This window comes from Arthrobacter sp. K41 (assembly GCF_059089645.1).
In genome coordinates this window covers 502,252-616,220 of the sequence record NZ_JBNHEW010000002.1, presented here as the reverse complement: position 1 = coordinate 616,220, position 113,969 = coordinate 502,252, and the positions used below count along the sequence as shown (strand labels likewise).

Annotated in this window: 99 protein-coding genes, 1 tRNA gene, 1 other RNA gene and 3 pseudogenes (1 of these 104 running past the window's edge); 57 read left to right on the top strand and 47 right to left on the bottom strand. The window is 65.6% G+C overall.

From position 1 onward, the window contains the following. Positions 1–1,016, bottom strand: partial view of a DUF6531 domain-containing protein gene (locus AC5RTE_RS07245; RefSeq protein WP_494040708.1) — the start only. It extends 4,648 nt beyond the left edge of the window; 1,016 of the gene's 5,664 nt are visible here — the first part of the coding sequence; its start codon is at positions 1,014–1,016; the stop codon falls past the left edge of the window. A gap of 249 nt (positions 1,017–1,265) precedes the next feature. After that, the gene (locus AC5RTE_RS07240; RefSeq protein WP_494040707.1) at positions 1,266–1,577 is read right to left on the bottom strand and encodes a pyrophosphorylase; all 312 of its coding nucleotides are present in this window, start codon (positions 1,575–1,577) and stop codon (positions 1,266–1,268) included. Positions 1,578–1,780: 203 nt separating this feature from the next. On the opposite strand from AC5RTE_RS07240, the gene AC5RTE_RS07235 reads away from it, so the two are divergent. From AC5RTE_RS07235 to AC5RTE_RS07220, 4 genes are all read left to right on the top strand, one after another. Further along, a complete protein-coding gene (locus AC5RTE_RS07235) occupies positions 1,781–4,639 on the top strand; it encodes a hypothetical protein (protein WP_494040706.1) in 2,859 nt (952 codons plus the stop codon). After that, on the top strand, positions 4,636–5,982 hold the full coding sequence (locus tag AC5RTE_RS07230; protein ID WP_494040705.1) for a type 1 periplasmic-binding domain-containing protein: 1,347 nt from the start codon (positions 4,636–4,638) through the stop codon (positions 5,980–5,982). The genes AC5RTE_RS07235 and AC5RTE_RS07230 overlap by 4 nt, the downstream gene beginning before the upstream one ends. 61 nt (positions 5,983–6,043) lie before the next feature. Further along, positions 6,044–10,363 (top strand): type VII secretion EssC family protein, encoded by a 4,320-nt coding sequence (locus AC5RTE_RS07225; RefSeq protein ID WP_494040704.1) that lies wholly within the window; start codon positions 6,044–6,046, stop codon positions 10,361–10,363. 84 nt (positions 10,364–10,447) lie between these two features. Continuing rightward, on the top strand, positions 10,448–12,427 hold the full coding sequence (locus tag AC5RTE_RS07220; RefSeq protein WP_494040703.1) for a serine/threonine-protein kinase: 1,980 nt from the start codon (positions 10,448–10,450) through the stop codon (positions 12,425–12,427). Between the two features lie 83 nt (positions 12,428–12,510). Here AC5RTE_RS07220 and AC5RTE_RS07215 read toward each other — a convergent pair. After that, a pseudogene (locus AC5RTE_RS07215) lies at positions 12,511–12,743 on the bottom strand (glucuronate isomerase); the annotation flags it as partial. A 42-nt stretch (positions 12,744–12,785) separates the two neighbouring features. Beyond that, positions 12,786–13,130, bottom strand: a complete 345-nt coding sequence (locus AC5RTE_RS07210; protein WP_494040702.1) for a hypothetical protein — start codon at positions 13,128–13,130, stop codon at positions 12,786–12,788. A 116-nt stretch (positions 13,131–13,246) separates the two neighbouring features. On the opposite strand from AC5RTE_RS07210, the gene AC5RTE_RS07205 reads away from it, so the two are divergent. The 4 genes from AC5RTE_RS07205 (at position 13,247) to AC5RTE_RS07190 (ending at position 16,690) form a co-directional block, all read left to right on the top strand. Then, positions 13,247–14,320, top strand: a complete 1,074-nt coding sequence (locus AC5RTE_RS07205; protein ID WP_494040701.1) for an NAD(P)H-dependent flavin oxidoreductase — start codon at positions 13,247–13,249, stop codon at positions 14,318–14,320. Positions 14,321–14,465: 145 nt separating this feature from the next. After that, positions 14,466–15,092: a hypothetical protein gene (locus tag AC5RTE_RS07200; protein ID WP_494040700.1), complete on the top strand. Its 627-nt coding sequence runs from the start codon at positions 14,466–14,468 to the stop codon at positions 15,090–15,092. Positions 15,093–15,188: 96 nt separating this feature from the next. Further along, positions 15,189–15,941, top strand: a complete 753-nt coding sequence (locus AC5RTE_RS07195) for a YcnI family copper-binding membrane protein (RefSeq protein WP_494040699.1) — start codon at positions 15,189–15,191, stop codon at positions 15,939–15,941. Positions 15,942–16,045: 104 nt separating this feature from the next. Continuing rightward, positions 16,046–16,690, top strand: coding sequence for a DUF4232 domain-containing protein (locus AC5RTE_RS07190; protein WP_494040698.1), 645 nt, complete (start codon positions 16,046–16,048; stop codon positions 16,688–16,690). A 139-nt stretch (positions 16,691–16,829) separates the two neighbouring features. Here AC5RTE_RS07190 and AC5RTE_RS07185 read toward each other — a convergent pair whose 3' ends face one another. Further along, on the bottom strand, positions 16,830–17,300 hold the full coding sequence (locus tag AC5RTE_RS07185; protein ID WP_494040697.1) for a DUF4383 domain-containing protein: 471 nt from the start codon (positions 17,298–17,300) through the stop codon (positions 16,830–16,832). Between the two features lie 181 nt (positions 17,301–17,481). Here AC5RTE_RS07185 and AC5RTE_RS07180 point away from each other — a divergent pair, with 181 nt between their 5' ends. Genes AC5RTE_RS07180 through AC5RTE_RS07170 form a run of 3 tightly spaced genes read left to right on the top strand, consistent with a single transcriptional unit; the run spans position 17,482 to position 25,014 of the window. Next, on the top strand, positions 17,482–19,008 hold the full coding sequence (locus AC5RTE_RS07180) for an FAD-dependent oxidoreductase (protein ID WP_494040696.1): 1,527 nt from the start codon (positions 17,482–17,484) through the stop codon (positions 19,006–19,008). A 56-nt stretch (positions 19,009–19,064) separates the two neighbouring features. After that, positions 19,065–24,191, top strand: a complete 5,127-nt coding sequence (locus AC5RTE_RS07175; RefSeq protein ID WP_494040695.1) for an Lhr family helicase — start codon at positions 19,065–19,067, stop codon at positions 24,189–24,191. Beyond that, positions 24,184–25,014 (top strand): Fpg/Nei family DNA glycosylase, encoded by an 831-nt coding sequence (locus tag AC5RTE_RS07170; RefSeq protein WP_494040694.1) that lies wholly within the window; start codon positions 24,184–24,186, stop codon positions 25,012–25,014. Before AC5RTE_RS07175 ends, AC5RTE_RS07170 begins: the two co-directional genes overlap by 8 nt. Before the next feature lie 65 nt (positions 25,015–25,079). Here AC5RTE_RS07170 and yczE read toward each other — a convergent pair whose 3' ends face one another. Then, the gene (gene yczE / locus AC5RTE_RS07165) at positions 25,080–25,739 is read right to left on the bottom strand and encodes a membrane protein YczE (protein WP_494040693.1); all 660 of its coding nucleotides are present in this window, start codon (positions 25,737–25,739) and stop codon (positions 25,080–25,082) included. A gap of 348 nt (positions 25,740–26,087) precedes the next feature. Between yczE and AC5RTE_RS07160 the strand changes: the two genes are divergently transcribed. Together AC5RTE_RS07160 and AC5RTE_RS07155 are read left to right on the top strand one after the other, a co-directional pair. Beyond that, positions 26,088–27,041, top strand: coding sequence for an RluA family pseudouridine synthase (locus AC5RTE_RS07160; RefSeq protein ID WP_494040793.1), 954 nt, complete (start codon positions 26,088–26,090; stop codon positions 27,039–27,041). A gap of 87 nt (positions 27,042–27,128) precedes the next feature. Then, a complete protein-coding gene (locus AC5RTE_RS07155; RefSeq protein WP_494040692.1) occupies positions 27,129–27,749 on the top strand; it encodes a DedA family protein in 621 nt (206 codons plus the stop codon). Here the strand turns inward: AC5RTE_RS07155 and AC5RTE_RS07150 are convergent. The 3 genes from AC5RTE_RS07150 to AC5RTE_RS07140 all read right to left on the bottom strand — a co-directional run bounded on the left by AC5RTE_RS07150 (position 27,746) and on the right by AC5RTE_RS07140 (position 31,639). Next, positions 27,746–28,060, bottom strand: coding sequence for a hypothetical protein (locus AC5RTE_RS07150; RefSeq protein WP_494040691.1), 315 nt, complete (start codon positions 28,058–28,060; stop codon positions 27,746–27,748). The genes AC5RTE_RS07155 and AC5RTE_RS07150 overlap by 4 nt on opposite strands. 109 nt (positions 28,061–28,169) lie before the next feature. Then, the gene (gene ppc, locus AC5RTE_RS07145; RefSeq protein WP_494040690.1) at positions 28,170–30,980 is read right to left on the bottom strand and encodes a phosphoenolpyruvate carboxylase; all 2,811 of its coding nucleotides are present in this window, start codon (positions 30,978–30,980) and stop codon (positions 28,170–28,172) included. 98 nt (positions 30,981–31,078) lie between these two features. Further along, positions 31,079–31,639 (bottom strand): hypothetical protein, encoded by a 561-nt coding sequence (locus tag AC5RTE_RS07140; protein WP_494040689.1) that lies wholly within the window; start codon positions 31,637–31,639, stop codon positions 31,079–31,081. A gap of 93 nt (positions 31,640–31,732) precedes the next feature. Here AC5RTE_RS07140 and AC5RTE_RS07135 point away from each other — a divergent pair, with 93 nt between their 5' ends. Further along, positions 31,733–32,560 (top strand): DUF1684 domain-containing protein, encoded by an 828-nt coding sequence (locus AC5RTE_RS07135; protein WP_494040688.1) that lies wholly within the window; start codon positions 31,733–31,735, stop codon positions 32,558–32,560. Here the strand turns inward: AC5RTE_RS07135 and AC5RTE_RS07130 are convergent. Both AC5RTE_RS07130 and AC5RTE_RS07125 read right to left on the bottom strand, forming a co-directional pair. Further along, positions 32,557–33,780 carry an acyl-CoA dehydrogenase family protein gene (locus tag AC5RTE_RS07130; RefSeq protein ID WP_494040687.1) on the bottom strand — a complete coding sequence of 408 codons (1,224 nt, stop codon included), beginning with the start codon at positions 33,778–33,780 and terminating at the stop codon, positions 32,557–32,559. The genes AC5RTE_RS07135 and AC5RTE_RS07130 overlap by 4 nt on opposite strands. Then, the gene (locus AC5RTE_RS07125; RefSeq protein WP_494040686.1) at positions 33,777–34,580 is read right to left on the bottom strand and encodes an SDR family NAD(P)-dependent oxidoreductase; all 804 of its coding nucleotides are present in this window, start codon (positions 34,578–34,580) and stop codon (positions 33,777–33,779) included. Before AC5RTE_RS07125 ends, AC5RTE_RS07130 begins: the two co-directional genes overlap by 4 nt. A 136-nt stretch (positions 34,581–34,716) precedes the next feature. Here AC5RTE_RS07125 and AC5RTE_RS07120 point away from each other — a divergent pair, with 136 nt between their 5' ends. Then, entirely contained in the window at positions 34,717–35,922 is a 1,206-nt protein-coding gene (locus AC5RTE_RS07120) for a glycoside hydrolase family 76 protein (protein ID WP_494040685.1), read from the top strand. A gap of 6 nt (positions 35,923–35,928) precedes the next feature. Here AC5RTE_RS07120 and AC5RTE_RS07115 read toward each other — a convergent pair whose 3' ends face one another. Then, on the bottom strand, positions 35,929–36,531 hold the full coding sequence (locus AC5RTE_RS07115) for a YdeI/OmpD-associated family protein (protein WP_494040684.1): 603 nt from the start codon (positions 36,529–36,531) through the stop codon (positions 35,929–35,931). 104 nt (positions 36,532–36,635) lie between these two features. Between AC5RTE_RS07115 and AC5RTE_RS07110 the strand changes: the two genes are divergently transcribed. The 6 genes from AC5RTE_RS07110 (at position 36,636) to AC5RTE_RS07085 (ending at position 42,311) form a co-directional block, all read left to right on the top strand. Beyond that, positions 36,636–37,370: a VOC family protein gene (locus AC5RTE_RS07110; RefSeq protein WP_494040683.1), complete on the top strand. Its 735-nt coding sequence runs from the start codon at positions 36,636–36,638 to the stop codon at positions 37,368–37,370. Positions 37,371–37,379: 9 nt separating this feature from the next. Beyond that, on the top strand, positions 37,380–37,919 hold the full coding sequence (locus tag AC5RTE_RS07105; protein ID WP_494040682.1) for an NUDIX hydrolase family protein: 540 nt from the start codon (positions 37,380–37,382) through the stop codon (positions 37,917–37,919). A gap of 87 nt (positions 37,920–38,006) precedes the next feature. Beyond that, positions 38,007–39,011 carry a DUF6707 family protein gene (locus tag AC5RTE_RS07100; protein WP_494040681.1) on the top strand — a complete coding sequence of 335 codons (1,005 nt, stop codon included), beginning with the start codon at positions 38,007–38,009 and terminating at the stop codon, positions 39,009–39,011. Between the two features lie 48 nt (positions 39,012–39,059). After that, entirely contained in the window at positions 39,060–39,785 is a 726-nt protein-coding gene (locus AC5RTE_RS07095; RefSeq protein WP_494040680.1) for an SRPBCC family protein, read from the top strand. 32 nt (positions 39,786–39,817) lie between these two features. Next, a complete protein-coding gene (gene tgt / locus AC5RTE_RS07090) occupies positions 39,818–41,173 on the top strand; it encodes a tRNA guanosine(34) transglycosylase Tgt (RefSeq protein WP_494040679.1) in 1,356 nt (451 codons plus the stop codon). 202 nt (positions 41,174–41,375) lie between these two features. Continuing rightward, a complete protein-coding gene (locus tag AC5RTE_RS07085; protein WP_494040678.1) occupies positions 41,376–42,311 on the top strand; it encodes a type IV toxin-antitoxin system AbiEi family antitoxin domain-containing protein in 936 nt (311 codons plus the stop codon). A 115-nt stretch (positions 42,312–42,426) separates the two neighbouring features. Here AC5RTE_RS07085 and AC5RTE_RS07080 read toward each other — a convergent pair whose 3' ends face one another. Further along, the gene (locus AC5RTE_RS07080) at positions 42,427–43,161 is read right to left on the bottom strand and encodes a queuosine precursor transporter (protein WP_494040677.1); all 735 of its coding nucleotides are present in this window, start codon (positions 43,159–43,161) and stop codon (positions 42,427–42,429) included. Between the two features lie 160 nt (positions 43,162–43,321). On the opposite strand from AC5RTE_RS07080, the gene AC5RTE_RS07075 reads away from it, so the two are divergent. After that, positions 43,322–44,179: a hydroxymethylpyrimidine/phosphomethylpyrimidine kinase gene (locus AC5RTE_RS07075; RefSeq protein ID WP_494040676.1), complete on the top strand. Its 858-nt coding sequence runs from the start codon at positions 43,322–43,324 to the stop codon at positions 44,177–44,179. A 229-nt stretch (positions 44,180–44,408) separates the two neighbouring features. On the opposite strand, the gene AC5RTE_RS07070 is transcribed toward AC5RTE_RS07075, so the two are convergent. After that, a complete protein-coding gene (locus AC5RTE_RS07070; RefSeq protein ID WP_494040675.1) occupies positions 44,409–45,803 on the bottom strand; it encodes an MFS transporter in 1,395 nt (464 codons plus the stop codon). A gap of 313 nt (positions 45,804–46,116) precedes the next feature. Here AC5RTE_RS07070 and AC5RTE_RS07065 point away from each other — a divergent pair, with 313 nt between their 5' ends. From AC5RTE_RS07065 to AC5RTE_RS07055, 3 genes are read left to right on the top strand one after another with little or no spacing between them, the layout of a single operon-like run. Next, positions 46,117–46,785: a response regulator transcription factor gene (locus tag AC5RTE_RS07065; protein WP_494040674.1), complete on the top strand. Its 669-nt coding sequence runs from the start codon at positions 46,117–46,119 to the stop codon at positions 46,783–46,785. Beyond that, positions 46,782–48,230, top strand: coding sequence for a HAMP domain-containing sensor histidine kinase (locus AC5RTE_RS07060; RefSeq protein WP_494040673.1), 1,449 nt, complete (start codon positions 46,782–46,784; stop codon positions 48,228–48,230). The genes AC5RTE_RS07065 and AC5RTE_RS07060 overlap by 4 nt, the downstream gene beginning before the upstream one ends. Further along, positions 48,223–49,239 (top strand): TAXI family TRAP transporter solute-binding subunit, encoded by a 1,017-nt coding sequence (locus AC5RTE_RS07055; protein ID WP_494040672.1) that lies wholly within the window; start codon positions 48,223–48,225, stop codon positions 49,237–49,239. Before AC5RTE_RS07060 ends, AC5RTE_RS07055 begins: the two co-directional genes overlap by 8 nt. A 108-nt stretch (positions 49,240–49,347) precedes the next feature. Here AC5RTE_RS07055 and AC5RTE_RS07050 read toward each other — a convergent pair whose 3' ends face one another. Continuing rightward, a complete protein-coding gene (locus AC5RTE_RS07050; protein ID WP_494040671.1) occupies positions 49,348–50,856 on the bottom strand; it encodes a helix-turn-helix domain-containing protein in 1,509 nt (502 codons plus the stop codon). 143 nt (positions 50,857–50,999) lie between these two features. On the opposite strand from AC5RTE_RS07050, the gene aceA reads away from it, so the two are divergent. Next, a complete protein-coding gene (aceA, locus tag AC5RTE_RS07045) occupies positions 51,000–52,316 on the top strand; it encodes an isocitrate lyase (protein WP_494040670.1) in 1,317 nt (438 codons plus the stop codon). Between the two features lie 225 nt (positions 52,317–52,541). After that, positions 52,542–54,193: pseudogene (gene aceB, locus AC5RTE_RS07040) on the top strand (malate synthase A). Positions 54,194–54,497: 304 nt separating this feature from the next. Here aceB and AC5RTE_RS07035 read toward each other — a convergent pair. Further along, the gene (locus tag AC5RTE_RS07035) at positions 54,498–55,694 is read right to left on the bottom strand and encodes an MFS transporter (protein WP_494040669.1); all 1,197 of its coding nucleotides are present in this window, start codon (positions 55,692–55,694) and stop codon (positions 54,498–54,500) included. Positions 55,695–55,830: 136 nt separating this feature from the next. Here AC5RTE_RS07035 and AC5RTE_RS07030 point away from each other — a divergent pair, with 136 nt between their 5' ends. Continuing rightward, entirely contained in the window at positions 55,831–56,790 is a 960-nt protein-coding gene (locus tag AC5RTE_RS07030; RefSeq protein WP_494040668.1) for a D-2-hydroxyacid dehydrogenase family protein, read from the top strand. Positions 56,791–56,829: 39 nt separating this feature from the next. On the opposite strand, the gene AC5RTE_RS07025 is transcribed toward AC5RTE_RS07030, so the two are convergent. Continuing rightward, the gene (locus AC5RTE_RS07025; protein ID WP_494040667.1) at positions 56,830–58,041 is read right to left on the bottom strand and encodes an ROK family transcriptional regulator; all 1,212 of its coding nucleotides are present in this window, start codon (positions 58,039–58,041) and stop codon (positions 56,830–56,832) included. A gap of 155 nt (positions 58,042–58,196) precedes the next feature. Here AC5RTE_RS07025 and AC5RTE_RS07020 point away from each other — a divergent pair, with 155 nt between their 5' ends. From AC5RTE_RS07020 to AC5RTE_RS07000, 5 genes are read left to right on the top strand one after another with little or no spacing between them, the layout of a single operon-like run. Then, positions 58,197–58,943: a sugar phosphate isomerase/epimerase family protein gene (locus AC5RTE_RS07020; protein ID WP_494040666.1), complete on the top strand. Its 747-nt coding sequence runs from the start codon at positions 58,197–58,199 to the stop codon at positions 58,941–58,943. Next, positions 58,940–60,082 carry a Gfo/Idh/MocA family protein gene (locus AC5RTE_RS07015; RefSeq protein WP_494040665.1) on the top strand — a complete coding sequence of 381 codons (1,143 nt, stop codon included), beginning with the start codon at positions 58,940–58,942 and terminating at the stop codon, positions 60,080–60,082. Before AC5RTE_RS07020 ends, AC5RTE_RS07015 begins: the two co-directional genes overlap by 4 nt. A gap of 38 nt (positions 60,083–60,120) precedes the next feature. Then, a complete protein-coding gene (locus AC5RTE_RS07010) occupies positions 60,121–61,263 on the top strand; it encodes a Gfo/Idh/MocA family protein (RefSeq protein ID WP_494040792.1) in 1,143 nt (380 codons plus the stop codon). 1 nt (position 61,264) lies between these two features. Beyond that, positions 61,265–62,260 (top strand): sugar phosphate isomerase/epimerase family protein, encoded by a 996-nt coding sequence (locus AC5RTE_RS07005; RefSeq protein ID WP_494040664.1) that lies wholly within the window; start codon positions 61,265–61,267, stop codon positions 62,258–62,260. Between the two features lie 17 nt (positions 62,261–62,277). Beyond that, the gene (locus tag AC5RTE_RS07000) at positions 62,278–62,811 is read left to right on the top strand and encodes a GNAT family N-acetyltransferase (protein WP_494040663.1); all 534 of its coding nucleotides are present in this window, start codon (positions 62,278–62,280) and stop codon (positions 62,809–62,811) included. 7 nt (positions 62,812–62,818) lie between these two features. Here the strand turns inward: AC5RTE_RS07000 and AC5RTE_RS06995 are convergent, their stop codons facing one another. Together AC5RTE_RS06995 and AC5RTE_RS06990 are read right to left on the bottom strand one after the other, a co-directional pair. Next, positions 62,819–64,978 (bottom strand): amylo-alpha-1,6-glucosidase, encoded by a 2,160-nt coding sequence (locus AC5RTE_RS06995; RefSeq protein WP_494040662.1) that lies wholly within the window; start codon positions 64,976–64,978, stop codon positions 62,819–62,821. 58 nt (positions 64,979–65,036) lie between these two features. Then, the gene (locus AC5RTE_RS06990; protein WP_494040661.1) at positions 65,037–66,098 is read right to left on the bottom strand and encodes a glycosyltransferase family 4 protein; all 1,062 of its coding nucleotides are present in this window, start codon (positions 66,096–66,098) and stop codon (positions 65,037–65,039) included. A 219-nt stretch (positions 66,099–66,317) separates the two neighbouring features. On the opposite strand from AC5RTE_RS06990, the gene AC5RTE_RS06985 reads away from it, so the two are divergent. Continuing rightward, the gene (locus AC5RTE_RS06985) at positions 66,318–67,016 is read left to right on the top strand and encodes a DsbA family oxidoreductase (protein ID WP_494040660.1); all 699 of its coding nucleotides are present in this window, start codon (positions 66,318–66,320) and stop codon (positions 67,014–67,016) included. A 50-nt stretch (positions 67,017–67,066) separates the two neighbouring features. Further along, positions 67,067–67,717 carry a TetR/AcrR family transcriptional regulator gene (locus tag AC5RTE_RS06980; RefSeq protein WP_494040659.1) on the top strand — a complete coding sequence of 217 codons (651 nt, stop codon included), beginning with the start codon at positions 67,067–67,069 and terminating at the stop codon, positions 67,715–67,717. Between the two features lie 69 nt (positions 67,718–67,786). Here AC5RTE_RS06980 and AC5RTE_RS06975 read toward each other — a convergent pair whose 3' ends face one another. Both AC5RTE_RS06975 and AC5RTE_RS06970 read right to left on the bottom strand, forming a co-directional pair. Continuing rightward, a complete protein-coding gene (locus tag AC5RTE_RS06975) occupies positions 67,787–68,455 on the bottom strand; it encodes a LytR C-terminal domain-containing protein (RefSeq protein ID WP_494040658.1) in 669 nt (222 codons plus the stop codon). Beyond that, on the bottom strand, positions 68,448–68,747 hold the full coding sequence (locus AC5RTE_RS06970; RefSeq protein ID WP_170850843.1) for a type II toxin-antitoxin system VapB family antitoxin: 300 nt from the start codon (positions 68,745–68,747) through the stop codon (positions 68,448–68,450). The genes AC5RTE_RS06975 and AC5RTE_RS06970 overlap by 8 nt, the downstream gene beginning before the upstream one ends. A 147-nt stretch (positions 68,748–68,894) precedes the next feature. Between AC5RTE_RS06970 and AC5RTE_RS06965 the strand changes: the two genes are divergently transcribed. Together AC5RTE_RS06965 and AC5RTE_RS06960 are read left to right on the top strand one after the other, a co-directional pair. Next, positions 68,895–69,824, top strand: a complete 930-nt coding sequence (locus tag AC5RTE_RS06965) for a hypothetical protein (RefSeq protein WP_494040657.1) — start codon at positions 68,895–68,897, stop codon at positions 69,822–69,824. Positions 69,825–69,884: 60 nt separating this feature from the next. Beyond that, positions 69,885–71,522 (top strand): stealth family protein, encoded by a 1,638-nt coding sequence (locus AC5RTE_RS06960; RefSeq protein ID WP_494040656.1) that lies wholly within the window; start codon positions 69,885–69,887, stop codon positions 71,520–71,522. A gap of 10 nt (positions 71,523–71,532) precedes the next feature. Here the strand turns inward: AC5RTE_RS06960 and AC5RTE_RS06955 are convergent, their stop codons facing one another. The 3 genes and pseudogenes from AC5RTE_RS06955 to AC5RTE_RS06945 form a co-directional block, all read right to left on the bottom strand. Further along, a complete protein-coding gene (locus AC5RTE_RS06955; RefSeq protein WP_494040655.1) occupies positions 71,533–72,462 on the bottom strand; it encodes a phosphodiesterase in 930 nt (309 codons plus the stop codon). A 714-nt stretch (positions 72,463–73,176) separates the two neighbouring features. After that, positions 73,177–73,377: a hypothetical protein gene (locus tag AC5RTE_RS06950; protein WP_494040795.1), complete on the bottom strand. Its 201-nt coding sequence runs from the start codon at positions 73,375–73,377 to the stop codon at positions 73,177–73,179. A gap of 257 nt (positions 73,378–73,634) precedes the next feature. Then, positions 73,635–73,940, bottom strand: a pseudogene (locus AC5RTE_RS06945) (M23 family metallopeptidase); the annotation flags it as partial. 548 nt (positions 73,941–74,488) lie between these two features. Here AC5RTE_RS06945 and AC5RTE_RS06940 point away from each other — a divergent pair. Next, positions 74,489–75,430: an oxygenase MpaB family protein gene (locus tag AC5RTE_RS06940; protein ID WP_494040654.1), complete on the top strand. Its 942-nt coding sequence runs from the start codon at positions 74,489–74,491 to the stop codon at positions 75,428–75,430. A gap of 48 nt (positions 75,431–75,478) precedes the next feature. On the opposite strand, the gene AC5RTE_RS06935 is transcribed toward AC5RTE_RS06940, so the two are convergent. Continuing rightward, positions 75,479–75,563: transfer RNA gene (locus AC5RTE_RS06935), tRNA-Ser, on the bottom strand. A 325-nt stretch (positions 75,564–75,888) separates the two neighbouring features. On the opposite strand from AC5RTE_RS06935, the gene AC5RTE_RS06930 reads away from it, so the two are divergent. The 4 genes from AC5RTE_RS06930 (at position 75,889) to recR (ending at position 80,525) form a co-directional block, all read left to right on the top strand. Next, positions 75,889–76,239 (top strand): hypothetical protein, encoded by a 351-nt coding sequence (locus AC5RTE_RS06930; protein ID WP_494040653.1) that lies wholly within the window; start codon positions 75,889–75,891, stop codon positions 76,237–76,239. An 18-nt stretch (positions 76,240–76,257) separates the two neighbouring features. Further along, positions 76,258–76,354, top strand: an RNA gene (gene ffs / locus AC5RTE_RS06925) — signal recognition particle sRNA small type. Between the two features lie 51 nt (positions 76,355–76,405). Next, entirely contained in the window at positions 76,406–79,888 is a 3,483-nt protein-coding gene (locus AC5RTE_RS06920) for a DNA polymerase III subunit gamma and tau (protein ID WP_494040652.1), read from the top strand. Between the two features lie 37 nt (positions 79,889–79,925). Next, positions 79,926–80,525: a recombination mediator RecR gene (recR, locus tag AC5RTE_RS06915; RefSeq protein ID WP_256249526.1), complete on the top strand. Its 600-nt coding sequence runs from the start codon at positions 79,926–79,928 to the stop codon at positions 80,523–80,525. Positions 80,526–80,620: 95 nt separating this feature from the next. Here recR and AC5RTE_RS06910 read toward each other — a convergent pair whose 3' ends face one another. Then, complete coding sequence (locus tag AC5RTE_RS06910; protein WP_494040651.1) at positions 80,621–81,754, bottom strand: ABC transporter permease; 1,134 nt, start codon at positions 81,752–81,754, stop codon at positions 80,621–80,623. Further along, complete coding sequence (locus AC5RTE_RS06905) at positions 81,751–82,716, bottom strand: ABC transporter ATP-binding protein (protein ID WP_494040650.1); 966 nt, start codon at positions 82,714–82,716, stop codon at positions 81,751–81,753. The genes AC5RTE_RS06910 and AC5RTE_RS06905 overlap by 4 nt, the downstream gene beginning before the upstream one ends. A gap of 242 nt (positions 82,717–82,958) precedes the next feature. On the opposite strand from AC5RTE_RS06905, the gene AC5RTE_RS06900 reads away from it, so the two are divergent. Continuing rightward, the gene (locus tag AC5RTE_RS06900; protein ID WP_494040649.1) at positions 82,959–84,317 is read left to right on the top strand and encodes an aspartate kinase; all 1,359 of its coding nucleotides are present in this window, start codon (positions 82,959–82,961) and stop codon (positions 84,315–84,317) included. A gap of 98 nt (positions 84,318–84,415) precedes the next feature. Here the strand turns inward: AC5RTE_RS06900 and AC5RTE_RS06895 are convergent, their stop codons facing one another. Beyond that, the gene (locus AC5RTE_RS06895; protein ID WP_494040648.1) at positions 84,416–84,631 is read right to left on the bottom strand and encodes a hypothetical protein; all 216 of its coding nucleotides are present in this window, start codon (positions 84,629–84,631) and stop codon (positions 84,416–84,418) included. Positions 84,632–84,753: 122 nt separating this feature from the next. Beyond that, a complete protein-coding gene (locus tag AC5RTE_RS06890; protein WP_494040647.1) occupies positions 84,754–84,996 on the bottom strand; it encodes a hypothetical protein in 243 nt (80 codons plus the stop codon). A gap of 79 nt (positions 84,997–85,075) precedes the next feature. Between AC5RTE_RS06890 and AC5RTE_RS06885 the strand changes: the two genes are divergently transcribed. From AC5RTE_RS06885 to AC5RTE_RS06870, 4 genes are all read left to right on the top strand, one after another. Then, the gene (locus AC5RTE_RS06885; RefSeq protein WP_494040646.1) at positions 85,076–85,579 is read left to right on the top strand and encodes a MarR family winged helix-turn-helix transcriptional regulator; all 504 of its coding nucleotides are present in this window, start codon (positions 85,076–85,078) and stop codon (positions 85,577–85,579) included. A 91-nt stretch (positions 85,580–85,670) separates the two neighbouring features. After that, complete coding sequence (locus tag AC5RTE_RS06880; protein ID WP_494040645.1) at positions 85,671–86,291, top strand: SSI family serine proteinase inhibitor; 621 nt, start codon at positions 85,671–85,673, stop codon at positions 86,289–86,291. Next, positions 86,260–87,201, top strand: coding sequence for a 3-methyladenine DNA glycosylase (locus AC5RTE_RS06875; RefSeq protein WP_494040644.1), 942 nt, complete (start codon positions 86,260–86,262; stop codon positions 87,199–87,201). Before AC5RTE_RS06880 ends, AC5RTE_RS06875 begins: the two co-directional genes overlap by 32 nt. Beyond that, a complete protein-coding gene (locus AC5RTE_RS06870) occupies positions 87,198–87,545 on the top strand; it encodes a serine protease inhibitor (protein WP_494040643.1) in 348 nt (115 codons plus the stop codon). The genes AC5RTE_RS06875 and AC5RTE_RS06870 overlap by 4 nt, the downstream gene beginning before the upstream one ends. An 89-nt stretch (positions 87,546–87,634) precedes the next feature. On the opposite strand, the gene AC5RTE_RS06865 is transcribed toward AC5RTE_RS06870, so the two are convergent. Both AC5RTE_RS06865 and AC5RTE_RS06860 read right to left on the bottom strand, forming a co-directional pair. After that, positions 87,635–90,739 carry a S8 family serine peptidase gene (locus tag AC5RTE_RS06865; protein ID WP_494040791.1) on the bottom strand — a complete coding sequence of 1,035 codons (3,105 nt, stop codon included), beginning with the start codon at positions 90,737–90,739 and terminating at the stop codon, positions 87,635–87,637. A 278-nt stretch (positions 90,740–91,017) separates the two neighbouring features. Next, the gene (locus AC5RTE_RS06860) at positions 91,018–91,200 is read right to left on the bottom strand and encodes a hypothetical protein (protein WP_494040642.1); all 183 of its coding nucleotides are present in this window, start codon (positions 91,198–91,200) and stop codon (positions 91,018–91,020) included. 268 nt (positions 91,201–91,468) lie between these two features. Between AC5RTE_RS06860 and purS the strand changes: the two genes are divergently transcribed. From purS to AC5RTE_RS06840, 4 genes are all read left to right on the top strand, one after another. Further along, the gene (gene purS / locus AC5RTE_RS06855) at positions 91,469–91,720 is read left to right on the top strand and encodes a phosphoribosylformylglycinamidine synthase subunit PurS (protein WP_003798434.1); all 252 of its coding nucleotides are present in this window, start codon (positions 91,469–91,471) and stop codon (positions 91,718–91,720) included. A 1-nt stretch (position 91,721) separates the two neighbouring features. Then, the gene (gene purQ / locus AC5RTE_RS06850; RefSeq protein ID WP_494040641.1) at positions 91,722–92,501 is read left to right on the top strand and encodes a phosphoribosylformylglycinamidine synthase subunit PurQ; all 780 of its coding nucleotides are present in this window, start codon (positions 91,722–91,724) and stop codon (positions 92,499–92,501) included. Continuing rightward, positions 92,498–94,807, top strand: a complete 2,310-nt coding sequence (gene purL, locus AC5RTE_RS06845) for a phosphoribosylformylglycinamidine synthase subunit PurL (protein ID WP_494040640.1) — start codon at positions 92,498–92,500, stop codon at positions 94,805–94,807. The genes purQ and purL overlap by 4 nt, the downstream gene beginning before the upstream one ends. A 103-nt stretch (positions 94,808–94,910) precedes the next feature. Further along, positions 94,911–95,735: an SGNH/GDSL hydrolase family protein gene (locus AC5RTE_RS06840; protein WP_494040639.1), complete on the top strand. Its 825-nt coding sequence runs from the start codon at positions 94,911–94,913 to the stop codon at positions 95,733–95,735. Here the strand turns inward: AC5RTE_RS06840 and AC5RTE_RS06835 are convergent, their stop codons facing one another. The 4 genes from AC5RTE_RS06835 to AC5RTE_RS06820 are packed head-to-tail and all read right to left on the bottom strand — an operon-like array spanning position 95,736 to position 97,357. After that, positions 95,736–96,029 carry a DUF503 domain-containing protein gene (locus tag AC5RTE_RS06835; RefSeq protein ID WP_494040638.1) on the bottom strand — a complete coding sequence of 98 codons (294 nt, stop codon included), beginning with the start codon at positions 96,027–96,029 and terminating at the stop codon, positions 95,736–95,738. Positions 96,030–96,060: 31 nt separating this feature from the next. Then, the gene (locus AC5RTE_RS06830; RefSeq protein WP_494040637.1) at positions 96,061–96,378 is read right to left on the bottom strand and encodes a putative quinol monooxygenase; all 318 of its coding nucleotides are present in this window, start codon (positions 96,376–96,378) and stop codon (positions 96,061–96,063) included. Next, the gene (locus tag AC5RTE_RS06825; protein WP_494040636.1) at positions 96,375–96,914 is read right to left on the bottom strand and encodes a DUF1990 domain-containing protein; all 540 of its coding nucleotides are present in this window, start codon (positions 96,912–96,914) and stop codon (positions 96,375–96,377) included. Before AC5RTE_RS06825 ends, AC5RTE_RS06830 begins: the two co-directional genes overlap by 4 nt. A gap of 26 nt (positions 96,915–96,940) precedes the next feature. Beyond that, entirely contained in the window at positions 96,941–97,357 is a 417-nt protein-coding gene (locus AC5RTE_RS06820; protein ID WP_494040635.1) for an MmcQ/YjbR family DNA-binding protein, read from the bottom strand. Between the two features lie 45 nt (positions 97,358–97,402). Here AC5RTE_RS06820 and AC5RTE_RS06815 point away from each other — a divergent pair, with 45 nt between their 5' ends. Further along, complete coding sequence (locus AC5RTE_RS06815; protein WP_494040634.1) at positions 97,403–98,431, top strand: isopenicillin N synthase family dioxygenase; 1,029 nt, start codon at positions 97,403–97,405, stop codon at positions 98,429–98,431. A gap of 12 nt (positions 98,432–98,443) precedes the next feature. On the opposite strand, the gene AC5RTE_RS06810 is transcribed toward AC5RTE_RS06815, so the two are convergent. The 4 genes from AC5RTE_RS06810 to AC5RTE_RS06795 all read right to left on the bottom strand — a co-directional run bounded on the left by AC5RTE_RS06810 (position 98,444) and on the right by AC5RTE_RS06795 (position 102,278). Beyond that, on the bottom strand, positions 98,444–98,869 hold the full coding sequence (locus AC5RTE_RS06810; protein ID WP_494040633.1) for a CoA-binding protein: 426 nt from the start codon (positions 98,867–98,869) through the stop codon (positions 98,444–98,446). A gap of 143 nt (positions 98,870–99,012) precedes the next feature. After that, positions 99,013–99,393, bottom strand: a complete 381-nt coding sequence (locus AC5RTE_RS06805; RefSeq protein WP_494040632.1) for a YegP family protein — start codon at positions 99,391–99,393, stop codon at positions 99,013–99,015. A gap of 275 nt (positions 99,394–99,668) precedes the next feature. Beyond that, positions 99,669–100,958, bottom strand: coding sequence for an adenylosuccinate synthase (locus AC5RTE_RS06800; protein WP_307096779.1), 1,290 nt, complete (start codon positions 100,956–100,958; stop codon positions 99,669–99,671). A 258-nt stretch (positions 100,959–101,216) separates the two neighbouring features. Then, positions 101,217–102,278: a M14 family zinc carboxypeptidase gene (locus AC5RTE_RS06795; RefSeq protein ID WP_494040631.1), complete on the bottom strand. Its 1,062-nt coding sequence runs from the start codon at positions 102,276–102,278 to the stop codon at positions 101,217–101,219. A 336-nt stretch (positions 102,279–102,614) separates the two neighbouring features. Here AC5RTE_RS06795 and AC5RTE_RS06790 point away from each other — a divergent pair, with 336 nt between their 5' ends. After that, positions 102,615–103,820 (top strand): cobalamin-independent methionine synthase II family protein, encoded by a 1,206-nt coding sequence (locus AC5RTE_RS06790; RefSeq protein WP_494040630.1) that lies wholly within the window; start codon positions 102,615–102,617, stop codon positions 103,818–103,820. A gap of 209 nt (positions 103,821–104,029) precedes the next feature. Further along, a complete protein-coding gene (locus tag AC5RTE_RS06785) occupies positions 104,030–104,659 on the top strand; it encodes a uracil-DNA glycosylase family protein (protein ID WP_494040629.1) in 630 nt (209 codons plus the stop codon). 72 nt (positions 104,660–104,731) lie between these two features. On the opposite strand, the gene AC5RTE_RS06780 is transcribed toward AC5RTE_RS06785, so the two are convergent. The 3 genes from AC5RTE_RS06780 to AC5RTE_RS06770 all read right to left on the bottom strand — a co-directional run bounded on the left by AC5RTE_RS06780 (position 104,732) and on the right by AC5RTE_RS06770 (position 106,984). Continuing rightward, positions 104,732–105,154: a DUF3151 domain-containing protein gene (locus AC5RTE_RS06780; protein ID WP_494040628.1), complete on the bottom strand. Its 423-nt coding sequence runs from the start codon at positions 105,152–105,154 to the stop codon at positions 104,732–104,734. Further along, positions 105,155–106,174 (bottom strand): class II fructose-bisphosphate aldolase, encoded by a 1,020-nt coding sequence (gene fbaA / locus AC5RTE_RS06775; RefSeq protein ID WP_494040627.1) that lies wholly within the window; start codon positions 106,172–106,174, stop codon positions 105,155–105,157. 129 nt (positions 106,175–106,303) lie between these two features. After that, positions 106,304–106,984, bottom strand: a complete 681-nt coding sequence (locus tag AC5RTE_RS06770; RefSeq protein ID WP_494040626.1) for a TrmH family RNA methyltransferase — start codon at positions 106,982–106,984, stop codon at positions 106,304–106,306. A 71-nt stretch (positions 106,985–107,055) separates the two neighbouring features. Between AC5RTE_RS06770 and AC5RTE_RS06765 the strand changes: the two genes are divergently transcribed. Beyond that, complete coding sequence (locus AC5RTE_RS06765; protein ID WP_494040625.1) at positions 107,056–107,886, top strand: HAD-IIA family hydrolase; 831 nt, start codon at positions 107,056–107,058, stop codon at positions 107,884–107,886. A 6-nt stretch (positions 107,887–107,892) separates the two neighbouring features. On the opposite strand, the gene AC5RTE_RS06760 is transcribed toward AC5RTE_RS06765, so the two are convergent. The 4 genes from AC5RTE_RS06760 to pyrE form a co-directional block, all read right to left on the bottom strand. Continuing rightward, entirely contained in the window at positions 107,893–108,933 is a 1,041-nt protein-coding gene (locus AC5RTE_RS06760; RefSeq protein WP_494040624.1) for an alpha/beta fold hydrolase, read from the bottom strand. Positions 108,934–109,002: 69 nt separating this feature from the next. After that, complete coding sequence (locus tag AC5RTE_RS06755) at positions 109,003–109,644, bottom strand: hypothetical protein (protein WP_494040623.1); 642 nt, start codon at positions 109,642–109,644, stop codon at positions 109,003–109,005. An 84-nt stretch (positions 109,645–109,728) separates the two neighbouring features. Continuing rightward, entirely contained in the window at positions 109,729–110,496 is a 768-nt protein-coding gene (locus AC5RTE_RS06750) for a GAF and ANTAR domain-containing protein (protein ID WP_494040622.1), read from the bottom strand. A gap of 133 nt (positions 110,497–110,629) precedes the next feature. Beyond that, positions 110,630–111,214 (bottom strand): orotate phosphoribosyltransferase, encoded by a 585-nt coding sequence (pyrE, locus tag AC5RTE_RS06745; RefSeq protein WP_494040621.1) that lies wholly within the window; start codon positions 111,212–111,214, stop codon positions 110,630–110,632. Between the two features lie 74 nt (positions 111,215–111,288). Between pyrE and nadE the strand changes: the two genes are divergently transcribed. Next, entirely contained in the window at positions 111,289–112,143 is an 855-nt protein-coding gene (gene nadE / locus AC5RTE_RS06740; RefSeq protein WP_494040620.1) for an NAD(+) synthase, read from the top strand. Positions 112,144–112,253: 110 nt separating this feature from the next. Here nadE and AC5RTE_RS06735 read toward each other — a convergent pair whose 3' ends face one another. Continuing rightward, positions 112,254–113,048 (bottom strand): IclR family transcriptional regulator, encoded by a 795-nt coding sequence (locus AC5RTE_RS06735; protein ID WP_494040619.1) that lies wholly within the window; start codon positions 113,046–113,048, stop codon positions 112,254–112,256. Between the two features lie 182 nt (positions 113,049–113,230). On the opposite strand from AC5RTE_RS06735, the gene AC5RTE_RS06730 reads away from it, so the two are divergent. Beyond that, positions 113,231–113,959, top strand: coding sequence for a CoA transferase subunit A (locus AC5RTE_RS06730; protein WP_494040618.1), 729 nt, complete (start codon positions 113,231–113,233; stop codon positions 113,957–113,959). Positions 113,960–113,969 lie beyond the last annotated feature (10 nt).

Genomic DNA, 113,969 nt, shown 5'->3' with positions numbered 1-113,969 from the left:
AAGACCCCGTCCTGCTCGAGGCCCGAGCCCAACGAGTTATACATCCGCGAGAGCACGAGGTTCGCGGCAGTCCCGGCGAAGCCCAGATCCGTTTCCGGCTCGATAAAGTTTCCCGTCGCGGTGTTCACCGGGTCGTTGGCGTAACCGCTGGTGGGCATCGCGCCCGCAGCCTGAGGCGGATCAATCACCAGCCCGGACCGGCTCGCGCTCACCCCGGCTGCGACCAGCGCCTCGTTCACGGCCGCGTCCGACAGAGTTGAAACGTTCCCCTCGCCCCCGGCAGCGGCAAAAGCGTCAGCAACCGTGACGGCCCAGACAGCGTCGTTCTCGTTGGCCCTCAGGTACTCCCGGTACGCGCGGAGCACCCCCGATGCCTCAATAGATCCCCAATAGCAACTGGACTCAAACGAGGACAACTGCCCCTCAAGGGTCCCCGGGGCCGAGGCCAACCCGTCATCCAAACCGCGGGAGTTCGCCGCGAAGGACCGCAAATTCGCCGGCCGCGCCGAGGAGGTCCCGCCCCCATACCCTCCACCGGGCGACGGGGTATCCCGGGAGCCGGTGTGGGCGTTGGCAGCCGGGAAGGTCGGGGCACTTACCGGATCCATGTTGGGCCGGGGCGATTCGCCGGACCACCAGTCCCCGAATTGTTCAAAGAAGTTCCGGTCATTGTGCTCCCGGACCCACTCATTGTTCCGCCTGCGCCGGTTATCCTCGTCCCGCCCGGCATCGATCATTCGGCCCACGTACCCAGCGACGGCCCGCAATGCGGACGCCAAAGCGTTCGCGTCATTCCTGGCCGTCGCAGCATTGGCCTCGAAGACCTCCGAGAAGTGACCCAGGAAGTCCTCCTTCGCCGCAGAAACATACGAGATACGCGAACCCGCATGCTCCTCGAGCCGCGACGCCGCCGACTCAAACGTGGACCGCACCTGCCCGGCCACGCCGTAATCGAACCGCCCGCCATCAGAGGCACCCGAATCCGGCAACAACGGCATCTCAACGAACTTGGTCACAACCAAAGCCCCCCATGAACAAGAACTGAAATAAGAACAACCAGCAACCCGCAGGACAGGCGCCCGTACGGGAAAAGAACCACCAAGAACAGGACGCACCCGGGAGGAAACCTAAAGCCGGGCAGCGAACCCCAAAACCGGTCAGGGGAACCCAGAACCGGCGAAAAGATTAAGACAAGGCAACGGCCAGGCAACCGGCCGCTCCCCCGAGCGGCGTGGTCACCCGGCCATCACGCCGGCAAAAACAGGCTAGGCGCCGCCGCCGGCGGAGAAAATGTCCTGCGAGATCTTCTGCAACTGGCCCCGCAGCTGCTCCAACTCTTCCTTTGCCTTATCCAACGCAGCCTTTGTCTCCGGCCACGTTGAACCACGGAACTGGGCAGCCAAAGGACCATCCCAAACATTCGGATCAGACAGGACCCGGCCCTGGGCATCCAGAGCAGAGATTTGATCCGTGAAACCACCGTTGATAATTGACTGCACCTGGTTGATCGCAGCCTTTGCTTGCTCTGTAGACAAAACGCGAGACATCAAAAATTCCTCCCCAAGAGACCAACTCATTACCGCCGATTACAATACCGCGGCGGTCAGACGGTGCTGACGCTACCAACAGATCGCAATAAGTCCAACAAAAGGATAAACAAAGAGCACGAACACACGGTAAACCCGTTACCTGCATTACCTTCAGGGCCGCAGATTAGTCCAATCGTCAGTCCAACCCCGTATCATGCTCAAGGCACAGCGAACGGAAAAGGGGACCGACCATGCCCAAACGGACTTATACCCACCAGCACTCCGCGGGGCGCCTTGTCACCCCGGGTCGGTCGCTGGGCGGCTTCCTTGTAGGCCTAGGGCTGATAGCGACGACGTCGTGCACCCCAATTCCCAAGCCGGAGCCGGTATCCAACCCCGTCAAGCTCCTCCAAAGCGTGCGCGTGGGCCTGTCCCCCGCCGCCGGAGTCGAGACTGTCGAAGGCACCACCATCTCCGTATCCGCGGCCGGCGAATCCTCTGCCGAGGAAACAAAGTACGACGCGGCCCAGGTTGTCGGGGAACTGCCCGTGCGGGTGAGCCTGCAGTACCGGGCCGGGGAGAAGTCGGGCGCCGACCTCGCCGAGCTTGAAGGCCACACCGGGCCGGTCGAAATCAGACTGACTCTTGAAAACCTCACAGTCGGGCCGCGCGTCATCGAGTACGACGCCGCCGGCCAAACCCGCGCTGACACCGCCCTCGTCGGCGCACCCCTGACCATCGCCGCATCCACCAAACTCGCCGGCGTACGGGCAGATGATGTTACCCCCGGCGCCGCGGACGGCGCATCGGGTACCAACGGCGTCCTGAGTAACTCGGAAGACGGCGCCACTGTCGTTCAATGGGCCACAGTGCTGGCCCCGCCGCGTTCAGGCGCCAGCACCACTCTTCGCCTCGTCGCCGACGTGGAGGACTTCCAGGTACCCGACTTCGACGTAGCGGTCCAGCCCGGCCTCAACACCGACCTCAGTGCCAATGGTGTCATCGCCAGTGCGTTCTCCACCGGCGCAGGCTCCGAAATGGAGCTGCAACGCCGCACCATCTCGCTGGTCTCCGACGTCAACACCGTGCTGACCAAGGCCGGATCCACCATAACGGAGGTCCGACAGAACCTGCAGGAGACCTCCCAGACCCTGGGCGTCAAGACCGCAGGGGAACTGCGCGACAACTCCCAGGCGCTCGCCGCGACCATGTCCGGCCTGAAGGAACAGCTCAGGACGCTTGGTGCCGATCTGGAGTCCGCAACGACGACAACACAGTCCACTACTGCGTCCCAGCTCAAACAGACCGTCTCCGCTGTTGACTCGATGCTCGGCGACACCTCGGCGCTGCCCCCTACCGTCCCCATCAACGGTGAGGGCTGCGCCGCCGAGGTTCCCAAGTCAGCAACGTCTGCCACCGTCTACTCCAGCGTGCTGACCATGGCTTCACAGCTTGATGCCTATGCGAAGGTCAGCGCAGGCTGCCGGGACGCGGTGGCGGGTGCCATCACAGCAACAATGGGCCCTGAGAACCCCACCGCCGAGGAGTGCGCGGAGCAAGATTCCATGACATGTTCCCTTTACGGCTCGGCGGTGACGATCACCGGGGCGCTGCTGGGCCTGGTGAAGAAGGGCGACGAAATTGTTGCCGGGCTTCAACCGCACGTGGTTGACGGTGCAATCAGGGACCAGGAAGCCGCAGCGGGCACGCTGGACACGGTGCGCAACGACGTCGCTGCGATCCTCGACCGTGCCGAAACGACGGCTGATTACACCACCGCCCTTGCGGAAGTGGACAAAGCAATCAAATCCGCCCGGGCTTCTGTCGGCGCGACCCGCGAAGCCGCCGCCGAGGTCCGCAACAAGATCGACGGCCTGCGGCAAAAGCTGACCGAGATCCAGGCGGCTGCGGAAGGCGCCCAGAAGGAGCTGGGTAACGCCCAGCTCCTGAACGGCTCAATGTTGCAGCAGAACCAGCGGCTCGCCGACGAGCTTTGCAAGTTGGCCGACGGTTCGCTTCCCCGTGAGGGCAGGTTGTCCGCCAAGGAGGTGGAGGAACTGCGGTCGTACCTGACATCCGTGCCTTGCGTGACCACGGATGAAAGCGGAAACCAGGCGCAGGCGCTGACCCCGCCGTTCGGGTTCAAGGACCCGCTGGATGCACGGCTGCAGGCCCAGTCGGCCGCGTGGGACGCGGTCCTCGCCGCCACCGACTCTACCGCCCCGGAGCAAGCAATCAGCCAAGCACTGGCCACCCTGGGGACGGCTATCGACGACATCGACACCAAGCTGGATGCCATCAACGAGGCCACCAACGCACTCGACCGCGCCGCCACCGGCAAGGCCAAAAGCACGAAGAGGGAGATTGAGGCACTGAACAAGGCCCTCCGCGAAGCAATCGAGTCCTCCGGCCGTGTAGGCATGACGCTCGCACAGCTGAAGGAGCAGCAGGACGATCTGGGCGAGAAGATCAAACAGTCCCTGGGCGACGTCTCGACTGAGACCGCTGACGAGGTTCTAAAGTCCGTGGACCAGCAGGTGCGCCAGGTCGCCGAAATCGGCGAAGCGGGCTCCGGCGCCGTGATCACGGCCTTCAACCGATCTATCTCCGGCTTGAAATCCACTTCGGACGAAGTGGTGAATGACGCCTCGGGGACAGTGGACAAGCAGCGTGACGAACTACTCGGGCAGAGCGACGAACTGACCGCCTCCCTGGCCCAGAGCACACAGTCCTCGCTCGCGAACATCGCCTCGAGCACTTCCGGCTCCACCCGTGACGTCGAGGGCGCCAACGCCCTCCTGTCCTCAAGCCTCGGCAAGGTGATGCTCGACCTGGGGGACCGTTCGGTGAACGGATCCGGGCTGCTCGGCTCCATGGCCACAAGCGCTGCCAAGGCCGGCACTGCTGACTACCAATTGGCCCTGGCGTCCCAGAACGCTGAAGGGTATGCCAACATCCGCTCCCGTGATGTGGCTGGACTGCTGCTGCGCCAGGCACAGTTCAAGACTTCACTTGCCGCGGCCGCAGAACTGCCGCCGTTCCACCTCGAAGTACCGGCCGGCGCAACGTCGCAGACCCTGTACACGTTGAAGATCGGCGGCGGCGCTTGAACTTCCGCAGCAGATCCTTTGTCCTGATCGCCACAGGGGCCGCTATCGTCGTCGTGGCTGCGGTCGCCCTGGTGATAACGCTTGTTCGCCCCACGGAGGGCCCGCGGCCGGACCCCGTAGCCGCCACGGTTCCTGTGGCCTTGAACGCAGGGGGCATGCCGAAAGACTTCTCGATCGGCGTCGTCCTGACGTTTGGCCAGTCCGGTGAACCTGGTTCCGAGTACAACCGGGCGGCGCAGGGCGCTGTCGTTGCCGCACAGCGTTTCGCCCAGGGCGGCGTTACCGTCGCCCTCTCGGCCCAGAACGACGGTGGTTCTGAGGAGGGTGCGCGTGCCGCCGTCCAAGCGCTGGCCGAGCAGGGAGCGTCCGGTGTCATCGTGGCGAGCACGGGACCGCAGGCCCGGGCTGCAGCCAAGACCGCCGGGGAGCTCGGGCTCCCGGCGATCCTGCCCTACGCGGAACCGGCGGAGCTGACACAAACCACGTGGACCACCTCGCCCTCGCGCGCATCCATCGACGCCGCCGTTCGAATCACGCTGGAGGGCAAGAACAGAGTGCTGCTCGTCAGCGACGGCGGCCAAGCCCATGCGGCGGTGCAGGTCGCCCAGACGCTCAACCTGGAAGAATTCGAAGACGTGATGAGCCTGGCTCAGGAAGCGGCCATCAGAACCGGCGACCAGCTGCGCCCGCCTGCCGAAGATACTCCCGAGGGCGCGGAGTCCACAAGCCTCGCCGAAGCCGCCGACGCCGTAATCGTCTCGGCCGCCACCCCGCAGCGGCTCGCCCGCCTGGTCCAGGCCCTGCAGGCGCGCGGTGTGTCTGTTCCCCTGGTCCTGCCGGACGGGGCAGCCGCCCCTGCTTTTACCTCTACCTTGGCCGAAGCCGACGGCACTGCTTCCGGCCAGCTTGTCAGCTACTCCGCCGGTGGAGGCGATGCCGCTGCGCTCCAGCAGGACGCCCAGGGGCGCGGGATGTCCGCTTTCCTGTCCGCGGTCCGCCTGGCGTCCAGCAATTCAAAGGTTAGTAACCTGACGGGCGACGCTCCCTTCTCGGCTGACGCCTGGGCAGCAGACACAGGCAGCCACGACGCCGTCGTGGCCCTCGTGAGGGCGGCGGCGCTGGCCGGAACCGGTGATCCGGTCAAGGTCGGGGCGGCGCTGGGCACCATGTCGTTTGGTCCAGGCGTAGGAATCGCGGGGCCCAACCTGGACTTCTCCCGGTCTGCAGCGCTCACAACCGAAGCAGTGCCGGTCTATGCTTCACCCCAGGACCTGGGCCTCCGCCCGGCGGACGAGAACGCTCCGCGGCTCGTTTGGGTGCCGGCACCGCTGGCCGGGCCCTAACAATACGTCCCCGGCCCCGTCCCTGAAGGGCCGGGCCATTCCACCATAAAGGAGCGCCTCGGTGCGTGTGCTGATCGACCTGGACGGGAGCCGCTTTGAATGCGAGGTGGCGCGGGCTGCGCCGGCCATCACGCTAACGGACTTAGTGGAGGCCGCCGGCGGGCCCCGTCTGGCGTCCGAAGAGGTGGTGTTCGTGAACGAGGCCGAGGTGCGGGGTTCAACCCCAGCCTCGGAGCTAATCCTTTTGGAAGGCAGCCGCATTTCGCGGGCGCCGTGGCAAGCACCGCACCGGATACAGGATTGGAGCGTGACGCTTGCCGGCGGTCACCGCGCCGGCACGGTGGTTGAGGTCCCGCGGGGACGGGAGATGCTTATTGGCCGGTCACCCCACGCCGATCTCAGCCTGCCCACGGAAAGTGCGTCCTGGGACCATTGCCGCCTGCGCCGCGAGGAAGACGGGGTGCGGGTGCTGGATGGCGGATCTACGAACGGCACCCTCGTTAACGGCGAAATGGTCGCGGAGGACGGCATTGTGGTCACCGAAACGGCCACGATCAGCGCGGGCGGCACGGTGCTCCTCCTGCGCCCGTCACTGGATGAGACGCCTGCACCGGCCCCGGGCAGCCTGCACAACCTCACACCGGCGGCAACGGCCCCCTTCAACCGGCCGCCCCGTCCCGGCCGCGCACAGGCAGGCGACCCCCTGGTCCCGCCGAGCCCCAGGGACGTGCCTCCAGCCAATAAATTCAGCTACATCACTGTGCTGGCGCCCCTCGTCATGGCCGTGGCGATGGTGCTGATCCTTGGGGATATGCGCTTCGCGATGTTCGCCATGCTCAGCCCTGTCATGGCAGTGGGCATGTGGTTCGAACAGAAGCGCCGTCACGCCCGGGGGCTCAAGGAAGAGGATGAGCGCTTCTCCGGGGCCCTCAAGGATTTCGAACAGCAGGTCCGCGTTGCAGCCAAGGCGGAAACCGCCCGGCGCCACAGAATGATTCCCGACCCCGCAACGACTGTGCGCCGCCCGGCCATCCCTGCCACGTCCTTGTGGCAGCGCCGCGCAGACTCGGACGATTTCCTGGCCCTGCATGCCGGCACGGGAGACGTTCCCTGGACGCCGGATGTGGACCGAACGGCAGGCTCGCGGCTGGATGAAAGGGTGAAGGACTCCCTGGCGGCCGCACGCCTGCAGGCCGCGCCCGTACTCGTGGACCTCACCGATGCTGGAGTGGTGGGCATGGTTGGCCCGCGGGAAGGAACCCTGGCGCTTGCGCGGTCGCTCCTTGCCCAGGCCGCAGTACACGTTGGCCCGGCGGATCTGACCGTCGGAGTTTTCTGCGACAGCGGACGTGCCGATGAATGGGAGTGGGCGTCATGGCTGCCGCACACGCGCCAGGCCGGCAGCAGCACAGGCCAGCGCTGGATGTCTGCGCACCGCGAGACGAGCCTCGCCATGCTGCGCACGCTGAAGGACACCGTCCAGGATGTCCCCACTCCGGCGCTCCTGGTAGTCCTGGACTCCGAGGTGCTCACGGAGGGCAGGGACGCCCCGGCGCGCGCATTGCTCGGCATGGGCCGCTCCGTGCCGGGGGTTCATGTAAACCCCCAACAGCGCCCGGTCCGGGTGGCCGGCATTGTCATCGCCGCGTCGGAGGAGCAACTGCCGGCTTCCTGCACCACGATCATCAAGGTGGGAGCGGACGCAGCGGCCACTGTGGACCAGCCGCGGGACCTGAGTCGTGTGGAGGACGTCATCCTGGCGGGCCTTGACCAGGATGAGGCCCTGCGCTGTGCAATGCGCATTGCACACTTCGATGATCCGGAGCTGAACGTGCCGGGGGCCTCGCTGCCCTCCCTGGTGCGGTTGCCCGGACTCCTGGGCTACGAACGCCCGGACTCCACCACCATCCGGCGCCTGTGGCAGGCCCCCACTGGAGTCTCCACCCCTATTGGCACCGGAGAAAATGGGCCACTGACCCTGGACTTGGTCAAAGACGGGCCTCACGGCCTGGTTGGCGGGACCACGGGTTCCGGCAAGTCCGAGTTCCTTCGCTCGCTCATTGCAGGCCTCGCGGCGCGCAACGATCCGACCCGCCTGAACTTCATTCTCGTCGACTTCAAAGGCGGGGCGGCGTTCAAGGCGTGCGAACGCCTCCCGCATACCATCGGCACAATTTCCAACCTGGACGAGCAACTGGCCGACCGTGCCCTCCGCGCCCTGGAGGCGGAGATGGAGCGCCGACAGCGGATCTTCGCAGCCGCCGGCGAGGGCATCGATAACCTGAACGCCTATCTGGCCACGAACCCGGCCGAGCCCATGCCCCGGCTGCTGCTGGTGATCGACGAGTTCGCCATGCTCGCCAAGGACTTCCCAGATGTACTCAAGGCGTTGGTCAGCGTCGGCGCCGTGGGCCGGACCCTGGGCGTGCACATGATCCTGGCGACGCAGCGCCCGGCGGGCGTCGTCAGCGAGGACATCCTCGCGAACACGAACCTTCGGGTGGCGCTGCGCGTGCAGAGCCGCGAGGACTCCAACAATGTCATCGGTGTGCCCGCAGCCTCGGCAATTGGCCGGGCCCAGATGGGCCGGGCCTTTGTGAAGCTGGGCCAGGACGACATCACGCCCGTGCAGACGGCCCTCGTGACGGGACAGGCGCAGCTGGGCGGCGGTGCCGCCGTGGAAGTGCGGGAAATCATCCAGTTCGGCGTTCCCGTGCCGCTTGCCGCTGCCCCGCGGCCTGACGCCGTGGATGATAATGACCTGGACCTCCTCATCGACGCGGTCGTGGCCGCCAATGCCGAGGAAGGGTACGCTGCTCCACGGCAGGTCTGGCCGGAGGCCCTCGGCCGGCGCGTGGAGTTGGACGGTTTCCTCCCGGCGCCGGAAGGTGACTCCCCCGATGTCCAGTCCCATCCTGCTGCCGATCAGGCGCCCCTGCCCCTACCGGCGGTAGGCGGCATCCGGGGCTCCTCCGTCCTGGTGGCCCTCGTGGACGAGCCCGACCTGCAACGCCAGTCCGCCGCGGGATGGGACCTGTCCGCGGGGAACCTGATGCTTATGGGCGTGGCAGGCTCCGGCACGAGCACCGCGCTGGCCTCGATCGCGCTTGCCCTGGCGAAGGACGCCGATCCGGCCGAGCTGGACCTGATGATCCTCGATCTGGGTTCCCGTGAGCTTGAGCCACTGGAACGGCTGCCCCACACCGTGGCGTACGTAGGAACCGGTGCCGGTGCCAAGGAGCAGCAGGCCCGCTTCCTGCGGCACCTGCACACCGAGCTGGAGAGCCGCCGCGCGAAGCCAGGGGGGCACCGCCACACCGTGGTGCTGTTGGACGGGCTGGCCTCGCTGCGCGATGAATTCCAGGATTTTGAGGGACAGCAGCTTCTGGCCTTGCTGTACCGAGCTTACGCTGACGGCCCCGCACTCGGGCTGTCTTTCGCCGTTTCCACCACGCGTGCCAAGGCTGTGCCCTCAGCCATGAATGAAGTGACACTGCAGCGGTGGCTTTTCCGTTTGGCCGACAACTACGACTATTCCTCGCTCGGCGTCCGGGGCAAGGCGATACCCGCTGAGCTTCCGGGCCGCTGCGTGGACCCGCGCACGTCGCTCCAGATGCACGTGGCCACGCCCGGTATCGGGTTGAAGGCCGCGGTGGACCGGGTGCGCCAGAGCTGGGCGCAAGCACCCCCGAAGACAGCTGCGATCAGGCGCTTGCCTTCCGACGTCACGATGCTGGACCTGGGCGTGGAACCGCGGCTTGAGACGGAGCCCTGGCTTATCCCCGTTGGTATACAGGAGGCGGACCTCTCGCCGGCGTTCCTGGAAATTTACGAGGGCGAGCACGCGTTGGTCGCCGGGCCCGCCCGTTCGGGAAAATCAACATTGTTGCTTGCCCTGGCCGCAGCCGTGCGCGGCGCGGCCTCTGCACACGGACCGGCCAAGGTATGGGGCATCTGCGACCGCCGCTCGCCCCTGGCCCTCGCGGATCTCGACCGGGTGGCAGTGGGCGCTGACGACGTACCTGCCCTGCTGGCCTCCCTGCGGCTGGAGCGCGGTACGGTGTTCCTGCTGATCGACGACGCTGAGCGCTTCGAGGATACCGATCAATCGATCGCGGGTGTGGTGGCATCCGGGCAGCCGGGGCTGTGCGTCATCGCGGCGGGGCGTGCCGCGGACCTGCGCGGGCTGTACAGTCACTGGACCAAGACGATCCGCAAATCCCGCCTGGGCGTGCTGCTCCAGCCGGACGTTAATTACGACGGCGAGTTGCTGGGCGCCGTCCTCCCACGAAAGGCACCGGTGGCGATGACCACAGGGCGCGGCTACATCGGTGTGGGCGGGCAAATGGCGCTGATCCAGGCAGTCAGTGCCGAGAGCTGATCCCCCGGGCGCAGGCTCGCGACGTAAGTGGGCGGGCGTGCGGCGGCCGTGAGTAACCCAGATCAATTGCGTGGAGAGAACAGTATGCAATTCGCACAGACGGGCCAGGCGCTTGGAGCGTCCTACCGCTTCGGCGAGCGGGTGGGTTCCGGCGCCGTCGGCGAGGTATGGACCATCACCTCGGCCGAAGGCGGGACATTTGCCGCCAAGGTCCTGCGCCCGGAGCACGCCGACGATCCGTCCCTCGTGGAGCGGTTTGTCCGCGAACGATCCGTGCTGCTTGGGTTGCAGGACTCCCACATCGTCACAGTACGCGACATGGTGGTGGAAGGCGCGCGGCTGGCCATTGTTATGGACTACGTTGCCGGCGGCTCGCTGCGTGACGTGGTGCAGGAGGCAGGCCCGCTGCGTCCCGCGGATGCGCTCAGCCTCGCCGCCGAAGTGCTCGATGCCCTGGCTTTCGCTCACGCGCGGGGCGTCACGCACCGCGACATCAAGCCGGACAATGTGCTCCTCGCCCAACCCTGGCCGGACTGCGGGCCGGGTGACGTCCGGGTCTCCGACTTCGGCATTGCCGACGTGGTGGGCGAGAGGATCCGCCAGACGACCGGCCTCATCGGAACCCCGCAGTACATGCCTCCCGAGCTCATCAGCCAGGGCCGGTCCGGCCCTGCCGGCGATGTGTACTCCACGGGCGTCATGCTCTACGAACTCCTCGCCGGGCGCACTCCTTTTGCCGGACCGGGGACGGACTTCACGGTTGCCTACCGCCATGTTTCCTCCCACCCGCCACGGATTCCAGTCGAGGACGAGGTATGGGACACTCTCGAGGTCCTGCTGTCCAAAGACCCCGCGCAGAGGCCCACCGCCGCTGAAGCTGCTGCCACGCTTCGACGCCTGGTGCCGCGCCTTGCCGGCAGCGCCCCGCTTCCGCATGGGGTAGCCCCGGCGGCCTTCGACGACGTCGAACGCCCCGCCACCGTGGTCCGGGGGGCCTTCACTGATGCGGAACTGACAGCCTTGGCTTCCGCGCCCTCAACCGACGACGGCGGGGAGGTTCCCACTCTCGGGGAGGCGGGCAGCGCCACCATTGTCCGCCCGCTCCCGCGCGGGAAGGTGGGCACCCAGGCGGAGGCCCTTCCGCAGGACAAGGATGAAACCCCGTTCTGGCGTACGCGTAAAGCGCTGCTTCTCGCCGGCACCGCGGCCCTTCTCCTGGCGGCCATGGTTGCGGGGTTCGTTGTCCTTGCCCCAACCGGCCAGCAGAACCCAACAGGTGGCGGCGCCCGGCTGTCCGCGCAACTGCAGGACGCGGCCGTTCCTACCGGCCTGACGATCTCACGCACTGCCTTGTACGAGCCGTCCTCCGGCCACACGCGCCTGACCGTCTCCTACGCAGCACAAAAGGCGCCCTTGTCAGGTGAATTCCTGGAGGTAATCCCGGGCATTGCGGAGGGGGACGTGTGCCCGGTGGCCATTTGGGAAGAGGCCTCGGTAAGCCGGAACCAAGCCTCGATCACCGGCCTTGACGTCGAGTGCGGTTGGAAGCTCTCAGGGTTGGAGGTGCCGGCAGGAGGTTCCGTGCAGGTGACCGCCAAGGTGCCGGTGGAACCCGCCGACCAACAGGCCCTCGACGCGTGGCTGCGTGCCGGATCCCAGGCGACAATCGCCGCGACGCAGGACCCGGCCGTTAAGGGCACCGCATTTCCCGTCCAGCGCCTAAAGGGCCTGGAAGTGCGCACACCGGCGCGCGTCGTGACACCGAGCCCGCTGAAGATCACCCTGGTGCCGGTGTGGGCCGGCGGCGCAGACGAGTTAAACCCGCTCTACGTCAGTCCCGCTTCAGGGAAGCCCTCGCAGATGCTCACCGCAGTTACCGGCGGCGAAAAGGGCGTGCGCTTCTCCGACGGTTGTGGCGGCGCCCTGGCGGTGGACAGTTCCGGGCTGACAGTAACAGCCCTCCAGATAACCCCACAGTGCACCGTGCGTGCCAGCGTCGGAAACTTCACTGAGCTGCAGTCCCCGAGCTTCGACATCACATCGCGTGAGAAGGCGGGAGACTAACCAGCTCAGTGGTCAATAGTCGTGGCGCTCTACGTGTCCCTCCCGGAACGCTGCTGTCCCGCGTCGCTGGCAAACAACCTCACCAAGGGCCAGGCGTTGCAGAACTCGCGCCACACCGCACGGCTGTCAGGCTGGGTTGTGTGCGATTCCCGAAGCTGTTTCAGCGGAACACCGTTGGCGTGGATCAGGTGTGTAACGTAGCGGTCCGGGCCGACCAGCAGCGCTGCCGGGTCCGGAAAGAGGCGTTGTGCTCGATGACTGCGGCGTCAACGCGGCCGTGCGGGGATATGATCCAAAGCAAGGGAAGCCCCGGCACAAGCGCCGGGGCTTCCCTTGTTTAATTTCCTGTTTGGTTCCGCTAGAGCCGGTCCGTCTGGTCCTCGCCCTTGTGGCCCGCTCCGCGCAAGTTCTCCTGAACCTTCCCGAACAGGTCCTTAATGGTGGATTCGGCGTTGGAGAGCACATCCACCGGAAGGTAGACCTCCTGCGTGAGCGGCAGGTCGTATTCATCCTTGAGGTGGGTGCCGTTCCCCACACCGTCCAGGGACAGGTAAACCATGGCCTCCGTCCGGGCGATCCCGGCGATCTTGCCAAAGACAACGGTGAACTCGTTCGGCTGGAAGCTGATGGTCTGGCCGACGTGGTTGCGGCCAAGTTCACCGGCGGTAACGGCCTTTTCCTGCTGGCTGCGGGTGTATTCCATAACTGCTCCTCTAGGTCGCCGACATGTACGCCAGCAGTCTAGCGTCGCCCCTCGTGGGACGGCACATAGTGCAAGACTGGGTTCGAGCCCAGCCACACAACCCATCGGGAGCTGCCATGACCGCCCACCCCCGCCCTTCCGCCTCCGCCGGCAGCATTACGGAGCTCTTAGGGATCGGCGTTCCCGTGGTCCTTGGCCCGTTCGGCGGCGTCTCCTCCGTACAGCTCACAGCGGCAGTGAGCGACGGCGGCGGGCTGGGTTCCTACGGCCTGTACGGGTACGACGCCGGTGCCATCCACAGGACGGCAGCCGAACTTCGTGCCGCTACCGGCAAGCCATTCGCATTGAACCTGTGGGTGCCCAACGGCAGCGAAACAGCTGCCCTGCCGCAGGAAGATTTCGACCGCCATGTCAGTGTGCTGAAGCCGTACTTCGAGGAACTGGGCGTTCCCCTTCCGGACATGCCCGCCCGGTACATGCCCGATTACGGCGAACAGGTGGAAGCGGTGATGGAGGCGCGCCCCGCCGTCGTGAGCTTTGTCTTTGGTGTACCCGCACCGGACGTTGTTGATGAAGCGCACCGCCGCGGTATCACAGTGGTCGGAACCGCCACCACTGCAGCGGAAGCTGTGGCGCTGGAGGCAGGGGGCGTTGACGCCGTCGTAGCCAGCGGAATGGAGTCCGGGGGCCACCGGGTGTCCTTCCTGCGGCCAGCGGAAGAGTCACTTGTGGGCACGGTCGCCCTGGTCCCGCAGGTGGCCGACGCCGTCTCAATTCCCGTGATCGCGGCGGGCGGAATCGCGGACCGCCGCGGCTTCGCGGCGGCCATGGCTTTGGGCGCTGTGGCGGTGCAGGTGGGAACGGCTTTCCTGGCCACGCGTGAGTCCGCTGCCGTTCCCGCTTACCGGGAAGTGCTGCGCAGCCCCGCAGCAGCACACACGGTGCTGACCCGTGCCCTGAGCGGCCGGTTGGCGCGCGGCATCCCCAACCGCATTATTGCCGAGCTCGAGGAAGCCGGCCGCATCGCCCCGTTCCCGGTGCAAAATTGGCTGACCGGCCGGTTCAGGCCGGAGGCAGCTAAAAAGGAAAACACCGAGCTCATGTCCCTGTGGGCCGGGCAGTCAGCGCCGTTGCTGCGCTGCGGCACCGCAGCGGAGGTCCTTGCCGAGCTGCAGGCCGGTACCCGGTGATGCGAGACCACCCGGCCCCCGCATGACCCGGCCCGGCCCCCGCTGCCGGCACGGATCTACAGTGAATCATCGATAGAATCTGAACGACTGTCAGCCGACCCGTACCCGCCCCCGTGGCGGCCGGGTAACCGGGAAGGGAGAAGCCGTGCGCACCAACCGTCCGCGGCCCCCTTTCCATCTCCTCCGCTCGTCCGCCGTGGCCACCGTCATCCTGGCGCTCGCCGCCGGGGCACACCTCGCCGGCGGCGGGGAGCTTCCGGCCCCGGCCATCCTGCTGGCAGTCCTGGCACTGCCTGCCCTGGCCAGCACCTCGGCCACGCGACACCGGCTTGGGTTTCCCTCGATGGCTGCCCTGCTCGGCGGCGGGCAACTTGTCCTGCATGAGCTGTTCGCAGCTTTCGGCCCGCCCGTCGCGGAGGCAGGACCTATTACTGCCGCCTCCCACGAGGGCCACTTTCCTGGTGCCGGCATCCTGGCTCCCGCCGCTGCCCATCTCCATGAAGGGGACGCAGCGAACGGCCCCCTGATGCTGGCCGCGCACGCCCTGGCCACGGTGGTCTGCGCAGTCCTGCTCGCCAGGGGCGAGGCGGCGCTGTGGGCACTTTCCGCCTGGCTGCGGCCGCTGGTGGCGCTTCCCCGTGCGGTGGCGCCCGACGCCGTCCCGCCCGCTACAGCGTCCTTCCCGGCTTTCCCGGTGCCGCTGAGTCCCTGGCGGAACCTTCGGCAAGACAGCCGGCGAGGCCCGCCTGCCGCCGTCGTACTGTCCCGCTAGAACCCGCCCCGCACCTTCTTCCGCGGCGGCGTCCCCAACTGTTTGTGCTCCCGGCCGCATCCGGCTCCGAGGGGAGCACGCCTGAAAGGCAACCCCATGAACGTTTCAGCTCTTCGCCGCACCCTCAAAACTGCCGCCGTCACCGGCACCACCGCAGCCCTCCTGCTCACCGCCGCAGGCGGAGCAACGGCCCACGTCGGCGTGACGCCGGACAAGACCGACGCCAACTCCTACGCCCTGCTCACCTTCGGCATTCCGCACGGCTGCGACACCTCAGGCACCACGAAGGTTGCCATTACGCTGCCCCAGGAACTGAACGATGCACAACCCACCGTCAACCCCAACTGGACGGTGGAGAAGGTCACCGAGCAGCTCGCTGAGCCAAGGAAGCTCCCCGACGGCACCTCCATCACCAAGCGCACCAGCCAGATTATCTACACCGCAAAAACGCCGCTGGCACACGAACTGCGGGATGCGCTGGTGCTTTCGGTGAAACTTCCCGATGCAGCTGGGACCACGCTGTACTTCCCCACCCTCCAGAGCTGCGAGACCGGTCAAACGGACTGGTCGGAGATTGCCAAGGACGGGCAGGACCCGCACTCGCTGGAGGCACCCGCGCCCTCCGTCACCGTCACTGAGGCTGCCGCCGCGAAAGGACATGACGGGGCCGCCGCAGCATCCCACACCGCTGAAAGCCCCGCCACCGAGCAGGCGTCAGTAACGGACACCGGGGCCGGCGCCCGCAGCTGGGCAGGGCTGGCAGCGGGTCTCGCCGGCTTGGCGCTCGGCGGCGCGGCCTTCCTTCGCAGCGGCACGCGCCGTAACACAGCAGGGGCATCCGTCAAGTAGGACAAGGTGCTTTGATGCCCGGATCATCACGATCCGGGCATCAAAACGCCGGCTCGCCTCGTGGCATCATTGACGCGGCCGGGAGCCGCCGCAAAGGTGGTGCCATGAGGTCACAGCGAATTTCACATGGGTTGGTCATGACGACGGCGGCCGCGGCGGCCGCACTGATGCTCGGCGGGTGCGGCCCCAGCCAGCCCCAGGCACAGCCGACGGCGCCCCCGGGCACCAACTCTGCCAGCCCCAGTTCGGCGGCGGCCTCACCGACGGCGCAAGGGACGCCGTCGGAAACGCCCTCCGCAACGGCGTCAGCGATGGCCAATTCCGGGCCACCGGCCCTGTGTAAGGCAGCGAACCTTTCGGCCGCCACGGATGCATCAGGGGGCGGAGCAGCGGGCAGTGTTTACATGAAGCTCAACCTCACCAACACCGGCTCTGCAGCCTGCGTCCTTCGGGGTTATGCCGGAGTGTCCCTGACCGCTGAAGCCGACGGTGCACCCATCGGCGCCCCGGCCACCCGCGATGAAACCACTGCACCGGCCGACGTCCTGCTCGCCCCCGGCCAAACGGGCTCGGCAGTCCTGCGCTATACCCAGGCCGGGAACTACCCCGACTGCGCCATGGCGGATGCCGCCGGCTACCGGATCTACCCGCCGGAAGACACAGCATCCCTGTTCCTGCCCCAGCCGACGAAGGCCTGCAGCAACGCTGAAATCACCCTGCTCACCATCGGGGCTTTCCAGCCAGCCTAGGAATTTCCAGCTGCCCCTCCTCTTTCCTCCGGTTACCGGTGGAAGCAACTAGGGAACGCGTGCACACACAAATGCAGGCAGTCCGGCAAGGTGCCGGGCTGCCTGCATTTGGTTTCGCCCCGTGGGGCGTTGGGTTGGGTTAGTGGGCGGTGGTGGCGCGTCCGGTGCGGGCGGTTCCGCGGGACAGAGCCACGCCGAGCCCGATCATGCCCAGCCCCAGGACAAAGTGCAGCCAGTTGTCCGCGGTGTTGACCGGGACGAAGTTGGCCGGCGTGTCGTGACCGATCAGCAGGCCGTAGAGCCAGAGGACCAGGTAGATGGCGCCGCCCACCAGCAGGTAGTTCCTGGACTGGGCAGCGCTGCGGGCCATAGCGATGCCGGCTGCGCCAAACAGCAGGTGGACGATGTTGTGCAGGATAGAGACCTGGAAAATGCCCAGCAGCAGGGCCTGGGACTCATGCCCAGCGAAGCCCATGGTCTCGTAGTTGGAGGTGATGCCCGGAATGAAGCCCAGGACGCCCACCAGGAGGAACACTGCGCCCACGGCAAGGGCAGCTTTTTGGATGTTTGTACGGGCGCCAGTGCGACCGTCAGAACTCATGCTTGTCATGGTTACTCCTGCTTTGTCGTTCTCGTTCACATCATGGCTGCCGGGTTGCGCCTGAACCATAGACTTAAACACCGACATCATAAGTATACTTAGCAACTACGCCCCGCATAGATCAGGATCTATAACAGACACATCACAAACGGCCCGTCAGGGCCTGGACCAAAAGGCAGGCTGAACTGGGATGACGTCAATTTGGTTGGACCGCGCAGAGACCTTTACGTCTGATCCGTTTGAGCCCGGAAGCAGCTATGACACCGTGGTGGCCGGGGCAGGACTGACCGGTCTGGTAACCGCGCTCCTGCTGGCCCGTTCGGGGCAAAATGTCCTGGTGCTGGAGGCGCGGTACCCCGGGGCCGTGACTACTGGTAACACCACCGCCAAAGTAACCCTGCTGCAGGGAACTTTCCTGTCGCAGCTGGCCCGCCAGTACTCGCAGAAGCAGGTGCAGGCGTACGTGGATGGCAACCGCGAAGGACAGGCATGGCTGCTGCGGTACCTTGAAGAACACAAGGTTCCCTTCCAGACCCGGGACGCCTATACCTATGCGGCGTCTGCGCAGGGAACGGAAAAGCTCCGCGAAGAGGTCAGCGCCGGCACCACCGCGGGGCTGGACATGGAATACGTGCGCGACGCCGGGCTGCCGTTTCCCGTCCACGGCGCCGTACGCCTCGCGGACCAGGCGCAAATCAACCCAGTGGAGGTGCTGAACACGCTGTTGGCGGACATCCGCGGCCGCCGCGGCTCAATCGTGGGCGGCGTACGGCTGCAGGACGTTACCGGCGCCGGCCCGGCCACCGTGCACACAGACCGCGGCACCGTCACCGCCAACGAGGTAGTGCTGGCAACCGGCATCCCGGTGCTGGACCGGGGACTGTACTTCGCCAAGCTCAAGCCCAGCCGTTCCTACGCTGCCGCACTGCAGCTGAAGGAGGACCAGTCTCCTCCCCCGGGTATGTACATCTCCGTTGAGCAGCCGACGCATTCGCTGCGCGACTACGAGGTGGACGGCCGCCGGCTGCTCCTGGTGGGCGGGCACGGGCACCACGTGGGCCGCGCACGGTCGGAAAAACACCACCTGGGCAGCCTCCTGGACTGGGCAGCGCAACACTACCCCGGTGCGGCCGCCACCCACACCTGGTCCGCCCAGGACTACATGCCCACCAACCTCATGCCCTTCTTTGGCAAGTTCCCAAGGGGCAAGGGCCACATCTACTTCGGCACGGGCTACAGCAAATGGGGCATGACAAACGCCGTGGCCGCCGCCGTCGGAATTTCGGCCGACATTCTCGGCGGAAATGTACCCTGGGCGGACACCATCCACCACCGGGTCACCTCGCCCTCGGGCGCTTTGTCCGCCGTCGCGCTTAACGCAGGAGTAGCAGCCAAGCTTGCTGCCGGCTGGGGGCAGGTAGCGGCCGAGGGCCTGCGGAAGGACAGGAAAGAGCCGGCACCCGCACCCGCTCCGGTGGTTCCGTCTGAGGGAGAGGGCAAGGTTTACCGGGAAGGATCAAAACCGGTCGCCGTCTCCACCGTCGAGGGAACCACTTGCAAGCTGTCAGCCGTCTGCACACATTTGGGCGGCATCCTGCACTGGAACGACAGTGAGCTGACTTGGGACTGCCCGCTGCACGGTTCCCGCTTCGACAGCAACGGGAAACGCCTCGAAGGTCCGGCCACAAGGGACCTTCCGGTCGCGGGAAAGGCTTGAGCCCAGGCAAGGGGAACACCGGCACCACTGTCGGTGGCCTGGGGCATGATGGAGGCATGACGCAGGAACAGCCCGCCGGCACTTTGAGGGACTCCGGCGCCGGAGCGCCCATGGCCCGGTTCAGCCAGCCCACACGCGACTGGTTCCTGGGCGCCTTCTCGGAGCCGACGCCGGCCCAGAACGGAGCCTGGCACGCCATCTCCTCCGGGTCGCACGCGCTGGTGGTCGCCCCCACGGGCTCGGGAAAGACCCTCGCCGCGTTCCTGTGGGCGCTGGACCGCCTGCTTGTTTCCGCTGCTGAAGTGCCGCAGGCCGCAGCCACGGACCCTGCGCCTTCGGAGGCTGCAGCGGGGAAGGGCCCGGCGAAAGGCAAGCGCCCCCGCGCACCCAAACGCAAGACCCGCGTCCTGTACATCTCGCCCCTAAAAGCCCTCGGCGTGGACGTGGAACGAAACCTCCGGTCCCCGCTCATCGGCATCACCCAGACCGCCAAGCGGCTCGGGCTGCCAGCGCCGTCAACCACCGTCGGGGTCCGGTCCGGGGACACCACAACAGCGGACCGCCGCGCGCTGTTGAGCAACCCGCCGGACATCCTCATCACCACACCGGAATCGCTTTTCCTGATGCTCACATCCAGGGCCCGCGAAACCCTCACTGAAGTGGACACCATCATCATCGATGAGGTCCACGCCGTCGCCGGGACCAAGCGCGGAGCCCACCTCGCCGTCTCACTCGAGCGGCTCGATGCCCTCCTGCCCAAGCCCGCCCAGCGGATCGGGCTCTCCGCCACCGTGGAGCCGAAGGAACTGGTGGCTCAGTTCCTCGCAGGCACGGCGCCGGTTGAAATTGTTGCCCCGCCGGCGAAGAAGAACTGGGACCTCACCGTCTCCGTGCCGGTGGAGGACATGTCTGATCTCCAGGGCGCTGCGGGAGCATTCGATTCCGGTCCGGCCTCCGGCCTGCAGCCCTCCGCATCCATCTGGCCGCACGTGGAGGAAAAAATTGTCGACCTGGTGCTGGCCAACCAGTCCACCATCGTTTTCGCCAACTCCCGCCGCCTGTCCGAACGCCTCACGGCGCGCCTGAACGAGATCTACGTGGAGCGGCAACTGCTGGCGGAGGGCGGGGGCTGGGACGATCCCGTTCCGGCAGCCCACGGGACGCTTCCCGCCGCGGCCGCCGGGGCGCGGGTGTCCACAGCCACCCCCGCCCACATGATGGCCCAGGCAGGAACTTCCGCCGGTGCGGACCCGGTGCTGGCCCGCGCCCACCACGGCTCCGTCTCCAAAGACCAGCGGGCGTTGATTGAGGACGACCTCAAGTCCGGCCGGCTGCGGTGCGTCGTGGCCACGTCGTCGCTGGAACTTGGCATCGATATGGGAGCCGTCGACCTGGTGGTGCAGGTTGAGTCGCCGCCATCGGTGGCCAGCGGCCTGCAACGGGTAGGCCGTGCCGGACACCAGGTAGGAGAAGTTTCCCAGGGAGTCCTCTTCCCGAAGCACCGGGCAGACCTGGTGCACACGGCCATCACGGTGGAACGGATGTTGGGCGGGAAAATCGAACGCCTTAGCATCCCTGCCAACCCACTGGACATTCTGGCGCAGCAGACCGTGGCTGCGACGGCGCTGGGCAGCATCGATGTTGAGGAGTGGTTCGCCACTGTCCGCCGCTCGGCCCCGTTTGCCTCCCTCCCCCGATCGGCGTTCGAGGCGACGCTGGATCTGCTGGCCGGCCGCTACCCTTCCGACGAATTCGCGGAGCTGCGACCCCGGATCGTGTGGGACCGCAATGCGGGCACCATCGAAGGCAGGCCCGGGGCCCAGCGCCTCGCAGTCACCTCGGGCGGCACCATCCCGGACCGCGGGCTCTTCGGTGTGTACATCATCGGCACCGAGGCCGAGGGATCGGCTTCGCCCTCCGGCGACGGCAAGGCCGCGCCTGCCCCTAAGGGCGGCCGCCGGGTGGGTGAGCTGGACGAGGAGATGGTGTACGAGTCACGCGTGGGGGACGTCTTTGCCCTGGGCGCCACCAGCTGGAAAATCGAGGACATCACCCACGACCGCGTGTTGGTCTCCCCCGCTTTTGGCCAGCCCGGCAAGCTTCCGTTCTGGAAGGGTGATTCCCTCGGCCGCCCCGTGGATCTGGGCCGCGCCCTTGGCGCTTTCGTGCGTGAACTGTCAGCCTCCGACGCCGGGCCGGCCACGGAGCGCTGCAAGGCCAGCGGCCTGGACGCCTTCGCCGCCAACAACCTGCTCCAGTACCTCAGTGAACAGAAACAGTCCACCGAGGTGGTGCCCAGTGACACCACGCTGGTGGTGGAGCGGTTCCACGACGAACTGGGCGACTGGCGGGTAATCCTCCACAGCCCGTTCGGCATGCCGGTGCACGCACCCTGGGCGCTGGCAGTGGGCCAGCGGCTCCACCAGCGGTACGGCATGGACGGCTCCGCCATGGCCGCCGACGACGGCATCGTATTGCGCGTGCCCATGATGGAGGACGAGCCGCCCGGGGCAGAACTGTTCCTGTTCGATCCCGAGGAACTGGAACAAATCGTCACAGCTGAAGTGGGCGGCAGTGCGCTCTTCGCCTCGCGCTTCCGGGAATGCGCCGCGCGTGCCCTGCTGCTTCCGCGGCAGACACCCGGAAAGCGGCAGCCGCTGTGGCAGCAACGGCAGCGGTCCGCCCAGTTGCTGGACGTTGCACGGAAATACCCAACATTCCCCATCGTGCTGGAAACGGTTCGGGAATGCCTGCAGGACGTTTACGACCTCCCGGCGCTGAAGGACATCGCCGCATCCGTGGAGCGCCGTGAGCTGCGGATTGTGGAAACCACCACGTCCCAGCCGTCGCCGTTCGCTAAGTCGCTCCTGTTTGGCTACGTGGCCCAGTTCCTTTACGAGGGCGATTCCCCCCTGGCGGAACGACGTGCCGCTGCCCTGGCCCTCGATTCCACCCTCCTCAACGAACTGCTGGGACGCGTCGAGCTGCGTGAACTCCTCGACGCCCGGGTCATCGACGCCACTGAACGGGAGCTGCAGCGCTTGGCGCCGGACCGGCGGGCGCGCGGAATGGAGGGCGTCGCGGACCTGCTGCGGCTCCTCGGTCCGCTGGCGCCGGACGAAGCAGCCGCGCGGCTGGAAGCGGCTGCCCAACCTGCCGAAACCCAGGCCTCCGAAGCCCGCGAGGCTGAGCCGGTGCACATGGAGCCAGCCGAAACTGAGCCCGTTGAAGCTGAACCTGCTGAAGCCGAAGCGCCTGCCCAGGAGATGGCCCATGCCGGCACCGGGGAGGCCACGGCGCACCTGCTGGCGCTGCAACGCGCCAACCGCGCCATCAAGGTCAACATCGGCGGTGTGGAACGATTTGCAGCGGTGGAGGACGCCGCGCGGCTCCGGGACGCCATCGGCGTACCCCTTCCCATGGGAGTCCCGCTCGCGTTTATCGAGCCAGTGGCGGATCCCCTGGGCGATCTCGTATCCCGCTATGCCCGCACCCACGGGCCCTTCACTGCCGCGGAAGCAGCAACCCGGCTTGGCCTGGGCGTGGCAGTGGTAAGCACAGCACTGAAGCGCCTGGCCGCGGACGGACGGGTTGTCGAAGGCGAGTTCCGGCCCCACACCTCAGACGCCCCGGCGCCTACTGAGCCAGCTGCTGATGCGCCGGCCGCTGATGCCCCGCCAATTGGTGCCGTGCTGATTGATGCCGCGCCCATTGATGCCCCGCCCCCTGGCCCGGCCCCGGTCAGTGAGTGGTGCGATGCGGAGGTACTTCGCAAACTGCGGCGCCGGTCGCTGGCAGCGCTGCGGGCAGAAGTGGAACCTGTGGATGCATCAGCCTACGGCCGCTTCCTTCCCGCCTGGCAGCACGTTCGCACCCCCGGCAGCGGCCGCGGCCAGCCGTCGCTGCGCGGGCTGGACGGCATCGTCACAGCCATCGACCAACTCTCCGGTGTCCCGGTCCCTGCCTCCGCCTGGGAGCCCCTGATCCTGGCAAGCCGAGTCTCCAACTACCAACCGGCCATGCTCGATGAACTCATGGCCACCGGCGAGGTTCTTTGGTCCGGAGCGGGAGCGCTTCCCGGCAACGACGGCTGGATCAGCCTGCACCTTGCCGATTCCGCCGAGCTGACGCTGAACCCGGCCATCGACTACGAACCGGGGGACGCCCAGCTGCGGCTCCTGGAACACCTTCGGAACAACGGCGGCGGATACTTTTTCCGGCAGCTGACCGAGGTGGCCGGTGGCATGGACTCCGTCCTCAGTGACCAGGAAGTGGTGACCACCCTGTGGGACCTGGTGTGGGCCGGTTGCATCACGGGGGACACCTTCGCCCCCGTCCGGGCGCTGATCGCGGGCGGCCACACCGCCCACCGCCAGGTTGCCCGGGCGCCCAGGGCAAGGGCACCGCGGCTGAGCCGCCTCGGCCGTTCCCATGGAACCGGGCTGTTGGGCTCGGCCGGAGCGGGCGGCGGACGATACGGCGCATCAGCCGGTGCGGCCACCCCTCCCATGGCAGCAGGGCGCTGGTCCGCCCTTCCGCAGCCCGAACTGGACCCCACCATCCACGCCCGGGCCACTGCCGAACTCCTGCTGGACCGGTACGGCGTGGTCACCCGCGGTTCGGTGATGGCAGAACAGATCCTTGGCGGTTTCGGCCTGATGTACAAAGTCCTGGCACGGCTGGAGGAAGCCGGCCGATGCCGCCGCGGCTACTTCATTGAGCACCTTGGAGCAGCCCAATTCGCCGTTCCCGCCACCGTTGACCGGCTGCGTTCATATTCGGAGGACACCCAACTCGCAAAGCCCGAACCGGTGGCCCTTGCCCTGGCCGCCACCGATCCCGCCAACCCCTACGGCGCTGCCCTCCCGTGGCCGGCACTCCATGACGAAGCCGGAACAGGGCACCGCCCCGGACGGAAGGCGGGCGCACTGGTGGTGCTGGTGGACGGGGCGCTGGTGCTGTACGTGGAGCGGGGCGGAAAGACACTGCTGGCCTTCAGCGACGACGACGAAATCCTCGCCGCAGCGGGCACAGCGTTGGTGGGCGTGGTGACCCGCGGCGCCGTCGACAAGCTGATCATGGAGAAGGTGAACGGGCACGGGATCCTGGACACCTCTGTTGCCGCCGCCCTGAGCTCGGCCGGCGCCTACTCCACCCCGAAGGGACTGAGGATCCGTGCCTGAAGGGGACTCGGTCTGGCGGGCAGCCCACCAATTGCACCAGGCCTTGGCCGGGCAGAAACTTTTGGCCTCCGATTTCCGTGTGCCCCGCTTCGCCACACTGAACCTGGCTGGCTGGACAATGGCCGAAGTCCTGGCCCGGGGCAAACACCTGCTCATGCGGGTGGAGGGCCCCGAGGACAAAAAACTCACAATCCATTCGCACCTGAAAATGGAGGGAACCTGGCAGGTTTACCCGCCGGGCGGCAGGTGGCGGAAGCCGGGATACACGGCCCGGTGCGTGCTGCGCACACCGGTGGCGGACGCGGTCGGTTTCTCACTGGGCGTGGTTGAGGTGGTTGCCACAGCAAATGAGGACTCGATTGTCGGGTTCCTCGGCCCTGACCTCCTGGGCCCGGACTGGGACCTGGACGAAGCCGAGCGCCGGGTCCGTGCTGCCCCTGACGTCCCCATCGGGGTCGCCCTCCTGGACCAGCGCAACCTCGCTGGCATCGGCAACATCTACCGCTGTGAAACGTGCTTCCTCTCCGGCGTGCATCCTGCGTCCCCGGTATCCGCAGTCCAGGATGTGCGGACCATGATGACCGACGCCAAACAGCTGCTGGAAGTAAACCTTGGCCCCGGGCGCCGCGTGACTATTCTCAACGCAAAAGGCATGCCGGTAGGAAGAATGGCCGGGCGGCCCGGGTACTGGGTGTACCGCCGGGAACACCAGCCGTGCCTGAAATGCGGAACACCCATTCGGCGCGGCCTGTTGGGGAAGTTGAACGGCGAGGAAGAAAGGGACATTTACTTCTGTCCCCAGTGCCAGCCGCTCCTGCCGTAGGATTCCCGGGCGGGCATTCCGGCCGCTGCTTTAGGAGCACCGGCCCCTGCTGCGGGAGCCCTGCGTCAGCCCTTGCCGGCGGGCGGTTCCGGCGCAGCGGCGGCTGTGTCGTCGCTGCGTTTATGGGAACCGGCCTCTGCAGAGAGCGCTGCCGGCACCATGAACACCGGGAGCAGCAACTGGACAAGCGGCCCGATAGCAAGGGCGTAGACAACCGTCCCCGCTCCCACCGAGCCGCCAAGGATCCAGCCGACCACCAGGACCACCACTTCAATGAGGGTGCGGGACAACCTGACGGACCAGCCCGTTCGCCGCGCCAGTCCTGTCATCAGCCCGTCGCGGGCGCCGGGGCCGAAGCGGGCACCGATATAGCAGGCTGAGGCGATCCCGTTCAGCAGCACCGCGCCGGCCAGCATGCCGATCCTGCCGCCCAGGTGGGAGACAGCAGGAAGCAGAGCCAGACCGATGTCGGCGAATACACCCACCAGCACGGCGTTGCAGAGCGTTCCGAAACCGGGGCGCTGCCGCAGGGGAAGCCACAGAAGCAGTACCAGGAAGCTCACGATGATGATTACCACGCCAATGCTGAGCCCGGTCCTGCCGGCTACGCCTTGGTGGAAAACATCCCATGGGTCCAAACCCAGTCCAGCCCTGACAAACAGGGCGAGGGAAATGCCGTACATGGCAAGGCCAAGGAAAAGCTGGAGGAGTCTGCGGGTAAGCACGGATACAACTCTCGCAGAAAATCCCGGCTTGCTGACCTCTCGTCATAACCCTGCGGGTTCGGGAGCCGGATGCTCCTTCGGCCGCCTGAGGACGCCGTGCCAGTTGCTACTGCGTGACGGCCGTTGACGCCTTCGCGGACCTTGCCAACCGCTGTCTGGCGTATTGATACCAGCTCGGACGCCGTCGTCAGGGGTGGGCAGCCTGACCCAGCCCTCACGGATGAGGTCCATCTGCCAATCGTCCCTATTGCGCGTAAACCTTTTCCAGGAAGTTGCCCCACGCCTTGGCAGTGGTTCCGGAGTCCCCGGCGCCGCCGAAGTCGTGGACGGTAATAGAATTGTGCGGTGATGCAATCCCCCCTCCCCGTGCGCGACGGCGTCAACGCAACCCGCCTCCGCCTTCCGGAAGAGGGACCGTGGGACACGGCCATGGACTACATGATGCACCGGTGGGGCCACATTGATCCTCAGGGCATCGAGGACAGGTTCGACGCCGGCGAGATCGTTGGCGAGGGCGGGGTCCCGCTGCACCGCGGCACTCCACTGCAGGACCACACGTTCATCTGGTATTACCGGACGCTGCCGCCCGAAACCCGTATTCCCGTGGAACTGGACATCCTGCACCAGGACGAGCACCTGCTGGTGGTGGACAAACCGCACTTCCTGCCCACCACGCCGGGCGGGACATATATCCAGGAATCCGCCCTGGTGCGCCTGCGGAACCAACTCGACCTGCCGGACCTGATCCCGATGCACCGGCTGGACCGCATGACCGCCGGCGTCCTGCTGCTCTCCACCAATCCGGAAACCCGGGGCAGGTACCAGGTCCTGTTTGAGAGGCGCCAGGTCCGGAAAGACTACGAGTGTGTCTCCGCCGCGGAACCCGCCCAGGGGTATCCCGCCGTCGAATTTCCCGTGGTGGTGCGCAACCGCATGACGAAGTCCCGCAGCTACCTGCTGGCCGAAGTGGTCGATGGCGAGCCCAACGCAGAAACCCGGATCGAGCGGCTGGAGGTGTTCGACGGCGGCGCTCCCGGCACTCCCCCGCGCCGGGCGCTGTACCGGCTCGAACCCCACACGGGAAAAACCCACCAGTTGCGGGTGCACATGGCCTCACTGGGGCTGGGAATCGTTCATGACGCGTTTTACCCTGAACTGCTGGACAAGGCTCCGGACGACTACGCCCGGCCGCTGCAGCTCCTGGCCCGTGGCATCCGTTTCGTTGACCCGATTTCCGGACGGCCGGTGGAGTACAGGAGCCGGCTGCAGCTCAGCGAGGCCGCCGGTTCCCGTTGCCTCTGACTCGTGCTGGCTGCCATGGCGCGGCCGGCCGTCACGGCGTTCCAAGCCGACGGTTCCTGCAGTCCCTATCTGCGGTACCTTGTGGCAATGGACAACAGCTACGCTGACAGCTGGGGGACGGCCATCTATTTCTGGATCATCCCCATCGTGCTGGGCGATGCCATCTTTCCGCCCGTCCCGTCCGAAATGGTGGTGATCACCGGCGGGGCACTTTCCGCTGACGGCAGGGCCAACGTGCTGCTGGTGCTGGCCTTATCCGCCCTGGCCTCATGGCTCGGCGACGTTGTGGTGTTCCAGTTGTTTAGAAGGCGCCTGAGCCACATCCTTGACCGCTGGAAGTGGGGCCGCCGCGTGCACTCCGGAATCCACGACGCCATCGCAAAGGCCGGCCGTTCGTCCACATACGGAGCCATTATCGGGGCCCGTTTCATCCCGGGCGGAAGGCTCGCCACGTCCGCCACTGCCGGGATCGCCAACGTCTCAGTCCGCGGCTTCAGCCTGTGTGCGGGCCTCGGCGCAGTGCTCTGGGCCTGCTGGCTGGTGGGCCTGGGGTACTTCACCGGCTCAGCAACCGGGCTGCCCTTCTGGGCCAGCTCGCTGATCGGAGTGGCGCTGGGACTCGTGATCGGCGTCGTCGTGGGCGTTATCGTGACCCGGCGCCGCGGCAGCAGGTCCCCCGTTGAGGAGCCGGAGCCTCCCCTGGCCTAGCCGTTGCCGACAGGAGACCAGCGGCCGCGGCTGCGACGCAGCACCATCAGCGAACCGGTCAGCGCAACGCGTTCGACGGCGTCGCGCATCATGGCAGCCGATTCCAGCGCCTGATGGTTCTCGCCGCTGTACTCCGCCGCCTCAACAAGGAACCGGAGGTTCAGCTGCGGAACCCCTCCGGCTATCTGCAGCTGGTTCGACTCCACATGGTGGCGTGTTTCTAGCGCCTCCACCGCTGCATCCATAACGGCTTCGGGCGGGTTTCCAGGCTTCAGGCCGGTGATTTTCAGGCGGGTTTGGAACGAAGGCATGCCCCAACCCTACCGAGACGCTCTCTCACTTCACGCAGGAAAACCCCGGACGCTCTTACCCCGGGTGAGAGAGCGTCCGGGGAAAACCGCCTTTAAGTGAGAGAGCGTCTTAGCCCGTATTGCGCAGGCCTGCCGCCACGCCGTTGACGGTGATGAGCATGGCCCGCTGCAGGCGTTCGTCAATCTCGGCCCCGCTGATGCTTCCGCTCTCTGAGCGGACGCGGCGCAGGAGTTCCACCTGCAGGTAGCTGATGGGGTCCAGATACTGGTCGCGGATCTCCAGGGAACGCTTAAGCGTGGGTTGGGCGTCCAGGAGGAGGTTCTCCCCCGTCAGGTTCTGAACCTCGGCCACCGTAAGCTCATACTCCTCGCGGATGGCCCTGAAGATGTGGTGCAGCTCGGCCGGGACCAGCGTGGACACGTAATATCCGGCGATGTCCAGGTCAGTCTTGGCCAGGGTCATCTCCACGTTGGACAGCACGGACCGGAAGAAGTGCCAGTTCTCCCACATCTCCACCAGCTGTGCCGAGTTCCCTGCCTCGCGTGCAGCCTTCAGGCCGGAGCCGACACCGAACCAGCCCGGGACGATCTGCCGGGACTGGGTCCAGCCGAACACCCAGGGGATGGCCCGCAGGCCGCCAAGTCCCGCGCCGGAGTCGGGACGCTTGGACGGGCGGGAGCCGATGTTCAGCGAGCCCAGCTGTTCCACTGGGGTGGAGGCCAGAAAGTAGGCGGGCAGGTCGGGGTCGTCGATCAGGTTCCGGTACCGTTCAAAAGCGGCATCGGAAATGGTTTCCATCACGTGCCCGTACCGTTCCCGCTGGTCGGCGGAGGTTCGCGGGTCGCGGTGCAGGGCGGATCCCTGCAGCACGGCCGCCAGGGACAGCTCAAGGTTTTCCCGGGCAAGTTCGGGCAGCGAGTACTTGTCCGAGATGACTTCGCCCTGCTCGGTGAACTTGATTTCACCTTCCAGGACGCCGTTGGGCTGGGCCAGGATGGCATCGTAGGTGGGTCCGCCGCCGCGGCCAACGGAGCCGCCGCGGCCGTGGAACAGGCGCACGCGCACGCCGTGTTTGGCGGCAACGTCCCGCAGCTTGCGCTGGGTCTTGTGGATTTCCCACTGGCTGGTCATTACGCCGGATTCCTTGTTGGAGTCCGAATAGCCCAGCATGATCTCCTGGACATCCCCGCGCAGCCGCACGAGTTCACGGTAGGAGGGGTCGGACAGCAGCCGGTCCACGATCTCGGCGGATGCCCGCAGCTCCTCCACGGTTTCCAGCAGCGGCGCGAACCCGATTTTGGCGTACGGCTTCTCACCGAAGAGGTTCACCAGGCCGGCTTCACGGGCCAGGACCGCGGCGGCAAGGACGTCGTCAGCTCCGCGGGTCATGGAGATGATGTAGGTCTCGATGACGTCCGGGCCGTACATGCGCAGGGCGCGGCGGATTTCGCGGAAGACGTCGTACGTTCCGTCCGCGGCGCCGTCGAGCTTGATCGGGTGGCCGGACAACGGGCGCCGGGAGGCGAGTTCGGAGCCCAGCACCTCAAACCGTTCCCCGCGGCTCAGTTCCGCATAGCGCAGCCCAGGCCCCCCGATCCGGTCCATGAGCTGGCCCACGGCGTCATGGTGGTGGTCGGCGTGTTCGCGGATGTCCAGGGTGGCCAGGTGCAGGCCAAAGGAAGCGATGGCGCGGCGGACCCGGGCAAGGGCGCCGTCGGCAGCGAGCGACGCCGAGTGGTTGCGGAGCGAGAGTTCCAGCAGTTCCAGGTCCGCCAGGAGTTCGTCAGTGCCGCTGTAGTCCCGGCCGTGCTCGTGGTTCGAGTTTGCAGCCACCCGCTTGCCGGTGTTGATCAGCTTGGCCTTGATGCAGGTGAGCTTCAGCCGGTAGGGCTCCTGGGCGTTGAGCTCCAGCACCCGCCGGTCCAGCCCCGGCAGCTTCTTGAGGTCGGCGTCGATGGATTCAAGCAGCGCCTTGTCCGCGCCGGCAAGCGCGGTGGAGTTGGAGAGGATGGAAATCAGCTCGTCCATCATGCCGATGCTGATCCGGACTGCGTGCTGGTTCTGGATCTGCAGGATCTCCCTGGTTACGGCGGCGGTGACGTTGGGGTTACCGTCACGGTCACCGCCAATCCAGGAACCGAAACGGATGGGGGCGTCCTGGGACGCGAGGCTGACTCCGTGTTCGCCCAGCAGTTCCGAGAGCTCGGTGAGCATTTCGGGCATGGCGTCGGTGAGGATGCCGCCCAGGTAGTAGATGGCGTTCCGTGCTTCATCCACCGGCGTGGGCCGGACCTGGCGGAGTTCATCCGTCTGCCACATCTGGTCGATGATTTCGGCGAGCTGCCGGTCCTGGCGGCGGCGGGCCGCGGTGCCCTCGCTGGTGGGCTGGGACAGCACGTCGGAGAGCTTGCGGATCTTGTCCAGCACTGAACGGCGTGACGCCTCGGTGGGGTGGGCAGTGAAGATGGGACGGACATCGAGCCCGTTGACTACTTCCTGCAGCACGCCGGGGCCGGCCTGCTCAACGATTTCCGTTACGGTCTTTGCGAGCCAGCCGTCCTTTTCCGCCCGCGTCCGCAGCCCGCGCACGCGGTGGACCTGTTCGGCGGCATTGGCGAGATGGAAGTAGAAGGCAAAGGCCCGGACAAGGTCGGTGGCCTGCTCGATGGGCAGGGAGCCGAGGAGCTCGCGGACCTGGGCCACGACGTCGTGCGCGCTCCACGGGCCGGTGGCATCGGCGCCGCCGCGGGCAGCTTCCTTGGATTCCTTCGTCAGGAGGCGGACCTGCTCCACGAGGTCCAGGAGCTCGGGACCGTGCTGGCGGACCAGGGATTCACCCAAGAGGGTGGAGACGCGGCGGACGTCTGCCCTCAATTCGGAGGCAAGGTCGGTTTCAGAATGTGCTGCAGTGTGAGCCATGGAAGCTGTCTTTCGAGGGTTTCGGGCTTGGCTCGTACACTGCGCTGGATACTGTGAGCCACGTTACTAGCTAACGATGCTACCCGCTGTGCGGCACGTCACGGGAATCCGTCTCGGAAAATGTCATTCGTTGGGTAACCGACGTGGCGTTTGACGCCCTCCAGCTCCATGCGGAGCCTTTCCAGCTCGGTCCTGTAGCGAACCAGTGCGGCCTTCCGACGCCTGGCAGCCCGGGCATTGACCGCAAGGACCACCAGCCCTGCCGGAACGGCGGCAGCCAAGGCCCATCCTGCTGCAGCAAAAAAGTCCAGCGCCACCGGCAGGGCCGCCCGGAAGTCGATGAAGTCGTTGACACCGTCGGCCATGCCGCCCAGGGCCGCTTCCAGGGGCTTCAGGAAGTCACCCACGACTGGCGCACCGGACAACGGCGGCGGACTGAGCCTGGACTGCGCGTCGCCGCCCCAGCGGCCGTCGCTCCAGTGGTTGAGGACGTAGATGCCTGCGCCGGTGCTGGCCGCCATAAACACAAGGACGGCCCCCAACAGCGCCTGGTCCGGGCGGTGCCGCCGCCACAGAAGCATGGCCGCTCCCAAAACAGCTGCACTGATCCAGGTCAGCGCCCTGAGCGATTCACTGCTTACCCCTGCCAAAATGTCCACGTACCCATTCAACAGGGCGGGCGGCGTCGCCGTGGAATGAACACCCGCGCTGCGCGGTTGTAGCCGGCGCAGACGAAACAAGGGAAGGGAACCATGAGCACCATTCCAGCGGCCAGGGCGGAGCGCTGGCAGCGCTTCCGCGACAACCGGAACAAGGCCCTCGCCGCCCCCCACGGCTGGCTGACCCTCACCTCCTTCCAGTGGCTGGAGGAGACTCCCGCCGGCGTCGACCTCGCGCCCGGGCTCTGGTCAACGGACGGTACGACGGCGGCGCTCACCGCAGCGCCGGCTGACGGCCTGTCTCTGGTGGACTCGGGCAAGCCCGTCCATGGCACGGTTTCCGCCGCCCTCGCCGACGAGGAGTCCCTGATGTGGGTGGGGTTCGGCGGCGGGGACGGGACGCAGGTTGTGGTTGAGCTGGCCAGGCGCGGAGGCAGGTACGCCATCCGCACCCGGGACTCGGGCTCCCCCATCTTCACAGAATTCGACGGCGTCCCCACCTACCCATACAACCCCCGCTGGGAGGTGGCCGGCAGGTTCGAGGCGTACCCGGAGCCGGTGGATGTGCCCATCGCGACGGCCAATCCGCTGGTGGGCGGGATACACCGCACGGTGGGCGAGGTGGTATTCCGCCTTCACGGCAGCGGGCACGAATTCCGGCTGCAGGCGGAAGAGGAAAAACTCGGCGCCCTGACCGTAACGTTCCACGATGAAACTAACGGCGACACCACCGATGACTGGCGGAAGCTTGCCCTGCCGCGGCCCCGGCCGGACGGGTCAGTTGTCGTGGATTTCAACCGGGCCATCAACTATCCCAGCGCCTTTACCCCCTACGGCACCTGCCCCATGCCCGTTAGGAACAATTCGCTGGACATCCGAATAGAGGCCGGCGAGATGCAGCCGTACCCCGCAGGTGACTAAACAATCGCCGAGACGCCCGTGACGGCCCGGCCAACGATCAGGCTGTTGATCTCGAATGACCCTTCGTAGGTGTAGATGGCCTCCGCGTCCGCGAAGATCTTCGCCATCCGGTAGTCAGTGACGATTCCGTTGCCGCCCAGGATGGACCGGCCCAGCGCCACTGTCTCCCGCATCCGGGCGCTGATATAGGACTTGGCCAGGGCCACCTGCGGCATGTCAGCGGCCCCTTCGTCCTGCAGCCTTGCGAGCCCCGCCATCATCCCCATGCTCGCCACGGCGTTGCCGAGCATGGTGACGAGCTGCTGCTGGACCAGCTGGAACTGCGCGAGCGGGCGCCCGAACTGCCGGCGTTCGACGGCGTACTCCCGGGCGACGTCGAAGGCCGCCAGCTGCTGGCCCACAGCCTGCCAGGCGACCATGATGCGCGAACCCCGGAGGAGTTCGTTGGTGTCCTCGAAGCTGTTGACGGCAACGAAGCGGTCCGCTTCCGCCACCCGGACGTTATCGAAGACAATGTCGGCGTTCTGGACGGTCCGCAAGGCAATCTTGTTTTCAATCCGGGACCTGCTGACGCCCCGCAGGGTGGCGTCCACAATGAACCCCCGCACAGCTCCGTCCGCCTCGTCCCGGGCCCACACCAGCATGTAGTCGCAGAACGTTCCGTTGCCGATCCACCGTTTTGCCCCGTTCAGCACCCAGGTGTCCCCGTCCTTATCCGGCTCTCCCGTGGCGGAGGAGATCCTCCGGGCGCGCGTCTCCATGCCACCGGCGACATCGGAGCCGTGGCCCGGTTCCGTCAGGGCGAAGGCGCCGGTAATGCGCAGGTTCGAGGCGTCGTCCAGCAGCCGGTGCCTCTGGTCCTCGCTGCCGAAGGCATACAGGGACTCCACAAAGAGGTCGTGATGGACCAGGAAAAAGGTGGCGATCGAGGTGTCCACCCGCGTCATTTCGGCGATCACCAGCCCAGCGAACAAGTGGCTGTAGCCGCGCTGCGCCGGAGTGCTCAGCTGCAGGGCCGCCAGTTTGGGCAGGATGTGCGCCGGAAACTCCGCCTTGTTCCACCAGTCTCCTGCGAAGGGAGCGATTTCCGCGGCCAGAAATTCACGCAGTTCCGCCAGCTTCTCCCGCTCGGCCTGGTTCAGCAGGGATTCGACGGCGAAGAAGTCAGCCGGGGGCAGACTGGATACGGTTCCATCGGCGGGATGGGCAGTGCTGGTCATTTCGGTCCCATCCGGATGGCGCCGTCAAGCCGGATGGTTTCACCGTTCAGCATGGCGTTGTCCACGATGTGCGCCGCGAGGCTGGCGTATTCCCCGGGCTTTCCCAGGCGCGAGGGGTGCGGCACCTGGGCGCCCAGGGAGTCCTGGGCTTCCTGCGGCAGTCCCGCCATCATGGGCGTTTCGAAGATTCCAGGAGCTATGGTGACCACCCGCACCAGCGAGCGCGCCAGCTCGCGTGCAATGGGCAGGGTCATGGCTGCAACAGCACCTTTGGACGCCGCGTAGGCGGGCTGGCCGATCTGTCCTTCGAAGGCAGCAACGGAAGCGGTATTGATGATGACGCCCCGTTCGGGTCCGCCCAGCTTTGTAATGACCGGCTCAGTGGTGACCATTGCCGCTGCTGCGAGGCGGAGCACATTGAAGGTCCCCACCAGGTTTACCTGAATAACCCGGTTGAACGCCTCCAGTGGAAGCACCCCCTCCCGGCCCAAAACCTTTCCCGGAGTGGCGATGCCGGCGCAGTTGACCACAATCCGCAAGGGTCCAAGCGCCGTCGCGGCGTCGACAGCAGCCTGGACGTCCGCTTCGTTCGTTACATCCGCGGGTACAAAGACGGCGGACTGTCGGGGGTTTCCTGACGGAGTTCTGCTGTTCAGCTCCTCCGCGAAAGCTGCGCCTGCGGAGGACGGAAGATCCAGCAGCACCACTGCTGCGCCGCCGTCGAACAACCTGCGGGCGGTAGCTGCCCCCAGTCCCGAGGCGCCCCCGGTAACCAGCGCGACACTCCCGGTAACGTCCATACATCCTCCTCGATGCGTGCCTGCTCCCGCAGGTGACCGCGAAGCATTAGTTAGTGCATGTTAACTGAAATGGCGGCCGATCTGCACTACCTGGCCACCGTCCGGCATGCCGCCGGACCCGGCTAGGGTGGAAGCCATGACTTTCGCGGACGCCTCTTCTCCCGTTGACTGGCAGGAGAGGGCCAACGCGGCCGCCCGTTCGGTGACCGCTCTTTTCGGCAGGAAGCTGTTTTTCCTGCCGGGAACACACCTCGGGTCGGTGAAATGGCCGGCCCCTGCCGTGCGGTACTCCCTGAAGGGGCACCTGCTCCGGCCCTGGCATTACTGGTGGCAAGCCCACTACGTTGACTGCCTGGTGGATGCCGGCCGGCGGGAACTGGGAAACGGCGCAACACCGGCATCACGGTTCGACGGCCCCGGCAGGGCCACCGCCCGGCAGTTGGCGTCCAGGCTGGTGACCGGGATGTGGCTGCGCAACGCGTTCACCCTCGTCAACAACTATTACGACGACATGGCCTGGCTCGCCCTCGCCGTCCTGCGGCTCGACCAATTGGCAAAGGAGACCGGGCAGCGTTATGCCGGCATCCGCGCTTCACTCACCCTGCAGTTCGACGCCGCCTCCACCGGCGACATGGGCGGAGGTGCCTTTTGGAGCAAAAAGCGGGACTTCAAGAACACGCCCGCCACTGCACCCATCGCTCTCTTCTATGCCCGCACCGGCCACCTGGCAAAGGCGCAGTCCCTGCTGGACTGGCTGGACGCCACCCTCTTCGACCCGGACCAGGGCCTGTATCTCGACGGCGCCCGGCTCAGCCCGGAAGGGAACGTGGTGGTCGACAGGGCGCTCTACACCTACAACCAGGGCCCGGTCCTGGGCGCGCTGCTTGAACTCGGCGGCGAAGCGAATCTTGCCCGGGCCACAGCGCTGGTCGAGGGCGTGGAGCGGCTGCTGACGGTTCCGGAGCAAAGCGCCTCCGCCGACCAGGACACCCCAGGTGCTCCCCGGATGGTCCTGCGCTGCGAGGGAACGGGCGACGGCGGCCTCTTCACCGGAATCCTCTGCCGCTACCTCGCCCTCGCCGCAGTCGACCCCCGGCTTCCTGAACGGACCCGGGCTACCGCTGCACGGCTGGTGTTGGACACCGCCGGCGCGTTCTGGGACGGCAGGCGTCCTGCCGGCCCGGGCGATGGCCGCATCCGCAATGGTCAGCACGGACGGCCCGTTTTCTCCATGCATGCGGCCTGCCCGGCGGACGCCACCTACCCGACTGGAACCAGCGTGAACCTTTCCACACAGCTGGAGGCCTGGATGGCCATCGAGGCCGCCGCTTCCATCACCTGATGACTGCTACTGCTGCACCGGCGGACGCTTCTTCTGCGGGTACGGCGCCTCACCGCGGGCCAGCATCTCCACAAACCCGGCAATCTTCCGCTCCCGGGTGGCGGCCTGCTTCACCGAGTTCGTCCGGTAAATCAGGGCGAACCGGTTGGTCCTGGTGAGTACATCGAACATGGCCTGGGCGGCAGGAACGGCGGCTATTGCCGCTGCCAGGTCCGCCGGGACTTCGGCGGTTGCCTGTCCTTCGTAGGCCTTGTCCCACCGGCCGTCTTCCTGTGCTGCGTTCACCGCCGCCCGTCCCGCGTCCGTCATCCGGCCCTCGGCCTCCAGCCGGGCCACATACGTGACGTTCCTTGCCGACCACGGGCTCCTGGGTCCGCGGGGCGTCATCCGCTGGAAGGAACTTTCACCGTCCCGCCGTTTGGCCTGACCGTCAATCCAGCCAAAACACAGGGCCTCGTCCAGCGCTGCCGCGTAGTCCAGGCGGGTCACCTGCCCGCCCTTTTTATGCAGGACGAGCCATACACCGGGGCTGGTTTTGTGGTTTTGCTCCAGCCAACGGCGCCAGGCGGCAGCATCCGGAACCAGCAGTTCCTCGAGTTCAACAGCCATGGCCCTATTCTGCTCCTGCGCTCCGGCAGCACAAGCGAGGCGGCACCCGGCGGACCCCGTGGCAGGATGGCACCAAAGTCCCAACACCATGCACAGGAGAAGCCATGCTGCGTGTCCGCCCCCTCCACTTCACCTCCAACATCGAAGCCTGGGACCGCCTCCTGACCGCCCTGGGCCTGGTCCTGAGCGAGGGCGACGGCGGGTTCCGCGTCTTCGACGCCGGTTCGGGCCGCCTTGCCCTCAAGGAAGTACCGGAAGGAGCGGCAGAGGACGGAACCACAGCGTTGGCGGTGGAAGTCGGAGACCTGGCTGAGTTCGCCCGCCGGACGAACCTCGCCGCCCAGGATGACGGAACCACGCCTGCCGGGCTGGTCATGGCGGACCGCGGCGAAGCCTGCAGGATTACCGCGCCGGACGGTTTCAGTTTCCTTGCTGACAAAGCCGCCCAAAACGTCCAGGACACCGGCGCTGACCCGGCCCTCGCCGTCGTCGGGGTTTGGCTGACGGAGGACACTGCCTCGGTATCCGCCACACTGCGCCACATCGGTGCCCGCCCCCGCCCGGTGCCGGACGCTGACGAAACTGCCGACTTCACCGCCAAGAACGGCGGGGTGCTCCTGGTGCGGCCGGCGTCCGGAACTCCACGCTCAGGGATGGGCTTTGAGTACGACGGCGGCCTCGAACCTCTGCGGGAAAGGCTCGCCTCCGCAGGCGTGGAGGCCAGCATCACCGAAGAGGCATTCGGCAGCACCCTCCACGTCCCCAATCCGGACGCCGGCCCCGGCGCGCCGCACGTGCCGGCAACGGTATGGATCTCGGAGCGGCGTCCCATGCGGTAGAACTTAACCATGAACGTGCGCACCCCTGACCCGAATCCCGGCTGGCTCTCCGAAGAAGACCTTTTTGAGGCGCGAGGGCGGCTGCCCATGGTTTACGTCGAGGCAGTGCCCGTCCGGTTGGATCCGCTGGGGTTCGTCAATGAGGTGGGAACCCTCCTCCAGGCTGACGAGGACGGCACCATGGTCCGTTCCCTCGTTTCAGGCCGCGTCATCTACCGCGAGACCATCCGCGCAGCCCTTCTCCGGCACATGGAAAAGGACCTCGGCCCGCTGGCGTTCCCGCAGCTGCCCATCAGCCCGGTCCCCTTCACCGTCGCGGAGTACTTTCCCGCCCCCTCCCAGACAGGCTTCACGGACGAGCGCCAACACGCCGTGTCCCTGGCCTACGTCATCCCCGTAACCGGCGAATGCGAGCCACGCCAGGATGCCCTTGAACTCACCTGGATGACCCCCGCCGAAGTTCTCAGTCCCGGCGTCCAGGTGGAGTTCAGCGGCGGGCGGGGTGGCCTCATCCGGCAGGCCCTTGCTTTCGCGGGTGTGGGATTCTGACACCCTCGGCCGCACCCGGCGTCCCCGACTTCGGGCCCCCTCCTTTGTAGACTGTAGGGCGGACCGCAAGAGAACTTAAGGACTCCCATGACCGAAACACCAGCCGCCCGGCACCATCGTGAACAGCAGGCTGGGACCCTGACCACCGGCAGCTGTATCCTCCTGCCCGACGGTGAACGGACAGCGGAGATCCATCAGGTGGAGCTGGAAACGGACGATTTCGGCGCACCCGCCCTGGTACTTGCCAGCCTTTCCGGCGGCGGGACACTTCGCATCGCCGTCGGCACCACCGTGACTGTCACCGACGGAGGGGCCAGCGCCGTGGCGCAGCTTCCGCAGCCAGCAGAGGCGGAGCCTTCCGAGGAGGCCCCGCACGAGCGGCCCCGCGAAACACCCGCCGCGGCACCAGCAGCTCCCGCCGTCGTCGTACCGCCCCTTCCCCCGGTTCCCCCCGCGGCAAGCGGTCCGGGCGAGGAGGAACTCGCCCTGATCCCGGCTCCGGAAGGCACGCCGGAATCTGTGGTGGAAACTGCAGCGGAAGCCCACCCGGACGCGACGGGCGTGCTGCTGCTGGCCGACCGGCTCGCCAAAGGCGTGAACTTCAAGTCGGGCAGCTGCCTCAAGGACCTCAGCGACCTGGCCCATGAACTCTTCATTACCCTCAAGGACGCGGACGGCGCGCTGGCCGTCGCGGACCTGCTCAACGTCCTGCCCTATGACGGGAACCCCGGCCGGTGGGCCTCGGTGGAGGCGTCCCTGGCGCTGTCCAGCTACATCTGCCGGCAGGATGGCCAGAAGGAGCGGGCCGAAGTTTATGAGCGGCTGATCCGCACGCCCGAAAACCAGGAGACCGATCCGTTCAAGGCGAGGATGGCCGCCAAGGTCCGGCAGCGCTCGCTCAACGAACCCAACCTGTACGACAAGGAAATTTTCCGGTCGATCGACAACTCCAACCATGACGCCGAACGGGAATGGCGCCTTCTGCGGCTCGAATCCCTGCTGTTCCTCCGGGCGCACGGAGGTTCGGAAACCATCGGCACCGGGGAACTGGAGCGCCGCATCAGCAACGAACTTGAGGCTGTCCGCTCCTAAGGAAATTCCCCCTACCCGGGGTCCGGCCGGAGTTGTACATTCGGGGCTATGACTAACAATCTGAGCGTGGTGATCAATGCTGACGCGCCGCAGGTCTGGACAATGCTGCGCGAACCGTCCAAAGTCGCCGAATGGCACGGCTGGCAAGCCGAGGACCTGGACGCCGAGATCAAGGAAATATACTTCTCCGCGGACGTGGAGGAGGCCCCGGACCACACCAACCTGACAGTCCACGGCGGGGACGTCTTCGAGCTGAGGCCTGTCCCCCAGGGAACCCTGGTCAGCGTGACCCGGGCTGCCGTGGACCACAACTCCGAGTGGGCGGCCTGGGACGAGGACATCACCCAGGGCTGGCTTACGTTCCTGCAGCAGCTCCGGTTCGCACTTGAACGGCATCCGCACGGCAAGCGCCGCACGTTGTTCCTGCAGGTACCGGGCGGGCCAGGCTCAGGAATTGAAAAACTCGGTTTGGCCGATCTCCCCTCCCGGGGTGAGAACTACCAGCTGACCTTGGCCACCGGCGAGGAGATCTCCGGAAAGGTCTGGTACCGGACCAACCACCAGGTGGGACTGACGGTCCACAGCTATGCTGACCATGGTGACGGACTCCTTGTGGTGGCGGACCAGCTTGCCATTGAAGACGTCAGGCCGGACGGCGGATCCCTGGTGATCGCCTCCACGTACGGCCTGGGTGCCGCCAGGCTTGATGCAATCCGCACCTCCTGGGATTCGTGGCGGGCTGAGAACTACCCCACATCAGAACCCGTAAGCTGAGCGGCCTGTGCGATTGCTGGCACACTGGTACGGTGCCAGCCAAACCTGCTTCCGGTCCTTCCCCTTCCGCCGCCCCGGCAGACCCCGGCTTCAACCCCGCGTTTGCTGATGAAGCGGCGCGGGGCGCGTCGGCCCGGCAGTCCGAGTTCGGGTTCCGGGTTGGCACCCGCCTTGCCGAAACCTGTCCGCCGTCCGCTGCCCAGGTAGCTTCGAACGGGGGTCAGTTCCTGGGACGCACCGGCACCATCACCACACCCCACGGGGAGATACAGACCCCGGCGTTCATCGCCGTCGGGACCAAAGCCACGGTTAAGGCTGTGCTGCCCGAGTCCATGGCGGACCTCGGGGCCCAGGCGCTGCTGGCCAACGCCTACCACCTCTACCTGCAGCCGGGAGCGGACATCCTGGACGAGGCAGGCGGCCTTGGTGCCTTCATGAACTGGCCCGGGCCCACGTTTACGGACTCGGGCGGGTTCCAGGTCATGAGCCTGGGCTCGGGTTTCAAGAAGGTCATTGACATGAAATCTGTGGACGCGTCCGGACCTGACGATGCCGTTGCCCCCGGCAAAGAGCGCCTTGCCCACATTGACGACGACGGGGTCTGGTTCAAATCGCACCTGAACGGGGACCGGCACCGTTTCTCCCCCGAAATCTCGATGCAGGTGCAGCACAAGATCGGTGCGGACATCATGTTCGCCTTCGACGAGCTCACTACCTTGCAGAACTCGCGCGGCTACCAGGAAGAGTCACTGGAGCGCACCCGGCTGTGGGCACTGCGCTGCATTGAGGAGCACTTCCGGCTCACGTCGTCCCGGGCGGGGAAACCGTACCAGGCCCTGTTCGGCGTGATTCAGGGCGCCCAGTATGAGGACCTCCGCCGGAAGGCGTGCCGTGACCTGGGCGCCATGCCGTTCGACGGGTTCGGCATCGGCGGGGCCTTGGAGAAGGAGAACCTGGGAACGATTGTGCGCTGGTGCAACGAGGAACTGCCGGAGGACAAGCCGCGCCACCTGCTGGGCATCTCAGAGCCGGACGATATTTTTACTGCAATTGAGAATGGGGCCGACACGTTCGACTGCGTCTCCCCCACCCGGGTGGCCCGGAACTCGGCGTTCTACACACCCCAGGGCCGGTTCAACCTGTCCGGGGCAAAATACAAGCGTGACTTCGGTCCCCTCCAGGACGGCTGCGACTGCTACACCTGCACGCATTACTCACGGGCGTACATCCACCACCTGTTCAAGGGCAAGGAAATGCTGTCCGCCACCCTGATCTCGATCCACAACGAGCGGTTCGTGGTGAAAATGGTGGACGACGCCCGCCTGGCCATCGAATCCGGCACCTTCTTCGACTTCAAGGCCGAGACGCTGGGGCAGTACTACTCCTGAGCGCCTTGGCGTCTCCCTCCGCCCGCCGCCGTCGCCGCCGGAACTGCTGGCGGTGCGGAAAGGCGGGCAGCCGCCGTTTCGACGGTTCCCTGCGCACTCGACGTTCCGCATCACCGCTTATGCGGGGAACCGTCGTAACGGGCTTGTCCACATAGCCTCGTCCGGCGTTGGGCGTCGAAGTCAGCCCCGCCATCGTGGAAGCATGTCCGATCTTGCTGCGCTTCCTCCTTCGACAAATCTTTGGCGGACAGACGAACTCCTCGAACAGGGCCTGAATTCGCGGGCCATCTCGGCACTGGTCCGGCAAGGAATTCTGGTCCGGGTGCGGCGGGGTTGCTACGCACGCGGCGCCTGGTGGGCGGGGTTACAAGCCGCCGGGCGCCGTCGTCAGTTCATCCATGCGCACGCGCATGGAACCAGAACGACGTCGGCAGGCGGCTTCGTCTACAGCCACACCTCGGGTGCGAGCTTGCGGCGGCTTCACCTGTGGGACGTCAATGACCTGGTGCACGTCACCCAATCGGGCCGCCCGTCCAGCATCTCGCACGGACGCGGCGTAGTTGCCCACACAAGGAGTCTTGTCAGCCGGGACATTTCGTTTGTGGAAGGCCTGCCGTGTACGTCCTTGGAGCGCACGGTGGTGGACTGCTGCCTGATGCTCAATCTGCGGCAGTCCGTAATCCGGGTAGATCACGCTGCCAGGCTTGGCGCTGACCTCTCCCTCCTAAGGAGTCATTGCGCCGCGCTGGCCGGCCGCAACGGAGTCGTGGCGCTGCGCCGGGCCCTCGAACTGGCGGACCCGCGTTCCGAGTCAGCCGGCGAGAGCCTTACCCGGGAACTAATCCACAGGCTGAGGATCCCGGCGCCGGATCTGCAGTACGAAGTCCACACCCACCTCGGACGGCACCGGCTGGACTTCGCCTGGCCGGACCGGAAGGTTGCCCTTGAGTTCGACGGCAAGTCCAAGTACTTCGATTATCGGCCCACCAACGATGTTCTGTTCGACGAACGCCGGCGTGAGAAGGCGCTGATGGAGGATGGCTGGACCTTTCTCCGCGTCGAGTGGAAGGACCTGTTCAACGAAGCGGAGTTCAAGTACCGCGTGCTCCGGGCGCTGGCCCAGGGCTCCGCGCGGTGAGCACCGGGCTGCAGGCGCGGCCGTTTCGACGGTTCCCTGCACGTAAGACGATCCCGGACGTCGAATGTGCCGGGAACCGTCGAATCGGGCAGCGGAGGCGGGCTGGCGCGGAAGGTCAGGCCGCAGGCTCGGGAACAGCACCGTAGCTCGGCTCCCGCTTCTTGATCCACCCGATGACCAGCGACGTGACAGGCACCAGGATGAACTCGACGAGGGTTTTGTAGACAAAGCCCACCACAACATAGTTGACGAAAGTCGTGAAGTCGGTGATGCCGATGACGGATGCGGCGATGCTGCAGAAAATCAGGGTGTCCACGAACTCGCCGGCCCCTGACGAACCCATCAGCCGTGCCCAAAGGGACTTCTCCCCGGAACGCGCCTTCATCCGCACCAGGATCCACGAGTTGATGGTCTGCCCCGCGAGGAACGCCAGCAGCGACGCCAGCACAATCTGCGGTACCGGGCCCAGGGCGCCTTCCAGGGCGGCCTGCTTGGACGTTCCGAACTCGTCGTCGAAGCCAGGCAGGGCGATGATCACCCAGTAGCTGAGCGACGCAAAGACGGACAACGCGAATGTGGTGAAGATAGCCTTGCGGGCCACCTTGAAGCCATAGACCTCGCTGATCACGTCGCCCAGGATGTAGGCCAGCGGGAAAAGGAAGAAACCCCCGTCGGTGATGACGGGGCCGATCGCCACGCCCTTGGACGCGCCAATGTTGGACAGAATCAACACCACCGCCATGAACGCCAGCATGATCCCGAAGTACGGTGAACCAATGGAGGCAAATTTGGCGCCGCGGCCGGACGGTGTTGTTTGCGGCAGGGCGTTTTGGCCGGGTGCTGAAGGCATGGGGAGTCCGTTTCGTAGTGGTTCGCTCGGGGCCCGGTATAACGGGGCTGCCGGCTGTATTAGCACTGTCCGCCCAATTGTCCCACTGAACGGGGTCCCTTTCAGCGCGCTGTTCAGGCACACAAAGCGGGCGGCCGACGCCGGATGGCAGGATAGAGCCATGACTTCTGTCCCCACCGACGTCCAGTCCCCCGCTGCCGCTCCCGCCGTCGTCCTGACGATTGCAGGCTCCGAAGCCACCGGCGGCGCCGGCGCCCAGGCCGACCTGAAGACCTTCCAGGAGCTCGGCGTCTTTGGCATCGCGAACCTGACCTGCATCGTGTCCTTCAACCCCGAGGACAGCTGGAACCACCGCTTCGTGCCGGTTGACCAGCAGGTGATCGCCGACCAACTGGAGGCGACGACGGCGGCGTACGGCCCGTCGTCGGGCGCCCCGTCCGTGCTCGACACGGTGAAGATCGGCATGCTGGGCAGCCCCGCGACCATCAGCACGGTGGCAGGCGCGCTGGAGGCCGGACAGTTCCGCAACGTGGTCCTGGACCCCGTACTCATCTGCAAGGGCCAGGAGCCCGGGCACGCACTGGACACGGACCAGGCACTGAAGGCGCAGATCCTCCCCCTGGCAACGTTTGTCACGCCCAACCACTTCGAAGCCGAATCCCTGTCCGGGCTGCAGATCACGGACGTGGAGTCCCTGAAAGCCGCGGCCATCCGCATCCATGAACTCAGCGGCGCGGTGGTGCTGGCCAAGGGCGGCGTGCGGCTGGCCGGCCCGGACGCCGTCGACGTCTACTACGACGGCAGGACCCTTGAAGTGCTCAGCGAACCGAAAGTGGGCGAGGTGGCGGTGTCCGGCGCCGGTTGCTCGCTGGCGGCAGCGGTGACGGCGGAACTGGCCAAGGGTGCAACGCCGCTGGAAGCAGCCCGGGCGGCCAAGGCCTTTGTGACCGCCGGGATCCGCAACCGGGTTGCCTCCGGGGCTCCCTTCGACGCCCTCTGGCAGGGCGGCACGCGCTAGCTACCCCGGGCCTTCACACGGCTCGCGGGGTCGGCTTACAGAGACCTTCGCCCCAGCACGCTCTCTCACTTGATGCAGGAAAAACCCGCATGCTCTCTCACTTTCGTAAGAAAAGTGATAGAGCATGCGGGTTTCTGCTGCAGAATCTGAGAGAGCGTCCTGATGGGGTGAGGGTTCGACGGCGGGTGGGCACCCGCCGTCGAACTTCCTTTGTTTCTGGCCCAGGACGTCAGACGCCCAGCAGGTCCTTGTCCTTGTCGCCGTCCTTGCGGGCCTGCACCCAGGCGTGGCCCTGCTCGTGGTCCAGGTGGGTTGCCTTCTTGTTCTTCAGCGCGAAGATGTACACCAGCAGCGAGATGGCAATGGCCACAGTGACGTAGGTGAAGAACAGGTCCACGCGCTCTGCCTTTTGGAAGGCGGCTCCGATGAGCGGGACCGTCCCGCCGAACAGTGAGTTGGCGATCGCGTAACCCAGGCCGACGCCGAGGGCACGGATGGAGGCGGGGAACAGTTCAGCCTTCACAAGAGCGTTGATGGAGGTGTACCCGCCCACAATCAGCAGGCCGCCCAGCATCAGCAGGAACGCGGTGAACGGATCCTTGGTGTTGGACAGCGTGGAGAGCAGCGGCCAGGTGAACAGCACCCCGGTGATACCGAACCAGAGGAGCAGCGGCTTGCGGCCCACCTTGTCCGACACCATGCCGTAAACCGGCTGCAGGAGCATAAAGATGAACAGCGCCCAGAAGTTGATCACGGAGGTGTCGGTCTTGGCGATGCCCGAGGTATCGTTCATGAACTTCAGGATGAAGTTGGTGTAGGTGTAAAACGCCACCGTGCCGCCGAGCGTGACGCCGACGCAGATCAGCAGCGGCTTCCAGTACTGCGTGAACAGCAGCTTCATGGTGCCGGGCTGGGCAACTCCTGCTGCGGCCGGCGTCTTTGCGGCCTGTACCTGCTCTGCCGAAACGGTTTCCTCCATGGATCGCCGCAGCCAGAGAACCACAAGCGCTGCGACGCCGCCCAGTGCGAAGGGAATCCGCCATCCCCACTCCGTGAGGTCCTCCTTGGGCATGACGTTCTGCAGGATCACCAGGACCAGCAGGGCCAGCATCTGGCCGCCGATCAGGGTGACGTACTGGAAGCTGGAGAAGAAGCCGCGGCGCCTGGACGTTGCGGCCTCGGACATGTAGGTGGCGCTGGTGCCGTACTCGCCGCCCACCGAGAAACCCTGGATCAGGCGGATCAGGATGAGCAGGACCAGCGCCCAGACACCCACCTGCTGGGTGGTGGGCAGGATCGCGATGGCGAAGGAACCGGCGGACATCAGGGTGACGCTCAGCGTCAGTGCCGCCTTGCGTCCCTTGCGGTCGGCGTAACGGCCGAAGAACCAGGCGCCGATCGGCCGCATCAGGAACGACGTGGAGAAGACCGCCATCGCCTCCAGCCCGGCCTGGAGGTCATCCTTGGAGTTGAAAAAGTGGGACTGGAAATAGGCGGCAAAGACCGTATAGACGTACAGGTCATACCACTCGACGAGGTTGCCGGCCGACCCCTTGAGGATGTTGCTCACTGCCCGGCGCGTCTGGGCGGCCTCGCCCGCTGCTGCTGTCTGCTGGGTGCTCATCGCTGTACCTTCCTTGGCTGCTCGGCCCCCGCTGTCCGCTGCGGCCTGGCTTTGTTGCTGTCCATGGCAGCATTGCTCATGGTTCCTCCTCGACGTTGTGCGTCCCCTGTAAGGCCTGAGGACCCCACCAAAGCTATTCGTGAGCTAACGCACAGCCCAAGCGGAAGCGGATTTCCTAACACTTCCTTAGGTTTTCCCCCGCGGGTGTTCCACGCGGGGGAAGGCAGGGCAGGACTGGAAACCAGCGGAAGGGGTAACCTCCAAAGGCAGGCAGGGGAATCAGGAAGCAGCTGAAAAGGAACAGGAACTGGCAATGGATGTGCTTATCGTCGAGGACGACGACGCCATGGCGTCCGCCCTTGATGCTGCGGTGGTCTCGGCCGGGCATACCTCCAGCAGGGTTTCCCGGGGTGCAGACGCCCTCCTAGAGCACAGGCGGTTCGAGGTTATCCTGCTGGACCTGGGGCTTCCGGACATGGACGGCCTGGACGTACTCCGCAAGCTCCGCCAGGTCACCCCTGTGCCCATCCTGATTCTTACCGCCCGCGACGACGAACGCAGCGTGGTGCTGGGACTGCGCTCGGGTGCTGACGACTACCTCGTCAAGCCGGTAAAGCTGGTGGAACTCCTCGCACGCATTGAGGCCGTCACCAGGCGAACGGGCCGCGCCAGGGACAACAGGCAGCAGCGGATCGTACTGGGAGAACTCGAAGTGGACCTCGAGCGCCGGGTGGCCCTTCTCGGCCAGCAGCCCCTTCCCCTGACCGCCACGGAATTCGACCTGCTTGCGCTCCTGGCCCGCCATGCGGGCTCAGTGGTCACCCGGGAGCAGATCCTGGACGCTCTGTGGGGCGACGCCTTCCTGGCCTCCTCGCGGTCACTTGACGTGCACCTGACCGGCCTTAGGTCCAAGCTGCAGCTGCCGGGCTTTATCATCAATGTCCGAGGCGTTGGCTACCGCATCGAGGCGGCTCCTGCGTGAAGGTCCGTGTCCTCGGGGTCCTGAGCATCCTGGCCGTCCTCCTGGTGCTGATCGGTTCCAACGCTATCCTCGCCTCTGCCAGCAGGGAGCTCACCCAGGAACTCCAGATCAACAGGGCGGCTGCCCTCAACCGGCTTGCGCAGGTTGCGTTCGACGCCGGAACCGACGGCGGTGATTCCGTCCAGCTTCAGGCCGAGATGAACAGGTATTCCGAGCTCTACGGTGAAGGCGTCCTGATCCGCCTCCAGCAGGGCACCCTGCGCTCCGGCGGCCTGAGTGAGAACAGGCCCGACGTACAGGACGCCATTGCCCGGGCGAATTTGAACCTCAGCGACACTACCCTGGCGCCGATTGAACCGTTCGGGACCGGATCCGAGATCATTTCCCGTTCCTTCGGCAGCGCCAGCCAAGTGCTCGGAGCAGCCGTTTTGGAGGTCAACCGGGACGCTGCCCGGCAGAAACTGCGGGAACGGTGGCTCGCCGTCGGGCTGGCAGCATCCGCGCTCACGGGTATGCTCCTATTCGGAGCTGCCAGGGTGACCCGGTGGGTGCTGCGCCCGGTCCACCGTCTTAACGCCGCCGTCGCCGAACTTGGAACCACCGGGCGCAGCCGCCAACTGCCCGCGGAAGGGCCGCCGGAATTGAGGGAACTGAGCCGCTCGTTCACCGCGATGGCACAGAGCGTCAGCGACAGCATTGAATCCCAGCGCCAGCTCATTGCTGACACCTCACACGAACTGCGCAACCCGGTGGGCGCCCTGCGGCTGCGGATCGACCTGCTCCAGCTGGAACTGACGACCGCCCGCGCCCAGGCTGCGGCGGCCGCCGTTGTGACCGAACTGGAGCGCGTTGAACATCTCCTCGACGGAGTGCTCCGGCTGGCCGCGGCGGAGCACCGGGCTTTTGAGGACGCAGCCGCCATCCCGCTCAGCGGGCTTCCGCAGGGCGGCCACGGACCTGTTGACCCCTTCGCAGTGGTGCAGGAAGAAGTTGAACGGGCCGGACCCTCCGCCCAGCACGCCGGGTCCTCCATCCTCCTGGACAGTCCACCCGCGCAGACCCCACTCATCTCATGCAACGCGGACCACCTTGCTCAGATGGTGGGAGAACTGCTGAACAACGCCATCAAGTACGCGGGCCCTGCCCGCATTTCCGTTGCGGTACGCGTCCGCGGCGCCACCGTGGTCATTGAAGTGTCCGACGACGGGCCAGGGCTTTCGCCCGAAGAGCGCACTACTGCCACCCACAGGTTTTGGCGCTCACCCCGGCACCGGGACATCAGCGGCAACGGCCTGGGCATGACGATCGTGGAGAAGCTTGTGGCCGCCAACGGGGGGCGCCTGCTGCTTCGCGAGGCACAGCCCCACGGCTTGGCCGCTGCCCTGGAGTTCCCGGCCGCTCCTGCAGGCGGCGCCCCGGCAGCCGTAAGGTCGCCCAATGATTGATCCCTGTTCGCGCCGATTGTCGAGGCGCACCGCCCTCAAAGCTGGTGTTGCCGCCGGTTTCGCAAGCGTGCTGCTGCCCGCGCTGGGCGCCTGCACTGCGGAAGACCGGACGGAATCCGTCACCGTCGCAGGGGGTGAACCGGGCGGTTTCTACCTTGAGTTCGCTACCCTCCTTGCTGCCTCCCTGGAGCGCAATGGCGTGGCGCGGCAGGCTGCAGCACTGACCACCGGCGGCAGCCTGGACAATCTCGAACAGCTCCTGGCCGGGAAGGCGACATTCGCCGTCGCCCTCGCTGATGCCGCAGCCCAGGCGGAAGGGCGCAGAACCGTGCCCGGTCCCGGAATCACAGCGCTTGGACGGGTTTACGAGAACTACGTCCACTGCGCGGTCCGCAAGGCCAGCGGAATCCGCACGATCTTCGAGCTCGCCGGCAGGACAGTTGCCGTGGGCGAACCCGGTTCCGGAACATCCCTGACCACTCCACGCCTGATTGACGCTGCGGGGCTGAGCTCGGCATATTCCGGTGCAGGTCCTGCCAGCACCGCCGGACAGGCTGTCACGGTTTTGAACCTCGGTCTTAACGACGGGCTGACTTCACTCCGGGAGGGAAGAGTGGACGCTTTGTTCTGGTCTGGCGGCGTTCCCACCGCGGCCATCGCTGCTGCCCATCACGACGTCGGGTTCAACTTCCTGGACCTCTCTGCGCTGCTCCCGGCGCTCCGGGCCACGCACGGCGCTTTTTATGACCGGGTGCTGATCCCCGACGGAGCCTACGAAGGACTTCCTGCCGTCTGGACCGTAGGCGTGACGAACCTGCTGCTGTGCCGGAGCGACCTGGGTGAGGAGCCGGTGAAACGTACCGTCAAGCTTTTGGTCAACCAGGCCGCGGAATTGATCCCCCGCTCCAGCCTTGGCATCCAGTTCCTCAGCCCGGAAACCCTCATCAACACGGCCGGCATTCCGCTGCACCCGGCGGCGGCGGAGGCATACCGCGTGCTGCACGGGTGAGGGACGCTCTCTCACTTGATGCAGTGATTAGGCAGATCCTCTCTCACTTTTGTATGAAAAGTGAGAGAGGATCCAGGCTTTTGCTGCAGGACCTGAGAGAGCGCCGGGTCAGCTGCCGGAGTGGGCCTGCAGGAAGCTGTATACCTCGGTCTCGTCCACGCCGGGGAACGCTCCCGGCGGCATTGCGGCCAGGAGGTGCGAGTGGGCGCGGGCGGACGGCCAGGCGTTACCGGCCCATTCCGCTCTGAGGGACTCGGGTGGCCGCTTGCAGCAGGCGGGATCCGGGCAGTTGGAAGTAGCCCGCGCCGTCGTCTCCCGCCCGCGGAACCACTTCACGTGCTGGTACGGCACCCCGATGCTCAGTGAAAACTCCCCTGTGGCCGAGCGTTCGGTGCGGGCGGTGCACCAGTAGGTGCCGGCAGGCGTATCGGTGTATTGGCTGTAGGCGCTGAACTTGTCCGGCACATTAAACACGGCCCGCGAGGTCCACGCCTTGCACGACGGCTGCCCCTCGATGGCACCGGTGTGGTCCTGGGGGAAGTCCACTCCGTCATTCTCGTACGCCTTGTAGATGATGCCGCTCTGGTGCGTTTTCTGGAAATGAGTGGTGATGCCCAGGTGCTTTGTCGCGAGATTGGTGAAGCGGTGGGCCGCGGTCTCGTAGGAAACAGCAAACGCATCCCGGATATCTTCCACCGCCATCTCCTTGGCCGCCTTGGCCTTTTGTAAAAATTCCACGGTTGCCTGCTCTGGCAGGAGCAGCGCAGCAGCGAAATAGTTGGTGGCCACCCGCTGTGCCAGGAAATCACCGTAGCTTCGGGGCGTTTCGTGGCCCAACACGTAGTGCCCCAGGGCCTGCAGCAGCACGGACCGGGGATCGTGGTCCTGCCGCTGGCTTTGCGTGAGGTAAATTCTTCGGTTCTTCAAATCCGTTACCGAACGGGTGGAATGCGGCAAGTCGCCCACATGGTGAAGGGCGAAACCGAGGTGCGCGGCGATGTCCGCTATGACGTGTTGGCTCAGTGGTCCCGCGGTGTACCCCACCTCCTTCAAAACTTTCTGCGCCTCCAGCTCGTACTCCGGGAAGTAGTTCCCCCGCTCGCGCATCATGGCCCGCAGTTCACCGTTTGCACGGCGGGCTTCTTCCGGCGTTGCCACCTGCTCATTCATCTTCCGCTCGAGCTCATGGAGCAGCCCTACCTGGGCCTCGAGGACGTCCAGGGGAAGACGCGAACTGATGCGGATTTTGGGCAGGTTCAGGGACTCATACAGGGGTCCGCGCTGGTACCGTTCCAGCTCGATTTCCAAGGCCGCGCGGCGGCTGGGCGGTTCGGCTCCAAGCAGCTGGTCAATGCCGACGTTGAGGGCTGCGGCCAGGTGCTGCAGCAGCCCGAGTTTCGGTTCCCGCTTGCCGTTCTCGATCAAACTCAGCTGGCTGGGGGCAGTACCGACGGCGGCACTCAGGTCATCGAGCGTGAGGCCTGCCTGCTTGCGCAGGTGGCGTACCCGGCGGCCCAGCGATATCACGTCCACTCCCGGGGCGGCGGTGGACGGCTGGGAAACGTCCCTGTTCCAACTTGAAGGCGACATTTCTGCAGAATAAGCGAAGAACGGCATTTCTTTCCAGCCTTTTTCTCTGGAAAGGGAGTCAGAAGTGCTGAAAAGTGGTTCATACGGAAAGAACACCGCACCGGAAAGCGGGAGGCAACTCAACGAGGCTCCCACCTACCAATTCCGGAGCTCAATCAAGGAGATCAACGATGACTGCAGCATTTGAGCCCACCTCGCAGACGCCCGAACAGCTGGCCGCCGCCCTGGAGCTCGAGTGGGCCGCCAACCCGCGCTGGGAAGGAGTGACCCGGGACTACTCAGCCTCCGACGTCGTCCGCCTCCGCGGCCGCGTCTCCGAAGAGCACACTCTGGCCCGCCGCGGCGCCGAGAAGCTCTGGAAGCAGCTCACCGAGGAGCACAAGACCGGCGGATACACCAACGCACTGGGCGCCCTGACCGGCAACCAGGCAGTCCAGCAGGTCAAGGCCGGCCTGCGCGCCATCTACCTCTCCGGCTGGCAGGTCGCCGCGGACGCCAACAACTCAGGCCACACCTACCCGGACCAGTCCCTCTACCCCGCCAACTCCGTTCCCACGGTGGTCCGCCGGATCAACAACGCCCTGCTCCGCGCCGACCAGATGGAATTCGCCGAAGGCGTCCAAACCGTGGAGGACTGGCTGGTCCCGATCGTTGCCGACGCCGAGGCCGGCTTCGGCGGGCCGCTGAACGCCTACGAGCTGATGAAGTCCATGATCCAGGCCGGCGCCTCAGGTGTTCACTGGGAAGACCAGCTCGCCTCTGAAAAGAAGTGCGGGCACCTCGGCGGCAAGGTCCTGATCCCCACCCAGCAGCACGTCCGTACCCTGAACGCCGCCCGCCTGGCCGCTGACGTCGCCGGCACCCCTACCGTCGTCATCGCCCGCACCGACGCCGAAGCAGCCACCCTCATCACCTCCGACGTGGACGAACGCGATCGCGAGTTCATCACCGGCGAACGTACGGCTGAGGGCTTCTACAAGGTACGCAACGGCATCGAACCCTGCATCGAGCGCGCCAAAGCCTACGCACCCTACTCGGACCTGATCTGGATGGAAACCGGCACCCCGGACCTCGAGCTCGCCCGTAAGTTCGCCGAAGCCGTCAAGGCCGAGTTCCCGGACCAGATGCTCTCCTACAACTGCTCACCGTCGTTCAACTGGCGCAAGCACCTGGACGACGCCACCATCGCCAAGTTCCAGCGCGAACTCGGCGCCGTGGGCTTTACCTTCCAGTTCATTACCCTGGCCGGGTTCCACGCCCTGAACTACTCGATGTTCGACCTCGCCCACGGCTACGCCCGGAAAGGCATGAGCGCCTACGTCGAACTCCAGGAAAAGGAATTCTCCTCCGAATCCCGCGGCTACACCGCAACCAAGCACCAGCGCGAAGTCGGCACCGGCTACTTCGACACCATCTCCACCGCGCTCAACCCGAACGCATCCACCCTCGCCCTGGTCGGATCGACCGAAGAGGGCCAGTTCCACTAAAACTCAGCGTTCGACGGCGGGCCTTGCCTCCGGCGTTCGGACCGGCATCGCTCTGCCTGCTATTCCCCCGTCCCGGTTTCGACCTCGCTGAGCGAGGACGGACCGGGACGCGGGGCCCCTTTTACGCAGGCGGCCGCGACACCGGCTCCTCGGCCTCGTGCCTTAGTCGCCACCCTGCCGTCAACCGCCGTCGAACTTCCCTTTTCGTCTTTTAAGGAGACTGAAATGAACAGCTTTACTGACAGCTTCACCATCAATGGCATCACTTTGACCGCGCAGCCGATTTGCCGGCAGAACGAGGTGCTAACCCCCGACGCACTGGCATTCATTGCCAAGCTGCACCGGGCCACTGCTGGGCGGCGGCAGGAGCTGCTGCAGGCGCGGCGGACACGGCGGGCCGCGATCGCCGACGGCGCTGATCCGCGGTTCCTCCGGGAGACCGAGCACATCCGCAACGATCCGTCCTGGCGCGTCGCTCCCCCGGCTCCCGGCCTGGAGGACCGCCGCGTCGAAATCACCGGCCCGGTGGACCAGAAGATGACCATCAATGCCCTGAACTCCGGCGCCAAGATATGGCTGGCGGACATGGAGGACTCGTCCACCCCCACCTGGCGCAACGTGATCAAGGGCCAGCTGAACCTCACCGACGCCCTGGAACGCCGGATCGACTTCACCAGCCCGGAGGGCAAGGAATACAAACTCCGCCCCGCCGCAGATCTTCCCACCATCGTGGTGCGCCCCCGCGGCTGGCACCTGCCGGAAAAGCACATGCTGATCGACGGCGCCCCGATCGCGGGCGGAATCGTGGACTTCGGCCTGTACTTCTTCCACAACGCCCGCCGCCTGCTGGCCCAGGGCAAAGGCCCCTACTTCTACCTGCCCAAAATCGAAAACCACCTTGAAGCAAGGCTCTGGAACGACATCTTTATCCTCGCCCAGGACCTGCTCGGCATCTCACAGGGCACCGTCCGCGCCACCGTGCTGATCGAAACCATCACCGCAGCCTTCGAAATGGAAGAAATCCTTTACGAACTTCGCGACCACGCCGCGGGCCTGAACGCGGGCCGCTGGGACTACATCTTCTCCATCATCAAGAACTTCCGCACCCGCGGCCCCCGCTTCGTCCTCCCCGACAGGGCACAGGTGACCATGACCGCACCCTTCATGCGTGCCTACACCGAACAACTCGTCCGGGCCTGCCACAAGCGCGGCGCCATGGCCATCGGCGGCACGGCCGCTGCCGTGCCCAACCGTAAGGACGAAGCAGCCAACACCAACGCTTTCGAAAAGGTCCGCGCCGACAAAACCCGCGAAGCCAACGACGGCTTCGACGGCTCCTGGGTAGCACACCCCGACCTCGTCCCGGTCTGCCGCGAAGTGTTCGACACCATCCTCGGCGACAAGCCCAACCAGCTGGACCGGCTCCGCGAGGACGTCACCCCCGACGACCGCGCCCTGATCAACATTTCCTCCCTGCATGGCACCATCACCGAGCAGGGCCTCCGGAACAACATCGAAGTAGGGATCCGCTACATCGAATCCTGGCTCCGCGGCAACGGCGCGGTAGCGATCCACAACCTGATGGAAGACGCCGCCACCGCCGAAATCTCCGCTCCCAGCTCTGGCAGTGGATCTACTCCCGCGCCATCACCGACCACGGCGAAATCATCACCCACGAATTAGTCGAAGAGCTCCTGGATGAGGAATTCGTCCGGCTGGAACGCTTCGACGGCGACCGCTTCGAAGACGCCCGCGACATCTTCGAAGAAGTCACCCTGAGCGCGGACTTCCCGTCCTTCCTCACCCTCCCCGCCTACGCCCGCTACCTCACGGAAGCCCGCGAACGGGCATCGGTCGAAGAACTGGCCTTAGCGTAACCAGACTTCCGTCCGCCGGGCCGGCACGCCCTTCCGCAACAGGCACCTCCGAAATCCGGAGGGCCGGCCCGGCGGCGGAACACCTTGGAACACCCCCTGGGCAGGTCCGCGATCCAGCGACGCTCTCTCACTTACTGCACGCAATCCAGCGATGCTCTCTCACTTTCCAAAAGAAAGTGAGAGAGCATCGGCCCAAAAGCTGCTTCAAGTGAGAGAGCGTCCTTGTATTTCTTGCGTTAAGTGAGAGAGCGTCCCGGGCCGGGGGTGGGGTGAAAGCACGACGGCGGCGTTAAGGCATCCCCGCTTACCGCCCCTTGGGTACGCGCCGGACGGAGAGGGTGGCGGCGAGGAAAAACGTCAGCACCGACGCCAGGATAAGCAACAGGGCAGGAGTCCAGGAGCCTGAGATGTCGTGCACATAACCCACCAGTGGAGGTGCCACGGCGCCGAAGCAATACCCCAGCCCTTGGACGGTGGCAGACATCCGGCCGGCGGCACCCTGGTCCCGGGCCAGCTTGATGATGGCGATGAAGATCAGGGTGATCCCGCCGCCCTGGGCAACACCACCAAAAATGGACCACAGCCACCACAGTTCAGGGGCCAGCAGGAGCCCGGCGGGCACTGTTGTCCATAGCAGGCCCACGGTGACGGCCGTCGTCGTCGTACTGAAGTATTTGGCGGCGAACGGCACGCCGAGGCCGCCTGCAATGGCGAACACCTGGAAAAGTGAGGATCCCGCTCCGGCCCCGGCAGCGGACATGCCGAGTTCGTCATTGAGGTAGCTGGGCAGCCAGGCGGTGACCGCGTAGTAGGAGAAGGCCTGTCCGGCGAACGCCGCCGTCAGCCCGGCAGTGGTCCATCCCGAGCCCGCAACCGCTGCAGCCCGCGGCCCGTCCGGGGCAACAGCAGCGGAGGGCACAAAAGCCGCGCGAAGCCCCACGGCAAGGGCCCAGCAAACGATGGCAGCAATGGCGAAGACACCAACCGACGCGAGCGCCAATTGCCAGCCCGCCAGTTCTTCCAGCGGTGCTGTGACCATCGAGGTCAGGAAGGAACCGGCGTTGAGCGCGGCCGTGTAGACGCCCATGGCAGTTCCCTGCCGCAGCGGCGGAAAGTCACGGCGAATGATGAGGGGCGCGGCGATATTGCCAATGGTGATGGCCAGGCCAATCACTACCGTCCCCGCCAGCACCAGCACCGGGCCACCCGAGGAACGGATAATCACACCCGCCAGCACACCCAGGATGGTGAGGGTCACAGCAAACTCTGCGCCGTACCCCCGGGCCACGAGTGAGGCCAGCGGCGCCGCGAGCGCAAAGCACAGCACCGGAATACTGGTGAGCAGGCCGAGGACCACCGGGGTAAAGCCCAGGTCGGCCTGCATCACGTCCACCACCGGGGCGACGGCCACAAAGGGGCCGCGAAGGTTCAGCGCCAGCAGCCCGATGCAGGCCAGCAGGATCCAGGTACGGGGAACCCGGGCAAAAATGCGGCCGCTCACGTGCGGGGCTTGGGACTTGAGACTTTTTTCATCACCCTCATTGCTATCACGGCGGCACGGCAGGTCCCGGTGGCGGCGGGCCCGTCCTGCCTTACGATGAACATCTCTGCCGCACTTCCGGGACGAAGGACACACCATGCAGCACCGGCTTGCCATCCTTGATGACTACCAGGACGTCGCGCACGGCTTTGCGGATTGGTCCTCCCTGGAAACCGCGGGCGTCACAGTGGCCACATACCGGGAGCCGTTCCCGTCACAGGACGCGCTGGTGTCCGCCCTGGCAGGGGTAACCATCATCATTGCCATGCGGGAGCGGACCGCCTTCCCCCGGGAAGTGCTTGAAAAACTCCCCGCGCTCCAGCTCCTGGTCACTACCGGGATGGCAAACGCGTCCATCGATGTGGAGGCAGCAGGTGAGCTGGGAAAGACGGTGTGCGGCACTCCCGGTTCTCCCACCGCCGCTCCGGAACTTACCTGGGCGCTGCTCCTTGCTCTGGCACGCAACATTTCCGCCGAGGATGCTTCTGTCCGTGCAGGAGCCTGGCAGAACACCGTGGGCTTCGAGCTCGCCGGCAAGACACTGGGCGTGGTGGGCCTCGGCAAGATCGGCCGCAGGGTTGCCGGCTACGGGCAGGCCTTCGGCATGGATGTCCTGGCGTGGAGCCAGAACCTGACGGACGAGGCCGCTGCCGAGGCAGGGGTGCGGAAGGTGTCCAAAGAGGAACTTTTCCGCAATTCCGACGTCGCCACGCTCCACCTGCGCCTGTCTCGCCGTTCGGAGGGGACAGTGGGCGAACCGGAGCTGCGGCTGCTGGGACCGGACGGCGTGCTGGTGAACACTGCACGTGGACCTCTGGTTGACCAGGACGCCCTGGTGCGGGCCTTGTCCGACGGATGGATTGCCGGCGCCGCACTGGATGTCTTCGACCACGAACCCCTGCGCGCGGGCCACCCGCTCCTCAGCGCACCCAACACGGTGTTGTCCCCGCACCTCGGCTACGTCACGCGGGAAAGCTACCGGCAGTTCTACGGCGGGGCGCTGGAAGACGTCAAGGCCTGGTTGGCAGGCTCACCCGTGCGCGTCATTTCCGCCTGAAGCTCTCCTGGATAAAACGCGGGCTGAGCTTTGGTCCGGCTACGCGGTTGCCTGCAGCGCTGCCTCGATGGCAGCCGGCGACAACACATGCTGGGTCACCATCCGGCTGGCGCCCAGGATGGCCGCCCGGTCCCCGGCCCGGGACAGTGCGATCCGGAGGTGGGCTGTGGCAAGGGGCAGCGAGCGCCGGTACACGACTTCACGCACGCCTGCCATCAGGTGCTCCCCCGCCTGGCCCAGGCTGCCGCCGAGCACAACAACAGATGGATTCAGCAGGTTGACCGCGGTGGCCAGGACGTCGCCTACGTCCCGGCCCGCCTGGCGCAGCACCTGGATGGCCTGCAGGTTTCCCTGCGCCACAAGCCGCAGCACATCACTGCCCCTGGCTGCAGGCACCCCCTGACTGACCAGCGCGGCCGTCAGTGCCGGACCGGATGCCAAGGCTTCCAGGCAGCCGTAGTTGCCGCAGCGGCACAGGACGTCGTCGCCGCGCGGAACCCGCACGTGGCCCAGGTCGCCGGCGGTACCGTTGGCACCGCGCTGCAGGGTTCCGCTGCTGATAATCCCGGAGCCGATTCCGGTGGCCACCTTGATGAACAGGAAGTTCTCCTCCCCCGGCCAGTGGGCGGCCTGCTCCCCCAGTGCCATGATGTTCACATCGTTGTCCACCAGCACGGGAACCGGCAGCAAGCGCTGAACGTAAGAGACGACGTCGAACCCGTCCCAGCCCGGCATAATGGGTGGCTTAACCGGCCGTCCGGTGGCGTGCTCCACCGGCCCCGGAAGACCGACCCCGACGCCCGCCAGGTCCGCCGGCCCGCGTCCGGCCACGGCGAGGAGCGACTCCCCCTCCTGAATTACCCTGCCCAGCACAGCCTCCGGCCCGTCCCCAACGTCCTGCGCCAGCCGCTGTTCGGCGAGGACCTGGCCCTTGAGGTCAGTGACGGCGACCATCGCGTGCGTGGCTCCGACATCCACGGCCAGCACCACGCGCACCGCCGGATTGAACGCAAAGCGCGACGGCGGCCTGCCGCCGCTCGAGTTGGCCTCACCAGCGGGGCCTACCAGGCCTGCGGCGAGGAGGGCATCAATGCGCGACGCCACGGTGGACCTGGCCAGACCGGTGGTGAGCGCCAGCTCAGCCCGGGTGCGTGCCTGGCCGTCCCGCAGGAGTTGGAACAGCACTCCTGCACCGCCCTGGATTACCGCAGGCTCAGGAGTCGTGGCGTTGCTGCCTGCTGTCTTGGTCATAGAACATGGATAGCACGGCCGCTTCTGCATGTCACCCGGTCAACTTTTGCTTGACGTAAATCAAAAGTAGTTCTAGCTTTGCACTAAACCAAACAGCTGTGAACCAGGCCACGAAACCTTCGCACGGATCCGCCTTAACCAACACAGGAGACCACATGTCATACTCCCTTCAGCTCTATACGCTGCGGAAGGCGATCGAGGAAGATCTGCCTGGAACCATCAAAAAAGTGGCCGATATTGGCTTCACCCAGGTCGAGCCGTACAACTTCGTGGCCACTGCAAAAGAACTTGGGGCGGCACTGCGGTCGAACGGCCTCACCGCGCCTTCAGGCCACGCCCCCCTGTTAAGCCAGGACCAGGACCAGATCTTTGCAGCCGCCCGGGAACTGGGAATCACTACAGTCATCGAACCGTTCATCCCGGCCGACCGCTGGCAGTCCGCAGACGACGTGCAGGCTACGGCGGCCAAACTGAACGAAGCCGCCCGGAAGGGCGCCGGATACGGAATACGGGTGGGGTATCACAACCATCAATGGGAGCTGGAGTCCACCATCGAGGGCCGTACGGCCCTGGAGTACTTCGCGGACCTGCTGGACCCGGAACTGGTTCTGGAGGTGGACACCTATTGGGTGGCCGTCGGCGGCCAGGACCCGGTGGACATCCTCACCAGGCTCGGCGATCGGGTGAAGTTCATCCACATCAAGGACGGGCCCGTGACCACCGACACCAAGGCCCAGCAGCCCGCAGGCCAAGGCAAAGTCCCCGTGGTGGATGTCATCGCGGCCGCGAAGTCCCTTGAGGTGGGCGTGGTGGAGTTTGACGATTACGCCGGCGATATTTTCGAGGGCATCAATGAGAGCCTTTCGTTCCTTCTGGCATCAGGCGATGGGATCAAAGCGTGAGCCCCAACGAATCTGTAAGGTCCTCCGGCCGTGGTCCGGTGGGCGTAGGTGTCATCGGCGCCGGCAACATCAGCAAACAGTACCTGGACAACCTCACCACTTTTCCTGACCTTAAGGTCCACGTCATCGCGGACCTGTTCGAGGAAGCGGCGGAAGCCCGCGCTAGGGAGTACGGCATCCCGGAGTGGGGCGGCGTTGAGAAGGCGCTTGGCCATCCCGACGTCGAAATCATCGTCAACCTCACCATTCCTGCCGCCCACGTCGAGGTTGCCACTGCTGCAGTCAACGCGGGCAAGCACGTGTGGACCGAGAAGCCCTTTTCCCTGGACCGGGACTCCGGCCTGGGCCTGCTCAAGACCGCTGACGCCGCCGGAATCCGCCTTGGCTGCGCCCCGGACACGTTCCTCGGCGCCGGGCTGCAGACTGCCCTTCGCCTGATCCAGCGCGGTGACATCGGCACGCCCCTCACCGCCCTGACCACCTTCCAAACCCCCGGCCCTGAATCCTGGCACCCCAGCCCAGAGTTCCTGTTCCAGCGCGGCGCCGGTCCCCTCTTCGACATGGGCCCTTACTACCTCACTACCCTGGTCCAGGCTTTCGGCTCCATCCGCAAGGTAGCCGCCGTGGGGTCCAAGGCCAAAGATGTCCGCGTCATCGGCTCCGGCCCCAAAGCCGGCGAAGAGTTCACCGTGGAAGTGCCCGCCCACGTGTCCGCGATGGCCCAGTTCGAAAGCGGGGCGTCCTCGCACAGCGTGTTCTCCTTCGAGTCCCCGCGCCAGCGGATGGGCTTCGTGGAGATCACCGGCACCGAGGCCACCCTGTCCCTGCCTGATCCCAACTACTTCGACGGCGACATTAGGCTGTGGCGCGCAGGTGACGAGGAATGGACCACCATCCCGGCCACCGGACCGGCGAACGGCCGCGGCATGGGAGTTCTGGACATGGCCCGGTCCATCCGCGCCGGCGTCCCGCACCGCGCCACGGGAAACCTGGCGTACCACGTCCTGGACAGCATGGTCTCCATCTCGGAATCCATCGAATCCGGCACCTTCGTCAACGTCGAAAGCTCCGCGGCCGCGTCGGCTCCCCTCCCCGAGGACTGGGCCCCGGAAACACTGACTCTCGGCGGCACCGCGTGAACCCGGAACCGGGCGCCAAGGGTCCGCTGGGTGTGGCGATGATCGGCTACGCCTTCATGGGCAAGGCGCACTCCCACGCCTGGCGCAACGTGGCCAGCTTCTTTGACGTCCCCGCCTTCGAGCAGAAAATCCTGGTGGGCAGGGACACCGCCGCGGTCTCCGAAGCGGCCGCCAAGTACGGCTGGGGCGAAACGGCGACGGACTGGCGCAGCGTGCTGGACCGGGACGACATCCACATCATTGATATTTGCGCTCCGGGCTGGCTGCACGCCGAAATTGCCATTGCCGCCCTCGACGCCGGCAAGCACGTGCTGCTGGAAAAGCCGCTGGCCAATACCCTGGCCGAGGCTGAAGCCATCACCGCAGCTGCGCAGGCTGCCCGGGCCAGGGGTGTGCAGTCGATGGTGGGCTTCAACTACCGCCGTGTTCCCGCCCTGGCCCTCGCCAAGGAGCTCATCAGTGACGGCAGGATTGGGGCGGTCCGGCAGGTGCGTGCCGCCTACCTCCAGGACTGGCTCGCTGACGAGTCCGCCCCGATGACCTGGCGGCTGACAAAGGACACCGCCGGCTCGGGGGCCCTGGGCGACATTGCCTCCCACGCCATTGACCAGGTCCTCTTCCTCCTCGGAGAGCCGGTCACCGGGGTCGCCGGCCGCCTGCAGACCTTCGTGGACCGGAGGCAAGGAGCCGGGGGGCTTGAAGAGGTAACGGTCGACGACGCCGCCTGGGCAACGCTGTCCCTCGCCTCCGGGGCGGTCGCCTCCGTGGAGGCCTCCCGGGTGGCCACCGGCCGGAAGAACTCGCTGCAACTCGAGGTCTATGGCGACAAAGGCGCCCTCATGTTCGACCTGGAGAACCTCAACGAACTGCAGTTCCTTGACGCCACGGCCCCCGCCCGGGAGCAGGGCTTCCGCCGGATCGTCGTGACGGAACCGGACCACCCCTACCTTGACGCCTGGTGGCCGCAGGGCCACATCATCGGCTGGGAACACACCTTCACCCACGAGATCCGCGACTTCCTGCTGGCGATCGACAGCGGAACCGAACCGTCGCCGTCGTTCGAGGACGGGCTGGCAGTCCAGCGCATCCTGGCCGCCGTGGAGGAGTCCGCCGCCTCGAAAAGTTCCACCATCCAACTGGCCCCTGCCACCGGGACTGCAACCGCGATTGAAGGAGCCTGACATGCCCCGCCCCTACACCTTGTTCACCGGCCAATGGGCAGACCTGCCCTTCGAAGAAGTCGCGCGCCTGGCCTCGGGCTGGGGTTACGACGGCCTGGAAATCGCCGTGTCCGGCGACCACCTGGACGCCTGGCGCTGGGACGAACCCGGCTACGTCGAGTCCAAGCTCGCCGTCCTGGAAAAGTACAACCTCAAGGTCTGGGCCATCTCCAACCACCTCAAAGGCCAGGCCGTCTGCGACGACCCCATCGACTTCCGCCACGAAGCGATTGTGGGAGCAAGAGTCTGGGGCGACGGGGACCCCGAAGGCGTCCGCCGACGCGCCGCCGAGGAAATGAAGCACACCGCCCGGCTCGCCAAGGCACTAGGGGTGGACACCGTCGTCGGGTTCACCGGCTCCTCCATCTGGCAGTACGTGGCCATGTTCCCGCCCGTCCCGGAAAAGGTCCTTGAGGCCGGCTACCAGGACTTCGCCGACCGCTGGAACCCCATCCTGGACGTCTTTGACGAGTGCGGCGTCCGCTTCGCCCACGAGGTCCACCCCTCGGAAATCGCCTACGACTACTGGACCACCGTCCGCACCCTCGAAGCCATCGGCCACCGCCCGGCGTTCGGACTGAACTGGGACCCGTCCCACATGATGTGGCAGGGCATTGACCCCGTGTCCTTCATCTGGGACTTCAAGGACCGGATTTACCACGTGGACTGCAAGGACACCAAAATCCGACAGACCGGCCGGAACACCGTGTTGGGTTCCCACCTCGCCTGGGGCGACCCCCGCCGCGGCTGGGACTTCGTCTCCGCCGGCCGCGGCGACGTTCCCTGGGAAGCGTCCTTCCGTGCCCTGTCAGCGATTGGCTACGACGGGCCCATCTCGGTGGAGTGGGAAGACGCGGGAATGGACCGCCTCCACGGCGCCCCCGAAGCCCTCGCCGCCCTCAAGAAGTTCGACTTCCCGCCGTCGAGCACCGCCTTCGACGCGGCCTTCAAGCAATAGGGACATAAAATCCCTGCATGACCTCTTCAATCCGGAAGGCAACGACCGACGACGCCGCCACGCTGGCTGCGCTGGCGGCCGTCACCTTTCCGCTCGCGTGCCCACCCTCGGCGTCGCCCGCGGATATCGCCGCGCACCTGGCCAGCACGCTCAGTGAGCACCATTTCCAGGGCTATCTGACGGACCCCGAGGTGACCATATTGGTGATCGAGGCCGGCGGCGGCCTGCAGGGCTACAGCCTGCTGGTGAACCGGCCGGCCGCAGACCCGGACGTCGCTTCCGCGCTGAAGGTCCTGCCGTCGGTGGAACTGAGCAAGTGCTACGTGCATCCGGAACATCACGGTCTCGGCGCCGCCGCGGAACTGATGCAGGCCAGCCTTCAGGCGGCTGTGGAAACCGGCGGACGGGGCGTCTGGTTGGGGGTCAACAGCCAGAACGCCCGCGCCATCCGCTTCTATGAAAAGTCCGGCTTCCGCAAAGTGGGAACCAAGTCGTTCCGTTTGGGCAGCACGGTGGAGCACGACTTCGTGCTGGAACGCGCCGTCCCCTAACTGCTCCTTAGCTGCCGGCGCGGCCGTCTCCGAAATCATCCAGCAGCGTTTCCAGCGGCGGGCGGGGTTCGCTGAGCAGTTTGAGTCCGGGCGGGAGCCCCTCGATGCTGCCTTCGGTTCCACGTGCCCTGATGGTGACCCGGGAGGTGTCCAGCAGGACATTCTCGGCGCTGAACCCGCCCAGCGCTTCAGGCAGGATGGGCGCCAAATGGACCACCCCACGGGTGAAGTCGGGGTCGAACCGCAGCAGGATCCTGGCCAGCTGCACCGGCGCCGCAGCCGCCCACGCCTGCGGCGAGCAGGCCGTGGGGTACGGCACGGGCCCGGCATACTCGCCGCGGTCGAACCCGCAGAACAATTCCGGCAGCCGGCCGTCAAAGTGTTCGGCCGCCTCAATGAGGCCGGTGGCCACGCGCCGGGCTTCCTCGACGAACCCGTAACGCATCATCCCGGTGGCAACCAGCGCTGAATCATGCGGCCAGACCGATCCATTGTGGTAGCTCACCGGGTTGTAGGCACCCATGTCTGAGCCGAGCGTCCGGATGCCCCAGCCGCTGAACATCTGCGGGGACATCAGGTGTTCCACCACTGACGGCGCCTTGTCCTCATCCACAATGCCGAGCCACAGGCAGTGGCCCATGTTCGAGGCGCAGGCATCCACCGGCCGCTTGTCCTTGTCCAGGGCCACGGCAAAGTAGCCCTTCTCCGGCAGCCAGAACTTGTCGTTGAAAGCCGTTTTCAACTCCGCGGCGCGTTCTGCCCAGTGCTGTTCCAGGGCCTTGTCGCCGTTCCAGCGGGCGAGCAGGGACCTGCCAATGTAGGCGGAATAGACGTAGGCCTGGACTTCGCAGAGTGCGATGGGTGCCTCCGCCAGGCTGCGGTCGGCAAAGTTGATGCCGTCCCACGAGTCCTTCCAGCCCTGGTTGATGAGCCCATGGTCGTTGGGCCTGAGGTATTCCACGAACCCGTCGCCGTCGCGGTCGCCGTACTGCTCAATCCAGTCCAGGGCGCGGTCCGTGTGGGGCAGCAAGGGTTCAATGATGTCCCTGGACACTCCCCACCTGCTCAGTTCACCCACGAGGGCGGCGAACAGCGGAGTGGCGTCCGCGGTTCCGTAATAGGCAGTGCCGCCCAGGGACAGGCCCGCCGTAACGCCAAGCCTTACTTCATGCGGAATGCGCCCGGGTTCCTCCTCCGAATCCACGTCCACTTTGGTCCCCTGGAGGCCTGCCAAAGTCTGCAACGTACCCGCGGCCAGTTTCGGGTCCACCATAAGGCACATGTATGACGCCAGGATGGAATCGCGGCCGAAGAGCGCCATGAACCACGGCGCCCCGGCTGCCACGGCTGCCCGGTCCGGATGGTTCTCATCAAAAATCCGGAGCGAACCCAGGTCGCTCTCGCTGCGGTTCAGGACTGCCTGCAGGTTGCTGTCCGTCACCGTGATCCGGGGAACGTTCTGCTCCCACCGGCGGTGCCGCAGGGCGCCCTCGCGGTGGTGCGGAAGCCCGCCCTCTTTAAAGGGCTCATCGGGCTCCTGCCCGTTGACCAGCGGCACCACGATGACGCTCGTGGCCCATTTCCCCCGCGCCGGGACGGTGGCCCGGAAGCGAAGTCCGTCCGTGGCGACGACGGCGCCGCGGGCACGGATGGCCGACCCGCGCCGCTGCCCGTTATGGGCGCTTTCAATGACAAGCCGGCCTTCGCGGATGCTGCGCACCGCTTCTGCCCGCCGGGACGTCCGCCCGCCCTTGACGTCGAACAGATCGGCCTGGTCGGCGTCGACGAGAAGCTCGATGTCGCAGTCCACGGGTTCCGACGAGTAGTTTTCGAGCGTGATGTCGTCCTGCAGGCCTGGCCCGATGTGGCGCACCTGGCGGACCACCAGCGGGCTGTCGAACCGGCCGTCCGGCCACGTTGCGCGGCCAACGAACGTCGCCTCGAACGGGCGGGGCCGCAGGGCCACCAGCGGCTCGCGGAGGGAGCCGTTGATGCGCAGGACCCAGTGGGAGATGATGCGCGTGTCCTGGAAAAAGGCGCCGTTGGTTCCGCCCTCTGAACTGATGTCCCCGCCGCCGGATGAAATGCAGAAGGAGGACCCTTCCACGACGGTGACAGAACCCGATTCGGTTGCGGCCGCCTCTGTATCAGCGTTCCATGCGGTCACGAATCGACTCCCTCCTCAGCGGGCTGCTGCCGCCGCGGATCCGGAAGCAGGCTTACCCCTACTGATTCTGGTGCACGCCCACAGGATGCGGAACCCCTCGGGGCACAGTCCCTTCGAGCAGGCCGGCGTACAGCCGGAGGTGGTCGCTCACCATGCGTTCCTCGCTGAACCGGTCCTCCACCGCTTTCCGGCACGCGGCGCGGCTGAGCCCGGCCGCAAGCCCCACAAAGCCTGCCAGCCGCTCGATCTCCCCCAGGTATCCGGTCTGCCCGTGCTCCACGATCTCGGGTGCGGACCCGGCCGCGGTGCCGATAACAGGGGTTCCGGTGGCCAGCGCTTCGATCATGACCAGCCCGAAGGGCTCCGGCCACTGGATCGGGTTCAGGAACGCGAGCGCTTCGCCCATCAGCCGGTACTTGCTGGCATCTTCCACCTCATCCATAACGTCGTCGTCCGGGCCCAGCACTGGTTGCACCATTTCACGGAAGAAGCGGGCCTCGTCCGGCTGGCGCATTTTCACTGCCAGCCGCAGCGGCAAGCCCGCCTGATGGGCGATCATCACTGCCTCCAGCAGGCCCTTGTCCGGGCATGCCCTCCCCACAAAGCACAAGTAGCCGCCGCTGCCGGACCCCACGGGAACCGAGGAGACGTCCATGCCGTGATGGATCACGCGGGTGACCGGAACGTCCGGGGCGTGGGATCCCTGGTTGCGGGAGATGGCGATGACAGCAGCGCTCCGGGCAGCAGCTTTGTAGATATCAGCCGCTTCAGGGTCAAGCCGGCAGTGGATGGTGGTGACCACCGGTACCTGATTCGGCCGGTGGGCGAACAAAGGGCCGGCCAGCGTGTGGTCGTGGATGATGTCCGCGTCCCCCAGTCCCTCGTAAGCCCGGGCCACGTGGCTGAGCTCAGAAAGCGTAAGGTTCAGCTCGTCCGGAGCGGAGGGCCGCATGTTCGTAACCCTTGGCACCGGGCACGTGCTGTCCGTTGGCGCCGCCAGGAGTACCTCGTGCCCTGCAGCCGCGAAACCCCGGGCCAGGCTGTCCACCACCCTTTCAGTGCCGCCGTACGTCACCGGCGGAACGGGGATCCACGGTCCCGCAACCAGTCCTATCCGCATCCCTGCCTCCAAGGAAATGACAGGCCGGGCTCCCAGCTGGCCGGGCAAGGCGATCCGCGGACCCTGTTCCGGTCCGCGGCTCAAAAGAGTGTGCTGCCGGCCCTGCGCGGACCGACATTCCGACTATTGCGCACGTTCGCCTGCACGACAAGCCCTACTGTGGGGTATCTAACAATGGGGCGCAGGAATGGGCTTAGGAGCTCCGGGGTTGCCTACAGCATGAAGATTGAAATCTGGTCCGATGTTGCGTGCCCGTGGTGCTACATCGGCAAGCGCCGCTTTGAGGCAGCACTTGCCGGCTTCGAGCACCGTGATTCAGTGGAGGTGAAGTGGCGCAGCTATCAGCTCGACCCCACCCTGCCCGAGCACTATGACGGGACGGAACTGGATTACCTCAGCAGCCGCAAGGGCATGCCGCGGCAGCAGGTTTCGCAGATGTTTGAACACGTCACGGAGCAGGCCAAGGCTGAGGGCCTGAACTACCGGTTTGATGCGGTGGTTGTGGCGAACAGCTTCACAGCCCACCGCCTGATCCACCTTGCGGCCGCCCACGGCAGGCAGGACGAAGCCAAGGAACGCTTGCTCAGCGACCACTTCGAGCACGGCAGGGACATCGGCAGCCGTGAGTACCTGACCTCCCTGGCCCTCGACCTTGGCATCAGCGCGGAGAAGGCGGAGGAACTGTTCACCACGGACAAGTATGCCGACGACGTCCGGATCGATGTCAGCGAAGGCCAGGCGCTGGGCATCAGCGGTGTGCCCTTCTTCGTCATCGACCGCAAGTTCGGCCTCTCCGGCGCCCAGCCCACCGCGACGTTCGCCGCCGCGCTGGCCCAGGCATGGCAGGAAGCCAATCCGTTGGTGCTGGTGAACTCCACCGACGGCGACGCCTGCGGCCCGGACGGCTGCTCCGTCTAGCTGCTTCCACCAGGCAGCGGTTTGGTGACACTTCGCGGTAAAGTGTCTGCATGCCCAGGATTTCAGCCGCCAGCAATGCAGAGCAGCGCGCGGAGACGCAGCGCCGCATCCTCACTGCCTTCGGGGAGCTCCTCTTTTCCCATGGCCTGCCCGGGCTGACCATGACTGACGTGGCCCGCCATGCAGGGGTAGGCAGGACCGCTGTATACAACTACTACGCGGACATCGAAGAGCTCCTCATTTCCTATGCCCTGGAGGAAACGGAGAAGTTCCTGTCCGAGCTCCGGGAAGCTCTTGGCCAACTGGACAACCCGGTGGAGCGGCTGGCACTGTACGTGCGCGCCCAGGTGGTGGACCTCAGCCGCCGCCATCTGCCGCCGGGGCCGGCGATGGGAGCCGTGTTGTCGCCGTCGTCCTTCGCCAAGCTCGCTGACCACGTGGGCGAGCTGAGCATCCTGCTGCAGGGCATCCTGAGCGACGGAATGGCGCAGGGCTACCTGCCGGCGGCGGACATCGGCCAACAGGCGCAGCTCATACTCGGCACGCTGTCCTCCAGCGCGGCCAGGGGCAGCGACGAGCCCGCGGAGCTGGAAGCCAGGGTGGCCAGGACCGTGCGGTTTATCCAGTTGGGCGCCGGAGCGAGGTTCGACGACGCCGGACGCGCCGTACGCGTAGCCCCGCTTCCCGCCGTGGCCGGCTGAGCTGCCCTGCCGCTCCTGGTGCCCGGCCGGTGAAGCAACCCTGCCTGTTGGTGCAGATGGAGATCCGGTTCAAGCCGCAGCCTGAGGTGTCACCGGCGCCTTTTCGTCGTCGGCGACCCGGCGGCTTTCCCGCGGACAGCTGAGGGTGCCCGGCGTCTGGTCTACAAGCTCCGGCGGGGCCAGCGAGGCGTAGTCCTGGGCGAGGATCACGTCCACGCTGCCGTCTGTCCTGCCGTCCTGGAAGTAGTCAGACCCCGGCAGGTTGCGCTGGACGCTGAAGGCCGCCGCCTGGCCGGCTGCCCCGGACACCACGGCGGCAACACCCCGGTAGCCGGCGTCCACGTTGGAGACTGCCCCGACCACGAACTTCCGGGCCAGGAACTCGTCCGCCACTGACCGTGCCAAGCCGGCCCTGTTGGTGGAGTTGTAGACGTTGAGGTTGATCTTGTCGTGGGGTGTGTAGTCGAAGGTGGCGGCGGGGCAGGTGGAGACCGCCTCCTGGGCAGGCTCGGCGGCGGGGAGCTCCAGGCGCCCGTTGAGGATGGCCAGGGCGGTGATGATGGCGGCAACAATCAGTCCGATGAGGATCACCAGCACCACCCCGTGCAGCACGCGGCGGCGCACCCGCGCCGTATCGTCGGCGTCGTGCCCGGCTTCGAAGGCGGCCCGGAGCTCAGGACCGGTAACAACGTGGTGGCCGTGGAGGACGGTTGCGTCCTGCTGCTTTTTCCTAGCCATCTATGACCAGCACGCGGGCGTGGATCGCCGTGCGCTGGTGCAGGGCGGTCCGGACGGCGCGGTGCAGGCCGTCCTCAAGGTAGAGGGTTCCCTGGTACTGCACCACGTGCGGGAAAAGGTCGCCGAAGAAGGTGGAGTCCTCGGCAAGGAGCGCCTCCAGGTCAAGGGTCCGCTTGGTGGTCACCAGCTCGTCCAGCCTGACCGGACGCGGGGGCAGCGCAGCCCATTCCTTGGGGGTGTTGTAACCATGGTCAGGGTAAGGGCGGCCCTCGCCCACAGCTTTGAATATCACCATGCCACCCTAGGCACCCAAAGGTTCCAGCGAAAGTAGCAGGCACACCGTCGGGCAGGTTGTAGCCAAACAGTGACCAACTTCGTCTGCGCGGCTCCCAGGCGCGCGGCAACCGGGAGTTTGCGACGCTGCTGACAGAATGGAGCCATGACAACATCCGAGTTTCCTGCCGCCTCCACGTCCGGGGAACATCACCCGGCCACGCCTCCCCTCGCGCTGCTGCTGGACGTGGACGGGCCGGTGGCAAGCCCGGTGACACGTGACGTCAAGCAGGAGATCATCCATGATCTTGTGGCGTTGGCAGCTGCCGGCATTCCGGTCATTTTCAACACCGGCCGCTCGGATGCGTTCATCCGCGAGCAGGTGATGGAACCGATGATCGCGGCAGGCATTCCAACCGGCACCGTCATCCACGCCGTCTGCGAAAAGGGAGCCGTCTGGTTCAGCTATACGGCTGCCGGTCCCGGACCGATCCATGTGGACCGTGAATTGGCGGTACCAGCCGGCTATGGCGACGACGTCCGGCGGATGGTGGCCGAGGACTACTCGGCGCATATGTTCTTTGATGAGACCAAGCGGGCCATGGTGTCCGTTGAACAGCACATCGGGGTGCCCAGCGCCGACTACCTCGCCGAGCAGAAACTGTTTGACGCCGATGCCATGGACCTGATGGCCCGCCACGGACTGGGTGTGGTCCGCCTGGACCACCACGCCCCGGATTCCGACGACGAAGTGGACTACCGCGTGGACCCCACCATCATCTCCACGGACATTGAGTCAGTGCGGCTGGGCAAGGATCTGGGCGCCAGCCGGGCCGTGGAACTGCTCGCGGCCCAGGGCATCACGCCGCAGGCCTGGCGGACGGTGGGCGATTCCCGCACCGACTACGCCATGGCTGACTGGCTCCACCACAACGACCACGCGGTGAAGCATGTGGACGTGCGCCCGGCCGATGGCGTACCGGTTAAGCCGTACGCCGTCCTGACCGCCGCCGATCTGGGGCTCGAAGACACCGTGATCCACGACGACGCCGGCGGCGCTTTCCTGCGGAGTTGGCGCGAGGCGCTCGGTTCCTAATCGCGTTACTTACCCCGGACGGCACGGTCCGAAACCTGCTGTTTCCACGGCGCGGCTATCATGCAGGTAGAAACGCTTACTTTGACGAGCACGGAGACGACAATTACAGAAGCACCGGTACAGGACGAGGTCTACTACGGCAGCCAGGCGTCCGTCGAGGAACAATTTCATGCGGAGGTCACGTCCGCTGCGGCTGAGCAGCGGCTTCGGCACCGCCCCGACGTCATCAGGCACAAAGGCCGCTATGCCCTGATCAACTACAACAGGACGCCCTACCAGGCCATGGTGGAGGACCTGCTGTTCGTGCGCAATGTGCTGGCCGATGCCGGCCTGGAGTACCTGCTGGTCCGCGGCAACAGTGACCGGCCTGTCATTGCCTTGGACTGGAAGGACCGCAAAAAGCTTCGTGCTGCCCTGGTGGAGGCCTGCCGGGACGAACCGGTGTACTCCATGACAGTGGATGCGAAGAAGAAGATTTCTGTGCTGGTGGCGGACGGGGAGCTGTCCTCCAACCGGCAATCACGCATCTTCCGCCTGTACCGCCCCCGCGTTGAACCGGTGGGCGGGTTTGAATTCGGCCCCTCAGCGGGCGTGCAGATCGAGTTGTGGTCCTTCGAAGGGGAGGAGCTGATCCTCCCCATCGAGAACTCCCTGACCCGCAGGACCCTGCTGCGGCAGGACGCTGTACGCGGCACCGTGGAACGTTACGGCCACACCTGGCCCACCATCGAGAACATGTTCGCCGACCACGCGAGCGACATCAACTTCGACGTGGACCTTGTGTTCTCCTGGGTGGACGGCAGTTCTCCTGAGTACATTGCAGCCCGGCGCGCCCAGCAGAAGGACGTAGTCCTGGGCGAAGGCGACGACCACGAGGCCCGCTTCCGCCAAATCAACGAGCTCAAGTACGCTCTGCGTTCCGTTTACATGTTCGCGCCCTGGATCCGCCGGATCTTCATTGCAACAGACTCTCCCGCTCCGGCCTGGCTTGCAGACCATCCAGCGGTCACGATCATCCGCAGCGAAGAGTTTTTCTCCGACCCCTCGGTGCTGCCCACGCATAACTCACAGGCGGTGGAGTGCCAGCTGCACAACATCGAGGGCCTGTCCGAGCACTTCCTGTACTCGAACGATGACATGTTCTTTGGCCGGCCCGTCAGCCCGGACCTGTTCTTCACCCCCGGCGGGATCACCAAGTTCATCGAGGCGGAAACCCGGATCGGCCTGGGCGAGAACGCCGCGGAACGCAGCGGCTTCGAAAATGCGGCGCGGGTCAACCGGAAGCTGCTGTGGAACCGGTTCGGACGGATCACTACCCGCCACCTTGAGCACACCGCCGCGCCCCTGCGCCGAAGTGTGGTGGCGAAGATGGAACGCGAGTTTCCGGAGGAGTTCCGCAAGACCGCGGCCAGCCGGTTCCGGGCAGCGGACAACATCTCCGTCACCAACTCGTTCTACCACTACTACGCACTGCTCACGGGCCGCGCGGTCACCCAAACGGCTGCGAAGGTGCGTTACGTGGACACCACCATGCGGACAGGGTTGAACTATCTGCCGAAGCTGCTGATTAAGCGGAATATGGACTTCTTCTGCCTGAACGACGGCAGTTTCCCCGAGGTGCACGCGGACGAACGCGCCGAACTGGTCACGGACTTCCTGGAAAAGTACTTCCCTATCAAGGCGCCCTGGGAAAAGTAGGACCTGGGGATTAGCGCCCGGACGACAATCCGGCCCGGGCGCTGCTCCGCTGCTTGGTGGTCTCCGGGATATGGATCCCTGCAGCCTCAAGCCGGCGGGCTGTCTCCTCCGGCGGAACGTACTCCCCCACCGTCGTCGAACTGCCCAGCGGAACCACCGAGTGGACGATGGTGTGCTCGTAGACATGCACCAGGTTGAAAGACTGCCCGGCGTCATGTCCGCGCGTGCCTCCCACCGGAACGTTCAGGTCCTGCGTGTAACAGCTTGCAGACGCAACGGAGACGGGAACGCCGGCAAAGCTTGCCGTGGTGGAGTAGTGCAGGTGCCCGGCCAGTATGGTCCGGACATCGGAATTGCGGACCACTGCGGCGAGTGACGCCTGGTCCCGCAGCTCAACCAGGACCGCGAGGTCAAGAACCGAAGGGACCGGCGGGTGGTGGAGCGCCAGGATGGTGCCGTCCGGAGCCGGGGTCTCCAGTTCCTGTGCCAGCCAGTCCAGCTGGGAGGCGCTCAGTTCGCCGTGGTGGAAGCCCGGCACTGTTGTGTCCAGGGTGATGACGCGCAGCCCGTTGACGAAATAGCTGTGGTCCACGGGAGCATCATTGCCCGGCTGGTCCAGCAGGCCCTTCCGGAAGTTGGCCCGGTTGTCGTGGTTTCCCATGGCCCAGATGACTTCGGCACCCAGTTCCGCGCACGCGGGCTCCACGATGGCCCGTAGTTTCACGTAAGCTCTCGGATCGCCCTTGTCTGCAAGGTCGCCGGTGAAAATTACAGCCTCCGGCCGCGCTCCTGACGCCTTGACCTCTTCGAAGAGCTGGACAAGCCTCGCTTCGCTGTCAACGACGCCGTACAGGGGGTCCGGACCTCCCATCAGGTGGGGATCGCTCAAGTGGAGCAGGAAGTGGCGCGGCCGGGGATGCTCGGCCTCGATGTGTCCCATTGCTACCTCTGTGGTCGGTGGGAAACGGCGCTTCCCTTCTACCCTTCAGTAAGGTTTATCCAATCAGACATTTGGCAAACTTTGGGTGAATCGCCGAGGCCCGTGTGGAAAAAGATAAAAGAACCGGGCCATCGAAAAGATAATTCGGGAAAGCGTGGGCTTTCACCGCAGCCAGGTCCTGCCGCCCGCTTCGCACCATGTTCGCCCCTGTGTCCCTGAACTTGCCGGAGTCAGCCGCGGGGCTGGTGTTCAGGGTCAGCGGGATCGCGAAGGAGGGCGTCACAGGTTTCGTCCTCAGGAAGTTGTTCACCGGCTGGCCCTGCGACAACTGCTTCAAGGGAAGGGTCTGGCGTCTCCGAAGTTGGCTCCGCCGGGCAGGTTTCCGGCGCCGGCGGGTTGGCATCCTGGGTGGACGACGGCGCCGTCGTTGCTGCGGGTTCCGTCGGGCCGACCGGCGGCGTGGCCGACGGCGATGGCGTGGTCCCGGTCGGCGTGGTCCCGGTCGGCGTGGTCCCGGTCGGCGTGGTCCCGGCCGGTGCAGTCTCAGTCCCGGTCGGCGCAGTCTCAGTTGGTGTGGTCCCGGTCGGCGCAGTCCCGGTCGGCGTGGTCCCGGTCGGGGTGGTCCCGGTCGGCGCAGTCTCAGTTGGGGTGGTCTGCGTTGGTGTGGTTTCAGTAGGCGCCGTCTCCGTCGGCCCAGGCTTAGGAGGCGCCGTCTCAGTTGGGGCCGTTTCGGCAGGCGGCAGCGAGGGAGTCGGGGACGCCCCAGACGGCGGCGTGGGCGAACTGGGTGCCGCCGTCGCCGGATGACTCGGTGTTATGGGCGTCGTCGGCAAACTCGGTGTGCCGGAGGGGGACGGTGTGTTCGGTGAAGGCGCCGGAAGATTGCGTGCCGGCGCGGTCACCTCGGTACGCCACGGAACTGGCGGGGAGGTTGGCCTCGCAGGATGTCCTGCGTGGCCCGCGCCCCCATGGGATTCGTCGTGACCATCGTGCAGTGGAAGCGCCCAACGGATTGTCCCTTGGGAGGGCGAACCGAACCCGGGCAGGTAGCTCCGCATCTCCCCGGATCCACTGCCGGCGACGGGCCGGGCGGGCATCAGGCCCCACGTCAGCGGGCTGGTGTGCCGGCCGTCGAGGATCGTTTCGAAGTGCAGGTGACATCCCGTTGACCATCCGGTGCTGCCCACTTCGCCGAGGATTTGTCCGGCGTGAATCTCATCGCCGGTACGGACCCCGATGGCGTCCAGGTGGTTGTAGGTGGTGATAAGGCCGTTGCCGTGGTCTATTTCCACCCTGTTGCCGCCTCCCCAGGGGTGCCAACCCGCTGCGCGCACCAGTCCTGAGTCCGCCGCGTAAACACTTGTTCCGCAGGGCGCTGCGTAGTCCTGCCCCAGATGGAAATCACCGGCGGCCCCGGACAGCGGGCTTACCCGGAAACCGAAGGGTGAGCTCGCATTGAGCAAAGCCAGCGGCGCCATCAGGAACCCGGCCGGCGGCCGGCCGAAACCTGTTGTGCCCACCTTCAGCGAGGGGTCTTCCCCGCGGTAACCGCCAATTACAGCGTGGGGAAACGTAACGCGCTCTTCCGGAGCGGTGAAAGCGGCAGGCTGCAGCATCCCGGCTCCGATCCTGTCCGACGTCAGTTTGTCCGCCTTACCCCCACTGGACGACGCTGTCCCAGCTGCCAACGCAACCGTGGTGCCCGGGGTGGCCTGCTCACCGGCACTGCCGGAAAGGTTGAGGGACCAGATGGACAAGGCAACAGCACCAGTGGCAGTCAGGGCACGCACAACCGAAACGTTAGGACGGCGCACGTCTGTGTGCTTGCCCGATTTTTGATGATTCCCCAATGCCTGTCTCCATAACATAATCACCCGCCCGCGTCCTGACGGTATCTCCCATGGGACCACAGCACCCGTAGCCTGTGAACCCCGTTTCATGGTGCCGTTGACAACTTGAGAAAACCTTGCGGTACGGTGCGCCGCAGGGGCAGCGCCGCCTGCTCGCCTTGGGGAGACAATGTTATATGCGGAGCTTCCTTCGGAAATGGCAGGACGAGCTTAAGAAAACCTTTACGGGCAGGGCGGACCAGGTACCGGACTGGGTTCCGAAACTGGCGGAGGGGGACGATCCGGACTACCACCTGCCAGGATCCGCGGTATGGGCGGTGCACGGGTCCATGTCGCCTATTGTTGCCGGTATCCGGACGCTGCTGATGCAGTCCCTTCATCCCGGAGCTCTCGCCGGTGTCCACGAACATTCGAACTTCCGCGAGGATCCCCTGGCCCGCCTGGCTGCCACGATCCGCTGGATTTTCACTGTTACCTACGGCTCCAAGGCTGCTGCAGAAGAGGCTTCCCGGCGGGTGCGGCGCCTGCACGATCCGGTGCAGGGCAGCTTTCTGGACAACGAGGGAACGCCGCGCGATTACAGCGCCAATGATCCGGAACTGGCCCGCTGGATCCACATCGCCTTCACGGACGCGTTCCTCACGGCCCATCAGTTGTGGGGCGGCCCTATCCCAGGCGGCCCGGACGCCTACGTTCGTGAGTGGGCCCAGGCCGGCAGGTTGATGGGCGTACAGGATCCGCCACTGACAGAAGCGGACATGCGGGCACAACTGGACCGGTTTTTCCGGAACGGGGAACTTCGAGCGGACAGCCGGGTGGCAGAAACAGTGGCATTCATCCGCAATCCGCCGCTGCACCCCATGCTTCGGCCCGGCTACCGCGTCCTGTTTGCGGGTGCAGTGTACAGCCTAGAACCGAAATACCGCCGGATGCTCGGACTGTCGGTACCGCGGCTCGGTCCGTTCCCGCTGCCGGTAAGGCTGGCTACGAAGGCGGTGCTCGGCGTCGTACGCCTTGCGTTGGGCCGCCGCGGGCCGAGCGAGCTGGCCGCCCGCGAACGGCTGCGGCGCCTCGGGCTTGCAGAGCCGAACGGGTCGGGGTTCGCGAAGAAGGGGTAAAACGAAAGAACCCGGCCCCGGCGCTGCCGGGGCCGGGTTCTTTACCGGCGGAGAATGGGGGATTTGAACCCCCGAGGGCGTTAACCCAACACGCGTTCCAGGCGTGCGCCATAGGCCGCTAGGCGAATTCTCCAGCTGCTTCTGAATCAAAAGCAGATACTAGATTACCTGAACTTTTCCGCTTCGCCCAATCGAGGCTCGGGCGCATGTGCAAAAAGGGCTCCGGCCCGGTTGGAAAAGGGTTCAGCGCCTGGGCCTAACGCCAGAAATGGACGCCCCCAATGCGTCCATTCCACCGGAACACCGTTGAGCTGCCGGGTCCGGGTCCATTCAGCCAGGCCCCGCAGCTCACAATCTCGAGATTGCCCCAATCGGTGTACATACCCATGATCGTGGGTGCCGGCTGGATAAGCAATGAATTTCCGCCCAAGCCCGGTTCTTCCGGCACCATGGGTGTTATGACTGAGCTCCACGCTTTAGTGATTTATGTTCCCGGAACCCATACGCAGCAGGTCCTCAAGGCCATTGGTGACGCTGGAGCGGGCAAGATCGGGAACTACTCCCACTGCTCCTATGTTTCCCCTGGAACTGGCCGCTTCACTGCGCACGACGGCGCCGCCCCTTATCTCGGGCGGGTTGGAGCACCCGAGGAAGTGCCGGAGGACCGGATTGAGTGCGTGGTTGAACGGCCCGCGCTTCCTGCGGTGGTAGCTGCTTTGCGCGCCGCGCACCCCTACGAGGAACCGGCTTTTATGAGCTGGCAGGTTGAGGGCTGGAGGCAGCCGGGCGTCGATTCGAGTCAGGCCTGAAGTTCGGGTAAAGTAACTGGCGGCCCCTCATGTGGCGTCATCCTGTTGAACTCCCCCAGGACCGGAAGGTAGCAAGGGTAAATGGGCTCTGGCGGGTGCATGGGGGGTCTTTACTATTCCCCCACAGGGCGGCGTACTGTCAGCCCGGATTGGTAGGGTTTTCACTGTGACAGTTACTACCGCCCTTTACCGCAGATACCGTCCAGATTCGTTCGCTGACGTTATCGGGCAGGAACACGTCACCGAGCCGCTCATGACGGCTTTGCGTAAAAACCGGGTCAACCACGCGTACCTTTTTTCGGGTCCCAGGGGCTGTGGCAAAACCACGTCGGCGCGCATTCTGGCCCGTTGCCTGAACTGCGCCCAAGGCCCCACGGACACCCCCTGCGGTACCTGCCCCAGTTGTATTGAGCTGGCCCGGGGCGGCTCCGGATCCCTGGATGTTATTGAAATTGACGCGGCGAGCCACGGCGGCGTGGATGACGCCCGGGACCTCCGCGAGCGGGCAACGTACGCCCCCGTCCGGGACCGCTACAAGATCTTCATTATTGACGAAGCCCACATGGTCACCTCGGCCGGCTTCAACGCTTTGCTGAAGATCGTCGAAGAACCGCCGGAACACATCAAATTCATTTTTGCCACCACGGAGCCGGACAAAGTCATTGGCACCATCCGCTCGCGCACGCACCATTACCCCTTCCGGCTGGTGCCGCCGGAGCCGCTTATGGCCTACCTGGAACTTCTCTGCAACCAGGAGAACGTTCCGGTCGCCCCCGGGGTGTTGTCACTCGTGATCCGTGCCGGCGGCGGCTCGGTCCGCGACTCCCTGTCAGTCCTGGACCAGCTGATGGCAGGCGCCGGCCCCAACGGCCTGGACTACGAACTTGCCGTCGCGCTGCTCGGCTACACTCACGCATCCCTGCTCGACGACGTCGTGGAGGCAGTCGCTGCCGCGGACTCCGCCACTGTCTTCCGTGCCGTGGACAGGGTTATCCAAACCGGCCATGACCCGCGCCGCTTTGTTGAGGACCTGCTGGAGCGCTTCCGCGACCTCATCATCGTCCAGGCCATGCCCGAAAGCGCCCAGACCATTCTTCGGGGCATGCCCGCGGACCAGATTGCGCGGCTGAAGAACCAGGCGCACAACCTGGGTGCGGCGGAGTTGTCCCGCGCTGCCGATGTCACCAACACGGCCCTGACCGAGATGACCGGCGCCACCTCCCCGCGGCTGCACCTGGAACTCCTCTGCGCCCGGATCCTGCTGCCCAGTTCAGAGCAGAACGAGCGCGGGATGGCAGCCCGGATAGACCGGGTAGAGCGCCGGCTTAACTATGCGGGGAACGACGTAGGCGCTCCCGTTGCCACAGCTCCGGCGCAGCAGTCTCCGTCCGCCGGGGACAATGTTTCCGCGCAAGCGGCGCCGGAACCGGCCATACCCGCCCGGGCAGTTGCCGAACCAGCAGCACCCGAACCCGCACGGCCCGCGGCATCCCAGTCCGCCGCTGCCCAGCCAGCCGGTCAGCGGCCCGCGGCAACTGCAACCGTCCCTGCACAACCGCCGGTACATGCAGCATCAGCCAGCCCGGCCGAGGCCGACGCCCGCGCCCCGTTGACCCCTCCCCGCGTCAGCACAAGCGACTGGCCGGTCGATCCCACAACGGAACCCCGCTCCGGCAGCACCGGTTCCCGCCCTGGCCCGGCACGCCCCGCGGCCGCAGCTCCCGAAGAGGGCCCCGCAGCAAGCCCGGTGAGCGGGATGCCGGCACAGGGCTCGGGCCAAGCTTCGGCTCCGGCTGCCCAGCCCGCGCCTGCTGTCCGCCCCGAACCGGCCACTGCCACGCCAGCTCCGGCCGGGGCCCATGCCGCCATGGGCGACGTCGAAGTGCTGCGCAGGGCGTGGCCCGATGTCCTGCAGACGCTGTCCAGGATCAAGCGCAGCACCTGGGCGCTCGTTGAACCCAACGCACAGGTCAGTGCTTTCGACGGCCAGACTCTCACGCTTTCGTTCGCCACTTCCGGGCTCGCCGGCGCTTTTGGCCGGGCTGACCACTCAGAGAACCTTCGGCAGGCTATCCATAAAACCGTAGGCATCGACTGCCAAATCAACGCGGTGGCTGGCGGTAATGCCAGCCGGACGAGCTCTGAACCAAACCCAAAAGCACCCGCCAGCCGGCAGGCCCCGGCAACTACAACTGATTCAGGCGCTTCAACTGCCGGGGCCACATCGGCTGACGTCGCCTGGGGGCTGGCACCTGCCCCTTCCCCGGCACCAAATGCACCTGAATCTTCCGCGTCCGCAGGTCCGGGCCAAGGCCATGCCCGTGTCCCGGCACAGACCGTCCAACCGGCGCAGGGGCACGGTACACCCTCGCCTGCCGGGCCTCCCCCAGCGGCCCCTCGCCGACCTGGAGGAGGAACGGGGTCCACACTGTTCCGGCCCCCGGCCAACCCCGAGTCCGGCAGTAACACTTCACAGGCTGAGTCCATACCTGTTGGTGAACGCGGTGCTGCCGCAGAGTCCTCCCGGGAGGTACCTGCACCTGTTGCCGGCGGATCCCCCGCTCAACAGCCGGGACCGGGCGGCTCTTTCCAGGCTCAACCTCCGGCGGAATCTTCGGCCGTCCCTCCGGCCCAGGCTGACCCGTACAGCGGCTCCGCAGGCGACTACTCCTACTCTGACGACGATTGGGGTCCGCCCCGGGACGAGGACGCACCCCCGCTCGAGGAGGAACCTCCCATAGACTGGGTTCCCTCCGGCCGGGCCGGCGGCCAATCCCTTCCCGCGGCAACTGGCGGCACTTCCGCGGTGCCCAGCCCAGGTCAACAGCACACAAGGCCCGGCGCCACGGCGGGCACGCCAACGCCGCCTGCCGAGGCTCCGGCGATGGCTGCCCCGGGCGTGGATGCCTCGGATCCGTGGACGCGCGCCGTTGAACAAGCCCCGGGTGTTTGGGTGATTGGAGAAGCCAGCAACGTGGGCAGGAATGTGTCTGCCGTCCCGCCGGAAGATAAGGCAGTTGCTGCACCCTCAGCAACACGCTATGAGCCGGCTGCCGCCCAGGTTCCGCCTTCCATCCCTGTCAGCAGGGCGGGTTCTTCAGTGGATGCCGAATGGGGTTTGGTTCCGGCTGCTGCCCCGCCCGTAAGCCTGGGCACCAGGGCGACGGTCGCTGAACCGGCCGCCCCAAGCCCCGTACCAGCCAGCGCGGTGCCCCCAAGTACAGTTCCTTCGGACCCTGTTCCCGGAGGGTCGGCTCCGGTGCCGGTACGGGAGTACGCCATGGCTTCAGCCGCACCTGCAGCTGCCCCCGCCCGCACGGCTCCTGCGGTTCCTCCCGCCCCTGCTGTACCCGCCCGCACTGTTCCTGCAGCTTCTCCTGCTTCCGCCGATTCTCCTGCTCCAGCAGGCACCCGGCAGAGCCTTTACCAGCGCCTGTCCAACAGCCCGGAGGCGGAGGCAGGGCGGGCAAAGGCTCCTGCCCGGGCCGTTCCCGCAGCTGCCGCCTACGTACAGGACGTGCCCAGCGCCGACGATGAGACCATTGAGGAATCGGGGGTGTTCGGCCGTGCCGCCGTGGAACGTATCCTGGGCGGAAAGCTGATTGAAGAGCGGTCCCTCGACGGAAATCCCGTTTCGTCCCGCTACTGATCCAACAACTGTCTACCCCTAGCTAAAGAGGAATATCGTGTACGAAGGTGCTGTCCAAGAGCTGATTGACGAGCTTGGACGCCTTCCCGGCGTGGGCCCGAAATCCGCACAGCGGCTGGCGTTCCACATCCTCGAAGCGGACCCGCAGGACATGAAGCGGCTGGTGGAGGCCATCACCTCCGTCAAGGAACGGGTCAAGTTCTGCACCGTCTGCGGCAACGTCACCGAGCAGGAACAGTGCAACATTTGCCGCGATCCACGCCGCGATCCCGCTGTGATCTGCGTGGTGGAGGAATCCAAGGATGTACTTGCGGTGGAACGCACCCGTTCGTTCCGGGGCAGGTACCACGTGCTGGGCGGGGCCATCAATCCGATCGCCGGGATCGGGCCGGAACAGTTACGGATCCGGGAACTCCTGACGCGGTTGAACGACGGCGCCATCCAGGAAGTCATCATCGCCACGGACCCCAACCTGGAAGGGGAAGCAACAGCCACCTACCTGGCCCGGATGCTGAAGACGATCGGAATCACCGTGACCAGGCTCGCGTCCGGGCTGCCGGTGGGCGGGGACCTCGAGTACGCAGACGAGGTCACGCTGGGACGTGCCTTTGAGGGCCGCCGCAACGCCCTGACCTGAGGACTTGGACCACGTGGCTTCCGGGAAGGGGTCGCGCCTGGTTAGGGACTGCGGCTGGACAGGCCCCATCCCTCTTCCGGGTCACGGAGCACGAATCAGGCGATACGCGTACCCCTCGCCAGACGGTGTGCCGGAGTCCGGAGCGAACGCCAGCCGAGCCACATCAGCAGCGCTGCCAGCACGAGCTGCAGGCCAAGGCCCAATGGCCACAGCGGCGTGGCTTGAGCAAGGTATCGCGGCTTTACCTCCCCGTTGGCGCAGGGGTAGGTTCCTTCCGGGCCCGCCATGGCATACCTGGCGCCCTGGCTGACGTTCTCGATCGCGCCAGCAGCCGTGAAACCCTGCTGGCCGGTTCGGTCAGGGTACGGGATAGCGTCAGCCACCACCACGTAAGGGTTCATGGCCAGCAGCCAGGCCACCCGCTCGGTGCGCATGGCACTCTGCTCCTGCAAGGGCCCTGAGCAGGTGTATTCGGGTTCCGCCGGCCCGTTGCGGAGGGGCTCGTACTGCCGGTACTGGGCCTGGTTCGCCATGATCGTTCCTTGGGTGAGACCAGTGCCAAGCCCAAAGGCGATCAGTGTGCCGACGGCCAGCCCCGCCACTGCCAAATAAGTAACCACGATAGAGAACAGCGGCCGGCCGGCAAGAGCGGAAATGCCCACGCCGATTGCACAGACAACACCCACCTCAAGCGCCAGCATCAGCAGGGCCACCAGCACATGGCCTGCGGTCATCCCACCCAGCGCCACTCCGATCACCAGGAACGGGGTGCTTGCCACCAGGAAGGCCAGCGCTGCAGCCCATGCTGCAAAAAACTTGCCCCACAGAATTTGGCCTGGCCGCAGCAGCGTCACCTGGAGGATGGCCAGGGTGCCGCCTGCCCGGTCCCCATTCACCGCGTTGGCAGAAAGTGCCGGAGCAACAAGCAACGCAAACAGCAGGACAAAGGCGAGGACCACCTCGAAAATCATGGAGCCCGGCCCCGGTTCGGGTGCCGGGACCGAGCCCGGGAACTCCCTTTGGGCCGCCTGTGAGGCGTTCCAGCTAGCCCACGTCAGCCAGGTCACCAGCCCTGTGAGGACAAACCAGATGGCCAGCATGATGTACCAGCCGCGGGACCGCAGCCGCTGCTTGAGCTCCAGGACCACGACGTCCCTGACCCCGGGCAGGTAGCCACCAAGTCCCCTGCCGCTGACGGTGTGCTGCCGGTTTTCTGTCGCGTGGCTCATTGCCGCTCCCCTTCGAGGCTCATGTATGTCTCTTCCAGTGCCCCGGAAGCGGGGGCGAAGGAATTGACTCCGACGCCGGCGAGCACCAGGTCGCGCAGCAGCCGCTCGGCGTCGTTATCGCTTGCCAGCGTCAGGCTGAGGGCCGGCCGCCGCCCGTTTTCGTGGCGGAAGGCCACGCCCAGCTCGGTGAGCCTGGCTGCAAGCGCGGCTGTATCTGAGGCGCTGACTGCGTACCGGCGGCCGGCGGCCGCGGCTTCTTCGGTGGTTTGATGCCGGACGGTACGGCCCTTGTTGACGAACACCGCTGCGTCGGCGATTTCATCCAGTTCGCTGAGCACGTGGGACGAGACCACCACGGCTTTGCCCTCCGCGGCGAGTTGCCTCAGCATGATCCTCAGTTCCACGCGGGAACCCGGGTCCAATCCCGAGGCGGGCTCGTCGAGCAGGAGGACGGACGGGTCGTGTATCAGGGCCCGCGCCAGGCTGAGCCGTTGCTGCTGCCCCCGGGACAGCACCCGGGCCGGCTGGTCCGCGAGGCCATCCAGCCGCACACTAGGAAGCATGTCGGAGACCCTCTGCGCTATGCCCTGTGCCGGGAGCCGGTAGAAGCGGGCCATTTGGGTGAGGATCTCCCGGGCGCTCAGCGACCCCCACACTCCCAGGGTGTCCGGCATCCAGCCGAGCCGGCTGCGCACTTCCGCCTGATGCCGGCGCGGATCCAGCCCGCCCACGCTGATAGTGCCCTCATCCGGTGCGAGCAGTGACGCCAGCATGAGCAGCAGCGTTGTTTTGCCTGCCCCGTTCGGACCGATCAACGCCGTTACCTTCCCGGCGGGTGCATGGAAATCCATGTGCTCGACGGCGCGCACCGCGCCGAAGCTGCGGCTCACGGCACGGGCCGTAATGCCATCGTTGGGTTCCGGCCCGTCCGCAGCTTCAGGTAGTTCAGAAATCATGGCCATGTGTTGCACACCTGTCCCCCACAGTATTTTGTTGCATTGTGACAGCCTGAGCGTACGCCCGAGGGGCTTCGGCGCAGGTCCTCCCGGGGGCTGAGATTCGGTCACAATTCAACGCCCGGCCACGCGCGGCGATAAACTGAAACGAGAAGTCGCGCCAACAGCGGCGTTAGTTTTCCAGCGTCTGGGCCAACAGCTTTGCGGCTGCCTGGCCGGACCCCAATTGATCCAGTGAAGGTATGCGCATGAGTACGCCCACTACCGAAGTGCACAACGCAACCCAGCCTCAGGAGCTGCCCGTCGGCGGTGCCGTAACCAAGCAGCTCATCGTGCAGAAGTTCGGCGGCTCTTCTGTCGCGGACGCCGACGGCATCAAGCGGGTCGCCAAACGCGTCGTGGACGCCCAGGTAGCGGGCAACGAAGTGGTTGTGGTGGTCTCGGCCATGGGTGACACCACCGATGAACTGCTGGACCTTGCGGGCCAAGTGACGGACTCAGCCCCCGCCCGCGAAATGGATATGTTGCTGTCAGCCGGCGAGCGCATCTCGATGGCGCTCCTGGCCATGGCCATCAATAAGCTCGGTGCCTCCGCCCAGTCCTTCACCGGTTCCCAGGCCGGGATGATCACTGACGGCATCCACGGCAAGGCCAGGATTATCGACGTCGATCCCCACCGCATCCGCACCGCCCTGGACAAGGGCAATATCGCCATCGTGGCGGGCTTTCAGGGCATGAGCCGGGCCACCAACGAGATCACCACCCTGGGGCGCGGCGGCTCGGACACTACCGCGGTAGCGCTGGCAGCAGCGCTTGAGGCGGACGTCTGCGAGATCTACACGGACGTGGACGGCATTTACACGGCGGATCCGCGCGTGGTCCCCTCAGCCCAGAAGATCGACACGATTTCCAGCGAGGAAATGCTCGAACTCGCAGCTTCGGGAGCCAAGATCCTGCACCTCCGCTGCGTGGAGTACGCCCGCAGGTTTGGCGTGCCGCTGCACGTCCGCTCGTCATTCAGCCAGCACGAAGGCACCTGGGTCATCCCCAGTGCCGAAGACAAGATCACCACACAAGAGGGAGTTGCCTTGGAGCAGCCAATCATCTCCGGCGTCGCACACGACCGTTCCGAAGCCAAGGTCACCGTTGTTGGTGTTCCGGACATCCCGGGCAAGGCGGCCGCGATCTTCCAGGTCATCGCCGATGCCCACTCGAACATTGACATGATCGTGCAGAACGTCTCCACCCACGGCACCGGCCGGACTGATATCTCCTTCACCCTGCCCATCGTGGAAGGAGCCGACGCCTTGGCGGCCCTGCATGCGGCCCAGGACCAGATCGGTTTCGAAACCATCGAGTACAACGAGCAGATTGGCAAGCTCTCCCTGATTGGCGCGGGCATGCGTTCCCACCCGGGCGTCTCCGCAACCTTCTTCAAAGCGCTTTCGGACGCAGGGATCAATATCAACATGATCTCCACATCGGAAATCCGCATCTCGGTTGTAACCCACGCCGATTTCCTGGACGAGGCCGTGCGGGTCATCCACCGGGCCTTTGAGCTCGACAGCGACAACGAAGCCACCGTGTACGGCGGGACCGGCCGCTAAACGGCGCCCAAAACATAAAAGTATGCACTGGCAGGGAACCTGTTTCCTGCCAGTGCATTTTTTATATCCAGGGAGTACGCGCCATGATCCCGCTGGCGTCACGTCTCCTTTTCAAGGTCTTCCCGCCGAACGGCGTAGTGGTGGCCGGCCGAATCGGTTTCCACCACAAAATGCGTGAGCTCCTCCTCCGAGGCCTGCTCAAACTCGTCATGCTTGTGCACCACCGGCAAACTGGAGTCGAGGCGGGCGGCCGGTCCAAAGAAGAAGCGAAGCCGTTCGGTCGCGTTCATAAACCCGCTGAGTACATGTGCCACTGTTTTCCACCCCCTTTCCGCGTGCAGGGAAAGAAGAGCCAGTCCAAAAGGCCACTGCTCCTTACGGAGCCAGTGCCCTTATTTTACGCCCGGGTGCGGGAAAAGGCTCCGCAGCCCAGGTGTCATCGGAGAGACTTGTCGTCCGGATTCCGCGGCACTACATAGGTGCTTCCATCCGGGCGTGTGACGGTTTCCCACTGCTGCGTTTCAGCTTCACGCTGGGCCAGGAGCCGGCGGTTTTCCTCCGTCATGTCATGAAGGAGCGATGAGCGGTTCGCAGGCCCGAAAATGGCCCGCAACTTGCCGGTGGCCCGCATAAACCGCTGCGACGCGTTGTCCTTGCCTGCTGAACTGGCCTTACCCATGAACCGACTCCTTCCGCGAACCATGACTCCTAATTGGAGTGTACGCTAATGATTAGCGCACTAACAATTGGAGGCCCTGATGACCACCGCATCCAGCACTTCCACCTCCACCGGCAAAACGCCTGCCGGCAGGCACAGCCCGGAGGACAATGACCTGCTGCTTGAACACCAGCTCTGCTTCGCCCTGACCGTTGCTTCCCGCAGCGTGGTGGGAGCGTACAAACCGGTGCTTGAGAAACTGAACCTCACCCACCCGCAATACCTGGTGATGCTGTGCCTTTGGGAGTCCAGCCCCCGCACGGTACGGAATATCAGCGAGGCCCTGGCGCAGGAGCCGGCGACCATTTCACCCTTGCTGCGGCGCCTTGAAGCAGCGGGCCTGATCTCCCGACGCCGCGTGGACGGCAACGAGCGCTCGCTCGCCGTCGGCCTCACTCCCGCAGGCGCTGCCCTCCGGCAGGAGGCACTCAACGTGCCCGGCACCATGATGGACCGCCTCGGACTGACCCGAAGCCAGGTCAGTGAGCTGCATGCCGCCATGACCGGCCTCATTGCAGCCACATCCCAGGCCCGGCAGGCTTAGCCGGGGGCCAGGACGGCGGCAGTAGGATGGAATCATGACGGACAGGCCACGAGGCGGGCCCAGTGTGCATTCTGGGGGATTGGCGCAGTTGATGCCATCGGCGGTTTTGCCGCTCCCGCTGCGCTCCTGGAGCGATGCCTACATCCGCATCGCGGCCTTGCTGCTCGCCGCTGTACTGCTGCCCGGCTGCACCCCCAACGAGGGCGGGGGAACTCCTTCAGGCAGCACCTCCCCATCGCCGACCGCTTCCGCCTCCTCCCCTGCGCAGGAGGCCACACCGGCGCCTCCGGAAAGCCTCGACCCGGACGCCGAGTCTTCCGTGCCGGCACCGGCGACCGAGCCCGCCCCGCCGGCATCAGGCCCCGGCCAGGGCAACGCCGAACTGGCCATCGTCTACAAGTCTTCCGCCGGCGAACCGGAGGTCCACTACACACTCGTCTGTCTTGGGGGCGCGCCCGATGCTGAAAGCGAGCACCCCGCTGCGGATGCCGCCTGCGCAGCCCTTCAGGAAAACGCGGCCCTGTTGAATGCCGCGCCGCAACGGGCTGACCAGGCCTGCACTGAACAGTACGGCGGGCCGCAGGAAGCCACCGTCACCGGCGTCGTGGATGGAGTCCCTGTTGATGCTGCCTTTGCCCGCACCAACGGTTGCGAGATCAGCGCCTGGGATGCCGCGAAAGATGTACTTGGTGCAGCCGGTGGAGCAGCTTAGGGTCCTGGCGGCGGACGAGTGGCGGGCCCGCGAGGAAGCCCACCAGCAGCACGTCAGCCGCTATGCAGATCCCTATCTTGCCCGCCGCTCCGCGGGGCAAAAGCATCCGGTGGAGGACTTCCTTTTCACCTACTACACGCAAAAACCCGGCCAGCTCCGCCGCTGGCACCCAGGCGCCGGCGTCGTTCTGGCGGGCCCGGAAGCGGCAGCGCGACGCGGGTGGAAGCATTACCGGATGCTCGACGACGGTGAGCTTGCCTTCCTCAGGTTGCCGCCAGGTTCCACCGCGGTCACCATGGACCGGGACACCTTTGTCACAGATCGCAGGGACGCCGTCGCCTTCGCCGGCATCATCCTGCGTGGAACGGCTGCCCGCCCTGCCCAGTTCGGCTGCTTCGGGCTCCATGAATGGGCGATGGTCTACCACCAGGACCGGTTCGACCTGCGCCACGAGTACCTGCAGCTGCGCCTCGGCCCAGCAGGCACGGACAAGGTGGTGGAGGACAACCGCATCCGATGCAGCCACTTCGACGCGTTCCGTTTCTACACCCCGGATGCCGTTCCGCTGAACGAACTGGCGCCCAGCCGGGAAACCCAGCGGCACCTTGAACAGCCCGGTTGCCTTCACGCCAACATGGACCTGTACAAATGGGCGTACAAGCTCCTTCCCGCCCTGCCCAGCGAACTGGTGATGGACTGCTTTGACCTGTCCTGGCGGATCAGGGCTATGGACATGCAGGCCTCCCCCTATGACCTCACCGAGTGGGGCTACCCTGCCATTCCCATCGAAACCTCCCAGGGCAAGGCCGCCTACGTCGAACACCAGCGGTCCTTCGCGGCCGAGGCGGCCGTATTGAGGGAAAAGCTGGCCCAGGAACTGGCCGCCTTGTCCGGAGGTGGACCGGAATGATCGATTTGACCATTACGCTGCGGGAGAGCCCCGAGGCCGGCGGGCACGAGTTCCGCCTGGTGGCCGAGGCCGGGCACCCCTTGGCCGGAAGCACTCTGCCGGACCCCGCCGCTGCCTTGGCCGCAGTGGAACGGTACGGCGAGGACATCTTCTTCCCGAAGCCCGGGCCCCCCAAGCTGTGCACGCAGCAATACGGCGGGCCGCAGGTCGCAGTGGTGACAGGAACATTTCACGGACGCGCTGTGGAGGCGGTCTTCACCAGGACCGACGGCTGCGAAATCACCCGCTGGAAGACAATGGCCCCTCTGCTCGGTAACACGGCGGGAGCCGCCGGCGCCATCTAGCGCATCGTCCCGCAGCCAGCCAGGACTGCAACAACAGGATCCCCGGACAGTTCAACCGCCCGGGGATCCTGTTCCATAATTGTCGGCTGCTAGCCGGCGGGAACTCCGTCCGCGAGAGCCACCCGCGGCGCCCCGGCAGGAGCGGCGGAGGCGGCGCCCACCTGGACGTTCACCCAGGTGCGGATGCCGTTTTCGCCCAGGCTGAGGCGCGACAGGTAAGCCCCTTCGGACAAGCCCGTCCAGGACAGTGTGGCCGCCGTGGCAGTACCGTTGGGAGCCACGATCGGGTTCGGTTCAACCGTGAGGTTACCCGCGTCCCCGGCAAACGTGACCGCCTGCACGGAGGCGCTGGCCGCCCCGTTGTCCGGTGTGGAGTAGAGGTTGGCCACGATGTAGTAAATGCCGGCCCGCGGCGATTCGAGGTCCAGGAACTCGCTGGCCGAAGCCGTCGCCACCTGTGTTGCCGTCCAACCGCCAGCGGCATTGGGCGCGTAAACCACCATGTCCCAGTCCACGTCATCCGATTGCGCCTGGACGCCCAGTCTGGCGAATGAGGCGCCTGCGGGAACGGTCACCTGGAGCAGGGCATTGTGCGCATCATTTGCCGGTGCGTACTCCCCCGGGGTCTTGGTGATGGCCGTCTGGCTCAGGGGCGCCAAACCTTCAATGCCTACCTTGATGGGGTTATCCGAACCGGACACCAGTTCTATGGTGCCGCTGCCATCACCCGTGGCCGAGCTGAAGGAGAACGACGGGGCGATTTGTGCGTCGACCGGCCGTATGGCGATGGGAGAGCTGACCGTGCGCGGGCCCTTCCAGGTCAGGGTACCGGTGCTGAATTTGCCGACCGGAGCGCTGACGTTCCTGATGGTAAGGGTGACCTCGCGTGTCTGGCCTGCCTTGGCGAAGTTCAACGACTTCGGCTCCACCTGGACGCTGAAGCCGGGCGTTTTGACCTCCGGACGGTACATCCCGGGAACCAGTGCGGTGAGCTGTCGCTTGACCTGGACTTCGCCCACCAGGCTGCCGAGCGCGATGGAAGGCAGGTTCAGGTCGCGTGCTGCAATGGTGCCGGCCTGCGGTGCTCCGGTGTCCACGCCCTGACCGTTGAGGAAGCCGAGCCAGTCCTTGACGCCTGAGTTGTAGACCAGGCCCGGATCCAGGACACGGGTTGAGTCGATGTGGCCTGCGCCGCCCTGGAACGGATCGGTGTTGGCCGAACCGTCAGCGTTCACCAGCGGGTAGGCGGTGGTCATCATGGCTGACTTGACCATGGCAGGGCTCCACTTGGGCTGCTTGCTGAGCACCAGCGCACCGAAGCCGGCGATGTGCGGCGCGGCCATGGAAGTGCCGGACATGAACCCGAACTGGTCACCGTTGTTGCCGATGGTGGAAACACCGGCAAGGACGTTGACGCCTGGCGCAGCGATGTCGGGCTTCAGCAGGTCACCGCCGGAAGCAAGGGTTGGCCCGCGGGACGAGAAGCCGGCGATCTGCGGCGCCGGGGCAGGCGGTTCACCGGTGAGATCACCCTTGACAAGGCTGACGGTCAGCGCAGGATTGGCTTCCAGCTTGGATTTCAGTTCCAGGCTCTTGGGAGCGTTGACGTGGACCGTGGGGATCACGTGGTTGTCCGCGTCTTCGGAGCTGCTGGTGACGTTCACGAGGATCATCCCGACGCCGCCCTTGGCCTGTACTTCCTGGCTCTTGGCCGTCCTGTCCACAACGCCGCGGTCGCAGACCACTACTTTTCCGGCCACTTTGGCTGCGTCGAGCGAACCGGGGCCGCAGAGGTTCGGGTTGGCGGCACCGGCTGCTGCCGCAGCAGCGGCAACGACGACGGGTTTGTCTGCTACCTCAGACTTCATGATCGACGCTCCGCGGTACACCGAGCCGTCGGAGACCTTCACCGTGCCAAGCAGGTCGCTCGGGAAGGTGGAGGCGGCAACCGTGGTGAGCCAGGGTGACGCATGGTTGACCGTGGAGGCTGCAGGGCCGGAGTTGCCGGCGGAAGCGGAAACAAAAACACCTGCGGCCGCAGCGTTGAGGAAGGCCAGCGCCACGGGATCGGTGGTGCTGTTGTTGTTGCCCGATATCGAGTAGTTCAGGACATCCACACCGTCTTTGATGGCGGCTTCCACGGCCTCAACTGAAGCGGAGGAGTAGCAGCCGCCGGTATTGGGGTTGGTGTCCTCCCAGCAGACCTTGTAAACGGAGACCTTTGCGGCGGGGGCAACACCGGAGCTCCTGCCGAATGCGCTGCCGTCGATTACCTGCTCCACGTTCGCGTTGCCGGCTGCGGTGGTGGCGGTGTGGGTGCCGTGGCTCCCGACGTCGACCGGGGAGATCAGCTCTTCCGGCGCGCGGTTCTCCGGCGCCACATACTGAAGGAAGGAATCGGCAAAGTACCTGGCGCCAATCACCTTTGAGTTGCACAGGGAACCGTCGAATGAGGCCCCAGTCCCCTGCCCTTTCTGGCATTCGCCTTTGAAAGTGGTGCCGTCTGCCTTGAGCATGGCGATCCGGCCGTCGGCGGTGCGGTACGGCACGCCAACCTGCGCGGGACCGCTCAGGGGCTGGACGGGATCCCCTTGGAGGAACGGGTTGTCCGGGGCGTAACCGGAGTCGATGACCCCTACCACCACGCCCTTGCCGGCGTTGGCTTCCCCGCCGAATTGCTTGGCCCAGACACCGTCGGGGCCGGTCAGCCTGTTGAAGTCCGTGGTGGTGTAGTCAGGGGCGTTTTCCGTGTCCGGCGCGACCGCCAGGACACGCTTATCCCGGGACAGCTCCATAGCCTGGACAGCTGTCAGTTCGGCACTGAAGCCGTTCAGGGCAGCGGTGAACTGCTTTCCGGGAGTGATGCCCTGGCTGGCAGCGACCTCCCGCTGCTGCTTGCGCAGATGGGCGTCGTAGGCCTTGTAGTTAGGGCTTTCGGCATCCAATTTCCTGCCGTTCTGCGGCCTGGTTGCGCCCAGCCCGGGGGTTTCGCCGTCGTAACCCGCAGCCGCCGCACCGGTAAGGACAACGATGTAGCGGCCGTCCTTGAAGTCGGCGGGATCGGCCTTTTTGGCAGTTATTGCCAGATCCTGTCCGGCCGGCACCGCGGTGGCGGGGCTTATGGCCATCGAGGTGAGGAGAAGGGGCAGGCCCACGGCAAGCGCCGCGGCCTTCCGGAATCCCCCGGCCCGCATGGGGCTCTTTCCAGTTGATATCACTCGCAACCCTTTCACGATGTACCGCCCCGGCCGGATGGGGGGCAGAAACTACGGCCTGGCATGCGAAATTACAGGTTTTGTCATTTCGTTCGACCAGACGATTCATAGAGTACAGACTGATAGCTGAATATGACATAGAACACATGCATGAATTAATCGCCAGTCACACGGCTTGCCCAAAGAGGGGGACGGCATGGAAAAGGGCACCCCGCAGGGCGCCCTTTCATGCGTGGACGGAAGGCGCTGCTGCGCTGCTACCGGGGCGTGCGCACCACGTCGCTGATCCACTGCCGGGTCTTTTCATCCAGCGGTCCCGCAACCCGGTTTTCCCGGGCAAGCCGATCGGCCTTGATCTTTTGGAGAACCATGCGCCCCAGCCCGGCAAATACTGCAGCGGCAACCACGGGCAACAGGACGGATTTCGGTTTCTCAGCCATTCCGTAATCCTAGTGACACCGTAGGGTCAACTCCAGATCTCCGCTGCAAACCGGCGCCGGCCACCCCTTCTGCGGGAGCTTCAGGGCAGGTCGCGGCCCTAAATCCCCCGAATACAGGTTGGCCCCTTCCGGCCGGTAGAATGAACTGGCAAGCTCGCGGAGCGCCCGTCCACAAGGTTGAACACGTGTGTCCTCAACACTTCGGTACGGCGTGAGACGGCACCACTCCGCTGCGCCCTTACCCAAGCTCACGCACAGGAGTTACCGGATGCCCCGGATCGTTGTTGACGTCATGCCCAAGCCCGAGATTCTGGACCCGCAGGGGAAGGCTATCGTCGGCGCCCTCCCCCGGCTGGGTTTCACCAGCTTCAGCTCTGTCCGCCAGGGCAAGCGTTTTGAACTGACGGTCGACGGCGAGGTGACCGAGGACATCCTGGCCCAGGCGCGCGATGCCGCTGAAACCCTGCTGTCCAACCCTGTGATCGAGGATGTCGTCAACGTCGAGGTCGTTGAGGCCTGACATGACTGAACTTCCCCTGATCGGCGGGGCACCCGCCGTTGACGCCTCCGGTGCCCGTCGGCTCGCTGGCGCCCGGATCGGCGTCGTCACCTTCCCCGGGACACTTGATGACCGCGACGCCGCCCGTGCCGTCCGGCTCGCCGGCGGCACCGCCGTTGGGCTCTGGCACGCCGACACCGAACTCGGTGACGTGGACGCCGTCGTGATTCCCGGCGGGTTCTCCTATGGTGACTACCTCCGTGCCGGCGCCATTGCACGTTTCGCGCCCCTGATGTCCAAAATCATCGACGCCGCCAACAGCGATGCCAAGCTTCCCGTGCTCGGCATCTGCAACGGCTTCCAGATCCTCACCGAATCGCACCTGCTGCCGGGTTCAATGATCAAGAACGACCACCTGAAGTTCATGTGCCGCGACCAGGTCCTGCGCGTGGAAAACAGCAACACCGCCTGGACCCTGGACTACCAGGCGGGCCAGGAGATCACTGTGCCGCTGAAGAACCAGGACGGCCAGTACCTCGCGGACGACAAAACCCTGGACGCGCTGGAGGCAGAGGGCCGCGTGGTGTTCCGCTACGTCGGCTTCAACCCGAACGGTTCCCGCCGCGACATCGCCGGCATCTCCAACACAGCCGGCAACGTGGTGGGCCTCATGCCGCACCCCGAGCACGCCGTGGAGGCAGGGTTCGGCCCAGAATCGCTGGACGGCGTGGGCGGGTCCGACACCGACGGCCTGGGTTTCTTCACCTCCGTACTGACCAAGATTGTGGGAGGCGACAAGTGAGCATCGACACCACCAAAAAGTTCAACATCGACACCGTCGAGAACGCCGCGAAAACTCCGGACACTGAGCTGCCCTGGGCCGAATTGGGCCTCAAGCAGAACGAGTTTGACGAGATCGTCAAGGTCCTGGGCCGGCGCCCCACCGGCGCCGAGCTGGCCATGTACTCCGTCATGTGGAGCGAGCACTGCTCCTACAAATCCTCCAAAAACCACCTGCGCCAGTTCGGCGAGAAGGTGACCCAGGAGATGAAGAAGGACATGCTGGTGGGCATCGGCGAAAACGCCGGCGTGACCAACCTTGGGGACGGCTGGGCCGTGACCTTCAAGATCGAATCGCACAACTCGCCGTCGTTCGTTGAGCCCTACCAGGGCGCCGCGACCGGCATCGGCGGCATCGTCCGCGACATCATCTCCATGGGCGCCCGCCCGGTTGCCGTTATGGATCCCCTCCGTTTCGGTGCCATCGACCACCCGGACACGGCACGCGTGATGCACGGCGCAGTGGCCGGCATCGGCGGCTACGGCAACTCCCTCGGCCTGCCGAACATCGGTGGCGAAATGGTGTTCGACTCGGTATACCAGGGCAACCCGCTGGTCAACGCCCTCGCAGTGGGCGTCATGCGCCACGAGGACATCCGGCTGGCCAACGCCTCCGGCAAGGGCAACAAAGTGGTCCTGTTCGGCGCCCGCACCGGCGGTGACGGCATCGGCGGCGCCTCCGTGCTGGCCTCCGAATCCTTCGACGACACCAAGCCCTCCAAGCGTCCGGCCGTTCAGGTCGGTGACCCCTTCGCTGAGAAGGTCCTGATCGAGTGCTGCCTGGAGCTCTTCAAGGGCTCCCTCGTGGACGGCATCCAGGACCTCGGCGCCGCCGGCATCTCCTGCGCTACTTCCGAGCTGGCCTCAAATGGCGACGGCGGCATGGCCGTTGAGCTGACCTCCGTGCTGCTGCGCGACCCCACCCTGACTCCGGGCGAAATCCTGATGTCCGAGTCGCAGGAGCGCATGATGGCCGTGGTCACTCCAGAGAACGTGGAAGCGTTCGAAGCGGTCATGGACAAGTGGGCTGTGGAGTACGCCTGGCTGGGCGAGGTGACGGACAGCGGCCGCCTCATCATCACCTGGGAAGGCGAGGTGATTGTCGACGTCGATCCCCGCACCGTGGCACACGACGGACCGGTTTACGACCGCCCGTTCGCCCGTCCCGAGTGGCAGGACGCCGTGCAGGCTGACGCCTTCACGGGTTCCGTACAGGACGCCGGCAGGCCGTCCGCCCCGGCCGAACTGGCCAAGGCCGTCACCGAGCTGGTGGCATCGCCCAACATGTGCTCGAAGTCCTGGATCACCAACCAGTACGACCGCTACGTTGGCGGCAACACCTCCATGGCGTTCCCTGACGACGCCGGTGTGGTCCGGGTAGACGAGGAAACCGGTTTGGGCGTGGCCCTGGCCACTGACGCCAACGGCCGCTACACCTACCTCGATCCCTACCATGGTGCACAGCTGGCGTTGGCGGAGGCCTACCGGAACGTCGCAACCTCCGGCGCGGTCCCGATGGCCGTCAGCGACTGCCTGAACTTCGGCTCGCCCGAGGACCCGGACGTCATGTGGCAGCTCGCCGAAGCCATCCGCGGCCTGTCTGACGCCTGCATGGTGCTGGGCATCCCGGTCACCGGCGGCAACGTCTCCCTGTACAACCAGACCGGCACCACGCCGATCCACCCCTCCCCCGTGGTGGCAGTCCTGGGCAAGCTCGACGACGTCGCCCGCCGCACGCCGTCAGGGTGGCGGGAAGACGGCCAGGCCATTTACCTGCTGGGCACCACCGCTGCGGAGCTGGACGGCTCCGAATGGGCGAACATGCGCGGCCACCTGGGCGGCCTGCCTCCCAAGGTAGACCTCGACGCCGAACGCGCGCTGGGCGAAATCCTGATCAACGCCTCGCGCGACGGCATGATCGACTCCGCCCACGATCTCTCCGAGGGCGGCCTCGCCGCAGCCCTGGTGGAGTCCTCGCTGCGCTACGGCGTTGGCGCCCGGATCGCCCTCCAGGACGTTCTGGACCGCGACGGCGTGGACCTGTTCACGGCGCTCTTCTCCGAGTCCCAGGGCCGCGCTGTTGTGGGCGTCCCACGGTCGGAGGAAGTCCGCTTCACCGACATGTGCACCGCCCGCGGCTTCGCGCACACCCGCATCGGCGTGGTGGACGCAGCCAGCGGCACCCTGGAGATCAACGGCGTGGCCGGCCTGTCGCTGGACGCCCTCCGCGAAGCCCACGAGGCCACGCTGCCGAAGCACTTCGGCTAGTACCCACGCCACCGCCGGACACCGCGGTGGTTACGGAAACCAGATGTTCCCCCGTGCGGGAATGGACCTCCGTAACCACCGCGGTTTCCGCTTTAATCGTCCTGTGGGCAAGGCGGGAAAGTTCCTCAGCGTCCTTCTGTTGCCGATCCTTGTCCTGGTTGCCGCAGCACCAACACCACGGTCAGGACCCCAAGCCGCGTATCCGCACAGCATGGCTGCCCTCGGGGACTCCATCACGCAGGCCCACAACGCATGCTGTACCCACGGCGACCAACCCGCACTGTCCTGGTCCACCGGCGGCGGCCAGGGTGACGGGATCACCAGCCACTACGAACGGCTGCTCCAACTGACGCCCGGCATCCAGGGAAATACGTTCAACAACGCCGTCAGCGGGGCGAAGGTTTCCGACCTGCCCCGGCAGGCGGCGGCCGCCGTGGCACAGCAGGTCGAGTATGTAACGATCCTGATGGGCGCCAACGACTTGTGCGCGTCATCAGTGGACAACATGACGCCGATCGAAGACTTCAGGACACGCGTCGCCGAGGCGCTGACCATCTTGGACCAGGCGCGGCCGCGCCCGCAGGTGGCAGTCAGCAGCATTCCCAACATCTACCAGTTGTGGAGTGTCCTGCATGGCGAACCGGCAGCAGCGTCTGCCTGGGCCGCAGGACGGACATGCCAGTCGATGCTGGCGGATTCCAACACTGAGGAGATGCGCAGCCAGGTAATGGAACGGGAACTCGCGTTCAACGCCGTCCTAGCTGAGGTTTGCGGGGACTACACGAACTGCCGGAGCGACGGCGGCGCGGTCTACAACTACAACTTCAGCGCCGCCGACATCAGCGTGCGGGACTACTTCCACCCGAGCCTCCGGGGGCAGGCCATACTGGCGGAGATCACATGGAACGCAGCCTCGGAACGGCGGTGATCAGTCCTCGCTGTGGTGTTCCCGCTGCCTTGCGCTGAGCAGTTCGATTTCGGGCCGCCCCGCAACAAGGCGTTCGACGGCGTCAAGCACCTCCACGAGGTGCGCCCGGTCCGCTGCCACCAGGCCTGCCCCCACCTGGGAGCGCCGGTACTGGTCGTGAAACCCCACCTCGGCGACGGAGACGTCGTACCGGCGCTTGATTTCAGCGAGCAGGGGCCTGATGACGGAGCGCTTCTCCTTCAGGCTTTGGACGTCGCCCAGGAGAATGTCGAATTCGATCCAGCCGATCCACATGGCTTCAGCCTAGCGAAATACGCCCATACGGCTAGATGGTGAGCTCACCCATCCGGTCCCAGCCTTCGCCGTCGAGCTGCCGGCTGATAATGCGCGGAGTCTCGGCGAGGGCTTGGGGCATATCAGCCATGGCCTGCTTGAAGTGGACGCTGTTGACATGGGCTCCTGCGGCGTCGTCCTTGAAGGCCTCCACCAGGACGTACTCGTTCGGGTCCTCCAGGCTGCGGGACCAGTCAAACCATAGATTGCCGGGCTCCTGCCGGGTTGCCTCGGTGAAGCCGGCCACCAGGGCGGGCCAGCGCTCCGACCATTCGGGCTTGACCTTGAACTTAACGACGATAAAAATCACGGGGACATTCCTTCCGCAGCGAGTTGGCGTGCCCCTTCAATGTACCGGGAAGTAACGTGCCGCTGCGCTGCACGGGTGACCGGGGCGCCCGCCGCGTAAAACCAACTGCCGGGTTTGCTGAAGGCCCGGATTCGAAGCAGAACTCCGGCATCTGCGTTGATCTCCACTTCAAACGATTCTTCACCCCGGGCAGGATGGCCACGCAGGGCGCCGTATCCGAATCCTGCCGATTGCGGAATGCCCGCCGGCAGGGGTTCCCGGACCCACACCACCTCGCACGGCGCTTTCAACCGGAAGGGTCCCACACCGAAGCCGCTCACCACCCGCGCTCCAGGCACCACACGCGGCGAATCCGTGCGGACGCGCAGGCCGGCCCGCCGCTGCAGCTCCCACGACAGGATGCCGGCGGCGACCCGCCGGTACACATCCAGGCCGCTGCCGAGGGGAACCTCCTTCAGTACTATGGCGTAGCCTTCCGGCGCCGCGCCGTGCTCTGTTCCCCCGACGCAGGGGTAGTCGAGGCCGCCGCGGTTCACACCGCCGCCTGCCGTGCGCCTGGATCTCAAGGGCTGCCGCCCCCGGCACCTGCAAGCCGCGCCCACCCCAGCTGCTCCTGCTGTTTCCTGCTGAGCCCTGCCACCACCAGGTCGTAGGAGTCCTCCACCATGTCCCTGACCATGGCGTCCGGCAGCCGGCCATCCAGGCGGACGCCGTTCCAGTGCACCTTGTTCATGTGCCACGCCCCGGTGATTTCAGGATGCGCTGCGCGGAGTTGGACAGCCAAAGCCGGGTCACACTTGAGGTTCACGTAAAGGTCGTCTGCGTCGAGCGACGACAAGGCAAAAAGCTTGGCCCCACGGCGGGCGCCGCCGGCAACGTCTGCCCGGACCTTGAACACGGCGGTCTCCGGCCCGAAGGGGTAATCCTCGTACGCGCCCGGGAACGAGAGGCAGATCTTTCTGAGTGCAGCGGGGTCCATGCAGGAAGCCTATAAAGCCGGCTCCTCCGGTGCTAGTCTGCGAGGATGTCACACGATGAGGCTGCCATTCCTGTTCTGGACCTGGGCACGGCACGGCAGGCGGACGGCTCCTTCAACCCGGACTTCATCGAGCAGCTGCGGCACGCGACGCACAGCGTAGGCTTCTTCCAGATCACCGGGTACGGCGCGGCGCCCGGCCAGCCCGAACACCTCCTGGACGTGATCCGGCGGTTCTTTTCACTGCCGCTGGAGGAGAGGATGAGGCTGGACAACCGGCTCTCACCCCATTTCCGCGGTTACACCCGCATGGGCACCGAGGTAACCCAGGGTCGGGCGGACGCCCGCGAGCAGATCGACTACTCCCCGGAGCGCGAACCGGTTCCGGACTACCCGCCGGACAAACCCTACTGGCTGCTTCAAGGCCCGAACCTCTGGCCCGGTGACTCTTTTCCGGAGCTCGAGCCGGCGGCCATGGAATGGGCTGAACTGATGTCCGCGGTGGGAATGCAGCTGCTCCGGGCCATCGCCGTGTCCCTGCACCTGCCGGAGGACTATTTTGACGAGCCATTCCGGGGTTCTCCCGCCTGGATGGGCAAGCTGGTCCACTACGTAGGCGGAGTAGTGGAAGCCGCGGGTAACCAGGGCGTGGGTTCACACGCGGACTACGGCTTCGTCACCCTCCTGCTGCAGGACAGTGTGGGCGGGCTTGAGGTGCTGCCGCCCGGGGCCACTGAGTGGGCGCAGGTGGAGCCTATTCCGGGAGCACTGGTGGTGAACCTGGGCGAGATGCTGGAGGTAGCCACGGAAGGCTACCTGGTGGCCACCATCCACCGGGTACAGGCACCGCCTCCTGGCGTCGACAGGTATTCCGTCCCGTTTTTCTGGTCCCCCCGGCTGGATGCGGTGATCGGAACCGTTCCCCTGCCGCCCGAGCTGAAGGCTGAAGCGAGGGGCATCTCCGATGACCCCGCCAACCCGCTCCTGGCGTCGTTCGGGATGAACATGCTCAAAGGCAGGATGCGCGCCCACCCCGACGTCACCGGGCGGCACTACCCGGAGCTTCTGAAGGGCTGAAGCGCCGGCCCGTCAAAGGTTGTATTTCCAGGCCTGCTGGGCGGGACAGGTGTCCATCACTACGTCGAGGCCTGCAGCTCTGGCACGCTCGGCAGCATCCTCGTCGATGACCCCGAGTTGCAGCCACACCGCCTTCGCACCCACGGCAATCGCCTGGTCCACCACCTCCCCCACCTTCTGGGAGTTCACGAAGCAGTCCACGACGTCGATGGGGCGCTTTTCAGCCGGAATGTCAGCCAGGCTGCGGTAGCCTTCTTCCCCGTGCACAGGCTCCCCCGGCAGGTTGACCGGGATGATCTCCATACCCAGGCGGTCCCGGATGAACAGCGACGTATCGTAGGCGGCACGCCATTCATTAGTGGTGAGGCCGACGATGGCCCACCGTCCTTTGGTTCGCATCAGGCGTTCGACGACGGCCGGATCATTTTTGTGCGCCATGCGCCTAGCCTACGTGGCCGGGAAGACATGCGGTGCCAGCGGGCCGTGCCGTGGCGGCTACCGCTACCTAGGGGTAATCGCTGCAGGGTAAGCAAGGGTTACGCCCTGCAGGAACAACTTCAAAAACTATTCGGGATTTACCTTCAACGGGCGATTGCCGTGGTCCAGCGGGGCTTGCTCCCCTGCCGGTGGAGTCCCTTTGCCAGCACGAAGGTGTGCCCGGCACGTACGCGCCGGTCTTCGCAGCCAGCCTTGGCCGCTGCCGCAGCAACAGGGGCGCCCTCCACCAGCTCATGAGCCGTAGCGGGTGCCGCACCCGGTGCCGGACGCGCGACAAATCCGGCAGGGCAAAGGTCCGTGACCAACCCTGTGCCGGCGCACTCCCGGACTGCGGCAATTCCGGCAGCGAGGGCCGCCTTGTCCTGGAAGGGGCCGGAGACTGCCATCACTTCGCCATCCGGCGCCAGCAGCCGGAACCTGAAGTACGACTCCGGATCAAGAAAAGCTTCGAACTTTCCAGCCATCACGAATCCTTCCGTTTTGTGTGTCCTGCCCTGCCTGCAGGTCTGGAGGGCGGCGTCGTCGGCGCCCCGCCGGTCCGGGCGCATGGTCGGCCCTTCGTCGGCGGCTCTGGCCAAAAATGGGTGAACAGGTCACCGGCTGTACCAAAGAGTCTCACCGCTGCGCCTGCGGCCTGGCTAGACCGGCCGCGTAAACCTTGTGTAAATTGCCGGGGCGGCCAAACGACGGCGGCGGGCCACCTTCATAAGGTGGCCCGCCGCAAGTACGTGCTGAAGTGTTAGTCGTTGATCAGATCGTTGACCACAATGGTCTGGTCCCGGTCCGGACCAACACCGATGGCGGAGAACCGGGTGCCGGACAACTTCTCCAAGGCCAGCACGTAGTTGCGTGCGTTTTCCGGCAGGTCCGCGAGGGTGCGTGCACCGGTGATGTCCTCGGTCCAGCCCTCGAAGTATTCGAAGATCGGCACGGCGTGGTGGAACTCCGTCTGCGTCATGGGCATCTCATCGTGGCGCACGCCATCCACGTCGTAGGCCACGCACACCGGGATCTGCTCAATGCCGGTGAGTACGTCCAGCTTGGTGACGAAGTAGTCCGTGAAGCCGTTGACGCGGGAGGCATGGCGGGCCAGGACGGCGTCGTACCAGCCGCAGCGGCGCGGCCGTCCGGTGTTGACACCGAATTCACCGCCGGTCTTCTGCAGGTACAAGCCCATGTCGTCGAACAGCTCGGTGGGGAACGGGCCGGCACCAACGCGGGTGGTGTACGCCTTGATGATGCCGATGGAGCGGGAAATGCGGGTAGGGCCAATGCCCGAACCCACGGAGGCGCCGCCGGCGGTGGGGTTCGATGAGGTAACGAACGGGTAGGTGCCGTGGTCCACGTCCAGGAACGTTGCCTGGCCGCCTTCCATCAGGACCACCTTGCCCTCGTCAAGGGCGGTGTTCAGGACCAGGGTGCTGTCGATGACCAGGGGCCGGAGCCGTTCGGCGAAGGACAGGAAGTACTCAACGATCTCGTCCACCAGCACGCCGCGGCGGTTGTAGACCTTGACCAGAAGTTCGTTCTTCTGCCGCAGCGAACCTTCCACCTTCTGGCGCAGGATCGACTCGTCGAAAACGTCCTGGACCCGGATACCCAGGCGGGCCACCTTGTCCATATAGGCAGGCCCGATGCCGCGCCCCGTGGTTCCGATGGCACGGCTTCCCAGGAAGCGTTCCGTCACCTTGTCCAGCACCTGGTGGTACGGGGCGACGAGGTGCGCGTTGGCAGAGACGCGAAGCTTGGAGGTGTCGGCGCCGCGGGCTTGGAGGCCTTCGATCTCCTGGAAGAGTGCCTCGAGGTTGACCACGCAGCCATTGCCGATGATGGGTACTGCGTTGGGGCTAAGGATGCCTGCCGGAAGCAGCTTGAGCTCGTATTTTTCACCGCCTACGACGACGGTGTGCCCGGCGTTGTTGCCGCCGTTGGGTTTGACAACGTAGTCAACACGGCCGCCCAGCAGGTCGGTCGCCTTGCCTTTTCCTTCGTCGCCCCATTGGGCTCCTACGATCACAATTGCTGGCATGGGATCCTCCCCCATTCGTTCGGGCTGCCCCTGCCCGGCCAAAGGTGGCGGGCCTGGTGCAGCGCCGTTCATGAGAACGCCCCGAATGGACCGGCCTTCGCTGGTCTGCGCGGCAGCACAGCGACGCAAGAGTTCCGGGGCTCTTACCACCCAAGTTTAGCCGATCAGGGACTTTGTCCACTCGTTGGGCTGCTGCGGTCCTTCTTGCCGGGTAACGGACCCGGTGGGAAGGACCGCAGCAGGTTGTCAGCGGTGACGCTATTCGTCGTCGGCTTCCTCACCCGGACGGGAAGTCTGGGTGGCGAGGCTGTCCCAGAAGGAAGTGTCGGCGTCGGCAATGGATCCGTCCGCTATCGCGGCGGCGGTGGCGGTCAGGGTGGTGACCGTCTGCTTGATCAGGTAGCCGTTGCTGCGGAGCCCCAGGGCGTAGCCATCGAGGTAGTGGTCGGACATTCCGCGCATTTCAAAGAGCAGGGTGGCGATGTCGTATTCCACGGCGATGCCGTTGCGGCTGATGGTTTCGGCGCTGCCGCCCACGTACTTGCCGAGGTGTCCCCAGCCAGTGGAGTCGACGTTCTCGAAAACGACCGCGCCCAGCTGCTTGGACTTCTCGACGACTGCCGGATCGGCGTTCGGTGTGGTGGGGTACAGGATGGACCCGGACACCAGTTCGCCGTCGCGCTGGCTTCGGGTGCCCTGGTGGTGCAGGTCGATCATGTAGTCGATCTTGTGCTTGCGCATCACGTTGTTATGCAGCGCCTGGGTTTCCGGCTGGACTTTGGCTACATGGTCCCGGTTAAGATCCACCTCTTCGGCGTTGTACCGCGTCATGTTGCGGTCGCCTTTCGCCAAGTAGTCGTCCAGCGGGAAGTTCACGTCTCCCATGGCGCCGTCCGCGTTGAGCATCGGCACAATGAGGATGTTCACGCCGTCGAGAATGTCCCCGGACTTTCCGGTGCCCAGGTGTTTGACGAATTCCAGGGCGCCTTCGGTGGTGAGCTGTTCGTTGCCGTGCTGCTGCGTCAGGTACAGGATGGTGGGCTTGGCCGGGTCCGAGATGTATTTGACCAGGTGGATGTCCCGGCCTTTTACGGTCTGGCCGATGACCTCCAGTTCCATGGCCGACTGGCGGGCGTCCTGGTCTTTCAGGAAAGACACCATCTGGTCATAAGAGGCCAGCTTCGATGTGGTGATCTGGCCGTTGCCGTCGTAGTTGGGGCCTTCGCCCACGGCGAGGGCCGGGGCTGGTGCGGCCACAACGGCCAGGGCAAGGGCTCCCGTAACGGCCAGGGTCTTGAAGGTTGCCAGGGTTTTTTTCACGGTGCGGTACCTCTTTCGAGTGCTTTGGGTGTGACAGCCCGCCGTGTCACCCATCACAGGCTGTGACAGAAGCCAACCAACCTGAACGAACGGTGTCAATGGACATAACAGGAATGCGCAGCCAGTTATTACGTTTTGTAAGCGGATGCCGTCCAATCCTGTTCCGACACAATCCGAAGCGAACTTGCTCCCGGGGAGGCCGCTGGCTTTGAGTGGGAGGGAACCATCTGGAGCGGCCGAGAGACCTGGATCGTTGACGCCGCAGCAACCTCAAAGTGCAGGCCCGTCCTGCCTGCGAAGGTGCTACTGCCAGGACCGATGGAAGGAAGTTTCAGCATGACCTTGAACACAGACCATATCCGCGTCACGCACGCAGGTTCCTTGCCCCGGACTCCTGAGCTGATCGCTGCCAATGCCGCACGCGAGGAAAACCCTGCCGACGTCGAGGGCTACAAGGAACTCCTCACCGCTTCCGTGGTCGACCTGGTCCAGCGCCAGCAAAGCCTCGGCGTCGATATCCCTAACGACGGCGAGTACGGGCACGCCATGTCCGCTTCCGTTGACTACGGCGCCTGGTGGTCCTACTCCTTCGCGCGCATGGGCGGGCTGGAACTGGACAATGACGCCAAGTGGGCCGTTGAAGCGAAGGAATCGACGCCCGGCAACGTCCAGTTGACCGGCTTCCTCCACCGCCGGGACCGCGCCCTCTTTTCCGAGGCCTACAGCGATCCCACCAGCGGCATCTTCACGGGCGGCCCCAAGCCGTTCCCGAAGGTCACCGGACCACTCGTGTACACCGGACAGGACGCCGTCGCCTCCGACATCGCCAACCTGAAGGCCGGCCTTGCGGCTGCCGGACTCAAGGACGGCTTTGTAGCTGCACTCTCCCCCGGCAGCGCCTCGCGCATCACCAACGAGTACTACGCCACGGAGGAGGAGTACATCTACGCCTGCGCCGATGCGCTCCGCGAAGAGTACAAAGCCATCGTCGACGCCGGCCTCATCCTGCAGATCGACGACCCCTCCATCGCCGAGAACTGGGACCAGATCAGCCCCGAGCCGAGCGTGGCGGACTATCTGAAGTTCACGCAGATCCGCGTCGAGGCGCTCAACTACGCCCTCCGCGGCCTCCCCGAGGAACAGGTCCGCTTCCACCTCTGCTGGGGGTCCTGGCACGGCCCGCACACTACGGACCTTCCCCTTGCGGACCTGGTGGACACCATGCTCCGGATCAACGCCGGCGGTTACTCGTTCGAGGCCGCGAACGTGCGCCACGAACACGAGTGGCGCGTCTGGGAGGACACTGCGCTTCCCGAGGGCAAGGTCATCATCCCGGGCATCGTTTCCCACGCCACGAACGTAGTGGAGCATCCGGACCTCGTGGCCGACCGCATTGTTCGGTTCGCGGAAGTTGTGGGCCGGGAGAACGTGATCGCTTCCACCGACTGCGGCCTGGGTGGAAGGGTCCACCCGCAGATCGCCTTCGCCAAGCTGAAATCACTGGGTGAAGGCGCACGCCGCGCAACCAAGCGGCTTTGGTAAAAGTAAGTCAGACCGAACCCGCCGGTTCCGTGCCCCGTTCAGGACGGGTGCGCGGGACCGGCGTTTCGTTTTGCGGGGCTTGCTAAACTGGGAAAGGCCGACCAGGAATCGGTCCACCCCATTTCAACCACCGCGGATGTAGTGCGCCACCGTGCGCCCATTTTCCGTGGTGGCAGCAACACCAATCCCCGCAGGAGACCCAGCACTACATGACAGCCCTGGCACCCGAATCCTTTCATGACCAACTTCTGAGCCGCCGCTACGAACCCAATGTCGCAGCGGTCAACGAACTGTGCGATTCCCTTCAGGCGGCCAAGCCTGGCATGGCAGTGCCCTACGTGGACCCCATGCACGACGTCGATGAGTGCCGCATCATCAGCCTGTACTCGAACATCGGCGAGGCGGACAACTCCGGCTTCATCACTGCCGGGGACCACGATGCCGCTACCCGCATGCTCGGCATCCAGTGGAAGCTGGGCCTGCGGCCGGAGTTCGTGATGCCGTGGAACGTCCACCCGTGGCACATGCCCGGCGAGGCCAACGGCAAGTTCACCCCGGACCAGATCTCTGCCGGCCTCAAGCCGCTCCTGAAGTTCCTTGCGCTGGTTCCCCGCGCGTCCGTGATCGTGGCGCACGGCACCGAGGCCAACCGCCTGGCCAACCTGCTGCTGAAGACTGAAGTTCCGCTGCTCTGGCGCCGCGGCCTGAAGACCTACAAAGTACGGTCCCTCAGCGGCCGCGCTTTCGCCGGTTCGCCGGCGCGACAGGAGGAGTACCTCGAGGACATGCGCGTCGCCTATGCGGACGCAATGGCGCGCACAGGCCTGGCGAAGGCGTAGCCCGGAGTTTCTGGAACGACGACGGCGGCCGGTCACCTTTTCGAAAGGTGACCGGCCGCCGTCGTCGTTTTGCTACCTGCCCTCGATGGATGCCTTCGCCGTCGGGTCCGAGTCGTTGAGGAACTTTTCGATCCGTTCCGGCTCTTCCGCTTCGCCGATCGCGGCAGAGGCGCGGCCGAGGGAGTACAGCGCCCGCAGGAAACCACGGTTGGGTTCATGCTCCCAGGGAATGAGGCCAAGGCCCCGCCAGCCGTTGCGGCGCAGCGAGTCCAGGCCCCGGTGGTAGCCCACACGCGAGTAAGCGTAGGAATCGATGGTCCGCCCCTCAGCCCAGGCTTCTTCAGCCAGCACCGCCCACAGCAACGAGGACGTGGGGTGCCTGGCTACGAGGTCCAGGGCTTCCTGGCCGGCCTCCAGCTGCTGGTAGACCTCGGTCTCGGCAGGCAGGAGCGTGGGCTCGGGGCCCATCAGGTTCTTGCGGAACTCGTCCGACATCTAGAAGGTCTTTCCGGCCGAACCGAGCTGCTTGGTGGCCTCGACAACGCGGGCCGCCAGGCCGGCTTCGGCGGAGGCGCCCCAGACGCGGGGATCGTAGGTCTTCTTGTTGCCCACTTCGCCGTCGACCTTCAGGACGCCGTCATAGTTGCGGAACATGTGGTCCGCCACCGGACGGGTGTAGGCGTACTGGGTGTCGGTGTCGATGTTCATCTTGATGGTGCCGTAGGAGACGGCGTCGGCGATTTCCTGGTCGGAGGAGCCGGAGCCGCCGTGGAACACGAGGTCGAACGGGCTGTCCTTGCCGATCTTGGCGCCCACCTGCGCCTGGATGTCCTTGAGGATCTCCGGCCGGAGCTTGACGCCGCCGGGCTTGTAGACGCCGTGGACGTTGCCGAAGGTCAGTGCCGTGATGTAGCGGCCGTTCTCGCCGGCGCCGAGTGCTTCGATGGTGGCCAGGGCGTCCTCGACTGTGGTGTAAAGCTTTTCGTTGATCTCGTTCTCAACACCGTCCTCTTCACCGCCCACGGTGCCGATCTCGACCTCAAGGATCATCCTGGCGGCAGCGGTGCGCTCGAGCAGTTCGCGGGCAATGCGGAGGTTTTCCTGCAGGGTCTCGGCAGAGCCGTCCCACATGTGGGAGTTGAACAGCGGGTTGCGGCCGGCCTTGACCTCAGCCTCGGACGCTGCGAGCAGGGGCAGCACAAAACCGTCCAGCTTGTCCTTGGGGCAGTGGTCCGTGTGCAGGGCGATGTTGACGTTGTAGTTCTTCGCTACTTCGCGGGCGAAGGCGGCGAAGCCCAGGGAGCCTGCAACCATGTCCTTGGTGGAGGCGCCGGACCAGTAGGCCGCACCGCCGGTGGAGACCTGGACGATGCCGTCGGACTCAGCCTCGGCGAAGCCGCGCAGGGCTGCGTTCAGCGTCTGGGAGGACGTGACGTTCACGGCCGGAAATGCGAATCCGCCCGCCTTCGCGCGGTCGATCATCTCGGAGTAGATCTCTGGGGTTGCAATGGGCATGCTGACTCCTATGCTGAGGTTCGTCTGTGGGCTGGTAACCCTGGAGTACCGCTTACGGCTAGCACCATCCTAGCCATTACCGCGCCGGGAGTGCTGTGGGTTACGTTCCGCTCCCGCACCCCGCCTGCCTCAAACGTGCTGGTTGAAGACGTGCCGCCGGATCCAGGCGTGCATGGCAATGGCCGCTGCCGACGCCGCGTTGATGGACCTGGTGGACCCGAACTGTTCAATGGACAGCGTGGCCAGCGCGGCCTCGTGGACTTCGGGGGTCAGCCCCGGGCCTTCCTGGCCGAATACCAGCACGCAGTCCTTCGGCAGTTCGTAGGTTTCCAGCGGCACCGAGTCCGGGAAGATGTCGATCCCTATGATGGCGAGCCCCTCCCCTTGCGCCCATGCCACGAAGTCCTCCACGGTGGGGTGGTGGCGGACGTGCTGGTAGCGGTCGGTGACCATTGCGCCGCGGCGGTTCCACCGCCGTCGGCCAATGATGTGCACTTCCTTGGCAAGGAAAGCATTCGCGGTGCGCACCACAGTGCCAATGTTAAGGTCGTGCTGCCAGTTTTCGATGGCCACGTGGAAGTTGTGGCGCCGGGAGTCCAGCTCCGCCACGATTGCCTCGTGTTTCCAGTAGCGGTACTTGTCCAGCACGTTGCGCCGGTCACCGTCAGCCAGGAGGTCGGGATCCCAGTGGTCGCCTTCCGGCAACTTGCCTTCCCAGGGCCCGACGCCGACTTCCGGCCTTTCGCCCGGAACTTCCCCGGCGGTGCCCTCCTTGGGCTGCTCCGGCTCAGGCTGGGGTTCGGACGTCATGCCGGGCTTCTGATTCACCCCTCAACACTAGACTGGACCTTTCGGGCTTTCATCACCGGCGGAGGTAGGGCATGGCAGAGGCGGACAAGGTCAAAGGAAACCCGGCGGTTCGCCGCAGCAGCCAGGACATTGAATGCTGGCTGACGGACATGGACGGTGTCCTGGTGCACGAAAACCAGGCAGTGCCCGGCGCGGCCGAGCTTATCCAGCGCTGGGTGGACACGTCCAAGCGCTTCCTGGTGCTGACGAACAACTCCATCTTCACGCCACGTGACCTCGCGGCCCGGCTGCGCGCCTCCGGCCTGGAGGTTCCCGAGGAGAACATCTGGACCTCAGCCCTGGCCACGGCCCAGTTTTTGAAGAACCAGGTGGAGGGTTCGGGCTCGGGCAACCGCGCGTACACCATCGGTGAAGCAGGACTGACGACGGCGCTGCACGAGGCAGGCTTCATCCTCACCGACCAGGACCCGGACTTCGTCGTGCTCGGCGAGACGCGCACATATTCCTTCGAGGCCATCACCACTGCCATCCGCCTCATCCTGGCCGGGGCCCGCTTCATCGCGACGAACCCTGACGCCACCGGGCCATCCAAGGACGGACCGCTGCCGGCCACCGGCGCCATCGCAGCGCTGATCACCAAGGCCACAGACCGGGAACCCTACATCGTGGGCAAGCCCAACCCCATGATGTTCCGCTCGGCCATGAACCAGATCGACGCCCACTCGGAAACCACCGCAATGATCGGCGACCGGATGGACACGGACATCGTTGCCGGCATGGAAGCCGGTCTGCACACCGTCCTGGTCCTGACCGGCATCACCCAGCGCGAAGAAATCGGTTCATATCCCTTCCGGCCCAACCAGGTACTGAACTCCGTAGCGGACCTGAAAAACCAGATCTAGCCCCGGCTAGAAGACAGACACCCGGGACCCGCCGCGCGGCAGCGGGAAGTTTTCGTCCAGGAGCCCGTCCAGGAGGGGCCGGTAGATGTTGGGGCTCCAGCCCGGGCTGGCGTGGGCCGGGGATGCGCCTTCGGTCTGAAGCCCGCTGGACACCATGTTTGCCTTGAAGGCCACCGCCCACGCCTCCACCGCTGTCTGGTAACGGACGGTGTGGTCCCGCGGATTGCCGATATACGCCATTTTGGCGCCGCCGATCCTGCCAGCAAACCGTGTGCCGTCAAAGTGGTAGATGTAGGCGGATTCGGACTGGACCAGCAGGCTTGACGGCGCGATCGGGGAGAGCTGCTCGAGCGTCTGGTCAAGGATCTGCCGCCAGGTCCGTTCGTCCTTGTGGATCACCCGCTCCCCCAGTTCGTACCCTCCCCGGAGGGCGGACGGGAACCGGAAACCCCGCTCGTAGAGGAAGACCACGCCGTCGAACCAGCTTTGGTCCAGGACGTCATGCTTGCTGTACGGGCTTGAGTCCAGCACGATGAATTCCACTTCGACGCCGTGGAGTTCCAGCAGCCGGGCAGCCACCTGGGTGGCGACCATTCCACCAAAACTGTGCCCGTAAAAGAACAGCCTGGTGAGCTTTTCGGCCCGGACGTGCTCGATCAACGCGATGACCACCTCGTCGATATCCAGGCCCAGGTTGGAGTAGCCGATGGCCGCGAGCCGGGCACGCTTGTTCAGCGTGCCCCGCAGCGTGTTCAAGATCCACTGCGCCTCCTCCCAGCTTGTTTTATAGCCCGGAAACAGGAACCAGCTGGCGTCCGGGTAGTAAACATCCGCGAAGTCATCAGCAACAGGAAGGACCCGGTTCACCTGGCGGGCGGACTGCACCTGGCGGGTAAGCAGCATGTCCGCGGCCAGCAGGCCTGACACGCCCGCTCCCGTCAGGAAGCCCCGGCGTGAAAACTGTTTGAGGGCAGCGGCTTCGTGCAGCAGCCGGGCTTCGGTCGCCGCGCGCCGGTCCTGCGGATGTACTTCCCCCTCATATGGCACACCCCTACCGTAGGCACAACGGAAGACACCGCCGCAAGGAGCCGCCGGTAACCTTTCAGTGACGCCGGATCAGCTGGCAGCCTGTCCTTCCGCGGCCGGGAACGGCGCCGCGGCTTCCTGCTGGCGGCGCAGCATCTCCTGGCCAATGTCGTCGTACCGGCCCAGCAGGTCCGCACCGGGGAACACGGCCGGGTTGTCCAGGAGGGTGAAGAGGGTGTCGCTGGCCAGCAGCAGTTCCTCATCCGAATAGTCCTGCAGCGCCAGGCCGCCCAGCACCTCCAGCCCGGGAAGTTCCAACAGCTGGATCTCTGCGTCACCGTGGAAAGCAGCCGAATGGCCAAGGACGTCAGTATCTCCGGCCCCTCCGGCAGAGAAACCGTCAAGGACGGTCAGTGGTTGCCCTGCAGAGGCAGGCAACTCCCCACCTGCGGGCGAGAAGTTAAGCGACACCCCGGCGCCGTAAAGGCCCGGCAGGCTGCTGGCGTCGATGGCGTTGAGGTCAAGGCGAAGGCCTGCGAGGGCAGATGACTCCACCATGGCGGCACGGGACAGTTCAACCCGGATGTGGGAACGGATCCCCATCCTCCTGATCCGGCGGATCATGTGGACAAGGCCGGGGCGGGAGTCCTGGTTCAAGCTCCCCCGGACATCAATGCGGACGATGTCACCGGGGACATCAAGGTTAACGAGGGGATCCAGTGCGCGGTCCATAGGTACTCCAAAAGAGGGTGTCTATGGCCGACGGCTCAACCTCGGTAAGCGTAACCTTCAGCACCGGCAGGCACAAGCCGTTCGTTACGCGGTCTGGTCCGCCTGGCGCTCCCCGGGTTCCTGGTAATGCGTCCGCGTACCGACTCCTCCAACGGAGTCCACCAGTGACTTGGCGATGTCCCGGAGCTTGGTGTTGCTGTTGCTGGAGGCCTCGGTGAGGATGCTTACCGCGGCCTCCTGGCTGCACCTGTTCTGTGCCATCACAATGCCAACGGCGATGTCGATGATGGTTCTGGATTCCAGGGTGGCCCGGAGGTTCGTGGCGCTGTCCGCGTGAAGCGAGAACCGTACCGCCAGCCGGAGCGCCTGCGAAATCTCCCTTGTGTAGTCCCTGGCCTTTGCGGTGGCACGTTCATCGAACTTGTTCGGGACATCGGAGTAGAGGTTCAGTGCCGCCTTGGCGTCACCCTGCAGGTTGAAAGGCAGCGAGAGGACTGACCGCAGACCGTGCGACGCCACCGCGGAGGCGTAGTCCGGTCCCCAGCGCTCTTCCGCGAACAGGTCCGGAACGTGGACTTCGCGGTCCTCTTTCGCTGCGGTCAGGCAAGGGCCCTGCGAAAGGGAGTACTGGATCTGGTCAATCTCGCGGGCCGAGTCGCTGCTCCAGCCGATCGTGGCCGCTTTCCGGTCCCGCAGCAGGGTGATGCCGCAGAGCGCATCATCGCCGTGGCCGGCCATCTGATGTGCGGAAAACCGCGCCAGTTCGTTCAGGAAGTCCTCGAAGTCAGCACTTTCCAGAATGAGATTCTGGATTCTGTCAGTGGTGCTCAAGGGTTCTTCAGGGGGCAGCATCGTGCACGTTCTCCGTACGGGGTACTTGAGGGGATACCACATCATAGGGCAACCATGTACGCCGGACCAACAAGGCCCAGAACATGATTAGCAGCCGGGGCGCTTCCGCCCCGGCTGATTTTTGCCGCTACGGCTAGGAAAGCCCGAGCTCGTCCTTGCCGAACGCGAACAGGTAGGGAACGCCTGTCTCAGCTTCGATCTTCTCTTTGGCCCCGGTGTTCCGGTCAACGATGACGGCCACGGCCACCACATTGCCGCCGGCCTTCCGGATTCCCTCCACCGCGGTCAGCGCGGAACCGCCGGTAGTGGAGGTGTCCTCGAGCACCAGGACCTTCCGGCCCTCCACGGACGGGCCTTCCACCTGGCGGCCCATGCCGTAGGACTTTTGGGCCTTGCGGACGACGAATGCGTCAACGGTGCGGCCGGCGTCCACCGCAGCATGCATCACTGCCGTTCCCACGGGGTCGGCTCCCATGGTGAGTCCGCCTGCGCACTCAAAGTCGATCCCGGCGTCGTCCGCCAGCGCCAGCATCACCTGCCCCACAAGCCTGGAAGCCTCGTGGTGCAGGGTGATGCGGCGGAGATCGATGTAGTAGTCGGCCTCCGCTCCGCTGGACAGGGTGACCTTGCCGCGGACCACGGCGAGTTCCTTGATCAGTTCCAGCAGGCGGGCGCGGGCGGCTGCAGTATCCACTGCAGTGTCACTGGGGGAAGTCATGGACCCCAGTTTAGTGGCGGCGGGCCGGTGTGGGTGCTTGAGGCGTGGCGACCCCGCTGGCTAGGGTGGACCACATGCGCGAACTCCAGGCCAGGATCATTGAAGAAATGGGCGTCCAGCCCCGGATCGACCCCGCCGGGGAGGTGCGCAAGCGCGTCACATTCCTCAAGGACTACCTGAAAGCCACCCACACCAAGGGCTTTGTCCTGGGGATCTCCGGCGGCCTGGATTCGTCCCTCGCAGGAAAGCTGGCCCAACTGGCCGTAGAGGAACTTGTTGCCGAAGGCGTGGAGGCAAACTTCGTGGCCGTGCGGCTGCCTTACGGCATCCAGCACGACGAGGAGGACGCCCAGGCCGCTCTGGACTTCATCCGGCCCAAGACCGAGTGGACCTTCAATATCTCAGCCGCGGTGGACGGCTTCGAGGACGAGTTCGAGAAGACGGTGGGCTCGGAAATCTCCGACTTCCACAAGGGCAACACCAAGGCCCGCACCCGCATGATCGCCCAGTACGCCCTGGCCGGAGAGCACAATTACCTGGTCCTGGGCACGGACCACGGCGCCGAGTCCGTCACCGGCTTCTTCACCAAATACGGCGACGGCGGTGCGGACATCCTCCCGCTGTTTGGACTGAATAAACGGCAGAACCGCGCACTGCTGGCCGAGCTCGGCGCACCGGCCCGGGTCTGGGAAAAGGTACCGACGGCGGACCTGCTGGACGACAAACCGGGCCGCACGGACGAGGATGAGCTGGGCCTCACCTACGACCAGATCGACGATTACCTGGAGGGCCGTGACGTTCCCGGATCCGTGGCTGAGCTGATCGAAGAGAAGTACCTGCGGACCCGGCACAAGCGCACCGTCCCCGTCACCATTTTTGATACCTGGTGGAAGCACCAGGGCCCGGAGGAGCCCCGCGCCGGACTGTAGCCGGCCGGGCAAGGTCACCCAGCTCCTACCCAACGCGGGAAAGCACGACGGCGCGCCGCACCGAAAAGGGCGGCGCGCCGTCGTGCTTTCCCGGCACAGCCCGGGGAGGCTCAGCGGCGGCCCCCGCCTTTGCGGTCCCCACCCAGCTGTTGGGTGATCCGGTGCGCCTCAGCCATCAGGAGATTGCCCAGCTCTTCCTGCCGCTCAGGCCTGAAGCGAGGCTCGATGCCGGTCAGTGAGAGCGCCCAGCCGGGCTTGCCCGATCCGTCGAACACCGCGGCGCCCATCCCCCAACTGCCCTCCAGCACCAGCCCGGGATTCACAGAGTAGCCAACCTGCCTGGTCCTGGCGAGGTTGGCCCGGACCAGCTCTTCGGTGTGCGCCCCGGCGAAAGCACCCGCGTGCTCCGGCCAGCCGCGCAGCAGCTCTTCCTGCTCGGCCTCGGGCAGGAAAGCCATGATCGCAGTCCCTGCTGAGGCAACGCCCAGCGGGAAGCGGACGCCCTCGTGCAGGACAAAGGACCGGACCGGAAAGCTTCCCTCCTCCCGCAGCAGGCAGACCGTCTCGGAACCCCGGCGGATGGAGAAGAACGCACTTTCCCCGGTGGCCTCGGCAAGCCTCCGCAGGCTCGGCCGGGCAATGTCCTCAATCGGAAAGCGCGCAGCGGCCACCGACCCCATCAAAAGCATTTCCGGGCCCAGGACCCAGTTGCCGCTGCCGGCGTCGTGGTCCAGCAATCCCTCCGAGGCCAAGGACGAGAGCAGCCGGTGCACGGTGGGCCGGGTAAGCCCGGATTCCACTACCAGGGCGGACAGCGGCAGCCCTTCCGCACTGCGTCCCACGAGCCGCAGCAGTCCGGCGATCCTGCTGACCACCTGGGCACCCTGCACGGGAGAATTAGGCATTTCGCTCCTCGGTTGTCCACATTATGAACTCCACTGATCCTACCGTCCACAGTGTAAAACGGCGGAAGATACGGTTCCCTGACAGGGCTTGACAGCCCTTCTCCGCCGCCCGTAATGTCCAGTTCCAAACCCCGCGTCCACAAGGTGGACCAACACCGCGGGATTCTCAACGAGGAGGCTCCATGCCCAAACTTCAGCCATCTGCCACGGCAGCACTGGAAGGAGCGTTGCAGGACGGCATCACGCTGGCCGTGGGCGGATTCGGCCTCAGCGGCATTCCTGCCGACCTGATTGAAGCCGTCCGTGACTCCGGGGTGCAGGACCTCACAGTGGTCTCGAACAACATGGGCGTCGACGGCAAAGGCCTGGGCATCCTGATCGAAGCAGGCCAAGTGCGCAAGGTAATTGCCAGCTACGTCGGAGAGAACAAGCTTTTCGCCGAGCAGTACCTTGCCGGCAAGCTGGAGGTGGAGTTCACCCCGCAGGGCACGCTTGCTGAGCGGCTCCGCGCCGGAGGCGCCGGCATACCGGCCTTCTACACCAAAACCGGTGTGGGGACCCTGGTTGCCGAAGGCAAGCCGCACGAGGTGTTCGACGGCGAAACATACGTCCGCGAGCGCGCCATCCGGGCCGACGTCGCACTGGTCCACGCCCACACCGCTGACACCGACGGCAACCTGATCTACCGCTTCACCGCCCGGAACTTCAACCCGGTAGTTGCAACGGCCGGCCGGCTGACCATCGCCGAAGCCGAGGTGATCATGGAGCCGGGCCAACTGGATCCGAACCACATCGTCACACCGGGAGTGTTTGTCCAACGCCTGGTTCAGGCAAAGGACCGGATCAAGGACATTGAGCAGCGGACCGTCCGGCCCGCCGCCTCCCGCGAAGCCGAAACCGTACCGGCCTAACCACCACAAA

Coding starts and splice junctions, on each gene's coding strand:
- AC5RTE_RS07240 (WP_494040707.1), bottom strand. CDS start 1,577: ATGAGTTGGTCTCTTGGGGAGGAATTTTTGATGTCTCGCGTTTTGTCT.
- AC5RTE_RS07235 (WP_494040706.1), top strand. CDS start 1,781: ATGCCCAAACGGACTTATACCCACCAGCACTCCGCGGGGCGCCTTGTC.
- AC5RTE_RS07220 (WP_494040703.1), top strand. CDS start 10,448: ATGCAATTCGCACAGACGGGCCAGGCGCTTGGAGCGTCCTACCGCTTC.
- AC5RTE_RS07210 (WP_494040702.1), bottom strand. CDS start 13,130: ATGGAATACACCCGCAGCCAGCAGGAAAAGGCCGTTACCGCCGGTGAA.
- AC5RTE_RS07205 (WP_494040701.1), top strand. CDS start 13,247: ATGACCGCCCACCCCCGCCCTTCCGCCTCCGCCGGCAGCATTACGGAG.
- AC5RTE_RS07195 (WP_494040699.1), top strand. CDS start 15,189: ATGAACGTTTCAGCTCTTCGCCGCACCCTCAAAACTGCCGCCGTCACC.
- AC5RTE_RS07190 (WP_494040698.1), top strand. CDS start 16,046: ATGAGGTCACAGCGAATTTCACATGGGTTGGTCATGACGACGGCGGCC.
- AC5RTE_RS07185 (WP_494040697.1), bottom strand. CDS start 17,300: ATGACAAGCATGAGTTCTGACGGTCGCACTGGCGCCCGTACAAACATC.
- AC5RTE_RS07180 (WP_494040696.1), top strand. CDS start 17,482: ATGACGTCAATTTGGTTGGACCGCGCAGAGACCTTTACGTCTGATCCG.
- AC5RTE_RS07175 (WP_494040695.1), top strand. CDS start 19,065: ATGACGCAGGAACAGCCCGCCGGCACTTTGAGGGACTCCGGCGCCGGA.
- AC5RTE_RS07160 (WP_494040793.1), top strand. CDS start 26,088: ATGCAATCCCCCCTCCCCGTGCGCGACGGCGTCAACGCAACCCGCCTC.
- AC5RTE_RS07155 (WP_494040692.1), top strand. CDS start 27,129: ATGGACAACAGCTACGCTGACAGCTGGGGGACGGCCATCTATTTCTGG.
- AC5RTE_RS07150 (WP_494040691.1), bottom strand. CDS start 28,060: ATGCCTTCGTTCCAAACCCGCCTGAAAATCACCGGCCTGAAGCCTGGA.
- ppc (WP_494040690.1), bottom strand. CDS start 30,980: ATGGCTCACACTGCAGCACATTCTGAAACCGACCTTGCCTCCGAATTG.
- AC5RTE_RS07135 (WP_494040688.1), top strand. CDS start 31,733: ATGAGCACCATTCCAGCGGCCAGGGCGGAGCGCTGGCAGCGCTTCCGC.
- AC5RTE_RS07130 (WP_494040687.1), bottom strand. CDS start 33,780: ATGACCAGCACTGCCCATCCCGCCGATGGAACCGTATCCAGTCTGCCC.
- AC5RTE_RS07125 (WP_494040686.1), bottom strand. CDS start 34,580: ATGGACGTTACCGGGAGTGTCGCGCTGGTTACCGGGGGCGCCTCGGGA.
- AC5RTE_RS07120 (WP_494040685.1), top strand. CDS start 34,717: ATGACTTTCGCGGACGCCTCTTCTCCCGTTGACTGGCAGGAGAGGGCC.
- AC5RTE_RS07115 (WP_494040684.1), bottom strand. CDS start 36,531: ATGGCTGTTGAACTCGAGGAACTGCTGGTTCCGGATGCTGCCGCCTGG.
- AC5RTE_RS07110 (WP_494040683.1), top strand. CDS start 36,636: ATGCTGCGTGTCCGCCCCCTCCACTTCACCTCCAACATCGAAGCCTGG.
- AC5RTE_RS07105 (WP_494040682.1), top strand. CDS start 37,380: ATGAACGTGCGCACCCCTGACCCGAATCCCGGCTGGCTCTCCGAAGAA.
- AC5RTE_RS07100 (WP_494040681.1), top strand. CDS start 38,007: ATGACCGAAACACCAGCCGCCCGGCACCATCGTGAACAGCAGGCTGGG.
- AC5RTE_RS07095 (WP_494040680.1), top strand. CDS start 39,060: ATGACTAACAATCTGAGCGTGGTGATCAATGCTGACGCGCCGCAGGTC.
- AC5RTE_RS07085 (WP_494040678.1), top strand. CDS start 41,376: ATGTCCGATCTTGCTGCGCTTCCTCCTTCGACAAATCTTTGGCGGACA.
- AC5RTE_RS07080 (WP_494040677.1), bottom strand. CDS start 43,161: ATGCCTTCAGCACCCGGCCAAAACGCCCTGCCGCAAACAACACCGTCC.
- AC5RTE_RS07075 (WP_494040676.1), top strand. CDS start 43,322: ATGACTTCTGTCCCCACCGACGTCCAGTCCCCCGCTGCCGCTCCCGCC.
- AC5RTE_RS07070 (WP_494040675.1), bottom strand. CDS start 45,803: ATGAGCACCCAGCAGACAGCAGCAGCGGGCGAGGCCGCCCAGACGCGC.
- AC5RTE_RS07065 (WP_494040674.1), top strand. CDS start 46,117: ATGGATGTGCTTATCGTCGAGGACGACGACGCCATGGCGTCCGCCCTT.
- AC5RTE_RS07055 (WP_494040672.1), top strand. CDS start 48,223: ATGATTGATCCCTGTTCGCGCCGATTGTCGAGGCGCACCGCCCTCAAA.
- AC5RTE_RS07050 (WP_494040671.1), bottom strand. CDS start 50,856: ATGCCGTTCTTCGCTTATTCTGCAGAAATGTCGCCTTCAAGTTGGAAC.
- aceA (WP_494040670.1), top strand. CDS start 51,000: ATGACTGCAGCATTTGAGCCCACCTCGCAGACGCCCGAACAGCTGGCC.
- AC5RTE_RS07030 (WP_494040668.1), top strand. CDS start 55,831: ATGCAGCACCGGCTTGCCATCCTTGATGACTACCAGGACGTCGCGCAC.
- AC5RTE_RS07025 (WP_494040667.1), bottom strand. CDS start 58,041: ATGACCAAGACAGCAGGCAGCAACGCCACGACTCCTGAGCCTGCGGTA.
- AC5RTE_RS07020 (WP_494040666.1), top strand. CDS start 58,197: ATGTCATACTCCCTTCAGCTCTATACGCTGCGGAAGGCGATCGAGGAA.
- AC5RTE_RS07010 (WP_494040792.1), top strand. CDS start 60,121: ATGATCGGCTACGCCTTCATGGGCAAGGCGCACTCCCACGCCTGGCGC.
- AC5RTE_RS07005 (WP_494040664.1), top strand. CDS start 61,265: ATGCCCCGCCCCTACACCTTGTTCACCGGCCAATGGGCAGACCTGCCC.
- AC5RTE_RS07000 (WP_494040663.1), top strand. CDS start 62,278: ATGACCTCTTCAATCCGGAAGGCAACGACCGACGACGCCGCCACGCTG.
- AC5RTE_RS06990 (WP_494040661.1), bottom strand. CDS start 66,098: ATGCGGATAGGACTGGTTGCGGGACCGTGGATCCCCGTTCCGCCGGTG.
- AC5RTE_RS06985 (WP_494040660.1), top strand. CDS start 66,318: ATGAAGATTGAAATCTGGTCCGATGTTGCGTGCCCGTGGTGCTACATC.
- AC5RTE_RS06980 (WP_494040659.1), top strand. CDS start 67,067: ATGCCCAGGATTTCAGCCGCCAGCAATGCAGAGCAGCGCGCGGAGACG.
- AC5RTE_RS06975 (WP_494040658.1), bottom strand. CDS start 68,455: ATGGCTAGGAAAAAGCAGCAGGACGCAACCGTCCTCCACGGCCACCAC.
- AC5RTE_RS06965 (WP_494040657.1), top strand. CDS start 68,895: ATGACAACATCCGAGTTTCCTGCCGCCTCCACGTCCGGGGAACATCAC.
- AC5RTE_RS06960 (WP_494040656.1), top strand. CDS start 69,885: ATGCAGGTAGAAACGCTTACTTTGACGAGCACGGAGACGACAATTACA.
- AC5RTE_RS06955 (WP_494040655.1), bottom strand. CDS start 72,462: ATGGGACACATCGAGGCCGAGCATCCCCGGCCGCGCCACTTCCTGCTC.
- AC5RTE_RS06940 (WP_494040654.1), top strand. CDS start 74,489: ATGCGGAGCTTCCTTCGGAAATGGCAGGACGAGCTTAAGAAAACCTTT.
- AC5RTE_RS06930 (WP_494040653.1), top strand. CDS start 75,889: ATGACTGAGCTCCACGCTTTAGTGATTTATGTTCCCGGAACCCATACG.
- AC5RTE_RS06910 (WP_494040651.1), bottom strand. CDS start 81,754: ATGAGCCACGCGACAGAAAACCGGCAGCACACCGTCAGCGGCAGGGGA.
- AC5RTE_RS06905 (WP_494040650.1), bottom strand. CDS start 82,716: ATGGCCATGATTTCTGAACTACCTGAAGCTGCGGACGGGCCGGAACCC.
- AC5RTE_RS06900 (WP_494040649.1), top strand. CDS start 82,959: ATGAGTACGCCCACTACCGAAGTGCACAACGCAACCCAGCCTCAGGAG.
- AC5RTE_RS06890 (WP_494040647.1), bottom strand. CDS start 84,996: ATGGGTAAGGCCAGTTCAGCAGGCAAGGACAACGCGTCGCAGCGGTTT.
- AC5RTE_RS06885 (WP_494040646.1), top strand. CDS start 85,076: ATGACCACCGCATCCAGCACTTCCACCTCCACCGGCAAAACGCCTGCC.
- AC5RTE_RS06880 (WP_494040645.1), top strand. CDS start 85,671: ATGCCATCGGCGGTTTTGCCGCTCCCGCTGCGCTCCTGGAGCGATGCC.
- AC5RTE_RS06875 (WP_494040644.1), top strand. CDS start 86,260: ATGTACTTGGTGCAGCCGGTGGAGCAGCTTAGGGTCCTGGCGGCGGAC.
- AC5RTE_RS06870 (WP_494040643.1), top strand. CDS start 87,198: ATGATCGATTTGACCATTACGCTGCGGGAGAGCCCCGAGGCCGGCGGG.
- AC5RTE_RS06865 (WP_494040791.1), bottom strand. CDS start 90,739: ATGCGGGCCGGGGGATTCCGGAAGGCCGCGGCGCTTGCCGTGGGCCTG.
- AC5RTE_RS06860 (WP_494040642.1), bottom strand. CDS start 91,200: ATGGCTGAGAAACCGAAATCCGTCCTGTTGCCCGTGGTTGCCGCTGCA.
- purS (WP_003798434.1), top strand. CDS start 91,469: ATGCCCCGGATCGTTGTTGACGTCATGCCCAAGCCCGAGATTCTGGAC.
- purQ (WP_494040641.1), top strand. CDS start 91,722: ATGACTGAACTTCCCCTGATCGGCGGGGCACCCGCCGTTGACGCCTCC.
- AC5RTE_RS06835 (WP_494040638.1), bottom strand. CDS start 96,029: ATGTGGATCGGCTGGATCGAATTCGACATTCTCCTGGGCGACGTCCAA.
- AC5RTE_RS06820 (WP_494040635.1), bottom strand. CDS start 97,357: ATGGACCCCGCTGCACTCAGAAAGATCTGCCTCTCGTTCCCGGGCGCG.
- AC5RTE_RS06815 (WP_494040634.1), top strand. CDS start 97,403: ATGTCACACGATGAGGCTGCCATTCCTGTTCTGGACCTGGGCACGGCA.
- AC5RTE_RS06810 (WP_494040633.1), bottom strand. CDS start 98,869: ATGGCGCACAAAAATGATCCGGCCGTCGTCGAACGCCTGATGCGAACC.
- AC5RTE_RS06805 (WP_494040632.1), bottom strand. CDS start 99,393: ATGGCTGGAAAGTTCGAAGCTTTTCTTGATCCGGAGTCGTACTTCAGG.
- AC5RTE_RS06800 (WP_307096779.1), bottom strand. CDS start 100,958: ATGCCAGCAATTGTGATCGTAGGAGCCCAATGGGGCGACGAAGGAAAA.
- AC5RTE_RS06790 (WP_494040630.1), top strand. CDS start 102,615: ATGACCTTGAACACAGACCATATCCGCGTCACGCACGCAGGTTCCTTG.
- AC5RTE_RS06785 (WP_494040629.1), top strand. CDS start 104,030: ATGACAGCCCTGGCACCCGAATCCTTTCATGACCAACTTCTGAGCCGC.
- AC5RTE_RS06780 (WP_494040628.1), bottom strand. CDS start 105,154: ATGTCGGACGAGTTCCGCAAGAACCTGATGGGCCCCGAGCCCACGCTC.
- fbaA (WP_494040627.1), bottom strand. CDS start 106,174: ATGCCCATTGCAACCCCAGAGATCTACTCCGAGATGATCGACCGCGCG.
- AC5RTE_RS06770 (WP_494040626.1), bottom strand. CDS start 106,984: ATGACGTCCGAACCCCAGCCTGAGCCGGAGCAGCCCAAGGAGGGCACC.
- AC5RTE_RS06765 (WP_494040625.1), top strand. CDS start 107,056: ATGGCAGAGGCGGACAAGGTCAAAGGAAACCCGGCGGTTCGCCGCAGC.
- AC5RTE_RS06755 (WP_494040623.1), bottom strand. CDS start 109,644: ATGGACCGCGCACTGGATCCCCTCGTTAACCTTGATGTCCCCGGTGAC.
- AC5RTE_RS06750 (WP_494040622.1), bottom strand. CDS start 110,496: ATGCTGCCCCCTGAAGAACCCTTGAGCACCACTGACAGAATCCAGAAT.
- pyrE (WP_494040621.1), bottom strand. CDS start 111,214: ATGACTTCCCCCAGTGACACTGCAGTGGATACTGCAGCCGCCCGCGCC.
- nadE (WP_494040620.1), top strand. CDS start 111,289: ATGCGCGAACTCCAGGCCAGGATCATTGAAGAAATGGGCGTCCAGCCC.
- AC5RTE_RS06735 (WP_494040619.1), bottom strand. CDS start 113,048: ATGCCTAATTCTCCCGTGCAGGGTGCCCAGGTGGTCAGCAGGATCGCC.
- AC5RTE_RS06730 (WP_494040618.1), top strand. CDS start 113,231: ATGCCCAAACTTCAGCCATCTGCCACGGCAGCACTGGAAGGAGCGTTG.